General features: G+C 67.7%; 93 protein-coding genes and 23 pseudogenes (1 of these 116 cut by a window edge). 53 read left to right on the top strand and 63 right to left on the bottom strand.

What is annotated here, in order from left to right; all coding sequences use genetic code 11:
- Positions 1 to 2,618 carry the 3' portion of a BTAD domain-containing putative transcriptional regulator gene (locus QFZ67_RS00840; RefSeq protein WP_307659175.1) on the top strand. 271 nt of this gene lie to the left of the window's left edge, so only the last 2,618 of its 2,889 coding nucleotides appear in the window; the start codon falls outside the window, past its left edge; the stop codon is at positions 2,616 to 2,618.
- Between the two features lie 614 nt (positions 2,619 to 3,232).
- Here QFZ67_RS00840 and QFZ67_RS00835 read toward each other — a convergent pair.
- The gene (locus tag QFZ67_RS00835; RefSeq protein ID WP_307659174.1) at positions 3,233 to 3,790 is read right to left on the bottom strand and encodes an RICIN domain-containing protein; all 558 of its coding nucleotides are present in this window, start codon (positions 3,788 to 3,790) and stop codon (positions 3,233 to 3,235) included.
- A 454-nt stretch (positions 3,791 to 4,244) separates the two neighbouring features.
- Here QFZ67_RS00835 and QFZ67_RS00830 point away from each other — a divergent pair.
- Positions 4,245 to 5,361 (top strand): annotated as a pseudogene (locus tag QFZ67_RS00830) (IS630 family transposase).
- A 54-nt stretch (positions 5,362 to 5,415) separates the two neighbouring features.
- On the opposite strand, the gene QFZ67_RS00825 reads toward QFZ67_RS00830, so the two are convergent.
- The 4 genes and pseudogenes from QFZ67_RS00825 to QFZ67_RS00810 form a co-directional block, all read right to left on the bottom strand.
- A complete protein-coding gene (locus tag QFZ67_RS00825; protein ID WP_307659173.1) occupies positions 5,416 to 5,853 on the bottom strand; it encodes a hypothetical protein in 438 nt (145 codons plus the stop codon).
- 85 nt (positions 5,854 to 5,938) lie between these two features.
- A complete protein-coding gene (locus QFZ67_RS00820) occupies positions 5,939 to 6,913 on the bottom strand; it encodes an alpha/beta hydrolase (RefSeq protein ID WP_307659172.1) in 975 nt (324 codons plus the stop codon).
- A 302-nt stretch (positions 6,914 to 7,215) separates the two neighbouring features.
- Positions 7,216 to 7,302, bottom strand: a pseudogene (locus QFZ67_RS00815) (IS5/IS1182 family transposase); the annotation flags it as partial.
- 192 nt (positions 7,303 to 7,494) lie between these two features.
- Positions 7,495 to 8,706, bottom strand: coding sequence for a pyridoxal phosphate-dependent aminotransferase (locus tag QFZ67_RS00810; RefSeq protein WP_307659171.1), 1,212 nt, complete (start codon positions 8,704 to 8,706; stop codon positions 7,495 to 7,497).
- A gap of 116 nt (positions 8,707 to 8,822) precedes the next feature.
- Here QFZ67_RS00810 and QFZ67_RS00805 point away from each other — a divergent pair, with 116 nt between their 5' ends.
- From QFZ67_RS00805 to alr, 3 genes and pseudogenes are all read left to right on the top strand, one after another.
- Positions 8,823 to 9,482: a winged helix-turn-helix transcriptional regulator gene (locus tag QFZ67_RS00805; protein ID WP_373429910.1), complete on the top strand. Its 660-nt coding sequence runs from the start codon at positions 8,823 to 8,825 to the stop codon at positions 9,480 to 9,482.
- A gap of 121 nt (positions 9,483 to 9,603) precedes the next feature.
- On the top strand, positions 9,604 to 10,716 hold the full coding sequence (locus QFZ67_RS00800) for an ABC transporter substrate-binding protein (protein ID WP_307659169.1): 1,113 nt from the start codon (positions 9,604 to 9,606) through the stop codon (positions 10,714 to 10,716).
- Between the two features lie 22 nt (positions 10,717 to 10,738).
- Positions 10,739 to 11,418, top strand: a pseudogene (gene alr / locus QFZ67_RS00795) (alanine racemase); the annotation flags it as partial.
- A 331-nt stretch (positions 11,419 to 11,749) separates the two neighbouring features.
- Here alr and QFZ67_RS00790 read toward each other — a convergent pair.
- A pseudogene (locus QFZ67_RS00790) lies at positions 11,750 to 12,265 on the bottom strand (IS982 family transposase); the annotation flags it as partial.
- A gap of 74 nt (positions 12,266 to 12,339) precedes the next feature.
- Here QFZ67_RS00790 and QFZ67_RS00785 point away from each other — a divergent pair.
- Complete coding sequence (locus tag QFZ67_RS00785; RefSeq protein WP_307659168.1) at positions 12,340 to 13,140, top strand: alpha/beta fold hydrolase; 801 nt, start codon at positions 12,340 to 12,342, stop codon at positions 13,138 to 13,140.
- 334 nt (positions 13,141 to 13,474) lie between these two features.
- On the opposite strand, the gene QFZ67_RS00780 is transcribed toward QFZ67_RS00785, so the two are convergent.
- A complete protein-coding gene (locus QFZ67_RS00780; protein ID WP_307659167.1) occupies positions 13,475 to 13,870 on the bottom strand; it encodes a hypothetical protein in 396 nt (131 codons plus the stop codon).
- Between the two features lie 448 nt (positions 13,871 to 14,318).
- Here QFZ67_RS00780 and QFZ67_RS00775 point away from each other — a divergent pair.
- Positions 14,319 to 14,495: pseudogene (locus QFZ67_RS00775) on the top strand (IS5/IS1182 family transposase); the annotation flags it as partial.
- A 196-nt stretch (positions 14,496 to 14,691) separates the two neighbouring features.
- Here the strand turns inward: QFZ67_RS00775 and QFZ67_RS00770 are convergent.
- Together QFZ67_RS00770 and QFZ67_RS00765 are read right to left on the bottom strand one after the other, a co-directional pair.
- The gene (locus QFZ67_RS00770) at positions 14,692 to 15,084 is read right to left on the bottom strand and encodes a hypothetical protein (RefSeq protein ID WP_307659166.1); all 393 of its coding nucleotides are present in this window, start codon (positions 15,082 to 15,084) and stop codon (positions 14,692 to 14,694) included.
- A complete protein-coding gene (locus tag QFZ67_RS00765; protein WP_307659165.1) occupies positions 15,015 to 15,407 on the bottom strand; it encodes a hypothetical protein in 393 nt (130 codons plus the stop codon). The genes QFZ67_RS00770 and QFZ67_RS00765 overlap by 70 nt, the downstream gene beginning before the upstream one ends.
- A gap of 80 nt (positions 15,408 to 15,487) precedes the next feature.
- Here QFZ67_RS00765 and QFZ67_RS00760 point away from each other — a divergent pair.
- Positions 15,488 to 16,372, top strand: a pseudogene (locus QFZ67_RS00760) (IS30 family transposase); the annotation flags it as partial.
- Positions 16,373 to 16,382: 10 nt separating this feature from the next.
- Entirely contained in the window at positions 16,383 to 16,703 is a 321-nt protein-coding gene (locus QFZ67_RS38915) for an integrase core domain-containing protein (RefSeq protein ID WP_373429909.1), read from the top strand.
- Here QFZ67_RS38915 and QFZ67_RS00750 read toward each other — a convergent pair.
- From QFZ67_RS00750 to QFZ67_RS00740, 3 genes are all read right to left on the bottom strand, one after another.
- Positions 16,648 to 16,905, bottom strand: coding sequence for a hypothetical protein (locus tag QFZ67_RS00750; RefSeq protein ID WP_307666123.1), 258 nt, complete (start codon positions 16,903 to 16,905; stop codon positions 16,648 to 16,650). The genes QFZ67_RS38915 and QFZ67_RS00750 overlap by 56 nt on opposite strands.
- A gap of 60 nt (positions 16,906 to 16,965) precedes the next feature.
- On the bottom strand, positions 16,966 to 19,155 hold the full coding sequence (gene katG, locus QFZ67_RS00745; protein WP_307659164.1) for a catalase/peroxidase HPI: 2,190 nt from the start codon (positions 19,153 to 19,155) through the stop codon (positions 16,966 to 16,968).
- 671 nt (positions 19,156 to 19,826) lie between these two features.
- On the bottom strand, positions 19,827 to 21,038 hold the full coding sequence (locus QFZ67_RS00740) for an IS110 family transposase (RefSeq protein WP_307659163.1): 1,212 nt from the start codon (positions 21,036 to 21,038) through the stop codon (positions 19,827 to 19,829).
- A 269-nt stretch (positions 21,039 to 21,307) separates the two neighbouring features.
- Between QFZ67_RS00740 and QFZ67_RS00735 the strand changes: the two are divergent.
- Positions 21,308 to 22,276, top strand: a pseudogene (locus QFZ67_RS00735) (IS30 family transposase); the annotation flags it as partial.
- Between the two features lie 87 nt (positions 22,277 to 22,363).
- Here the strand turns inward: QFZ67_RS00735 and QFZ67_RS00730 are convergent.
- Both QFZ67_RS00730 and QFZ67_RS00725 read right to left on the bottom strand, forming a co-directional pair.
- Positions 22,364 to 22,726 (bottom strand): transposase family protein, encoded by a 363-nt coding sequence (locus tag QFZ67_RS00730; RefSeq protein WP_307665694.1) that lies wholly within the window; start codon positions 22,724 to 22,726, stop codon positions 22,364 to 22,366.
- Between the two features lie 77 nt (positions 22,727 to 22,803).
- Positions 22,804 to 23,352: a GNAT family N-acetyltransferase gene (locus QFZ67_RS00725; RefSeq protein WP_307659162.1), complete on the bottom strand. Its 549-nt coding sequence runs from the start codon at positions 23,350 to 23,352 to the stop codon at positions 22,804 to 22,806.
- Positions 23,353 to 23,463: 111 nt separating this feature from the next.
- Here QFZ67_RS00725 and QFZ67_RS38910 point away from each other — a divergent pair.
- Positions 23,464 to 23,688: pseudogene (locus QFZ67_RS38910) on the top strand (DNA polymerase III subunit beta); the annotation flags it as partial.
- A 42-nt stretch (positions 23,689 to 23,730) separates the two neighbouring features.
- Positions 23,731 to 25,203 carry a NucA/NucB deoxyribonuclease domain-containing protein gene (locus QFZ67_RS00720; RefSeq protein ID WP_307659161.1) on the top strand — a complete coding sequence of 491 codons (1,473 nt, stop codon included), beginning with the start codon at positions 23,731 to 23,733 and terminating at the stop codon, positions 25,201 to 25,203.
- A gap of 75 nt (positions 25,204 to 25,278) precedes the next feature.
- On the opposite strand, the gene QFZ67_RS00715 is transcribed toward QFZ67_RS00720, so the two are convergent.
- On the bottom strand, positions 25,279 to 25,821 hold the full coding sequence (locus QFZ67_RS00715) for a hypothetical protein (protein ID WP_307659160.1): 543 nt from the start codon (positions 25,819 to 25,821) through the stop codon (positions 25,279 to 25,281).
- A gap of 61 nt (positions 25,822 to 25,882) precedes the next feature.
- Between QFZ67_RS00715 and QFZ67_RS00710 the strand changes: the two genes are divergently transcribed.
- The 3 genes and pseudogenes from QFZ67_RS00710 to QFZ67_RS00700 all read left to right on the top strand — a co-directional run.
- Entirely contained in the window at positions 25,883 to 26,857 is a 975-nt protein-coding gene (locus QFZ67_RS00710) for a hypothetical protein (protein ID WP_307659159.1), read from the top strand.
- Positions 26,858 to 27,049: 192 nt separating this feature from the next.
- Positions 27,050 to 27,397, top strand: a pseudogene (locus QFZ67_RS00705) (phosphate uptake regulator PhoU); the annotation flags it as partial.
- Between the two features lie 46 nt (positions 27,398 to 27,443).
- Positions 27,444 to 27,666 (top strand): annotated as a pseudogene (locus tag QFZ67_RS00700) (hypothetical protein); the annotation flags it as partial.
- Positions 27,667 to 27,713: 47 nt separating this feature from the next.
- On the opposite strand, the gene QFZ67_RS00695 reads toward QFZ67_RS00700, so the two are convergent.
- Entirely contained in the window at positions 27,714 to 28,607 is an 894-nt protein-coding gene (locus QFZ67_RS00695; RefSeq protein ID WP_307665693.1) for a LysR family transcriptional regulator, read from the bottom strand.
- Positions 28,608 to 28,932: 325 nt separating this feature from the next.
- On the opposite strand from QFZ67_RS00695, the gene QFZ67_RS00690 reads away from it, so the two are divergent.
- The 3 genes and pseudogenes from QFZ67_RS00690 (at position 28,933) to QFZ67_RS00680 (ending at position 31,262) form a co-directional block, all read left to right on the top strand.
- Complete coding sequence (locus QFZ67_RS00690; protein WP_307659158.1) at positions 28,933 to 29,784, top strand: hypothetical protein; 852 nt, start codon at positions 28,933 to 28,935, stop codon at positions 29,782 to 29,784.
- A gap of 88 nt (positions 29,785 to 29,872) precedes the next feature.
- Positions 29,873 to 30,014: pseudogene (locus QFZ67_RS00685) on the top strand (GntR family transcriptional regulator); the annotation flags it as partial.
- A 324-nt stretch (positions 30,015 to 30,338) separates the two neighbouring features.
- A complete protein-coding gene (locus tag QFZ67_RS00680; protein WP_307659157.1) occupies positions 30,339 to 31,262 on the top strand; it encodes a glutamate ABC transporter substrate-binding protein in 924 nt (307 codons plus the stop codon).
- Positions 31,263 to 31,360: 98 nt separating this feature from the next.
- Here the strand turns inward: QFZ67_RS00680 and QFZ67_RS00675 are convergent.
- Together QFZ67_RS00675 and QFZ67_RS00670 are read right to left on the bottom strand one after the other, a co-directional pair.
- Positions 31,361 to 32,607 (bottom strand): IS3 family transposase gene (locus QFZ67_RS00675; protein WP_307659156.1). Its coding sequence is split into 2 segments (ribosomal slippage): positions 31,361 to 32,325 and positions 32,325 to 32,607, totalling 1,248 coding nucleotides; the frame shifts between segments, so codons are not numbered across the junction.
- A gap of 47 nt (positions 32,608 to 32,654) precedes the next feature.
- Positions 32,655 to 33,011: a hypothetical protein gene (locus QFZ67_RS00670; protein WP_307659155.1), complete on the bottom strand. Its 357-nt coding sequence runs from the start codon at positions 33,009 to 33,011 to the stop codon at positions 32,655 to 32,657.
- A 22-nt stretch (positions 33,012 to 33,033) separates the two neighbouring features.
- Between QFZ67_RS00670 and QFZ67_RS00665 the strand changes: the two genes are divergently transcribed.
- From QFZ67_RS00665 to QFZ67_RS00655, 3 genes are all read left to right on the top strand, one after another.
- Positions 33,034 to 33,654 carry an ATP-binding protein gene (locus tag QFZ67_RS00665; protein ID WP_307659154.1) on the top strand — a complete coding sequence of 207 codons (621 nt, stop codon included), beginning with the start codon at positions 33,034 to 33,036 and terminating at the stop codon, positions 33,652 to 33,654.
- A 226-nt stretch (positions 33,655 to 33,880) separates the two neighbouring features.
- Positions 33,881 to 34,951 carry a site-specific integrase gene (locus tag QFZ67_RS00660; RefSeq protein WP_307659153.1) on the top strand — a complete coding sequence of 357 codons (1,071 nt, stop codon included), beginning with the start codon at positions 33,881 to 33,883 and terminating at the stop codon, positions 34,949 to 34,951.
- Positions 34,948 to 37,272, top strand: a complete 2,325-nt coding sequence (locus QFZ67_RS00655) for a tyrosine-type recombinase/integrase (protein ID WP_307659152.1) — start codon at positions 34,948 to 34,950, stop codon at positions 37,270 to 37,272. Before QFZ67_RS00660 ends, QFZ67_RS00655 begins: the two co-directional genes overlap by 4 nt.
- Before the next feature lie 14 nt (positions 37,273 to 37,286).
- On the opposite strand, the gene QFZ67_RS00650 is transcribed toward QFZ67_RS00655, so the two are convergent.
- From QFZ67_RS00650 to QFZ67_RS00640, 3 genes are all read right to left on the bottom strand, one after another.
- Positions 37,287 to 37,796, bottom strand: a complete 510-nt coding sequence (locus QFZ67_RS00650; RefSeq protein ID WP_307659151.1) for a hypothetical protein — start codon at positions 37,794 to 37,796, stop codon at positions 37,287 to 37,289.
- A gap of 28 nt (positions 37,797 to 37,824) precedes the next feature.
- Positions 37,825 to 38,766, bottom strand: a complete 942-nt coding sequence (locus QFZ67_RS00645) for a hypothetical protein (RefSeq protein WP_307659150.1) — start codon at positions 38,764 to 38,766, stop codon at positions 37,825 to 37,827.
- 156 nt (positions 38,767 to 38,922) lie between these two features.
- On the bottom strand, positions 38,923 to 39,204 hold the full coding sequence (locus tag QFZ67_RS00640) for a group II intron maturase-specific domain-containing protein (RefSeq protein WP_307659149.1): 282 nt from the start codon (positions 39,202 to 39,204) through the stop codon (positions 38,923 to 38,925).
- 19 nt (positions 39,205 to 39,223) lie between these two features.
- On the opposite strand from QFZ67_RS00640, the pseudogene QFZ67_RS00635 reads away from it, so the two are divergent.
- Positions 39,224 to 39,769: pseudogene (locus tag QFZ67_RS00635) on the top strand (transposase); the annotation flags it as partial.
- 627 nt (positions 39,770 to 40,396) lie between these two features.
- On the opposite strand, the gene QFZ67_RS00630 reads toward QFZ67_RS00635, so the two are convergent.
- The 3 genes and pseudogenes from QFZ67_RS00630 to QFZ67_RS00620 form a co-directional block, all read right to left on the bottom strand.
- A complete protein-coding gene (locus QFZ67_RS00630; protein WP_307659148.1) occupies positions 40,397 to 41,068 on the bottom strand; it encodes a hypothetical protein in 672 nt (223 codons plus the stop codon).
- Positions 41,069 to 41,104: 36 nt separating this feature from the next.
- The gene (locus QFZ67_RS00625) at positions 41,105 to 41,536 is read right to left on the bottom strand and encodes a subtilase-type protease inhibitor (protein WP_307659147.1); all 432 of its coding nucleotides are present in this window, start codon (positions 41,534 to 41,536) and stop codon (positions 41,105 to 41,107) included.
- Between the two features lie 1,394 nt (positions 41,537 to 42,930).
- A pseudogene (locus QFZ67_RS00620) lies at positions 42,931 to 44,171 on the bottom strand (IS110 family transposase).
- 483 nt (positions 44,172 to 44,654) lie between these two features.
- On the opposite strand from QFZ67_RS00620, the gene QFZ67_RS00615 reads away from it, so the two are divergent.
- From QFZ67_RS00615 to QFZ67_RS00600, 4 genes are all read left to right on the top strand, one after another.
- Positions 44,655 to 45,020: a hypothetical protein gene (locus QFZ67_RS00615; protein WP_307659146.1), complete on the top strand. Its 366-nt coding sequence runs from the start codon at positions 44,655 to 44,657 to the stop codon at positions 45,018 to 45,020.
- A 219-nt stretch (positions 45,021 to 45,239) separates the two neighbouring features.
- Entirely contained in the window at positions 45,240 to 45,365 is a 126-nt protein-coding gene (locus QFZ67_RS00610; RefSeq protein WP_307659145.1) for a hypothetical protein, read from the top strand.
- Between the two features lie 261 nt (positions 45,366 to 45,626).
- Positions 45,627 to 46,769, top strand: a complete 1,143-nt coding sequence (locus QFZ67_RS00605; protein ID WP_307659144.1) for an IS630 family transposase — start codon at positions 45,627 to 45,629, stop codon at positions 46,767 to 46,769.
- A gap of 59 nt (positions 46,770 to 46,828) precedes the next feature.
- Positions 46,829 to 47,380, top strand: a complete 552-nt coding sequence (locus tag QFZ67_RS00600; protein WP_307659143.1) for an SUKH-4 family immunity protein — start codon at positions 46,829 to 46,831, stop codon at positions 47,378 to 47,380.
- Between the two features lie 284 nt (positions 47,381 to 47,664).
- Here the strand turns inward: QFZ67_RS00600 and QFZ67_RS00595 are convergent, their stop codons facing one another.
- Positions 47,665 to 48,303 (bottom strand): DUF4328 domain-containing protein, encoded by a 639-nt coding sequence (locus QFZ67_RS00595; RefSeq protein WP_307659142.1) that lies wholly within the window; start codon positions 48,301 to 48,303, stop codon positions 47,665 to 47,667.
- A 511-nt stretch (positions 48,304 to 48,814) separates the two neighbouring features.
- Between QFZ67_RS00595 and QFZ67_RS00590 the strand changes: the two genes are divergently transcribed.
- Positions 48,815 to 49,303 carry a hypothetical protein gene (locus QFZ67_RS00590; RefSeq protein ID WP_307659141.1) on the top strand — a complete coding sequence of 163 codons (489 nt, stop codon included), beginning with the start codon at positions 48,815 to 48,817 and terminating at the stop codon, positions 49,301 to 49,303.
- Positions 49,304 to 49,440: 137 nt separating this feature from the next.
- On the opposite strand, the gene QFZ67_RS00585 is transcribed toward QFZ67_RS00590, so the two are convergent.
- Complete coding sequence (locus QFZ67_RS00585; RefSeq protein ID WP_307659140.1) at positions 49,441 to 50,838, bottom strand: IS1380 family transposase; 1,398 nt, start codon at positions 50,836 to 50,838, stop codon at positions 49,441 to 49,443.
- A gap of 128 nt (positions 50,839 to 50,966) precedes the next feature.
- Here QFZ67_RS00585 and QFZ67_RS00580 point away from each other — a divergent pair, with 128 nt between their 5' ends.
- The 3 genes from QFZ67_RS00580 (at position 50,967) to QFZ67_RS00570 (ending at position 57,839) form a co-directional block, all read left to right on the top strand.
- Entirely contained in the window at positions 50,967 to 56,468 is a 5,502-nt protein-coding gene (locus QFZ67_RS00580) for a DNRLRE domain-containing protein (protein ID WP_307659139.1), read from the top strand.
- A 4-nt stretch (positions 56,469 to 56,472) separates the two neighbouring features.
- Positions 56,473 to 56,712, top strand: a complete 240-nt coding sequence (locus QFZ67_RS00575; RefSeq protein ID WP_307659138.1) for a hypothetical protein — start codon at positions 56,473 to 56,475, stop codon at positions 56,710 to 56,712.
- A 119-nt stretch (positions 56,713 to 56,831) separates the two neighbouring features.
- Positions 56,832 to 57,839, top strand: a complete 1,008-nt coding sequence (locus QFZ67_RS00570; RefSeq protein WP_307659137.1) for an FKBP-type peptidyl-prolyl cis-trans isomerase — start codon at positions 56,832 to 56,834, stop codon at positions 57,837 to 57,839.
- A gap of 204 nt (positions 57,840 to 58,043) precedes the next feature.
- On the opposite strand, the gene QFZ67_RS00565 is transcribed toward QFZ67_RS00570, so the two are convergent.
- The 4 genes and pseudogenes from QFZ67_RS00565 to QFZ67_RS00555 all read right to left on the bottom strand — a co-directional run bounded on the left by QFZ67_RS00565 (position 58,044) and on the right by QFZ67_RS00555 (position 60,556).
- Positions 58,044 to 58,775 carry a transposase gene (locus QFZ67_RS00565; RefSeq protein ID WP_307659136.1) on the bottom strand — a complete coding sequence of 244 codons (732 nt, stop codon included), beginning with the start codon at positions 58,773 to 58,775 and terminating at the stop codon, positions 58,044 to 58,046.
- A 37-nt stretch (positions 58,776 to 58,812) separates the two neighbouring features.
- The gene (locus QFZ67_RS00560) at positions 58,813 to 59,271 is read right to left on the bottom strand and encodes a hypothetical protein (RefSeq protein ID WP_373429907.1); all 459 of its coding nucleotides are present in this window, start codon (positions 59,269 to 59,271) and stop codon (positions 58,813 to 58,815) included.
- A 91-nt stretch (positions 59,272 to 59,362) separates the two neighbouring features.
- Positions 59,363 to 59,488: pseudogene (locus QFZ67_RS38905) on the bottom strand (hypothetical protein); the annotation flags it as partial.
- A gap of 153 nt (positions 59,489 to 59,641) precedes the next feature.
- Positions 59,642 to 60,556, bottom strand: a complete 915-nt coding sequence (locus QFZ67_RS00555; protein WP_307659134.1) for a hypothetical protein — start codon at positions 60,554 to 60,556, stop codon at positions 59,642 to 59,644.
- A 305-nt stretch (positions 60,557 to 60,861) separates the two neighbouring features.
- Here QFZ67_RS00555 and QFZ67_RS00550 point away from each other — a divergent pair, with 305 nt between their 5' ends.
- Both QFZ67_RS00550 and QFZ67_RS00545 read left to right on the top strand, forming a co-directional pair.
- Complete coding sequence (locus tag QFZ67_RS00550; RefSeq protein WP_307659133.1) at positions 60,862 to 62,331, top strand: hypothetical protein; 1,470 nt, start codon at positions 60,862 to 60,864, stop codon at positions 62,329 to 62,331.
- 208 nt (positions 62,332 to 62,539) lie between these two features.
- Positions 62,540 to 63,346 (top strand): IS5 family transposase, encoded by an 807-nt coding sequence (locus QFZ67_RS00545; RefSeq protein ID WP_307665692.1) that lies wholly within the window; start codon positions 62,540 to 62,542, stop codon positions 63,344 to 63,346.
- 577 nt (positions 63,347 to 63,923) lie between these two features.
- Here QFZ67_RS00545 and QFZ67_RS00540 read toward each other — a convergent pair.
- From QFZ67_RS00540 to QFZ67_RS00530, 3 genes are all read right to left on the bottom strand, one after another.
- Positions 63,924 to 64,466, bottom strand: coding sequence for a hypothetical protein (locus tag QFZ67_RS00540; RefSeq protein WP_307659132.1), 543 nt, complete (start codon positions 64,464 to 64,466; stop codon positions 63,924 to 63,926).
- A 207-nt stretch (positions 64,467 to 64,673) separates the two neighbouring features.
- Complete coding sequence (locus tag QFZ67_RS00535) at positions 64,674 to 65,093, bottom strand: hypothetical protein (RefSeq protein ID WP_307659131.1); 420 nt, start codon at positions 65,091 to 65,093, stop codon at positions 64,674 to 64,676.
- Between the two features lie 176 nt (positions 65,094 to 65,269).
- Positions 65,270 to 66,742 carry a glycoside hydrolase family 16 protein gene (locus tag QFZ67_RS00530; protein ID WP_307665691.1) on the bottom strand — a complete coding sequence of 491 codons (1,473 nt, stop codon included), beginning with the start codon at positions 66,740 to 66,742 and terminating at the stop codon, positions 65,270 to 65,272.
- A gap of 1,169 nt (positions 66,743 to 67,911) precedes the next feature.
- On the opposite strand from QFZ67_RS00530, the gene QFZ67_RS00525 reads away from it, so the two are divergent.
- From QFZ67_RS00525 to QFZ67_RS00520, 4 genes and pseudogenes are all read left to right on the top strand, one after another.
- Positions 67,912 to 68,790, top strand: coding sequence for a hypothetical protein (locus QFZ67_RS00525; protein ID WP_307659130.1), 879 nt, complete (start codon positions 67,912 to 67,914; stop codon positions 68,788 to 68,790).
- A pseudogene (locus tag QFZ67_RS38900) lies at positions 68,787 to 68,954 on the top strand (hypothetical protein); the annotation flags it as partial. The gene QFZ67_RS00525 and the pseudogene QFZ67_RS38900, both read left to right, overlap by 4 nt.
- Positions 68,899 to 69,051 (top strand): annotated as a pseudogene (locus tag QFZ67_RS38895) (hypothetical protein); the annotation flags it as partial. The pseudogenes QFZ67_RS38900 and QFZ67_RS38895, both read left to right, overlap by 56 nt.
- A gap of 9 nt (positions 69,052 to 69,060) precedes the next feature.
- Entirely contained in the window at positions 69,061 to 70,701 is a 1,641-nt protein-coding gene (locus QFZ67_RS00520; protein WP_373430189.1) for a hypothetical protein, read from the top strand.
- A gap of 350 nt (positions 70,702 to 71,051) precedes the next feature.
- Here the strand turns inward: QFZ67_RS00520 and QFZ67_RS00510 are convergent, their stop codons facing one another.
- Positions 71,052 to 71,240, bottom strand: a complete 189-nt coding sequence (locus QFZ67_RS00510; protein WP_307659129.1) for a hypothetical protein — start codon at positions 71,238 to 71,240, stop codon at positions 71,052 to 71,054.
- Positions 71,230 to 71,631, bottom strand: coding sequence for an ATP-binding protein (locus QFZ67_RS00505; RefSeq protein WP_307659128.1), 402 nt, complete (start codon positions 71,629 to 71,631; stop codon positions 71,230 to 71,232). Before QFZ67_RS00505 ends, QFZ67_RS00510 begins: the two co-directional genes overlap by 11 nt.
- Before the next feature lie 192 nt (positions 71,632 to 71,823).
- Between QFZ67_RS00505 and QFZ67_RS00500 the strand changes: the two genes are divergently transcribed.
- Positions 71,824 to 73,164, top strand: coding sequence for a hypothetical protein (locus QFZ67_RS00500; RefSeq protein WP_307659127.1), 1,341 nt, complete (start codon positions 71,824 to 71,826; stop codon positions 73,162 to 73,164).
- A 546-nt stretch (positions 73,165 to 73,710) separates the two neighbouring features.
- Here the strand turns inward: QFZ67_RS00500 and QFZ67_RS00495 are convergent.
- Positions 73,711 to 74,283: a transposase gene (locus tag QFZ67_RS00495; RefSeq protein WP_307659126.1), complete on the bottom strand. Its 573-nt coding sequence runs from the start codon at positions 74,281 to 74,283 to the stop codon at positions 73,711 to 73,713.
- 289 nt (positions 74,284 to 74,572) lie between these two features.
- Positions 74,573 to 74,992, bottom strand: a complete 420-nt coding sequence (locus QFZ67_RS00490; RefSeq protein ID WP_307659125.1) for a hypothetical protein — start codon at positions 74,990 to 74,992, stop codon at positions 74,573 to 74,575.
- A gap of 574 nt (positions 74,993 to 75,566) precedes the next feature.
- On the opposite strand from QFZ67_RS00490, the gene QFZ67_RS00485 reads away from it, so the two are divergent.
- Entirely contained in the window at positions 75,567 to 75,866 is a 300-nt protein-coding gene (locus tag QFZ67_RS00485) for an SAVED domain-containing protein (protein ID WP_307659124.1), read from the top strand.
- A gap of 505 nt (positions 75,867 to 76,371) precedes the next feature.
- On the opposite strand, the gene QFZ67_RS00480 is transcribed toward QFZ67_RS00485, so the two are convergent.
- The 3 genes from QFZ67_RS00480 to QFZ67_RS00470 all read right to left on the bottom strand — a co-directional run bounded on the left by QFZ67_RS00480 (position 76,372) and on the right by QFZ67_RS00470 (position 79,700).
- Positions 76,372 to 77,187: a methyltransferase domain-containing protein gene (locus QFZ67_RS00480; protein WP_307659123.1), complete on the bottom strand. Its 816-nt coding sequence runs from the start codon at positions 77,185 to 77,187 to the stop codon at positions 76,372 to 76,374.
- A 114-nt stretch (positions 77,188 to 77,301) separates the two neighbouring features.
- Positions 77,302 to 78,117, bottom strand: a complete 816-nt coding sequence (locus QFZ67_RS00475; RefSeq protein ID WP_307659122.1) for a class II aldolase/adducin family protein — start codon at positions 78,115 to 78,117, stop codon at positions 77,302 to 77,304.
- Positions 78,114 to 79,700 carry an FAD/NAD(P)-binding protein gene (locus QFZ67_RS00470; RefSeq protein ID WP_307659121.1) on the bottom strand — a complete coding sequence of 529 codons (1,587 nt, stop codon included), beginning with the start codon at positions 79,698 to 79,700 and terminating at the stop codon, positions 78,114 to 78,116. The genes QFZ67_RS00475 and QFZ67_RS00470 overlap by 4 nt, the downstream gene beginning before the upstream one ends.
- 472 nt (positions 79,701 to 80,172) lie before the next feature.
- Between QFZ67_RS00470 and QFZ67_RS38890 the strand changes: the two are divergent.
- Both QFZ67_RS38890 and QFZ67_RS38885 read left to right on the top strand, forming a co-directional pair.
- Positions 80,173 to 80,295: pseudogene (locus QFZ67_RS38890) on the top strand (transposase); the annotation flags it as partial.
- A 178-nt stretch (positions 80,296 to 80,473) separates the two neighbouring features.
- Positions 80,474 to 80,917, top strand: coding sequence for a DDE-type integrase/transposase/recombinase (locus QFZ67_RS38885; RefSeq protein ID WP_373429906.1), 444 nt, complete (start codon positions 80,474 to 80,476; stop codon positions 80,915 to 80,917).
- Positions 80,918 to 81,432: 515 nt separating this feature from the next.
- On the opposite strand, the gene QFZ67_RS00455 is transcribed toward QFZ67_RS38885, so the two are convergent.
- Complete coding sequence (locus QFZ67_RS00455) at positions 81,433 to 82,617, bottom strand: LLM class flavin-dependent oxidoreductase (protein WP_307659119.1); 1,185 nt, start codon at positions 82,615 to 82,617, stop codon at positions 81,433 to 81,435.
- A 334-nt stretch (positions 82,618 to 82,951) separates the two neighbouring features.
- Between QFZ67_RS00455 and QFZ67_RS38880 the strand changes: the two genes are divergently transcribed.
- Both QFZ67_RS38880 and QFZ67_RS00440 read left to right on the top strand, forming a co-directional pair.
- The gene (locus QFZ67_RS38880; RefSeq protein WP_373429905.1) at positions 82,952 to 83,425 is read left to right on the top strand and encodes a transposase; all 474 of its coding nucleotides are present in this window, start codon (positions 82,952 to 82,954) and stop codon (positions 83,423 to 83,425) included.
- A 193-nt stretch (positions 83,426 to 83,618) separates the two neighbouring features.
- On the top strand, positions 83,619 to 85,289 hold the full coding sequence (locus QFZ67_RS00440; protein ID WP_373429904.1) for an ISAzo13 family transposase: 1,671 nt from the start codon (positions 83,619 to 83,621) through the stop codon (positions 85,287 to 85,289).
- Between the two features lie 83 nt (positions 85,290 to 85,372).
- Here the strand turns inward: QFZ67_RS00440 and QFZ67_RS00435 are convergent, their stop codons facing one another.
- From QFZ67_RS00435 to QFZ67_RS00380, 14 genes and pseudogenes are all read right to left on the bottom strand, one after another.
- Complete coding sequence (locus QFZ67_RS00435) at positions 85,373 to 85,516, bottom strand: hypothetical protein (protein WP_307659118.1); 144 nt, start codon at positions 85,514 to 85,516, stop codon at positions 85,373 to 85,375.
- Positions 85,483 to 86,067 carry a patatin-like phospholipase family protein gene (locus tag QFZ67_RS00430; protein WP_307665690.1) on the bottom strand — a complete coding sequence of 195 codons (585 nt, stop codon included), beginning with the start codon at positions 86,065 to 86,067 and terminating at the stop codon, positions 85,483 to 85,485. Before QFZ67_RS00430 ends, QFZ67_RS00435 begins: the two co-directional genes overlap by 34 nt.
- A 49-nt stretch (positions 86,068 to 86,116) precedes the next feature.
- Positions 86,117 to 86,573 (bottom strand): annotated as a pseudogene (locus tag QFZ67_RS00425) (transposase family protein); the annotation flags it as partial.
- Positions 86,574 to 86,753: 180 nt separating this feature from the next.
- Positions 86,754 to 87,332, bottom strand: a complete 579-nt coding sequence (locus tag QFZ67_RS00420; protein ID WP_307659117.1) for a flavin reductase family protein — start codon at positions 87,330 to 87,332, stop codon at positions 86,754 to 86,756.
- 29 nt (positions 87,333 to 87,361) lie between these two features.
- A complete protein-coding gene (locus QFZ67_RS00415; RefSeq protein ID WP_307666122.1) occupies positions 87,362 to 87,700 on the bottom strand; it encodes a hypothetical protein in 339 nt (112 codons plus the stop codon).
- A 73-nt stretch (positions 87,701 to 87,773) separates the two neighbouring features.
- Positions 87,774 to 87,980 (bottom strand): annotated as a pseudogene (locus QFZ67_RS00410) (decarboxylase); the annotation flags it as partial.
- Positions 87,981 to 88,153: 173 nt separating this feature from the next.
- Entirely contained in the window at positions 88,154 to 88,675 is a 522-nt protein-coding gene (locus QFZ67_RS38875) for a hypothetical protein (protein ID WP_373430188.1), read from the bottom strand.
- Positions 88,676 to 88,691: 16 nt separating this feature from the next.
- A pseudogene (locus QFZ67_RS00405) lies at positions 88,692 to 89,475 on the bottom strand (transposase family protein).
- Positions 89,476 to 89,647: 172 nt separating this feature from the next.
- On the bottom strand, positions 89,648 to 89,770 hold the full coding sequence (locus QFZ67_RS38870; protein ID WP_373430187.1) for a transposase: 123 nt from the start codon (positions 89,768 to 89,770) through the stop codon (positions 89,648 to 89,650).
- Positions 89,771 to 89,996: 226 nt separating this feature from the next.
- Positions 89,997 to 91,178: a bifunctional glutamate N-acetyltransferase/amino-acid acetyltransferase ArgJ gene (gene argJ / locus QFZ67_RS00400; protein WP_307659116.1), complete on the bottom strand. Its 1,182-nt coding sequence runs from the start codon at positions 91,176 to 91,178 to the stop codon at positions 89,997 to 89,999.
- 182 nt (positions 91,179 to 91,360) lie between these two features.
- On the bottom strand, positions 91,361 to 92,335 hold the full coding sequence (cs1, locus tag QFZ67_RS00395; RefSeq protein WP_307659115.1) for a clavaminate synthase Cs1: 975 nt from the start codon (positions 92,333 to 92,335) through the stop codon (positions 91,361 to 91,363).
- The gene (gene speB / locus QFZ67_RS00390) at positions 92,332 to 93,282 is read right to left on the bottom strand and encodes an agmatinase (protein ID WP_307659114.1); all 951 of its coding nucleotides are present in this window, start codon (positions 93,280 to 93,282) and stop codon (positions 92,332 to 92,334) included. The genes cs1 and speB overlap by 4 nt, the downstream gene beginning before the upstream one ends.
- Before the next feature lie 55 nt (positions 93,283 to 93,337).
- Positions 93,338 to 94,852, bottom strand: coding sequence for an asparagine synthase-related protein (locus QFZ67_RS00385; protein WP_373429903.1), 1,515 nt, complete (start codon positions 94,850 to 94,852; stop codon positions 93,338 to 93,340).
- Position 94,853: 1 nt separating this feature from the next.
- Positions 94,854 to 96,567: pseudogene (locus QFZ67_RS00380) on the bottom strand (thiamine pyrophosphate-binding protein).
- Positions 96,568 to 96,819: 252 nt separating this feature from the next.
- Between QFZ67_RS00380 and QFZ67_RS00375 the strand changes: the two are divergent.
- Positions 96,820 to 97,119 carry a hypothetical protein gene (locus tag QFZ67_RS00375; RefSeq protein ID WP_307659113.1) on the top strand — a complete coding sequence of 100 codons (300 nt, stop codon included), beginning with the start codon at positions 96,820 to 96,822 and terminating at the stop codon, positions 97,117 to 97,119.
- A 249-nt stretch (positions 97,120 to 97,368) separates the two neighbouring features.
- Entirely contained in the window at positions 97,369 to 97,599 is a 231-nt protein-coding gene (locus tag QFZ67_RS00370) for a hypothetical protein (protein ID WP_307659112.1), read from the top strand.
- Positions 97,600 to 97,806: 207 nt separating this feature from the next.
- Here QFZ67_RS00370 and QFZ67_RS00365 read toward each other — a convergent pair whose 3' ends face one another.
- Together QFZ67_RS00365 and gabT are read right to left on the bottom strand one after the other, a co-directional pair.
- Positions 97,807 to 98,808: an aldo/keto reductase gene (locus tag QFZ67_RS00365; RefSeq protein ID WP_307659111.1), complete on the bottom strand. Its 1,002-nt coding sequence runs from the start codon at positions 98,806 to 98,808 to the stop codon at positions 97,807 to 97,809.
- A gap of 19 nt (positions 98,809 to 98,827) precedes the next feature.
- Positions 98,828 to 100,174 carry a 4-aminobutyrate--2-oxoglutarate transaminase gene (gabT, locus tag QFZ67_RS00360; RefSeq protein ID WP_307659110.1) on the bottom strand — a complete coding sequence of 449 codons (1,347 nt, stop codon included), beginning with the start codon at positions 100,172 to 100,174 and terminating at the stop codon, positions 98,828 to 98,830.
- Positions 100,175 to 100,327: 153 nt separating this feature from the next.
- Between gabT and QFZ67_RS00355 the strand changes: the two genes are divergently transcribed.
- Entirely contained in the window at positions 100,328 to 101,017 is a 690-nt protein-coding gene (locus QFZ67_RS00355; protein WP_307659109.1) for a nitroreductase family protein, read from the top strand.
- Positions 101,017 to 101,346, top strand: a pseudogene (locus QFZ67_RS00350) (IS1380 family transposase); the annotation flags it as partial. The gene QFZ67_RS00355 and the pseudogene QFZ67_RS00350, both read left to right, overlap by 1 nt.
- 196 nt (positions 101,347 to 101,542) lie before the next feature.
- On the opposite strand, the gene QFZ67_RS00345 reads toward QFZ67_RS00350, so the two are convergent.
- Together QFZ67_RS00345 and QFZ67_RS00340 are read right to left on the bottom strand one after the other, a co-directional pair.
- Positions 101,543 to 103,735, bottom strand: a complete 2,193-nt coding sequence (locus tag QFZ67_RS00345; protein WP_307659108.1) for a BTAD domain-containing putative transcriptional regulator — start codon at positions 103,733 to 103,735, stop codon at positions 101,543 to 101,545.
- Positions 103,736 to 104,731: 996 nt separating this feature from the next.
- Positions 104,732 to 106,093 (bottom strand): annotated as a pseudogene (locus QFZ67_RS00340) (carbohydrate binding domain-containing protein).
- A gap of 293 nt (positions 106,094 to 106,386) precedes the next feature.
- Between QFZ67_RS00340 and QFZ67_RS00335 the strand changes: the two are divergent.
- The 3 genes from QFZ67_RS00335 to QFZ67_RS00325 all read left to right on the top strand — a co-directional run bounded on the left by QFZ67_RS00335 (position 106,387) and on the right by QFZ67_RS00325 (position 108,539).
- Entirely contained in the window at positions 106,387 to 106,674 is a 288-nt protein-coding gene (locus tag QFZ67_RS00335) for an HNH endonuclease (RefSeq protein WP_307659107.1), read from the top strand.
- A 156-nt stretch (positions 106,675 to 106,830) separates the two neighbouring features.
- The gene (locus QFZ67_RS00330; RefSeq protein WP_307659106.1) at positions 106,831 to 107,223 is read left to right on the top strand and encodes a restriction endonuclease; all 393 of its coding nucleotides are present in this window, start codon (positions 106,831 to 106,833) and stop codon (positions 107,221 to 107,223) included.
- A 38-nt stretch (positions 107,224 to 107,261) separates the two neighbouring features.
- Positions 107,262 to 108,539, top strand: coding sequence for an IS701 family transposase (locus tag QFZ67_RS00325; RefSeq protein WP_307659105.1), 1,278 nt, complete (start codon positions 107,262 to 107,264; stop codon positions 108,537 to 108,539).
- A 28-nt stretch (positions 108,540 to 108,567) separates the two neighbouring features.
- On the opposite strand, the gene QFZ67_RS00320 is transcribed toward QFZ67_RS00325, so the two are convergent.
- The 3 genes from QFZ67_RS00320 to QFZ67_RS00310 all read right to left on the bottom strand — a co-directional run bounded on the left by QFZ67_RS00320 (position 108,568) and on the right by QFZ67_RS00310 (position 109,922).
- The gene (locus QFZ67_RS00320) at positions 108,568 to 108,735 is read right to left on the bottom strand and encodes a hypothetical protein (RefSeq protein ID WP_307659104.1); all 168 of its coding nucleotides are present in this window, start codon (positions 108,733 to 108,735) and stop codon (positions 108,568 to 108,570) included.
- Positions 108,736 to 109,012: 277 nt separating this feature from the next.
- Positions 109,013 to 109,432, bottom strand: coding sequence for a hypothetical protein (locus tag QFZ67_RS00315; protein WP_307659103.1), 420 nt, complete (start codon positions 109,430 to 109,432; stop codon positions 109,013 to 109,015).
- A 52-nt stretch (positions 109,433 to 109,484) separates the two neighbouring features.
- Positions 109,485 to 109,922, bottom strand: coding sequence for a hypothetical protein (locus tag QFZ67_RS00310; RefSeq protein ID WP_307659102.1), 438 nt, complete (start codon positions 109,920 to 109,922; stop codon positions 109,485 to 109,487).
- 180 nt (positions 109,923 to 110,102) lie between these two features.
- Here QFZ67_RS00310 and QFZ67_RS00305 point away from each other — a divergent pair, with 180 nt between their 5' ends.
- The 4 genes from QFZ67_RS00305 (at position 110,103) to QFZ67_RS00290 (ending at position 114,604) form a co-directional block, all read left to right on the top strand.
- The gene (locus QFZ67_RS00305) at positions 110,103 to 111,371 is read left to right on the top strand and encodes a sensor histidine kinase (protein WP_307659101.1); all 1,269 of its coding nucleotides are present in this window, start codon (positions 110,103 to 110,105) and stop codon (positions 111,369 to 111,371) included.
- 77 nt (positions 111,372 to 111,448) lie between these two features.
- Positions 111,449 to 112,324, top strand: coding sequence for a LytTR family DNA-binding domain-containing protein (locus QFZ67_RS00300; protein WP_307659100.1), 876 nt, complete (start codon positions 111,449 to 111,451; stop codon positions 112,322 to 112,324).
- Positions 112,321 to 112,755, top strand: a complete 435-nt coding sequence (locus QFZ67_RS00295; protein ID WP_307659099.1) for a hypothetical protein — start codon at positions 112,321 to 112,323, stop codon at positions 112,753 to 112,755. The genes QFZ67_RS00300 and QFZ67_RS00295 overlap by 4 nt, the downstream gene beginning before the upstream one ends.
- A gap of 40 nt (positions 112,756 to 112,795) precedes the next feature.
- Positions 112,796 to 114,604 carry a cation acetate symporter gene (locus tag QFZ67_RS00290; protein ID WP_307659098.1) on the top strand — a complete coding sequence of 603 codons (1,809 nt, stop codon included), beginning with the start codon at positions 112,796 to 112,798 and terminating at the stop codon, positions 114,602 to 114,604.
- Between the two features lie 60 nt (positions 114,605 to 114,664).
- Here the strand turns inward: QFZ67_RS00290 and QFZ67_RS00285 are convergent, their stop codons facing one another.
- Positions 114,665 to 115,219, bottom strand: a complete 555-nt coding sequence (locus tag QFZ67_RS00285; protein ID WP_307659097.1) for an ATP-binding protein — start codon at positions 115,217 to 115,219, stop codon at positions 114,665 to 114,667.
- Positions 115,220 to 115,343 lie beyond the last annotated feature (124 nt).

Below are 115,343 nucleotides of genomic sequence, written 5' to 3'. Positions count from 1 at the left end.
CGGGCGGGTACCTGCTGGAAGCCCGCCAGGAACAGGTGGATGTGTACCGGTTCCGGCAGCTGGTCGACCGGGCCCACGCGACGGGGCAAACAGACCGCGCCAGAGCGTCGCTGTTGCGTAATGCGCTCGGCCTGTGGCACGGAGAGCCGCTGGCCGGACTGAACGGGCAATGGGCGGCGCGCACGCGCGAGGCGTGGCGGCGTCAGCGGGTGGACGCCGCAGTCGGCTGGACCCGCGCGGAGTTACGCCTCGGTGACCCCGGAGCCGTCACCGGCCCGCTGACCGAACTGCTCGGCGAGCACCCTCTGGTGGAACCTCTGGCCGAGGCGCTGATGCGGGCGCTGCACGACGCGGGACGAAGCGCGGAGGCACTGGACTGCTACGCCACCGTCCGGCAGCGGCTGGCGGAGGAACTCGGCACGGATCCGGGACCGGCCCTGCGAGAGATGTACCAGGCGATCCTCCAGAGCCGCCCGTCCAAGCCAGCCCAGCGGCCAGTACCCCCGGCACTGGTCACGGCTGTCCCGGACGCTCCTGCGCTTGCACGGTGGTCGTCGGCGGCGTCACGGACGGCCGAGGTCCCCGCGCAGCTGCCCCTGGGTGTACGCGGCTTCACCGGCCGAGACGAGGAACTGGCCCGCCTCTCGGCCGTTCTCGCCTCTGCTGGGGCAGAGACCGCCGCAGTGGTGATCTCGGCGGTCTCGGGCATGGCGGGGGTCGGAAAGACGGCGCTGGCAGTGCACTGGGCGCGTCGGGTGGGTAGCGCGTTCCCCAACGGGCAGCTGTATGTGAACCTGCGAGGGTTCGGTCCACAGGGTGCGGCGGTGACTCCGACAGAGGCGGTGCGGGGGTTCCTCGATGCGTTCGGGGTACGGCCGGAGCGTGTGCCGCCGGGTCTGGATGCCCAAGTGGGGCTGTACCGGAGTCTGCTGGCCGGACGGCGAGTGCTGGTGGTGCTGGACAACGCGCGGGACGAACGACAGGTGCGCCCGCTGTTGCCGGGGGCGGCGGGATGCATGGCGCTGGTGACCAGCCGGAACCGGTTGACCGGGCTGGCCGCGGCGGAGGGCGCGGATCTGCTACCAGTAGACCTGCTGCATCCGGCTGCGGCGCGGGAGATGCTGGCGAATCGGCTCTCGGCGGGTCGGGTGGCGGCCGAGGCTGAGGCGGTGGGGGACATCGTCGCATGCTGCGCGGGCTTGCCCCTGGCGTTGGCGGTAGTGGCGGCGCGTGCAGCCGCGCAGCCGCAGATTCCGTTGGGGGTGCTGGCAGAGGAGTTGCGGGAGGCAGGCCGCCGGTTGGACGCGCTGGACGGGGGCGAGCCTGCCAGTCAAGTACGAGCGGTGTTCTCCTGGTCCTACCGCGCGCTCAGCACTGATGCGGCGCGGGTCTTCCGTCTGTTGGGGTTGCATCCGGGGCCGGATGCGGGGTTGGCGGCGGTGGCTGCGCTGGCGGGAGTGCCGCCGGAGCAGGCTGCGGAGCTGCTGATCGAGCTGACCAGAGGAAACCTGCTGGTCGAGCACGTTCCGGGGCGGTATGCATTCCATGATCTGCTGCGGGTGTATGCCGGCGAGCTGGTGGCCGTTCACGACAGTGAGCAGCTGCGGCGGGCGGCCGTCCACCGAATGCTGGATCACTACCTCCACACGGCGTGGGCGGCTGATGTACTGGTGACCCCGCAGCCCAACCCGGTGGCGTTGGCACCGGCGCGGCCGGGAGCGAACCCAGGGGAGCCGACGGATTATCAACAGGCGCTGGACTGGTTCGTCGCCGAGTACCGGGTGCTACTTGAGGTGGTGCGGGGTGCGTCCACGGGCTTCGACGGCCATGTGTGGCGGCTGGCCGCAGTGCTGACCACGTTTCTGGACCGGCACGGGTATTGGCAGGCCTTGGCGGCAGTCGGGCGCCGTGCGCTGGAGGCGGCGCGCCGGAAGGATGACCGGGCCGGTGAGGCCAGTGCCCACCGCGGGCTGGGGCTGGCGCTGGACCGGTTGGAGGAGGATCCTGTGCAGGCGCGAGGCCACTACCTGCAGGCGCTGGAGTTGTTCGCCGCGCTGGGCAGCGACGCAGGGCAGGCTCGCACGCATCAGCACCTCGCGCGGATGTCGGGGGCGCAGGGCCGTCAGCAGCAAGCGCTGGAGCATGCGAATCGCAGTCTGGAGCATTACCGCGCGGTGGGCGACCGGGCAGGGCAGTCGGCGGCGTTGAACCACATCGGCTGGGTATCAGCGCAACTGGGTGACCACGTCGAGGCGTTGGCACGCTGCGAGCAGGCGCTGGCGCTAGCGCTGGCGACACGGGATGTGAACGGGCAGGCTCATACCTGGGACAGCCTGGGCTACATCCGCTACCGCATGGGCCAGTATCAGCCGGCGGTCGACTGCTACCGGCAGGCGGTGGAGCTGTTCCTCGCTACCGGGGAGCGCAACAGCGAGGCCAGGTGCCTGGTCTGGCTCGGCGACAGCCATCACAGTGCGCACCAAGTCGGCGCTGCCCATGGTGCCTGGACTCGAGCCCTCACCATCACCGACGAACTCGGCCTGCGCGACGCTGACCCCCTCCGCACCGGAATCCGGCATCGCCTCCGCCTCCGTCGAACTGGGGGAAGCAGGCGGTGATGTTTTCCTAGGAAACTGCTGAACAACGGGCGGCGTCCTGCGGGGCCACCGCGTCATCGAGCACCAGCGAGTCCAGCGCCCGCCTTGTTTCCCCGGGCACCCCGATGGCGGCCACGATGTCCCGGACCGCGTCGAAGCGGCCAGCCGCTTGCGCCAGGAGATCAGCGTGGTCAGATGGAACCCCTCTGGCCCAACCGCACGCCACCTTCCGCCGATGTCACAGTGCACCGCCTGGTCTTCCGATCGGACAGGTCATGCAGTGTCTGCAGCACCGGCGCGATCCCATCCATCGGAAGACTCGGACGCCCGGTCGACGCGGGGACCGGTGCCCGACACCACCGCTTTGCGAGCTTTCGATCCGGTGCACCAGGCCCCTTGGGTCGCGATCGCCGAAGTGGACACCAATCAAGACGGCGTCCTGGGCGGCAAAGCAGAGCGCCCAGGAATCGGAGGGGCATAGCTCTGTGGCCTGCCGCGGGGCGGCCACACAAGCGCAGCTTCCTGAGAGATCCAGTCCTGGTGGGCACTTCGTTGACGCGCCGCCGCCGGAGTGAGCAATTACCGTAGCGCGGAGCGGCCGTCACGGGCACCGAGTTGGCGGGCAGAGGGACAAACTAGAAGCCGACGATCCAGCGCTGCGCGAGGCTTCCGTTGCAGCGGAAGATCTGCACACCCAACCCCTCGGCCGACGGTCCCCCCGGCACGTCGATGCAGAGGTTGGTGTCACGACGACCTGCCCTCGACATCAGCGTCACGACGTCAGGCGGCGGTGCCGAGCTCTTCCAGTCCTCGTTGGTGACATCTGTGCACTCCACCTGGGCGATCGGCGACCGGGACGCGACGGGGCCGTTCATGTACATGCATAGGCCGCTGAGCTGGTTGATGAGGTGGTAGCTGCTGCCGGAGAATTGCAGGAACTGCCAGCCCTGCGCGGTGCTGCCCGTACAGGCCGCCTGCACGATCGCCACCTCGCCCGTGGATCCGCCCTCGGGTTGCAGGCACTTGCTGTTGCCGACGTTCTTGATCGGATGGAAGACACCGGCGAAGGGCGCTAGGGACGTGGACGGTGCCGGTTCCGCACTCGCTCCCGTGGCGGTAGCAGCTGAACCGATGCCGGCCAGCATGATCATGGCGGCGAGACCGCCCATTCTCTTTCGCAAGGTGAGACGCATGGTTGCTGGATACTCCTTCGACGTTGAGTGTTGGCCCCCGGAGATGCCGGGCTGCCGAGGAACAGCGTGGTTCCTCTGGTAGCTGCCTGTCGCGTCATGTTCCGCTGAGCGGACCGCAGTTCACCGGCCGCTCCCATCCCTTAGCCTCGATCCACCGACGCGGTCTGAAAGTGATCTTCTGACGGATCCCGAGCCGGTTTTGGGACGGCTGTTGGGCATGGGCGGGTTGTATCTGCTGGTCTGCCCAGCTTTTCCACGGTGCGGTTCCGGTCGGGCCTTGGCCGGCGGGGTGGGCAAAGGGCTGTCAGACCGGTTCGGGTGGGTCGTGGACGGTGTCGAACAGGTGTGTCCAGGCGTGCTGCCAGGGCCAGTTGTGGGGCAGGTGCAGGGTGATACGGCGGGCGGAGCGGGCAATCCTGGCGGGAACGTGCACGAGGTGGGTGCGGAGGTGGCGGTGGCTGAGCCTGTCCGTGTGCGCAGACTGACTGACCAGGAGGGGCAGAAGCTGCAGCAGATCGTGCGCCGGGGCAGCACGAGTTCGGTGCGCTACCGGCGCGCGATGATGCTGCTGGCCGCGGCCGGCGGGAACCGGGTGCCGGTGATCGCCCGGCTGGTGCAGGCCGACGAGGACACCGTGCGCGATGTGATCCACCGGTTCAACAAGATCGGCCTGGACTGCCTGGACCCTCGGTGGGCGGGAGGCCGTCCCCGCCTGCTCAGTCGTGACGACGAGGACTTCGTCGTCCAGACGGCCACCACCCGCCCCACCAGGCTCGGCCAGCCCTTCACCCGCTGCTCGCTGCGCAAACTCGTCGCCTACCTGCGGAAAGTCCACGGCCAGATCATCCGCATCGGCCGCGAGGCATTACGCGGCCTGCTCGCCCGCCGCGGTGTCACGTTCCAGCGCACCAAGACATGGAAGGAATCCCCCGACCCCGACCGTGAGGCGAAGCTGGACCGGATCGAGGAGGTCATTGACCGCTTCCCGGACCGGCTGTTCGCCTTCGACGAGTTCGGCCCGCTCGGGATCCGGCCCACCGCGGGCTCGGGCTGGGCCGAACGGAAGCATCCCGACCGGGTGCCGGCCACCTACCACCGCACTCACGGGGTGCGCTACTTCCACGGCTGTTACTCGCTCGGCGATGACCGCCTGTGGGGCATCAACCGCCGCAAGAAAGGGGCTGCGAACACGCTGGCCGCGCTGAAGTCGATCCGCGCCGCCCGGCCCGACGGCGCACCGATCTACGTGATCATGGACAACCTGTCCGCCCACAAGGGCACCGCCATCCGCCGCTGGGCGAACAAGCACAAGGCCGAGCTGTGCTTCACCCCGACCTACGCCTCGTGGGCGAACCCGATCGAGGCGCACTTCGGAACCGCTGAGGCAGTTCACCATCGCCAACTACCCCAACCACACGGTGCAGACCCGGGCCTTGCACGCCTACCTGCGCTGGCGCAACGCCAACGCCCGCCACCGCGACGTCCTGGCCGCCGAGCGCAAGGAACGCGGCCGCATCCGCAGCGAGAAAGGCATCCGCTGGGGCGGACGCCCCCTTGCCGCTGTGGCCTGAACAACCTGGCGAACCTATGCGGTCAGAGCCCTAGCCGACACCGTATCCGCCTCGTTACCAACGGTGAGCGCTGACGCCCTCGACGATGAGGGAGATGCCGATGCCCAGCATCCAGACATCCTTGGCCAGCGCGGTTCCATGCTCAGTGGGTCGTAGGCTGCCCTCCTTACGCATGCCCGGCGCGCGCAGGTATAGCCCGAGCGTGCCGGCAGAGAACGCGGTCAGCGCGGCTCCGGCAACAGCGGCAGGGACCACCGGCAGGAGCAGCGCGGCGGCAACGGCGGTCTCCCCGGCAGAGAGCAACCGGACGAACTGCTGGGCATCGAGCTTGCCCAAGAAGGGGTAGGCGGTGGTGGCGAACTGCTGCAGTCCCTCAGCGGTGGCCTGGTCCGCGCCGCGTTTCGACAGCGCGGAGTTGAGGAAGAACGTGCCGACGGTGAGCCTGAGCGGCAACTGCCGCGCTGCGGATCGCCAGATGGAATCGGATGCCATGCCGAGCCTCCCAAAGTGGGCAGTTGGCCCCTGGAGAACGACCGTCGGCCTACGAAGCACCGACCGAGTCACGGAACGTCACAGATCAAGGCGAAGCGACACCACTGCTCAGGGCGTCGCGCAGCACTGCGACGGCCTGGGCAACGGCCGCACGGGTGGCATGGGTGTCGCTGAGGGGGTTGAGCATCATGAAGTCGTGGGTGATGCCGTCGTAACGGACCGTGGTGGTGTCGACGCCCGCGCCGCGGAGCTTGGCCGCGTACGCCTCGCCCTCGTCGCGTAGGACATCTGCCTCGTCGACAAGGAGGAAGGCCGGTGGCAGACCGGAGAGCTGATCAAGGTCGGCCTTCAGGGGAGAGGCGGTGATCTCGCTGCGCTGCGCGCGGTCGGGAATATAGGCGTTCCAGAACCATTCCATGGCCTTGGCGGTGAGGAAGTAGCCGGTGGCGAGATCGGCGTAGGATTTGGTGTTCATTTCGGCGTCGGTGACCGGGTAGTACATGGACTGATGCACGAAACGGACGTCGCCGCGCTCCTTGGCCATCAGAGCGAGAGCAGCCGTCATGTTTCCGCCGACCGAGTCGCCCGCCACCGCCATGCGGTCCGGTTCGAGGCCATGGGCAGCGCCTTCTCGGACGATCCACTGAGCGGTGGCGTAGCCCTGCTCGATCGCCACCGGGTAGTGCGCCTCGGGAGAGCGGGTGTACTCGACGAACACGATCGCAGCCTGCGCCCCGTCCGCGAGCTCGCGGACCAGTCGATCATGGGTGTCGGCGTTGCCCAGAATCCATCCACCGCCATGCATATAGAGAACCACGGGGAGGGGCGGCGCGGCGCCTCGCGGCCGGACGATGCGGACACGTACATCGCCGACATCGGCAGGAACAGTGATCCACTCTGAGTCGACATCGAGCTTCTCGATCGGTTCCGCTTGAAGGTCGTCCAGCACCCTGCGGGCCTTCTCGGGCCCCAGGTCGTACAAGAACGGCGGCTGGGACGTGGCATCTGCGAACTGCTGGGCTGCGGGCTCCAGAACGATGGAGCCAGAGGGAGCGGTCATGACGAACTCCGTGAGGTCTGGGGCTGAGAGAGATGCTGAGGACTCCTGCACGGCCTGACCGCGGAGCGTCAATGCGCCCCGCCACTGGGCAGGCAGCGCAGCATTGCCACAAGCAACAGCCTCGCCCCTCCGAGTCATGATCGCATCCGTGCAGTCGCACACCCCGGCCCGTACCGCCACCGCGCTGTTCGAGGCCGAAGCAGGTGGAGGGCCGGCTGCGGGGCCCAGATCGGTCAGGCGCCTCGGTCGCGATCTCGGGCAGATCATCGGATGCGAGTCTTCCGGCCACCATTCGCCAGGCGGGGATACCGGTGGCGTCGGGGCGGACGAACCGGCAGCAGCGGGGCAATGCGTTCCCACAGGCCATCAGGCACAAGATCAGCAGACACACACCAGATCCTGCCGACACACCACCCAACCGCCAACCCGCCAGACGTATTTCCTTCTGAAACGATTAGTAAAGCTACGCGGCCCCGAAGCCGCTGCCACCAGGGGATTTGGTCGCAGCTATGCCCATCCGGCCTCCCGCGGGACGGGAGAAGCACACCGACCGGCGCGGTGTCCCCCGCCGGGAGAGCTCCCTACTGCCGGTACCCATTCAGGAACCTTCCGATCCGGCTGATCGCCGTGTCCAGGTCGTCGGCGTGCGGAAGGGTCAGGATCCGGAAGTGGTCGGGGCGGGGCCAGTTGAAGCCGGTGCCCTGGACGACCTGGATCTTCTCCTGGAGCAGTAGGTCGAGCACGAACTTCTCGTCGTCGTGGATCGGGTGCACCTTGGGGTCGATGCGCGGAAACGCGTACAGGGCGCCCTTCGGCTTGACGCACGACACTCCGGGGATCTCGTTGAGCTTCTCCCAGGCGCGGTCGCGCTGTTCGAGGAGACGGCCGCCCGGCGCGGTCAGTTCGTTGATGGACTGACGGCCGCCGAGCGCGGCCTGGATGGCGTACTGGGCCGGGGCATTAGCGCACAGCCGCATGGAGGCGAGCATGCTCAGCCCCTCCAGGTAGCTCTTCGCGTGCTGTTTGGGGCCGGTCACCACGAGCCAGCCGGAACGGAATCCCGCCACCCGGTACGTCTTCGACAGCCCGCAGAAGGTCAGGACGACCAGGTCAGGAGCGAGGGCCGCCGTGCAGTGGTGCACGGCGTCGTCGTACAGGATCTGGTCGTAGATCTCGTCCGCGAAGACCATCAACTGGTGGCGGCGGGCGAGGTCGAGGATGCCTTCGACGATCTCCTTCGGGTAGACCGCGCCCGTGGGGTTGTTGGGGTTGATGATGACCACGGCCCTGGTGCGGTCCGTGATCTTGGATGCCATGTCGTCGAGGTCGGGGTACCAGTCGGCCGACTCGTCACAGACGTAGTGCACGGCCTTGCCGCCAGCGAGGGTGGTGACGGCGGTCCAGAGCGGAAAGTCGGGGGCGGGAATGAGGACTTCGTCGCCGTCCTCAAGGAGTGCCTGCACGGCCATGGAGACCAGCTCGGAGACCCCGTTGCCGAGGAAGACGTCGTCCACCGTGACCTCGCTCAGGCCGAGCGCCTGGTAACGCTGGGTCACCGCGCGGCGGGCGGAGAGCACCCCGCGCGAGTCGGTGTAGCCGTGTGCCCGGGGGAGCATCCGGATCATGTCCTGGACGATTTCCTCGGGCGCCTCGAAGCCGAACAGCGCCGGATTCCCGGTGTTGAGGCGCAGCACGCTGTGGCCCGCCTCCTCCAGTGCGTTGGCCTGCTCGATCACCGGCCCTCGGATCTCGTAACAGACCTCGCTGAGCTTGCTCGACTGCCGAAACTCCATGGCGCGCCCTCCCTGGTTCTTCACGGGCCCCGGACCGCCCGGACCCCACTGGTCTCGCCCGTACCGCAACTGTGTCACTTGGTTTTACCAAGTACGAGCTTGGAAAGTCCAACAACTTGTCTAGACTGCGTCGCATGCCGCCACGTCAGCAACGCCGTCGAAGCTACGACCAGTACTGCGCCTCCGCCCGCGCCCTGGACGCGGTCGGGGACCGCTGGACCCTGCTGATCGTCCGGGAGCTCCTTGGCGGACCGCGCCGCTACACCGACTTGCATGCCGACCTGCCCGGCGTCTCCACGGACGTGCTTGCCGCCCGGCTCAAGGACATGGAGGCACAGGGTCTCGCGACACGGCGCAGGCTCCCGCCGCCGGGAGCCGCGACGGTCTACGAACTCACCCCGCGAGGCGTGGGGTTGCTGCCCGTCCTGACCGCACTCGCCGAATGGGGTGCGCCCGACCTCGCCGAGCGCCGACCCACCGACGCGGTACGGGCGCACTGGTTCGCTCTGCCCCTCCTGTGCCGCCTCCCGGCGCCGGAGATCCCGACTGTCGTCGAAGTGGTAGTGGACGAAGGTGTGTTCCACCTACGCCTAGGCGGCGGAGGGCCGGCGTACGGCGACGGACCCGCCGAGGAACTGGACGCGCGCCTCGTGCTCGACTCCGACACCTGCCGCGAACTCGGCGAGGGAGTGCTCAACGTCGAACAGGGCGTCACAGCGGGCCGGATCAAGGTCCTGGGCGACGGTCCGTTCGCCGCCGCGCTGCGCGGCAGCTGAGGAAGTCACCCGGACCGAACAACGGCCGTTCGGCCGCCGGCCGCGAGAGAGCTGCCACAACGGCAGCGCCCGTCGCGAGAAGCCCTCAATCCGCATATCGTCATACGGGAGAAGCCCACGCATGAATACGCCACCTTCGACACCTGTGGCAGAGCGGACCGACGGGTCATCCGTCCGGATCGGCGCGCTCGTTCCGCTGACCCGGCCGGGCTGGGTCGAGGCGGGGCAACACCTGCTCGCCGGACTCGAGCTGGCCGTACGCGAGGTCAACGAGGCCGGCGGGATCCTCGGGAGACCGCTCGAGCTGGTGGTCCGGGACACCGCGGCTGATCCGCAGAGAGCCGCGGCGGCCGTCGACGAATTGGCCCGCCTGGGCGTGGTGGCGGTGGCGGGGGAGTATCACAGCGTCGTCGCTCGCGCCGCTGCTGTCAGGGCCGACGCCCTCGGCCTGCCGTTCCTCTGCTCGTCAGCAGTTCTCGACGCGCTCACCGAACAGCCGACGGAATGGGTCGCGCGCCTCTCCCCGCCGCAGTCCCACGGCTGGCAGGTCTACGCGGACTTCCTCCTCGGCGCGGGCCACAGCCGAATCGCTGTAGCAGCCCAGTCGAGTGTCTACTGGGCATCCGGGACCCGCATTCTGCGGGACTACTTCGCTTCACGCGGCGGCACTGTCATCGAGCTCGACATGAGCGCGCTCACCCCCGTGGCCGTGTGCGACGAACTCGTCGATCATCGGGCGACAGCCCTCCTTCTTCTGGTCGGCCACCCGGAGCCGGCGGTGCCGCTCGTCAAGTCTGTCCGCAGCGACCAGCGCCTCGCCGAGGTCCTGATCGGCGCTCCGGCCGGGCAACCGGAGTTCGCCGAATGGGCGACGCTGCTGGGCGACGACGGCGCCGCGATCCCGTTCTTGCGCTACTTGCCCGAGCGCCTCAGCCCACTCGGTGCACGAGTCGAGACGGCCCTCCGCGAGCGGCTGGCCGAAGCGCCCTCCTTCGTCGCCTTCGAGGGCTACGACACGATCGCCGTCCTCGCCGATGTGCTGCGTGCTCACGGCACGGACCGGGCGCGCACTGCCGAATCCTGGCCGCGCGTTGCCGTCGAAGGCACCCGCGGGAAGATCCAGTTCTCCCGCACGCCAGGCATCAGCGTCTGGCAATGGGCTCGGACGCCGGTCCAAGTCGTGGACCGAGATCCGGGGGAACTCGATCGCTTTCGGATCCTCCACGCCGACTGAGCTTGATGTTTAACCCCGCGGCGCGGAAGTCGAGGGGCTGGTCCGGATCGCCGGACTGTTCTCGCACTTCGCGTGCGCCGACGTGCCGGGTCACCCGTCCATCACCGCCCAGCTCGCCCGGTTCCGGGAGATGACGCCGTACGCCGAGGAGCAGGGCGTACGGCCCGAGGCGCGGCACATCGCCAACTCGGCGGCCGCCCTCACCCTGCCCGAGACCCACTTCGACATGGTCCGCACGGGCATTGCCATGTACGGCGTCTCGGCCAGCCCGGAACTGGGCACTCCGGAGGACTTTGGGTTGCGCCCGGTGATGTCGTTCAGCGCCGCGCTGGCCCTCGTCAAGCACGTCCCCGGCGGCCACGGTGTCAGCTACGGCCATCACTACGTCACCCCCGACGAGACCACCCTCGGCCTGGTGCCGGTCGGCTACGCGGACGGCATCCCGCGGCACGCCTCGGGCAGCCGCCCGGTGCTGGTCGACGGCAAGTTGCGCGCGATCGCCGGGGCGGGTCGCCATGGACATGTTCATGGTGGACCTGGGCGGTGACGACCCCCAGGTGGGCAGCGAGGTCGTGCTGTTCGGGCCCGGCAACCGAGGGGACCGCCGAGGACTGGGCACAGGCCAGCGCCACGATCGCATACGAGATCGTCACGCGCATCGGTACGCGCGTTTCCCGCGTCTATCTGAATGCGTCTGCGTGAACGCGTCCGTCTCGCCTGCGGCATCATCTGCTTGAGACGACTCCGAACCTCATTCTGAAACGATCAGTAAACCAGGACCGCCGTGGGTACACCTGATGGCCGTGCGGAAACGCAAGACCTCGTGGTCTGTGAACGCTGCCACCAGGACATCCATGCGGGACGGAGTACAGCCTCAGCCCAGAATTGATTACTGGAGAGCCGGGTGCGGGGAAATCTCGCCTGCCCGGTTCGGGAGGGGGCCGTCGGAAAAGGACCCGAGCCACGGGCACCTCTTCGGCGGCCTCCTTCACTCTGTGGGAGCCCGGGGTGAGATTCCCCCGGGCGCCCGACTACTCAGTGCAAAAGCGACTGGGAGGCCATGCAGGGTGCAGACCAGGTGCAGCCGCAGCCCCCAGAAGTAGCGTGTGTAGTTGGCGCAGTACCCGTACTGGGCCCATCCGGCCGCGTCGGAACGTTTGACGGTCTCACGGGAGCGGCCGCACTCGACAGGTGTGGAGTCCACGACCCATACGTCGTCGGTCCACAGCGTGGTGTCGCAGGCCAGCGTGCGGGTGAGGTGTCGGATAAGGTCTGCGGCTTTGCGTAGTCGCTTGTTGTAGCCGGGGTGCTGGGGTACGCAGGGGAACAGGTGCCGCAGGTGGGCGCGGGCATGCCGCAACCAGCGGGCCTCGGAGGTGAACCCGAGGATCGCCTGCATCATCATGGCCAGCGTCACCAGCTCCGCGTCGCTGAACTGGGGTGCGATACCCACGACCGGCCGCCACGGGGCGACCTGCGGCGAATCCTTCAGGAGGTCGTCGGGCTTGACGTACAGCGCGGTCGCGGGGGAGTCCAGCTCTGTCTTCACACACCGACGTTGGACTCTCCCTCATCCCATGCACAGAAGGCGATCCCAGGGAATCGATCATCTAAGGTGATCACATGGCGACCGCAGACGTGAACGGCATCATCATCGGTTACGACGACCAGGGTGGCCGCGATGACACGCCTCTCCTCCTCGTCCACGGGCACCCTTTCAACCGCACCATGTGGGCGCCGCAGGCCGAGGAGTTCGCATCGGCCGGATATCGCGTGGTCACCGCGGACCTGCGCGGCTACGGCGAGAGCAGTGTCGTCCCCGGGATCACGCCGCTGGAGGACTTCGCCCGCGACATCGCTGCGCTGATGGACCTGCTCGACCTCGACCGAGTGCTTCTCGGCGGGCTGTCCATGGGCGGGCAAATCGCGATGGAGTTCTACCGCCTCTTCCCCCGCCGGGTCAGCGGTCTACTGCTCGCCGACACCTTCCCCGCCGCGGAGAAGCCCGAGGGCAGGGTCTTCCGCAACGCCATGGCGGACCGGCTGCTCGCGGAGGGCATGGGCGGCTACGCGGACGAGGTCATCGACAAGATGGTCGCCCCGTACAACATCGCTGCTTTCCCCGAGGTCGCCGCACACGTGCTGGGGATGATGCGGACGACCCCACCAGAGGGCGCAGCGGCGGCGCTGCGCGGGCGGGCGGAACGCCCAGACTACTGCGAGCTGCTGACCAAGGTGACGGTTCCCGCGCTGGTCGTGGTCGGTGCGGATGACGAGTACACCCCGGTGAACGACGCCGAGTTCATGCACCAGCAGCTGCCGGACTCCACCCTCGCCATCATCGAGGGCTCAGCCCACATGCCCAACCTGGAGCGCCCGGCCGAGTTCAACGCCGCCCTGGCCCGGTTCCTGGGCGCACTATGAGGGCAGCGGTGAGCGAACCGCATCCGCTGCTGCGGCACCTGTTGGATGCCGCGGACGTACGCTTCCTGCGAGAGTAGTCCCCCGGCCATCCCAAACCGCCGCTACTCCAGCTCACAGGCCGGGCCAGCGAGACCATAGCGTGTCGCGGGAAAGCACCGCAGGTCGATAAGGGTGCTCCCCGCGCATGTGGGGATGGACCGGGCGACCTGCGGTGCCCGCTGTCTGGCTGGCTGTGCTCCCCGCGCATGTGGGGATGGACCTCGGCGGCTGCGGCTGTGGCCGCTGTGGTGCTCCCCGCGCATGTGGGGGTGGACCAACCGCCGGTGTCTGCCCGTTAGGTGACGCTGATCTTCAAGCTGCCGTTGGCGAGTGCGCTGACACTCGCCGAAGCACCCGGTGCGACCGTAACGCTGGCGCTACCGCCAGCTGAGAAGACCAGGGTGGCGTTGGTGTTGTTGGTCACCGTCGAGACCAGCGACACCTGGGCCCCGGTGTCAAAGGTGGCGCCGACGGAGAGCTTTGAGGCCGGAATGGTGACCGTGCCGCCGGCCAACAGGCTGATGCGCACCGAGCCCGTCACAGCCGCGGAGGACTGGACGTCAGCGAAGACGGCATGTACCGGTGCGGCCGAAACCGCGGAGGCGCTCGGATGGAATGCGATCAGGCTGCCCGCGGCTGCGAGAGCGACAGCGGCGGCGATCTTGGCTGTAAGGCGGTGGGACGGGCGCACGGAACCTCCATGGCAGGAGTGAAGGGTCTCCAGGACAACGGCAGTGCCTGGTTTGACCCCATAGATAGCCTCAATTAGCGAAGCGGATGCAATGTGACATGCGGGCGGCTCCCGTCGAGCGCTGAATCCACCCGAACAGACCTGACGCCTGCCCGCCCGTCGGCAGGCACGACAGCATCCACTGAAGGCCGCCACAGCGGGCAGCCGTCGGGAGCGGGCAGCTGTCCGTGCGAGGTCTCAGGACTTCCTTGACGGCTTGTCGTCAGGAGACGCCTGACGATTCTTCTGGGTGCCCCGGCGACTTCTGCGTCGCCCCGGAGGGTGACCGCCACACCGTGGAAGTGATGCGCCGAACCGCGTTGTATGAGGTTGCGATCCTCGGTCGCCCCGGAAGGCGACCGCCACCCACCCATGGGCACAGGGGGCCTTGCGATGCTCTGGGATGTCGGTGGACTCCACGATCATGCGGGTGCATCAGCATACGGCCGGGCCCGGGGAAAGGGGGGCGGCCTCGACGATGGAGCCGACGGATCACGCGGTCGGGCGTTCCCGCGGCGGCTTGACCACGAAGGTCCACCTGGCCGCCGACGGCAGCCCCTTGTCCTTCATGCTCACACCTGGGCAGGCCGCTGTCGCGCTCACCTTCAACCCCACGCGACGGGCGACACAGGGGTGGCGGGCGGCCTGGACCCCGCTCGCGGAGCTGGTACGTGTCCAGCGCCTCGTGCTCGCGGTCGCGGTCGCGGTCGCGTAGACCATAGGGACAGAACCGCGACCAGCCCCGGCACCTCAGCCGGTCGGTGATCCTCAGCCGGGCGTGATCACTTCCTGACGCGCGAGGTCCTGTAGAGACCGGTGGTCAGCTCCGCCAGCTCCGACAGGGAGATGCGGGAGTGCTCCGTGGCGGCCACGGTGCTGTGGTCGGCCCAGACGCAGAAGGCGCGGGGAGCGTCCTCACCGTTGCCGTGCACGGCGTTCCGGCACGTCATCACGGCGCCGTCGTAGCCGTCCAGGTGGAACTCCTCCTCCGGTCCGGCCCACTTGATGCCGTGGAAGGGGAACTGCTCGTCTCCACCGGCCGACCGGAGGAAGCGGGCGACCGCCTCCTGCGGGTCGGGGATCTCACCCCACAGTCCTCTGAAGGTCAGCCACTTGCCTTCCGTCGTCCCGTCGTCCCGTCGTCCCGTCGTCCCGTCGTCCCGTTGGGCCGCCATCCGCCCACCGCGTAGTCCGCACCCGTACCGGACGCGTTGCGGACGATCCTGCCGGCGTCCCGCGGTGTGATGCCGGTGCCCTTCACCTCCGTCTCGCCCTGGAAGCAGTCCGCGTCGGAGGGTTCGCCCGCACAGTCCACGATCCCCACGTAACTCAGGTCGTTGCCCAGGACTACGTACTCACCGACCGACCGTGGCGGATCCAGCATGTACCCCCGGGTGTCAGCCTCGGGATACGTCATGGTGTACACACCGCCCGCAAGCACAGCGAGCGCCGCCGCGCCAGCCACGATCAGACCCGTCTTCCGCCGTGCGGCACGCATGAACCGTCTTCCCCCTTCGTCGGTACACGTGCTCCGACCAACGGAAGCGGAGAAAGGCTGCCCCCAGGACAGGGCGCAATGTGCAAGGTCGGCTTGCCGGCGCGGTCTCCGCGCCGGGCGGCCGCGCGGTTGAAGGACCGGAGGTCCGTTGGATCGGCCGGCGCCACGGGCGCCGTCAGGACCGGTGCTGGGCGCTGTCATGGAGTCCGGAGCAGATCGCCCGTCGGCTCCCGGTCGACTTCCCCGAGGACGAGACGATGCGGATCTCGCACGAGGCCATTTACCAGGCCCTCTACATCCACGGACGCGGCGCGTTGCGCCGCGAGCTGACGGCTTGTCTGCGCACCGGCCGGGCACTGCGGGTGCCGCGGGCCCGAACCCGGGGCCGCGGGAAGAAGTTCGTCACCGAGGAGGTGATGATCAGCCAGCGGCCTGCCGAGGCCGCGGACCGGGCCGTCCCCGTGCACTGGGAAGGCGACCTCATCATCGGCCTGGGCAGTTCTGCGATCGGCACGCTGGTCGAGCGCACCACCCGGTACACGATGCTGCTGCGCCTGCCCCGGATGGACGGCCACGGCGATGGCCCGCGGGTCAAGAACGGCCCGGCGCTGGCCGGCCACGGCGCCGAGGCCGTACGCGATGCCATCGCCGCCACGATCACCACGCTGCCCGAGCACCTGCGAAGGTCGCTCACGTGGGACCAGGGCGCGGAGATGGCTCAACACGCCCAATTGCGCATCGATACCGGCCTGGAGGTCTACTTCGCCGACCCGCACAGCCCCTGGCAGCGCGGCACCAACGAAAATACCAACGGGCTCCTTCGCCAGTACTTTCCCAAGGGAACCGACCTGAGCAGGCACAGCCGAGAGGATCTCGACGCTGTCGCCTCCGCTCTCAACCGCCGCTCCCGCAAGACTCTCGGCTGGCGAAATCCCGCCGAGGCTTTCAACGAGTATCTATGCTGACTGACAGGCAGTGTTGCGACGACTCCTTGAACCCGGGCAGTACACGAGCCAGCAATTCGCCGCGCTGGCCGACGAGCTTGGAGTCCGGCTGTCGGCCAGCCGGACCGGACAGTGCTGGGACAACGCGCTCGCCGAGTCGTTCTTCGCCACCATCAATCGCGAGTTGCTGGAGACCGCCGCATGGCCAAGTCCGCCGCGTGCAGAACACCCAGGGAAGGGCCCCGGCCGTCGTCCAGCCTCTGCAGCACCCCCGAAGGCTGGCGCTCCCGAGCACCTCACGGACCACCGACTGCGGCGATGTTCCAGCCGCTCGGTGACGACCTGGTCGTAGTCGACGGCGTCGACCGGCCGCACATGCTCAGGGGCACGACCCACACCCGGTACTCCGCCGCCACACTGCCGTCCTCGCCATTGCGGTACGACGGCATGCGTACCAGGTAGAACCGGCCCGTTTCCGTCTGCCGCCACTTCCACAGCCGCGCGACGACTTCCTGTTGCGGATGCCCAAGCACCGGATCGGCGGGCAGCACCACCCGGACCGGATCCCGAGGATGTCCGGGTCGGCCGATCAGCGGCCGACCCGGACATCGGGCTCAGGCGAGGTCGAACCGATCGAGGTTCATCACCTTGTCCCAGGCGGCCACAAAGTCACGCACGAACTTCTCTCTCGCATCCTCGCACGCGTAGACCTCCGAGACGGCTCGGAGCTGGGAGTGGGAACCGAAGATGAGGTCGACGGCGGTGGCGGTCCACTTGACCTCGCCCGTGGCGCGATCCCGACCCTCGAATACGCTCTCAGCCCAGGCGGATGCCTTCCACTCCGTGCCCAAGTCGAGCAGATTGACGAAGAAGTCGTTGGTCAATGTCTCGGGCCGGCCGGTGAAGACGCCATGTGGGCATTGCCCGAAGTTGGCGTTCAGGGCCCGCAAACCGCCGATCAGAACCGTCATCTCGAGAGCGGTCAGCGTCAACCGGTTGGCCCGGTCCAGTAGGAGAGTCTCCGCCGACAACTTCTCTCCTGCTCGGAGGTAGTTGCGGAACCCATCTGCGCTCGGTTCGAGCACGGCGAACGACTCCACGTCGGTCTGCTCCTGCGAGGCGTCCGCGCGCCCCGGTGCGAATGGGACTGTGATGTCGTGCCCGGCGTTCTTAGCGGCTTGCTCGACGGCCGCACACCCGCCCAGGACGATCAGGTCAGCGAGAGAAACCTTCGTTCCGCCAGCCTGTGAGCGGTTGAAGTCCTGCTGGATCTGCTCAAGGGTCTGCAGCACCTCAGCCACCTCGGGCAGGTCGTTGACCTCCCAGTCCCTTTGCGGCGCGAGCCGAATCCGTGCCCCGTTGGCCCCGCCACGCTTGTCGGTGCTGCGGAAGCTCGCCGCCGACGCCCAAGCGGTGGTGACCAGCTGGGAGACGGACAGTCCCGAGGCGAGGATCCTGCCCTTGAGGGCGGCGATGTCCTCGTCCGTGACGAGTTCGTGATCGACCTCGGGAACGGGGTCCTGCCACAGCTGCGGCTCGGGAATCCACGGGCCGAGGTAACGCGAGAGGGGTCCCATGTCGCGGTGCAGCAGCTTGTACCACGCCTTGGCGAACGCTACCGCGAGCTTGTCCGGGTTCTCGTGGAAGCTCCTCGTGATCGGCCCGTAGATTGGGTCCATCTTCAGCGACAGGTCCGTCGTCAGCATCATGGGAGCGTGCCTCTTCGACGGATGGTGAGCATCAGGCACGGTGCCCTTGGCCGAGGGATCCGTGGGAGTCCACTGCTTCGCACCGGCGGGGCTCGTCGTCAGCTCCCAGTCGTACCTGAACAGGTTGTCCAGGTACCCGTTGTCCCACTGCGTCGGCTCGGAGGTCCATGCGCCCTCAAGCCCACTGGTGAGCGCGTCTGCGCCTTTGCCGCTGCCGTAAGTGTTTCTCCAGCCGAGGCCCTGCTGCTCGATGGGGCTGGCCTCGGGTTCCGGGCCGATGTACTCGGCATCGACCGCACCGTGACACTTGCCGAACGTGTGGCCGCCGACGATGAGCGCAACCGTCTCCTCGTCATTCATCGCCATACGCCCGAACGTCTCGCGAATGTCCCTGGCGGCAGCCATCGGATCCGGGTTGCCGTTGGGCCCCTCCGGATTGACGTAGATCAGTCCCATCTGCACGGCACCGAAAGGACCGGCGAGTTTCCTGTCGCCGCTGTAGCGCTCATCTCCGAGCCATGTGTCCTCGGGCCCCCAGAAGATTTCCTCGGGTTCCCAGATGTCCTCTCGCCCGAAGCCGAACCCGAAAGTCTTGAACCCCATCGATTCCATGGCGCAGTTGCCGGCGAAGACCAGAAGGTCGGCCCAGGAGATTTTCCGGCCGTACTTCTGCTTGACCGGCCAGAGCAAACGGCGCGCCTTGTCGAGGCTCGCGTTGTCCGGCCAACTGTTGAGGGGGGCAAAGCGCTGAGCGCCGGAACCGCCACCCCCCCGGCCATCGGCGATACGGTACGTTCCCGCGGCATGCCAACTCATCCGGATGAAGAGCGGCCCGTAGTGGCCGTAGTCGGCAGGCCACCAGTCCTGTGACGTCGTCATGACCTCGAAGACGTCCTGCTTCAGCGCGTCGAGGTCGAGGGTCGTGAACTCTTCTGCGTAGTTGAAGTCCTCACCCATCGGATTGGACCGGGGCGAGTGCTGGTGGAGAACCTGAAGGTCCAGCTGATTCGGCCACCAGTCCCGATTCGTCCTGGGTCGAGTCGGCGTGGGGGCCGGGGAGGGGATTACTGGGTTCTCGCTTTCGCTGCCGGACACGTCCGCCCTTCTTCCTGTCTCGGTGTTTCCTTGTACTGCCTGCTTGCTCTTGACGTTGGTTGCTTTTCTGGTGTCGAGCACTGCGACCCGCGCTCGTAGCCCGCCATGGCGCCCGCCAGCTGGAAACGCCTGACCAGACCCGCGGCAGTCAAGACGGAGCCAGCGGCCGACGAGATACCTATCCTCACGCACGACGCCGATGATCGAGCCTGTGTCGGCGTCCGTATGGTCACGCACCGCAGACCGGCACCGCTACGAGAACACGCAGACCCCGCGTAACAAGCACTCAAAGTCCAAATTTCGTTTGTGACCTCCGAAGTCTGGCCCATTGGTTGACGACTCTCCTGGCCTCTGAGACATACGAGAAAGGGAGAAAGGACGACTTGCTTCTGATCATCATGAACACCCCGCTGACGTGAGAGAGGAATAGCCAAGACCTGCGGATCGGTGTGTCACGCGACTTGCTGATCACTTCCTGGTTTTCTCGACGACGGCCAAACGACCCTCTGACGGCGCTTGGGTTCTAACGCTTGTCGCAACATTCCTTGATCGTGAGGGGCGTGCTGATGGCGAGGCGGGGACGTAAGCGAAGGCTGGAGCTCGAGGCCGAGTATTGGCGTCTTCTGGCGGCCCGGGGGGGGCCTCTATGTCCTTCGTCAAGGTCGAAGGGTTCAGGCGGGGGCGGTTTCGGGGGTGCGGGGCTCGTAGAACGTGCCGTCGCGGAGCATGGCGAACAGGACGCTGATGCGTTGGCGGGCGAGGCGGAGGAGGGCCTGGGTATGGGTTTTTCCTCGGGCGCGTTGTTTGTCGTAGTAGGTGCGGGAGGCCGCATCGGCGTTCATGCAGGCGAAGGCGGAGAGGAACATGGCGCGTTTGAGCTGCCGGTTTCCGCCTCTGGGTGCGTGTTCGCCGTGGATCGAGGTTCCCGAGGACTTCGTGGTGGGGGCGAGCCCGGCGTAGGAGGCGAGGTGGGCGGCGGTGGGGAAGCTGGTGCCGTCGCCGACGGTGGTCAGCAGGACGGCGGCGGTCCTGACGCCGACGCCGGGCATCGACGTCAGGACCGGGGAAAGAGGGTGGGCCTGCAGCAGGGTGTTGATCTGGGCTTCCAGGGCCCGGCGCTGTTCCTGGACGGCCGCGAGCGAGCGGGCCAGGGAGGGCACGACGATGTCGAGGGTGCCGGTCCCCGGGACCACGACGGTCTGCTCGTCCAGCGCGGTAAAGACGTCGTCGATCAGCCGGGCGGCCATGCGTGGGGCCTTGGGCCGGATCAGCTCAACGAGCCTGCGGCGTCCGGCCTTTCGCAGCGCGGCCGGAGATCCGTAGCGTTCCAGGAGCCAGGTGACGGCCTGGTGGTCCAGACGCGGGCCGACGACGCGTTCCAGCGAGGGGTGGAACTGGGTGAGCAGGCCGCGTATCCGGTTGGAGGTGCGGGTGGCCTCGGCCGCAAGGTCCTGGTCGAAGCCGGTGAGGACGGTCAGCTCGGCGGTGATCTCGTCTGTGAGCTCCAGGGAGCGCAGGGTGTGGGGCATGGTGCGGGCGGCGTCCGCGATCACCGCGGCGTCCTTCGCGTCGGTCTTCGCCTCGCCTGGGTAGAGGTCGGCGATCCTTCGCATCGCCAGGCCGGGCAGGTAGGCGACCTTGCAGCCTGTGTCCCGGGCCACGGCCAGCGGCAGAGCACCGATGGAGGCGGGCTGGTCCACGATCACCAGCACGGTGGCGAACTTTGCGGCCAGCTTGTCGAAGACGGCCCGCAGTTTCGGCTCGCTGTTGGGCAGTGGCTTGTCGAAGACCTTCTTCCCGGCCGGGGTGAGCCCGTGGCCGTGATGAGCACTCTTGCCGACGTCCAGGCCGAGGAACACGCCCACGTCTTCGGTATTGAACATTGCGCCCCTTCAGGGGAGTTGAACGTGCCGGCCTCGGCATCGGTGTCGTACGCGCGCATCCACGTTATGCAGACCTGCCGCCCGCGAGCTGTCCGGCATTGCGCCGGACCGGGCGGTGGCCGGACCTCTGATCAGCGTCTCCGACGGCACCTCCCGGGCCCGGTGACACCACCCCCCAGGTCATCCGTTCGACAGGGGGACACAGTCATGCCGGGCCCGGAGGCCAGCGGCCCTCTTGCAGGACCGCGGAAAACATAGCGGGGGCTACCGTGGATGCGTGCAAGCAGCTCGGGATCGGGCGGAAGACTGGCTATCGGTGGCGGGCGGAGAACGGAGGTCTGCAGCCGGATTACCTTCCGGAGAAGTCCCGGTCGGGCCGGTATCTGTCGCTGTTGGAGCGCAGGAGGATCGCCTCGCTGCGCGAACGCGGCCTGACGGTCCGGGAGATAGCCAGCCGGCTCGGTAGGGCACCGTCTACGGTGAGCCGCGAACTGCGGCGCAACAGCCTCCCGCATGACTACGGGATCTATGACGCCGACCTGGCCCATCACCGCTGCCGCGAACGAGCCGGGCGCCCCCGTCGTGCCAAGCTGGCCGCGGATCCTGAGCTGAGGGTCGAGGTGCAGGCCAAGCTTGATCTGGAGTGGAGCCCGGAACAGATCGCCGCCCATCTGCGCGGCCGCTGGCCCGATCGCCCCGAGCGACATCTGTGCCACGAGAGCATCTACAGGGCCCTCTACCAAGGTGCCAAGGGCGGCTTGAGCAGGACCTTGACCCGGAAACTCCGCACCGGACGCCCGCTGCGCAAGAAGCGCCGCCACCCTGAGCAACGCATGCCCAGATTCGTCGCACCCGCCGTCCTCATCGACCACCGGCCACCTGTCATCGAGCTGAGAGAACACATCGGCGATTGGGAAGGCGACCTCATCGTCGGCGTCCGCAGCCAGTCCGCCGTCGCTACCCTCGTCGACCGCCGCACCCGCTATCTCCGCCTGGTCCCCCTGCCCGACGGGCACTCGGCCGGCACCATAGGTGACGCCCTGATCGCCAACCTCGGCAAGCTCCCAGTTCAGGCTCGCCGGAGCCTCACCTGGGACCAAGGCTCCGAGATGGCCCGGCATCACGAACTCGCGCCTCACTTCGACGGCGGCTTCTTCGCCCGCCCCGGCAGCCCCTGGCAGCGGGGCACGAACGAAAACACCAACGGCCTGATCCGTCAGTACCTGCCCAAGCGCACGAACCTGTCCTCCACACCGCTGAGGACCTCCGCGCCATCGAGCATTGGATCAACAATCGACCCCAAGAGCCTGGGTTGGCAGACCCCTTCAGCCGCAGGCCGGGCCGGTCGGGCACGGCGAAACCACGGGCCGCCAGCAGCGGGCGGACCTGGCGGTGGCCGCGGAAACGGTGGAGCGATCCACCTCGAAGAGCTCGGAGAGCACCACGTGCGGCAAATGACGGCGCAGATGGACCAGGGTGACCAGCAGCCGATCGAGGAAGGCCAGCTTGGGCTTTCGGCCGGCACCCGCCGCCCGCCGACGCTCCCCGCCCCGGGTCTCGCGGAGCGCGGACTGCCGGGCGGCCTCCCACGCACTGGCGAGCTCGGCGGACAACTCGCCGAAATGTGCGCTTGAGACACCGGACGGGGCAGGATGGGAACAGGCCGCACGGGCCCAGGTCAGCTTCACAACTCACCCAACCCGTGCGGCCCTTCTCATGTCACGGCCCGACCGGGACGGTCACCATGTCCGCCGAGGCCGTAAAGCTACTCGGCCTGAATCGCGTCTGCCGGGACCTCGAAGACGATCTCGAGCCCGTCGCGCTCGTTCCCCTGCTCGCCGACGCGCGTGAAACCGAAGCCCGCGATGGTGCCCAGGGATTCGTTGTTGTCGGATCTGATACTGGCCCGCACGGTCCTGACACCGGGTTCGGCGGCGGCCCTGACGAGCAGCGCCGTCAGCATGGCGCGGGCATAGCCCTGGCGGCGGTACCCGGGCACGACGGTGTAGCCGACCTCGACCATGCCGGCCTCGTCCGGCGGCCCGTGGAACCCGGCGTCGCCGACCACGGCCCCGTCCGGCTCGGACACCGCGGCCCGCGTGATCCAGGGCGCGGCAGACGGGTCCTCGGCGAGCTGGTCAGCGCGATAGCCGAAGATCCAGCGGGCCCGGTCGCAGACGAAGAATTCGTCAAGGGCGACCCCGGTCTCGGCGCTGCCGCCAGCGAGGTCACCGTCGGCAAGCGCCCGCAGCGCCTTTGCGCTGAGCTCGACGAAGCGGACGCGTTTGGGGATGGGGAGAGGTTCGTCATTCATCGCGGAGATGCTCGCCCAGCACCGGAGGGCTGTCCACCGCTTTACGGCCTCGGCGGACATGGTGATCGTCCCGGTCGGGCCGTGTCATGAGAAGGGCACCGCAGCACCCCCATCCAGCTCCACTTCACCCAGTACGCCCTCTCGCTGACTGCCGGCAGCAGCGACGACGCCCAGGCCCGCGAGCAGATCGACGCCACCTTCGACACCGACACCGGCGCCCCGCTCACCATCGCCTTCAACCCCATCTTCCTGCTGGACGGCCTCGGCGCACTCAACGCCCCATCCGTCAGCTTCCGCATCGTCTCCGCGGTCAAGCCCGCCCTCATCACCGGCGCCAACAACGATGGCAGCAGCCCGCCGAGCCGACAGAGGAGGATCATGCGTTTCCCGAAGAGAGCAGCCGTGGCGGCCGCGTTATCGGCGGTCCTGCTGGGGCTGGTCACCGCTCCGGCGCAGGCGGCCGGCGACGGCCCACCCGACGACGCGGTGGCAACCACCCTCAAGCCGGGCGACTCATACACCATCTCCGACCCGGCTCTCCTGGCCAATCCGCAGAAGGTCGAGGATGCTCTGGCCAAAGACGGAGACCTGGATGCGCTGGGGCTGAAGCCCAACAACGGCCCGTCGGCGCAACCCGAGTCGGAAATGATGGAGCCGTGGGGGCGCAGCTACACCGTGCCGAGCCAGCGCTTTCCGCGCGGTCGCAAGCCCGCCGATCCCTACCAGTACATATCCGGCATCGACGAGTGTGCCGCCAACGACAGCTCGGACAATGACGGTGGGTGGATCAAGAATCGGTTCTCCTACTGCCAGCGCCACATGATCGTCATACCTGCGGTCCAGTGCGGCCTGTGGCCTCCGGGATGCTACGTCAGGGGATGGTTCATCTCCCGCAACACGATCATCGGGCAGGGCAAGATCGGCGGGTGGGAAGGCAGCCGCTACGCCCGCAACGCCGATTTCGACCTCAACGTGAACGTCTATGCGGCCACCGGACACTTCAACCAGGCCGGCGCCATCATGGAAGCCACACTCGAATGCGAGGGCACCTGGGAGGGTGGCGGGGGCGAGCCGGAGGATGCCTGCGACAGCGGCGTCTACGAGGGCCGCAAGGACTCGACCCGAGGCTGGCGGAACGACGGCGACGTTAAGTTCGACCTGATCTCGCTGGCTCCCCGGCAGCCCAGCGCCGAGGCCGGTCCCCAGATCGCGAACGCGGACTTCCGACCCAGCTATGAGTTCACCATTCCGGGCTACGATCAGCTCCAGCCCACCGAGGGAGAAGAAGGCAAGCTGCGGTTCGACAGCGCCTGGTACCTCAACCGCGGCGACATGGGTTCCGTCTTCAGCGACATCACTCCAGCCCTGCGCTACGACCGCAGTGACACCAGTGACCCCACCGGTCCCGGAGAGCCGTACCTCGGCGTCGCGGTCGTCGCCGACCACATCGGTGACGCCCGGGCCAACCTCGACAGCACCCTGCCGCCCAAGGACGACAAGAACTTGCCCGGCGCGGAACCCCTCGATCCGCTGCACCGCATCGCCGCTGCCGCCGGAGCATCTCAGCGGGCCCGCTCCGACGCCAACCGCAGCGTGGTCAGGTCGTACTGCAACAGCGGCGACGTGTCGGGCGGACCCGGTCAGGGGCTGGACTGCGACGAATACCCCTTCGCGTCCTCTTACCAAGGCGCGGCTCGCTACCAATTCGAGGGGGGCCAGTACGAGAAGGACTACTCCGTCCGCTACGTCGACCCGACGGAGAATCAAGAGGCCGGCCGCCGACTCGACGCCTGGTACGAGAACGACCGCATCCTCGACTGGGACGCCTTCGTCATCCGCATCGGTGACTGAACCACCACCGCCACCAAGTACATGACACCGCGGGGGCCGGCCGTGGCACGGCCGGCCCCCGCCCCGCAGACGTGATCAGCCGGGCGTGGAGGACAGGCGCCACAACTGCCCCAGGCAGAACTCGTCCACGCCCGCCAGCTTCTGCTCGTGCCCCGAGGGCGTCTCCACCACGGCGGGGCCGTCTTTGAACGGCGAGTAGAAGGGCCCTGTTTCCGGATTCAACGCCCAGTGAAGACGCAGCCGGTACCGGCCCGGCGACGGCAGCACGATCACCGCCCCCTCCCGGCCGCCGGTGAGTTCGTGGACCTCCAGCACGCCGCTGGGAAGCTCCATCTCGACTTCCTCGCTGCCCGACCACTGCGCCTGGTCGGGCGGCGGCGTGGTGCTCCAGCTCTCCAACCGCAGCCGCGCCCGAATGACGGCCGACGGGCACTGCAGATACACCATCCCCCGCGCCACCTGCACCCAGCTTCCCTCGAGCGCATCGGGGGTGTGCGTCTCCTGCCGACAGGACTCATCCACGATGCCGAAGGTCCGGTAGGAGACACTGACCTCCACCTCGGCCGAGTCGAGTAACCTCGCCATCCCTGTCCTTCCCCCGGCGTAGTCGACGACCACGCCGTACGCCTCAGCGACACAGACATCACCACGCTACACAGGGACGGATGTGCTCCGTGGCTTGCCATGGCGGGGTTCGGTCGCTCACCTCCACGACAACCTCGCCGCCGGGACGGGGGTCTCGGGACCGGCTGCCCGGCGTGCGATCCACGCCGCCGCCCAGGCTCCCACCTTCGCCGGGTCTCTCCGCACGCACCGACAAGCCCGAGAGATCCTGGACAACCCGGCCCTGACCATCTGCGACAACCCGCGGCCGTTCCTGATGTGCGTCTACAACCGGGACCGGGCCCTGTGCCACCGGCTGGACATCGCCGACGCCCCGAGCCTGGACCGCTGCCGACCGTCGTGCTCGAACATCGCCCGGACGGACTGGCACGCCGACGAACTCCTGCAGCACGCCCAGGCCTTGGAGAAGCAGGCCGCCTCGGAGGCGGTGCCCGGCCCGCTCGCCGACCGGCTCACCCAGCGCGCCGGGCGCCTTCGAGACCAGGCTGACCGTCCGAACGTGACCGCATTTCCCCCCCCAGGAGCCGACGTCATGCGCCCCGCCCCGGACGAGCGCGACCGTATCCGAGCTGCGATGGACCGCATCTTCGACGGAACGCCCGAGCGCTCCAACGGCGCGTTGACGATCGTCGCCCTCGCCCTCGCCCTCGCGATCAGGCGGGCGTCCCGCAATGCACTTACCCAGCGGCATACCGACCTGAAGAAGGAGTTCTACGACAAGGTCCGCGCCCCCGGCGGGTACACCGGAGAGCGGCCGCCGACGTCGCCTACCTCACCTTGGAGTGCCACGAAGACACCTGGACATTCATCGCTGCAGCCGCGTTCGGCTTCTGGGCAGGCGGACTGGGTCACCAGCGAGGAGATGCCAGCGAACTCGAGCCGGCCCCTGGCCGTACGTGTACGAGAAGATCAGGCCGCCTTGTGGGAGGGCACCGAGTCGGACGCCCTTTTCACGGTCGACCCCCAAGCACCCGCCAGCCAGACCCGAGGCATCAAATACCGGATCGACGACAGCTACCTCGAGCCCTAGGCAGTCCGCCAATGGTGGCTGTGTCTGTTTCTTCAGGAGGCGTTCTGGGAGCGTGCACTAGATCAACATCGCTGAGAGATTTGATGTCACTTGGGCAGCAGTCGGGGCGAAAAAGCCGTGAAGCTGCGCGAAGTGTGCCCGTCTGGCATCCGGTGGAGACTGGCTGAGGGGGGGACTGGACGGTGAGGACTTATGCGGGCGGCTTATCACGAGGAGTTGGCGTCGATCAGAGACGGCCTGGTGGAAATGGCACACCTGGCCGGTTCGTTCATGGGCCGGGCCACCAGCGCTCTACTGGATGCGGATCTGCAGCTTGCGGAGAGTGTGATCTCGGCCGATGTCACGGTCGATGCTCTGCAGCGGGATCTGGAGCACCGGGCGATCGCGCTGCTGGCGCGGCAGCAGCCGGTCGCCACGGATCTGCGCCTCGTGGTCACCTCGCTGCGCATGAGCGCGGATCTGGAGCGCTGTGGTGATCTTGCCCAGCACGTGGCCAAGCTGGCCCGGCTTCGCCAACCCGAACTTTGCGTCCAACGCGAGCCCGATCCACAGGCCTTGAGCATTGCTCGGGGTGATCTCTAAGCGTATGGAGCGCTCTGAACTTCCCCTTCAGCAGCTGCACACCTTCGTCGTGCTCGCCGAGGAACTCCACTTCGGCCGCGCCGCCAAGGCCGCGCTGGCCGAGGCGAAGTCCAGCTTCGCCGACGTGGTACGGGTGCGGTATCTGCTGCCCGGCCGACTTCGAGCCCTGCTGGCCGGTCCTGCGCCGGTATTTCGGCGAGGTCCGGCCGGCCGCCACGTCTCGCGTTCGCGACCCCTATGAGGATGGCGGGCTGTCGTCTGCCACACGGGAGGTCTATCTGACCGCTTGCCGGAGCGCTTGTCGAACGGCCTGGATGGCGGGGTGCTGGCTGCTGCCGCGGCGCACGGCGGTGAACAGTCTGCGCGCCTGCTGGCCTGCCGGCAGCGGCTGCAAGGCCACGGCTGGCGGACAGCCCTGCCACACGAGGGCCGGGAGGAGCGCGACGGCATGCCCCTGCTCAACGAGCCGCAGGTGAAGGTAGTGGTCGGTGGACTCGTAGCGCACATCGGGTTCAAATCCCGCATCACGGCACAGGGTCATCGACCAGCGGCGGGGGACCGTCCCCTCCGGTTCCATGATCCACGGGTGGTCAGCCAGCGCGCGCAGCGCCTCCTGAGGCGCACTCGAGTCGGCGTTGCCCGGTCGAGCCAGGTGCAGGGAGTCTTCGCACAGATCCTCTTGCTCGAGTTCAGCGGGACGAGGGCTGGGATGCCCCGGGTATTCCACGTCAATGACCAGGTCGAAATCGCGCGCGAGCAAAGCCGGTACAGCGCTTTCCCGCTCCATCTGGGTGACATGGACGCGCAGGAGCGGATGGGCGTTGCGGAGAAGCGTCAGCGCCGTCGGGACGAGAGCCAGCGCAGCAGTTTGGAAGGAGGCGATGCGCATGGTGCCGACGAGGTCGGTCAAGGAGGTGGCGATGTCGGCTTCTGCCTGTTCGAGCCGCTCGAGCAGCGCTTCGGTGTGGGCGACGAGGATCTCGGCCTGCGGAGTCAGACGCACGCGTCGGCCGACGGGCTCTAGGAGAGGGACCCCAGCTTCTGATTCCAAAAGCGCGAGCTGCTGGGAGATCGTGGAAGGGCTGTACGACAGAGCGGAGGCGACCGCGGCAAGCGTGCCGCGGTGCTTGAGCTCCCGCAGAAGGCGGAGCCGGTGTAGATCAAACATCAAAACCTCGAGAACAGTCGTTTTTCTCAATGAATATTGCTCGAAAACATGCGCTAGAACAAGGGGCTATCTGTCGGCACAGTGGTCGCGTGCTGCAGAGCCGACCACCGCTCCGTGCACTACCTGCCGCGGATCACGCTCACAAGGCTGCTTCGTGCCACATTTCCTGATCGGACGCACTGACCGATCCTGGCGGCCGCCAGGGACGACCATCCGGCTGTGACCCCTGCAGTTCGTCCGTCCCTGAATCCTCAGCGCGATCACCATGTCCTGCTCGCTGCGCCCGGCCTGCCCAGCCGCGCGCTGGTCCCTCTCCTCCCGGCTCTTGCGGGAGCTGCTTGAAACCTGCTCTTCACTGTTCTCGGTCCGCCAGGACACACGCCACTCCTTTCCGCAGCGGCGACGAGCCCAAAGCAGCACGACAAAGGAACAAGCGATGCAAAAGCAGTCAGTACGGCGGATTTATCCTGATCTTCCGGTTCAGGAAAAGCAGCCGATCGTGGTGTCGGTGGATGAGCCCTCGGGTTCGACGCTGGCCCCGCGGTTGGATCGTGCCGGCCTCGCCCTCAGCGGAGCTGTGCGGTGGGGAAGTGAGTCGGCTTGTGCCTCCCTGCTGGAACGAAGACCAGCGATGATGCTGCTCGATCTGCCCACGACAGAGGTTGACGGCATGGCCAGGCTCGTCCGGGCCGCGTCATTGCTCGCCCCCGTTGCCGTGTTGCGGCACGAGGGACTTGATGCCGTCGTCGCATTCGCCGCCGGGGCGTTCGATGTCATCGATCGGCAAGCCCCGGCCGCTGAGCTGGCCTGGCGCATCCATGCCGACCTGAGACGCTGCCCGCCCACTCAGCCCCCTCCTGCGTATGCGAGGGGCACCGCAAGCCAGCGCCTCCTATTCGACGTGCTCGCCAGAGCGCAGGCTCCCGTCTGCTGCCACCATCTGAGACTGCTGTTGGGAACGCTATGCCTTCCCATGACACTGCGGGCACTGAGAGCGCGGATACGGCGGCTGCTGCCCACCTTCGCTGATCACGCCCTGGAACTGGTCGTCGATCAGCAGTGGGGGCTGGCCACCTTCCGCACCTGGAGTGCAGGAGATCCAGACTCCCCTGCCCCAGTGCGGCGAGGGCTGGATCGCTCCCCAACTCCCCGCTACACGCGGCGAATCCCCCTTTGACAGCACGTCCGCATGCCAAGCAGGATTCCTCGCGTGAACCTGCCAGACAGCCTGACAGGGTTCGGCGGAAACCCCCCTGCCCTCATAGGCGGAGCTCTGGCGCCAGCTGGAAGTCAGCCGTCCGATCCGCGAGGTTGCAGGGCCCTGCAGTGGGCCGCACCGTCTCCCGTACAAGAAAGGGAACATTCGTCATGTCCAACGAACCGGGGGATCCCACCTTCGGCGACTATCAGGATATGGGACTGTCCACAGACAGAACGGCATCCTCCGGGATGTCGTCAACGCCGCCCATGCAGAAGGCCGGCGAAATGGCACAGCCGCCGCCCGGCAACTGATCGAACCCCAAGCGAACACATGCTGCGCTGAGCCATACAGCTCGGCGCCCCGTCCCTGGTAGCCGGCGACGATCTCCACGATGGCCCGCTGGCAAGGAGCTTGACCAGGCCTAACTGTCAGGCACCGATCGACAGGACTGCGGCGCGGGCCCTGCTCGGCGGGATCGGCATCGGGGCGCAGGCTGCTCAACCTGTTGAGAAAATAAAGGACGCTGCATTATGAAGCCCTCCAAGTCCGCCGCCTTCGCGACGATCGCTGCGCTCGCGGTCGCCCTCCCCGCCACCGCCTGCAGTGGCGACTCCGGCGACGCAGACGACGAACCCACCAGCAGCTCGATCGACGGGAATCGGCCGTTTCTTCCCAAGTACACGGTCGCTGAGGACGTCAAGATCGACTCCCCAACCCTGCGCAAGGCCCGTAGGGTCGGCAAGCTCGTCATCGGCGCCCATAACGACCAGCCGTTCCTCGGCTTCGAGGAGAAGGACGGCAGGCGCTCCGGCTTCGACATCGAGATCGCCAAGATGGTCGCGGCGGATCTCGGGTTCTCGCCCGACAAGATCGAGTTCAGGACGGTCGACACGAAGAACCGCGAGGCCGCCATCTCCAGCGGGCAGGTCGACCTGTACGTCGGCACGTACACGATCAACGACGAACGCAAGAAGAAGGTGGGCTTCGCCGGCCCGTACTACAGGGCAGGCGCCGACCTCCTGGTCCGCAAGAACGACAGCACGATCGGGGGCCCGTACTCCCTGGAGGGCAAGAAGGTCTGCGCGGTCAAGGGCTCGACCGCCCTCCGGGAGATCCAGAAGCCCGAGTACAACACCACGACGGTGGAGACGACCAAGGACACGGAGTGCGTCCAGCAACTGCTCGACAAGAAGATCGACGCCGTCACCACGGACGACGCCATCCTCATGGGCTACGCCGCCCAGCGCCCGGACAAACTGAAGGTAGTCGGAATGCCGTTCACCGAGGAGCCCTACGGCATCGGCATGAACAAGGACGACGAAGCGCTTCGTCAAGCGGTGACAGACGCGCTCGAGGCGCACGACGAGAACGGCAACCACAAGAGGGCGTACGCGGCGACGCTTGGCCTTTCCGGCTCGAAGTACAACGGGGCGCCGGGCGTCGAGCACTACTGACACGAGGCCCTGGTCCACCCTTGCAACATCCGACGCTCGGCATCGGACAACACCAGCGGCTCAAGCCTGTTTGAACCGTTCCGGGTTTGATCGAGACTCTATGGCGTGACTGTGACCTGGTGTTTTGTGGCTGTCAGGTAGTGGTGGGCTTCGTATTCGGCGGGTGGGACGTGGCCGATCTCACCGTGAAGTCGGCGGTGGTTGTACCAGTCGATCCATTCGGCGGTGGCCAACTCGACCTCGGACAGCGTCTTCCAGGGCCGCTGAGGCTTGATCAACTCGGTCTTGAAAAGACCGATCGTGGACTCCATCAGGGCATTGTCGTAGGCGTCGCCGACTGATCCGATGGACGCCGCTATGCCCTCGCCTTGGAGATGGGTGGCCAGCTTGAACGAGGTGTACTGACTGCCCGCGTCGCTGTGATGGATCAGCTGCCCGGGTTGGTGCGGACTGCCTTCCCGATCGCGCTGCCATAGGCCCATCTCCAGTGCGGCCAGGACCAGTTCGGTGTGTTTGGTCGTGGCCGCCGACCAGCCGACGATGCGGCGGGAGAAGGTGTCCACGACGAACGCGATGTAGACGACCCCGGCCCAGGTGGCGATGTGGGTGAAGTCCGCGACCCAGCAGCGGTTCGGCGCCTGGGCGACGAAGTCCCGGTCGACCAGGTCGGGGGCCCGGCCGGCGGCCGGGTCGGTGACCGTAGTGATGACCTTCTTGCCGCGGACGGCGCCGGCGAGGCCGAGCTCGCGCATCAGGCGCTCGACGGTGCACCGGGCCACCGCATGACCTTGTCGGTTCAGCTCGCGCCAGATCTTCCGGGCCCCGTAGACGCGGTAGTTGGCGTCGAACACCTGCTGGATCAGTGCCTTCAGTTCCGCGTCCCGGGTCGCCCGAAGCGACGGAGGCCGGGCCTTGGCTGCGTAGTAGGTGGAGGGGGAGATACCGACACCGTGCTCGTTGAGAACGGTGCAGATCGGCTCGACGCCGCCGAAGCGGTCCCGGTTCTCGTCGACGAAGGTCACGAGCGCAGATGTGGCCGGTCGAGCTCGGCCGCGAAGAAAGCCGAAGCGGCCTTGAGGATCTCATTCGCCCGCTTGAGCTCGGCGACTTCCTTCTTCAACGCTTTGACCTGGGCAGACTCATCGGTCGTGACGCCAGGCCGGGCCCCGTTGTCGATCTGGTCCTGGCGGACCCACTTGCGCAAAGTCTCGGTCGTCCCGATCCCCAGCTTGGCGGCGACCGCCTTCATCGCGGACCACTCGGTGTCGTACTCCGGCCGCACCTCGGCGACCATGCGGACCGCGCGCTTGCGCAGCTCAAGGGGGTAAGGGGAAGGACGTGCCATGACTCGATCCTCTCAAACGATCGAGTCCCTACCGAACCCGGAACGGTTCAGTTGCCACCCAAGCCGGTAGCTGGGCAGGAGCACAGCCGGTCGGCGGAGGCGAACCGGTGCACGTCGCCGATCTCCGCGACCAGCACCGCCGCCAGGGTGGTACCCGGGCAGCTGCTGGATGGCGCGGTAGCCGGCGTGGTCGCCAAGCCGATCCGCGATGGGCCGTTGAACAGGGCTTCTTCGGCGTCGAGTTCGTCGATCAGTTTCAGTAACCACGCGACGCGCTGGGCATAGGGGCCGGCCAGCGCGGTCTGCTCCAGCCGGGCACGCCCGTCGATGCCGAACAGGTCGGGGTTCAGGCACGAATTTCGTGAGCCATCGTCAGGCAGGGGGATGGCCTCAAGGGCCGTCATCACCAGGCGGGATACTTGCCTGGTGGACGTATCGAGGGCTTCCTGGGTCAACACGACGCACGATTGGTCCGGCGTCGTTGATGCGGATCATCTGGCGCATATCCGGCAGAGTCCCGCGGAGTTCGCTCCGGATGGACCTTGGCACCTCATCCTTGAGGTGCTTGCCTATGCCGCCGACGAAGCGTCAAGCAAGGGCGGGGGACGCTGCGTCGTCGTTCTCCATCCCGACGGTTCCCTGTCTGTCCGCGATGACGGACGGGGCACTGACACCCGCGTGGACGAGCACGGCCGGAGCGTGAAGAAGCCGGTCATGGCTACGAAGGATCTCCGCTTCTTCGACTTCCCGCAGGTCGAGGTGCTGCCTGACGGCAATCCTCGGCGCGGCATGTCCGTAGTTGCGGCGCTCAGCGAGTGGCTCGTCCATACCAACCGCCGCCTCAACGGGGCCTGGACTCAGCGCTACGAACACGGCGTCCCCGTCAGCGACCTTGAGCCCGTTGAGGTCGATGGCACGACCGGGACGCTGGTCTATTTCAAGCCGCACGAGTCGCTGGGTTCGGTGACCGTGCCGACGGTCGGCGACCTTTCGCGCCTGGCCACGGCCTGGCCACATCTGGAGGTTCAGGTCGATGACCCGCAATGACTGACGGATTCGGTGGCGGTGACCGGTCTCTCATCACAGTGATCAGCCCGCTGTGACTACCGTGGCGGTCTGTGGTCGGCGGCTGGCGGCGGTCAGCAGGAGCCGTTTGCGCAGGAGGGGGAGGCGGGCACGACCGAACATGCCGCGCTTGAGGGCCTTAAAAGTTACGTGGAATCTACGGGGGTGATCATGTCTCCCCGGTGCAACCACGGACTTGGGAGATGGCTTGAGCGGCACGACGGTGCTCACGGAGAAGTGGCCGGTGCTCGGCCGGTACGAGCAGGCTGCGGCCTGGCTGACGGTTTGGACGGATCTCGGACGTGCACCGCGCACGATCGACGCCTACGGCCGGGGACTGGCCGAGTACCTGCTGATGTGCGAGCGGGAGGATGTCGACCCGGTCGGCGCGAATCGTTCCCATATCGCCGTATACGTACGGGAGTTGAGCTCGCGGCCGCACCGCCGTGGTGCGAACGTGATCTCGATTGACTCAGGGGCGGGGCTGGCGAACGCAACGATCCAACAGCGGCTCGTGCCGGTCCGCCTGTTCTACGACTTCCTCATGGAAGAGGGGTTGCGGGAATCCAACCCCGTCGGCCGGGGGCGCTACACGCCCGGCCGACGGAACGGCGGTCAACAGCACGGTCTGGTGCCCCGGCTGACGAAGCTGCCGTGGATTCCCGGCGAACAGCAGTGGCTACGCGTCCTGGAGGTGGCCAAACGCGAGCCGGTACGCAACCGCGTGATGCTCGCCCTGGCCTACGACGCGGCCCTGCGCCGCGAGGAACTGTGCTCGCTGCGGACCGACGACGTGGATCCGGCCCACCGAACGCTGCGGATCCGGGCAGAAACGACGAAGAACCGGCTGGAGAGGGTGGTGCCCTACTCGGCGTCGACCGGGGTGCTGCTGTCGGACTACCTCGCTCACCGCGCCAGGATCAGCCGGGCCCGTGGGCCGCTGTTCCTGTCGGAGTCGCGGCGCAATCATGCCCAGCCGCTGAGTCTGTGGACCTGGTCAAAGGTGGTCCGCAAGATCGCACTGGCCTCCGGCGTCGAGCGGTTCTCCACGCACACCACCCGGCACCTGTGTCTGACCGATCTGGCCCGCATGGGCTGGGAATTGCACGCGATCGCGTCCTTTGCCGGACACCGGCACACCGACTCCACCCTTCAGTACATCCACCTCTCCGGCCGGGACTTGGCCGACAAGCTGGCCCGCGGCATGGACCACATTCATGCCTGGCGAATACAGATGCTCACCACCCCGGCCGGTGCGACGAGGGAGGTGTCGCAGTGACCCCATCGTCTCTGGCCGCCGTCACCGAGGGCACCGACGGTCGCTGGTACTGGCCGATCGTCCCGGACCGCTACGACACGACCGCCGCGGTCCGACCTGCTGAGGCACAGGCCGTCCTCGAACTCGGTGTCCGCAATCTTCGCCGGCTGCAGTACCACGACCCGGCCGCACCGGGCTGGCACGTCATCGCACGACTGCTGGGACCCCTCGAGGCGGTCAACGCCGCACTCGACTCGCCGCCCACCCCGCACCGCCGACGGGCCATGCTCGACGTGATCGCCCTTCTGCTGACGCACAGCGCGGAGACCGGACGGACCTACTGGGGCTGGACCACGCAAGAATGGACCCGTCTGCTCGGCCGGACCCAGGCCGAGTTCCGGCAGCATGCACCCGCCTGGGCCGGGGACGAAGTCCGCCCCTACGTCGCGGCTCACGCCTATTTGCTCGGTTCCTTCAACGAGTTCCACCAGCTCGGCAGCTTCCAACGCCTCACACTGTCCTGGCGGATCTTCGGACGCGACCGCGTCACCAGCGAGATCGCCCGCATCCGCACGGTCCTCCGTGCCTGGGGCTATCAGCTGGGCCAGGACGACGACACGCTGTTGCCGTCGGTCGCCTGCCAGCTGTTTCTGCTCAACCACAGACCGCACCTGGAAGACATGGACACCGCACTGTTCGACCGGGTCCGCCGCGACCGGCTGCTGGAGGGCGCCCAGCTGAACACCCTGCACGCTCTGCAGCGGGCGGTCGCCGAGCTCGGCTTCTGTGATCCACCACTGCCGAGCACCGGCCGCCACTCGGCACGGGCCACCGGCGGCGCCAAGATCTGGGAACAGTGGGCCGACCGCTGGCACGACACCTCCACCCTCACCCCGCGCGTCCGCGGCAGCATCCGATCCACCCTCCTGCGGATCGGCCGGTGGATCGCCGCCGAACAGCCCGACGTCGCTGATCCCACCGGCTGGACCCGGCAGACCTGCGCGACTTGGATCGCGGCACTGGACCGGATGAAAGTCGGCGACTACGTCCAGCGCACGGTTGGCCTCAAGGACCGGCTCGGCAAGCCGCTGGAGGCGCCCACCAAGGCCGGACAGATCACCGCGCTGCGGACCTTCTTTCGGGACTGCCAGGAATGGGAGTGGCTGCCCCGCCGCTTCGACCCACTACGCGCTCTGGCGATCCCTCGCAGCATCACCGCCCTCCTCGGCCCCGACCCACGGGTGATCGCCGACGAGGTCTGGGCGAAGCTGTTGTGGGCCGGCCTCAACCTCGAGCCCGCGGATCTTCCGCAGACCCGGTCCGGGTACTTCTACCCCTTCGAACTGGTCCGCGCGGTCACGCTGACCTGGCTGTTCTCCGGTCAGCGCAGCAACGAGATCGCCCGGCTGAGACTGGGCTGCATCCGCTGGCAGCACGACGGGAACTCGATCGCGGGCGACTCGCAACAGGTGCTGGCCCGCGACGCGGTCTGCCTGCTCGACGTCCCAACCCACAAGACCGGCACCGCCTTCACCAAGCCGGTCGACCCGATCCTCGGCCAGGCCATCGACGCCTGGCAGGCCGTCCGCCCGGACCAGCCAAAGTTCACCGACCGCCGCACCGGCGAGCACGTCGACCTGCTGTTCGCCATCCGGGCCCGCCGCGTCTCCACCCACTACATCAACAACACGATCATCCCGATGCTCTGCCGCAAGGCCGGAGTCCCGGACGCCGACGTCCGCGGGAACATCACCAGCCACCGGGCCCGGTCCACCATCGCCAGCCAGCTCTACAACGCCAAGGAACCGATGACGCTGTTCGAACTGCAAGCCTGGCTCGGACACCGATCACCACAATCCACCCAGTACTACGCGAAGATCACACCGAACACCCTGTCCAAGGCATACTCCGAAGCTGGCTACTTCGAGCGGAACGTCCGCACCATCGAAGTCCTGGTCGACCGGGACGCGGTCGCTTCCGGAGCCGCCGCGACCGGCGAACCCTGGCAGCACTACGACCTCGGACACGGCTACTGCACCTACACCTTCTTCGAGCAGTGCCAACATCGCATGGCCTGCGCACGCTGCGACTTCTACACCCCCAAGGACTCCACGAAAGCCCAACTTCTTGAAGCCAAAAGCAACCTGCAGAAGATGGCCGTCTCGATCCCGCTCACCGAGGACGAGCAAGCAGCTGTCACCGACGGCCAGAGCGCGCTCGACCGCCTCCTCGACAGGCTCGCCGACACCCCCACCCCGGCCGGACCAACACCCCTGCAAATAGGCATCCCGGCCCGGGCAACCGTGCTGCCGGTCGTCGAGATCAATCGGAAGTCAACGTGATCAGCCGACCCTCATCAGCCCAGCCGATGCCTCACGAAGTCTGGATGCGGATCCCCCACTTCGATGGTGTTTTCGTCGAGGCCGTTGCAGATGCGGAGGCGATCCGCATCGAAGGCGAACTCCACAGCGATGCTGCCATCGGCCAGGTCCTGTCCTGACGGGCGCCATTCAAGCAGGGAAGCTTCGCGGAGTTCCTGGCCGACGAACGGCTCAAGCCGTTCGTCGGCGCTGGACCACTCAGGCGTGAACTCTGACCACTCCCAGCCGGTGATCGCCGCGGTGGTGTCGATGGTGTTCCAGCCGATCGACAACTCATCGAACTTCCAGTGGCAGATCTCGACTCGCACGCCCTCAAAGTCCAACACCACCGGGCAATCAGCGAACCATTCCCCGTCCTCAACAAAGCGCACCAGCGCGAACCCGGTCAGGCGCCGCCCGCCCAGCTCCGCCAACCGTGGTCGGTGATTCTCGCGGACGGCTTCGAGCCCGACGAGGAAGGTTGGCTCGAAGCCGGAGATGCCCATAGTCACAACACCGGATTCTCCAGAACTTTCATGGACACAGCCACTCATTAAGACCAGGCCCGGAGAGCCTCTCTTGACAACTCAGATTCCACAGAATGAGGTCGTTGACGCGGCCCTCGACCGGGCCGGAGGACCAGTCGGTGCTCAGCCCGTAGATGACGGCGTCGAGGTCGGTGATCAGTCCGGCGGCGAAGGCGGTCAGGCCGCACTGCTCGTCGGCGCAGACGTCGGCGATCCACCCGCGCAGCCGGTCGCCTTCGCGGTTGCTCATGATGGTCGCGAAGGTCCGGACGTGACTGGTGGCGGCCGTGAGCTCGGGCGAGCGGGTCAGCAGCGCCTTGAGCTGCAGTTGGTCATCCGTGCGCAGGTGGTCGGGATGGCTCATGATCCAGCGGGTGGCCTCGCGGGGCGAGGGCGGCCGGGCCATCGGCGACCGGCCGGAGGCGGGTCGGCGTCCGGGACGCAACGGGTGGACGTAGTCGCGCAGGGTGCTGTAACTGCATCGGGCGCCGCGTTCCTGGATCTCGCGGTGGAGCCGGGACAGGTTCGTGCAGCCCTCGGCGATGCGTTGCTCCAGGTAGGGCCGGTATGGGTCGAGCTTGCCGGTCCGGTCCTGCCACTGGCCGTGCAGCATCGCCTCCGGGGTGGCGGCGCGGGCGTACTTGCGCACGGTGTTGCGGCCCAGCCCGAGTCGACGGGCGACTTCGCGCAGGCTCAGGCCCTGCCCGACCTGGGCGCGGACGGCGGCGTGGGTGTCACGGAGCCGGTCGAGGAACTTCCCCGGCGGGTAGGGCTGGGGTGGCACCGGTTCGGGCTCGACGAGGTCACGCAGGAGAGCGCGGTGGTGGGAGACGAGGCGTTCGACGGCTTCGCCGAGGTTGTTGGGTCGGGCCGGGGCGCCCTGCCGGGATTGCTCCCGGTGGGTTTCCCCGACCCGCCCGCCGAACCCGGCGTGCCCGTCTCCGAGCACCGGGCTCTCCACGAGGTCATGCCGTTGGGATTGGCCCTGTCAGGGCGTCCGGCCAAGGGTTGGGGATGCTGTTGCCCCGGTAGCGATACCGAGTGATCGGCACCTTGCCGAGGTGAAACAGTGTGATCCCGTCCAACTCGATGAGCTCGAGCGTCCTTACGGACCTCGGAGCCATCGCCGGATGGCCGTCCACGTCATGCGGTGCCGGTGCATCACCCAGCGGATCACCCGCCACCAGACGAAGGTGTGCAGGCGGGCCATGGTGTGCTTGGCGACCGCGTGTTTGAAGTAGTTGGCCCAGCTGCGCAGGATCTGGTTGATCCGGATCAGCGCGATCTTGTAATCGAGATCCATCCTGCCAAGATTGCGGTAGACAAGAAAAACCAGCCCGAAGCAGTCGGCGAGCCGTTTGAAGTCATCGGGTTGCTCACTGCTCACGCACTTAGCGTGCAGCACTGTGTTCGCATCCAGAAGATCGTCGTCTTCGAGACCGCCGACCTCACGGACCTGGGCCAAACGCGGACACACACCCGTCATCCGGATCCGCGGTCGCTCCCAACGTTTCTCCATCGCGGCCCTGGCCTGCTACAAGCCCGGCGAGCGCTCCCGCTTGATCTACCGGCCCAGACGGCACACCGACCACAAGCAAGGCGGTCGGCGCAGCTTCGTCTGGACCGAGTACCGCGACCTTCTGATCGCCGCCCACCGGCAGCTCAATGGCCCTATCGTCCTCATCCGGGACAACTTGAACGTGCACAAGGACGCCAGGATGCGGGCGTTCATCGACGCTCAGGACTGGATCGACGCCCACTATCTGCCGCCCTACGCGCCCGACCTCAACCCCGTCGAGGGCATCTGGTCCCTTCTCCGCCGCGGCAGCCAGGCCAACACTGCCTTCACCGACCCTGACCTCCTCATCCGCGTGCTACGACACGGCCTCCGCCAAATCCAGTGCCGCAGCGACATCATCGACGGTTGCCTCACCGAGACCAGACTCAAACTGACGACACCACGACCACAAGCCAGTAACCACCCCCAACGACGCCAACCAACGGGGCGGTTGAGCGCCGGCCCGGCGCGCATCAGAGAGATAATCACGACGGTCTCAGTGACATGCTCGGTCAGCAGCCGGTCACCGACGGGATCGATCACGGGCAGCGGCAAGGGCAGCAGATACACGCAGGTGCCGCACAGCATGAACGCCCGGCGGCAGCGACAGCGGTCGTCCGGCCGGCGCCCGGGGCAGTACGGCCGCCACGCGCTCCCATGCCCGGCCCACGCGAAATACCGCATCAGGGAGCGTCAACGTAAGGCCTTACCCTTCTCGCCACGCGAAATTGATCAGTGGCGCATGCCATCGGACACCGCTTTCTGATGCCTGCGATTGCGCAGGTCGAGGCAGGTAGTGGCTGACTTACCGTCAGCGACAGCGGTGACGCACGAGCAGCGCCTCGCCGCTTGCGGCGGCAGCGGCGGCTCCGGGGTCGGCGGAGGGACATGACATGACTCTGGGGATTCCCGGCCGGCCGCGAGGGGCCTGCGGGGAATCGTGCTTTGGATCGTCACTGGTCCGGGTGTTGCGTGATCGGGGCTGGGTGGGTCCGGTACGGGTGCGGCGCCCGGGGCGGGGTCACCATGTATGGGCGACGTCCACGATTAGCTTGTCGCCGGTCTGGAGCACCCGGAACGGCAGTCGTGCCCTCACGCCGAGCCCTACCTGTGTCTGTCCTTCGAAGCTCGCCCCGAACCTGGTGTCCTGGAACGTCCTGTACCGGGCCACTTCCACGCCGGGCAACGGCTTGCCGGCCCTGCCGGCATATGTCGGGCGGAGCGTCAGCGGGTCATAGCTGGGAGCGGAGACGAGGATCTGCAGAACGGCGCCCCCGCGCACAGGTATCGGGTCACCCGAGCCGTCCTGACGGAACGCCTCGACATAACCGACGTGATGGCCCACCTTGGCCGACGCGCCCGTGACATCGAAGACCATGCGGTCGAAGCACGTGCCCCGGCTCACCGTCACGTTCCTCAGCGGCACCGCACCGGCCTCAGAGGCCGACTTCACGCCGCTTCCCCACGCGGTCGAGCATGCGGAGGCGGATGCCGTCGCCCCCATGCCCGGCGTCGCGGCCCCCGACGGCACCGCTGCGCCTGTCAGGCCCGCTCCCGCGAGCACCAGCGCCGTAGTCACTGCCCATGAACGCTGCACAGCCTGCTCCCACTTTCCGCTATCGGTCACGTACCCGTACGCATAGGCGTACACCCGAATGCCATCGGCAAGGGCACCGATGGTGGCCGAAACCACCGATCGATGCCCTTGAGCCGCTGCACCCGGATGCCCTCAGAATTCGAAGACGCGCGATCCTTCGGCATTCTTGATGCACTCGTTGGAGAAGGTGTGCTCGTAGGTCACGCGCTTGCCGCGCCATACTCCCTGGGCGGTGACGGTGACGGGGGCGTACTCCTTGGTGCAGAAACGGGGCTGGCCACGGCTGATCTCCGCCAGGCTGCTGAAGTCGCCGTTCACCTGGGTGAGGGCGGCGCAGGCGTCCTCGGCTGCCGGGTGCGTGCCGGTCGCGTCGGGCGTACAGGTGAGGGTCACGGCGCGCTCCGGAGTCGCGGTGGCGGCGTTCTCTCCGTGTGCCGTGGTCAGGACCAGCGCCGAGGGCGCGTAGAGCGAGGAGGGTTCGGCGTGCGCGGTACCGGCCGTCGATCCCAGCATCGCTCCTGCGACGAGAACGCCGGCCGCAGTCCATCGAGTGGTCTTCCGCATGGTGCGCATCCTTTCCTGGCTGTGCTGAATTGTGCGGGAACCGATCGGCGTTCTCGAGTTTGCCTAGCGCTCGCAGCAACGGCACGCGCACCCCATGCGTTTCAGATACCTTGCGCGTTCAATCATTGGCCAGGACACAACGGCGCGGAAAGGGAACTTCCCTGGCGACCGTCGCCCCGCGTGCGTCCGTGCCGGGCGCGACGGCCGAATCACCCCGGATCGCATTCGGCCGGAACGGTCCGCTCCCCAGTCAATGACCGGCGTGGCTCATTGAACATCGGAAGGGTGAAGCAGGCTTCATTGCAATGCGGTTGTCACGCCGTTGAACCAACCGGCCCTGCAGAGAAGGGTGGTCGAGCGCCATGGTGAGTTCCGGTCTGAGAAGCGACGCGGAAGGGACCCGATGCGCGGCCCTCGACTCCATCGCGAGCCGCAACCCGTGCGGGCGGCCGGCGAAGAGCGGCGACCTGAACGTGAGCAGAGACGCCGTTACCGGGATCGAGGTGTAGCGGTAACGCGGTGATGCCGTGCCAGTTGCTCGGGACAGTGAGTCGCGAGGGAAGAGGATCCCGAGGCCCTCCGGGGAAGTCGCACCATCGTTGACGGTTCCGCCCCGGACGGGACGAGGCACTGCCCGGAGGGCAGTGCGCCCCGGTACCGCAACGCTCCACGGCCCCGGAGGTGGATCATGAGCGATCCCACCGGAGCATCGGTCCAGTGCACTTCCTCGGTAACGCCACGGTCATGGCGCATGGCGGTGAACTCCTGAGTCTGAGAGGGCCTTTCACCCGACCTGGTCGGCGAGGTGCTGGCCGCCCGCCGGGTCGGTCTTACGCCGAGCCGTGCGGCCGCTTGGTTTCCCGCGGCAGCAGCAGCCCGGCCAGGTACTCGCGAAACCCAAGCGTGCGGCTGATGATGCCGAGGCAGTGGCACGCGGCGGGTTGACCGCCTGGGCTGCCGGAGCGCCCGTACCCCAGGTAAGCCGGCTGACCGCGGTGCAGTCCTGGGCTGCCGGAACTGGTTCGCCGCCCACGGACATCTGCTCCCGCCCATCGACGCCGTCGGCGTTCGGGGCGGGTAGATTCATCTCCCGCCCCGGACAGCCTTGCACGGGCCGCTCGCCAAGCCTCGAGGCCGCTTCCCGGGCCAGGGTCGAACGAACGGCGCGCGCGTACGTGAGGAAAATTCACTTCCGCAGGCGACCCGGATGGAGATCCTTGCCGGGCACGGTGTTGCCTGCGAGCGAGCTGAGTCGTCGGAACCTGGAAAGATCACCTACGAAGATGAGGACCAAGTTGTCGTGGTGCCTCGTCAGAAGGCTCTTGACGAGACCTGAGCACGACATCGGCGTGAGGTCGGTGGAGTCTGATTCGAAAATCCAGCACCTCCGCAGCTCAGTCCGGTTCCGCTGATTGGAGGGTCACTTGATAACCGAGCATGTTGAGCTGGCTGACCAGGCGGCGAGTCTGCCGGGCCTGGCCGGTGCGCTGGATGAAGTAGTCGCCTCCGAGATCCTGGTAGACGACGTCGTTGGTGAGCATGTGCCAGACCGAGGTCAGGATGCTGTGGCCGACGGCGACCATGGCGCGCTTCTTCCCGCGGCGCACGGCGATGCGTTTGTAGCGGGACGCGAGGTAGGTGTCCTTGCTGCGGGCGGCGGCCGTGGCGGCCAGCCCGAGCGCGTTCTTGAGCCAGGGGTCACCGGGCCGGGACTTGCCGGAGGTGTGCTTGCCGGCGGACTCGTAGTTGCCCGGACACATTCCGGCCCACGAGGCGAGGTGGGCGGCGCTGGGGAAGCGGGTCATGTCCGCGCCGATCTCGGCGAGGATCATCTCGGCCGAGCGGTTGCTGACGCCGGGGATGGTGATCAGCAGCTCGACCTGCCGCCGAAACGGCGTGAGTTGACGGGTGATCTCCTCGCTGAGCCGGGCTTCGGTGACGGTGACCGCGTCGATGCGGTCCAGCATGGTGCGGGCGAGGAACGCGTGGTGGTCGGTGAACCGGCCGGTCAGTGCCTGGATGAGGACGTCACGTTTGGCGCGCATGCTGGCTCGGGCCATCTCGGCGAGGACCCGCGGGTCGCGTTCCCCGGCGATCAGTGCCTCCAGCATGGCGCGGGCGGACTTGCCCAGCAGGTCGGAGACGACCGCGGACAGTTTGATCCCGGCGTCTTCGAGGAGCTTCTCCAGCCGCTGGGCCTCGCGGGTGCGTTCGCGGATCACCTCGGTGCGGTAGCGGGTCAGGTCCCGTAACTGCCGGATGGCCGGCGGGGGCACGAAACTCGGGCGGACCAGGCCGTGTTCGACCATTCTGCAGATCCATTCGGAGTCCGCCACGTCGGTCTTGCTCGGCCGGGGACGTTCTTCATGTGCCTCGCGTTCGGCAGCCAGGGTCTCCATGTCGTTCTCCAGCAGGTAGAACACCGGCTCCAGTAGGAGCCGGTGGCCTCCATACCGACCACGGTGACCTGTTCGGCGAGCAGCCAGTCCCGCATGGCGAGCAGGTCACGGGTCATCGTGGAGAACGTACGGATCTCCTTGTGGCGGCGCTTGCCGGATCCCGGGACGCGGATGCAGACCTTCACGTCCGCCTTGCCGATGTCGATCCCGGCGCATCGTTCGTGGACGACGTCCATGGCCCCGGCACCTCCTTCGTCCTTCGTGCGGTCGGACAGCGACCGTCCGGCGGGGACCGGGCAGGCAAAAGAATCTGATTCACATGCTCGAGGCAACACTTCCGGGTGCCTGACGAAGAGTCCCCAGCGTCCTACTCAATGTCGGGTTCCGGTGGCGCCAAGACTCCGCGACGTCAGCCGGACGGCCACAGCCCGATTTTCTCCCCTTCGGGGGTCGGCGTCAGGAGATCGGATTACTCAATGGGCGAGTCAACCTTGTTAGCGATCTTGAAAACCGTCGTGGCAGCGATGTCACCGTGGGTTCAAATCCCACACCCACCGCAGGTGAACGGCCCCTGACCAGCCAACTCGGCCAGGGGCCGTCGGCATATCCAGCCACCGTGATCGCCCGGTCCTCCCCGTGGTCCCCCGCTCGAACGGGCACGGGAGGGGCACGCTTCCCATTCCTGGGCCGGCAGTCTCCTGGGCTGCGAAACTCTCTGAGTGAGCTATCCCGCGACAGAGGAGCTGTCCTCCGCCGAGCGCGCCTTCATGATCAACGCAACCGAGATCGATGTCCTTCCCGGTGTCTGGGGCGACCTCGATGAGCCGCTGGCGTCCGGGCCTGCCTCGGATCTTGTCCCGATCCTCCTGTCTCTTGTCGACAGAGGATGGATCGAGGTGTGCCGGGTCATCCTCTGGACTGCACCCGATGGAGCTGCGGGATTCCAGCCCGGTCCTTCCATCCCGAAGCGGGCCCTTCCTACTCTTCTGTTGGACGCCGAGAACTGGGAGTACCCGCAATCTGGCGAGTGGTTGGGTTGCCTGACATTGACCCTCACCGAGGCAGGACAACAGATCCCCCGGTGACTCGCGGTAGGCGACACGGTTGGTGGAGTTCTCGATGGCTCAAGCTCGATGGTTGGCTCGGTCGTAGGACTTGAACCTGTGGCCGCATCCTTATCAGGTCGATCATCGGAATCCTGGGACCGTTCATGGCCCCTACTGACCGGCCGCAGAGGTTCGGCGCTGACCGGCGCCGTTCGCGCTCGTTGGTGGCAGCTGGTGATGTCAGGAAACGAGGTTCCCTTGACACTGCTCGCGCTGGCACTCGTCGTCTCGCAGGTGCAGCCGGCGGAGGTCTTGCAGAGCGGCAACGGGGAAGGGGTGCTGCACCCACTTCTCTCGGTAGCCGTCCTCGCCATGGAGTCGTAGCACTGTCTGCGCAGCATCCATGACCATGTGGCCGAGGGCGCGGCGAGGTGGTGCGGAGCTCCAGGAGAGCGTGCCCTGCTCGTCAGGCGCGTCCCAGCTCGTGTTCATGTCCGGGAACCGATAGATGGCGATGTCTACGTTCGCCCCTCGCCCCTGGAGAACCCACCTCACTTCGGCTGGTTCGAGGTCGAAGGAGACCCGCTGGACGGTCGAGGTTCCATAAAGACCCGCCACCCCATGCAGAAGGTCGGCTAGTGTCTCGTGATCCTGTCGGCGTTACTTGATCTCGCGTATCTCGTTGTTACCGACATGGAGCTCTCCGTGGAACAGGCTGCAGAATTGCGGGAGTTGGCGCACAGTCGGGATGTGCCTGCGGATCTGGCCACGCGGGCCCGGATCGTGTTGTGGTTGGGCGAGGGGCGTCGGCGCAAGGACATTGCCGAGCTGCTCGGGGTGTCGTTGCCGACCGTGGACCGCTGGAAGACCCGTTATGGCCAGCGCGGGCTGGCCGGACTGGAAGGCGACCGTCCCGGCGCCCCGCGGGAGCAAGTGCCGGCGCGGGCGCGGGCGCGGGTGATTGCGCTGACGCGGATGACGCCGCCGGCTGGTACCGGGCTTTCCCACTGGTCGACGCGCGAGTTGGCGAAGTACGTGAAGCGGACCGAGAACGTCACCGTGTCCTGGCACTACATCGCCCGGATCTGGCGCGAGGAAAATCTCAAGCCGCACCGCAACGGCACCTTCAAGATTTCGAAGGACCCCGCATTCGCGGACAAGGTGGCCGACGTGATCGGGCTGTACCTGGACCCGCCGGGCGGCGCGGTCGTGCTGTCGGTCGACGAGAAGACGCAGGTACAGGCGCTGGATCGGACCCAGCCGGTGCTGCCGGTCACTTTCGCGGCCACCGAGAAACGCACCCACGACTATGTCCGGCACGGCACCACGAACTTGTTCGCCGCACTCAACGTCGCCACCGGCGAAGCGATCGGAGAGTGCAAGCCGAACCGGAACGGCAGGAACTTCCTGGCCTTCCTGAAGAAGGCGGTCAAGCCGCACGCCGGGAAAGAGATCCACGTCGTCCTGGACAACCTCTCCACGCACACCACGCCGGAGGTCAAGGAGTGGCTGTCGAAGAACCCGCATGTCCACTTCCACTTCACCACCGTCGGCTCCTCCTGGTTGAACCAGATCGAGATCTGGTTCGGAATCCTGACCCGGCAATCGATCCGCCGGGGCACCTTCGCCAGCGTCAACGTCCTGATCACGCAGATCCGCGACTACATCGACTCCTGGAACTCCGAGGCCAAACCGTTCACTTGGACCGCCACCACCGAAGAGATTCTGGCGAAGGTCCGCCTCGTCCAGACCAACATCAAGAAACTCGTCGCGAACAACTCGAAGTGACATCAACAGGATCACGAGACACTAGACATGAAAAGGGAAGAGAGTCAGGGAGCCCCGGAATGAAATACACCGTCAGCACAGACGACATTATTCGCTTGTTCGGCTTGCAGGGCATCGTCCTCTTCCTCCGCGAAGAACCCAGCCAGGCTTCCGAAGAGTCACCGTCCATGCACTTCCTCCACGAAGTCGGACTACCCCACGACGATCTCTTCCTCTCGCGCATCGACGCCACCGACCCGGGCCAGGACTCGGTGCTCCTCGGCGAGACCCTCGCGCGACAGCAGCGCCCGTATCCTCCAGAAGCCGAGAAATGGCTCGTCCTCGGCTACCTTCTCGACTCGATCCTGGCGCTCGACCCGGTGAGTGGGCACGTCTATGCCTTCCCGGAAGGGACGAACAGGCACCTACTGATGCACCGCAACGTGGAATCCCTGGTGCACGCCCTCTGCGCACTGCAGAATTTCCATCTGACAAGGGACTCCGCCGGCGACAAGGATGCCTTCGCGCGGGAGATGCGGTCAAAGATTGAGCGTTTCGATGACCTCCCCTTTGTGGACCCTATCTCCGAGTGGAACATCATCTACGAGGAGATCATCGAAGGGACCTGGTGAATCCTATTTCGCGGTCGACCACGATGGCTGCCGTCCGCTACGGCTGAGGCATCTCCCGCAACAGGTCCGTGCCAGGTGACGCTCCGGTGCTGGCGAACGCAGTCTTGCGCTGAATTCTTTGGTGAAGGCAGGACGCCACGAGGCTGTGGATTACGCTGCCTTCTCCTCGACGCGCCACTCCCCTCTTTCGGCGCCTTCAGCGGCTGCAGGGGGTGGTCAGCCCAGAGGGAGAAGGGGCAGACCGTATTGGAAGCAGTGCAGAATCGCGTGGCGGTGTCCTGACGTCAGGCGGGCACAGGGCGAAAAGTAGAACTGTCCTGGCGCTCCCGGGCGATCTGAGACCGGCTCAGCTGCAATACGAAGGCGATGGCCGCGATTGCCGCGAGTACGCCAAGGACGTCCGTGAGCATGCCGACGCGCAAGGCGTCCCTGACCGGTTGCACCTGCTCGGCCTGCCGGTAAAGGGTCTGGGCCCAGCGGTTGGTGATGGTCCACAATACGAAGGAAATCCACCACCCGATGACCCAAAGCCGGGAGTGACGGCGATCGGTTTCTTCGGGCTGGCTCGACGCCCACATATCGAGAGCGATCAGGAGTGGGACGCCAAGGTTCAAAATAGGGATGAACCAGCTGGCCAGTGCCCACTTACGTCTCTGCCACCACCGTCGACTGGGACGAGGAGAGTCGGCCCGGTCCCACGCCTGCATAAACCACAGTACGAAGAGAATCCCCGCTCCTGCGAAGGCGGCCACTTGGACGCCTGAGAAGTTGCCCACCCACATCTCGGCGCGCAGGACGGGCTCGCCGTGCGACATGTGTCCCAGTGCGGTGTGCAAGCGCAGCTGGGCCACCAGATGCGCTACGGCGAAGGCGATGTTCGCTCCGAGTGCGATGCATACGACAGCGACTGAACCCTTGCCCACCAGTGCTCCCCATTTCGGCGGCCGAACCTGGTCGGCTTGAGGAGGAGCAATGTATGGGTCACGGAGCGGCCTGTCCACATGCGGGCATCCGGGGCTGCGATGCACTGTCTAGGGGCCAGGCCAAGCATGAAGTCGAGGGGTGATGCTGTAACGAGAGCCAGCCCGTGCTGGCGCCCCGTCAAATCTTCTTAGGACGACGCGAGTTGCGCAAACTAGAATACAGCAACATTCAAGATCTAGTTCCAAGAATAGTAAGAATGTGATGCAACACACATCGCGACTCTGGGATCGAGTTGCCTTGTATGGGGCTATCTGTCGTTGAATTTCATCTTTTCTCTCTGGATACGTTCCGGTCGCCTGATCACGCTGATCGGGAGATACGGAGTCCATAATGGGCAGGTTGGTGCTCACCTCGCAGAGCGAGGATGGGCGCGTCCCTTGGGGGGGACGTCGCGGTCGCAGTGCGGGCTTTTCGGGGCGGCGCGTGCGACAGATAGCCGGTGCTTTGGCCATGTTGCTTGCCGCCGAGGCGGGGGTGACGGTCGCGACCTCCGGGCAGGCGGTGGCGTTGCCGTCGCAGGCACCGGCACTGGCACCGGCGCAGGCGCAGGCAGCGGAGTCGTCGACTGACTTCGGGCCTGCGCAGGCTCAAGACGAGTCCTCTGCGAGGTTGATGGCCCGGGTGCAGAAGCGGCGCATCGAAATCCTGATTGCGCGCACGGAGGACACCACCAGCTGGGCGAATCCGGACGGCACGGTGACGGTGGAATCCTTTACCGGGCCGATCCGGGTGAAGGACTCCCAAGGCGACTGGCAGCCGGTGGATGTGACGCTGGCCGAGGTGGACGGCAAGGTGGTGCCGAAGGCCGCGGCGGCTGACATCGCTCTGTCAGCAGGCGGCAGCAAGGCACCGCTCGTCCAGGTCACCCGCGGGGAGAGGACCCTGGGCGTGGCGTGGGAGGGCACGCTGCCTAAGCCTCGATTCACCGGCGTGGCTTGAGAGTGATCTTCAGACCGGTTTCTGATTCGGTTTTGGGTCGGTGTCCGGGGATGGGTGGGTGGTATCCGCTGGTCTGCCCAGCTTTTCCACGGGTTCGGTTTCGGTCGGGCCCTGGCGGGCGGGGCGGTCAGGGGCTGTCAGGCCGGGTCGGGTGGACCGTGGACGGTGTCGAACAGGCGTGTCCAGGCTTGCTGCCAGAGCCAGTTGTGGGGCAGGTGCAGGGTGATACGCCGTGCCGAGCGGGCGATCCGGGCCGGAACCTGGACCAGGTGGGCGCGGATCGTGGCGGTAGTCGCCTTCGCGTGAAATGCGGAGGTCAGTGCTCCGGTGGCTCTCAGCAGGTTGTAGGCCATGGCCCACAGGGTGAGCCAGGCCGCGTTGGCGTTGAACTGCCCGGAGGGCAGGTGGGCCAGGGCGGAGGCTTTGCTGTCGGCGATGACCTGCTCGACCACGGCGTGGTGCCGGTGTTCCTGCTCGGCCTGGAGAGTGGCGGCGGGGTTGTCGGTGAAGAAGGGGTGGTAGCGCCAGACCGGAAACAGTTCGCCCTGTTCACCCACGACGGCGGGTTTGTCCAGGTCACGGACTCGGCGCACGATCAGCCGGGCAGTGACCCGCTCGGCTTTCTTCCGGCTGGCGAAGGCGGTGTATGCGGGTATCTCGGCGACCTCGGCATCCGAGATGAGGTCCCCGGTCTCTGGATCGCAGACCGCGTTGGGGTAGCTGATCTGCTGCCACGCCTCGTCGGGGATGGCCAGGACGGCTCGTTTGACGGACGGGTTCATGCCGGTGGTGATGGAGAAGTGGGTGCCGGCCCGGCGGCAGGCGGCAATGACACCGGCGTTGTAGAACTGCGAGTCCGCGCGCAGGATGCGGGTGCCGGTGCAGCCGGCCTCGGCGGCGGTGGCCAGGGCCTCGCTGACGAATTTGGGGGCGCCGCGGGAGTCGGCTGCTTTGCCGCGGCGCATCCGTACTGCGGCGATCACCGGCCTGGAGTGTGGGGTGCAGATGGTGGCCAGCAGGGGATGCAGCGTGCGGATGCCCTTGAACCGGCCGTACTCAGCGCCCTGCTTGGCCCGGCCGTAGACCCGTTTGTGGGTGGAGTCGACGTCGATGAACGCCTTTGCGTCAGCCCCGGTAAGCAGAGGGGTGTGCGCGGCCAGTGCGGCCAGGAACCTGCGGTGCACGGCGTGGAGTTGGAGGGCGTGACCGTGGGTGAACGCACGCAGGAACGTGCCGAGCGTGGACGGGGCACGGACCCCTCGGAACAGGGCCGGCATCGCACCGTGCCGCAGGACACCGAGGTCGTCGATGCTGTCCGCGCCCGCGGCCATGCCGCCCACGATGCTGGTGACCTTGGCGTCCGCCGCCGCACCCGCGCCGTTCTTCGCTCCGGGCAGCTTCACCATCTCGCCCGCCAGCCGCGCCAGACCGCACCGCTCGGCCAGCCGCATCACCGGGACCAGCCCAGCCTGCGCGATCAGATTCCGGTCGTCGAACACAGCGGAGACCGCCGCCGGGGTGTGGGAAACTTTCATCTACGAGGTGCCTTGCTGATTGTGCGTGATGGTTGTGTGGTAACTCCCATCTTCGCAGGTCAGCAGGCACCTCTCTTCATTTCTCTATCCACAGGACACGGGACAGTCGGTGGATCGAGGCTAAGCCGGTGTTGAAGGGCAACACTGCCACCTACCCGGACGCGGTACCCGGCGGGGATGTGTTGGTCACCGCGCTGCCGGAGGGCTTCTCCCACTCAGTGGTGCTGCACGAGCGGCCTGACGGGCCGGTGGAGTTCCGCCTGCCGGTGGCCGCCGAAGGTCTGACCTTGAAGGAGACGTCGGACGAGCGGCTGGAGTGGCAGGACACCAAGGGCAAGGAGGTCGCCGCTGCTCCGCCGCCAGTGATGTGGGATGCCTCGGAGGATGCGAAGTCCCAGGAGCCGGAGAACGCTGCGCCGGTTAGCGCGAGCGTGGAGACGGCCGCCGACGGCGACCAGGTTCTGGTGCTCAAGCCGAGTGAGCAATTCCTCTCCGACCCGGACGTGACGTATCCGGTGGTGGTCGACCCGACGAATACCCTGGCAGGGCCGACCACGGATACCTGGATCCAGTACGACGCCTATCCGGCCAGTCAACGCGGGTCGACGGAGCTGAAGGCCGGCACCTACGACGGGGTGCAGAAGGCCCGCTCCTTCCTGAAGTTCGACGTGGCAACGTACACGGGCAAAAAGATCGTCGACACCGACCTGCGCCTGTACTCGTACTACTCCTCGACCTGCTCGACATCCGGTTCGGGTGTGCAGGTCCGGCGGATCACCTCCTCCTGGGACCCGTCCGCGATCTCATGGTCCGCGCAGCCATCAACGACCGCCACAGGGGCTGTGACGTCGACCGCGGCCAAGGGATACAACTCCACCTGCCCCGCCGGCCAAGTCTCGTGGGACGTGGACACGATCGTGCAGGACTGGGCGGACGGCCAGACCAACCACGGCATCCGCCTCGCGGCGGTCAACGAGACCGACACACTCACCTGGCGGCGCTACCGCTCGTCCAACTATGTCGACGGCTCACACGACCCCACCTTCGAGCCGTCGCTGACGGTGACCTACAACTCCTACCCGGCCATGCCGACCTCGCAGGCGATATCCCCGAGCGTGGTGAACGCCTACAACGGCAAGCGGTACGTCACCTCGCTGACGCCGATCCTGTCGGCCAAGGTCACTGACGCGGACGGCGGAAACGCGCAGGCTCAGTTCGAGATCACCCCCGACCCGGCCTACGCCGACACCACCTACAGCTACACGGCCTACGGCAAGACGGTGGCCTCTGGCTCCACCTCCACCCTGACGGTGCCGACGGCCAACGCCTTCCCGGCCGGCTCACATCTGCGCTACCGGGTCCGCAGCTACGACGGATCCCTGTACGGATCGTGGACCGGCTACACGGTGTTCGTGCTGAATACAGGTAAGCCGGCTGCTCCGAGCATTACGTGCTCGCCGTACACGCAGGACACCTGGACGGCCAAGGCCACCAACGGTGCGCAGTGCACCCTTGACACCAGCTCCACCGACGGTCAGGGCTACTACTGGGGGCTGAATGACCCCAACACCCCCAACCGTATCGACGACACCACCGACGGCAGCGGCGGTGACCCGCTCACCGTCACGGTCAACCCGGCCGATGGCTGGCACACCCTGTACGCCAAGACCGTCGACTCCGGCGGCAACCTGTCCACCACCACGACCCAGTACAAGTTCGGCGTCGGCGCCGACGGCGCCGCCCTGCTCGCGCCGGGTGACGGAGAGCGTCCCGCGCGCCGGGTCGCCCTGGCCGCCTCGGGCAAGCCCACCTACACCGGTGTGACGTATCAGTATCGGCGTGGCGAGACCGCGTCCTGGCAGAACGTGCCACTGTCCGACGTCACCAAGAACTCCGATGGTTCGGCCATCACCTCGTGGCCGCTGGCCGCACCCAACGGAGCGCCGCCGGCCCTGGCGTGGAACATCACCTCCACCTTCGCCGAGGACGGTCCCATCGAGCTGCGGGCCGCCTTCACCGACGGCACCACCACCGGGTACTCGCCGGTCAGCACGGCCGTCGTCGACCGCAACGCCGGCACCGCGCCGTCCGAGGAGATCGGTCCCGGTCAGGTCAACCATCTGACGGGCGACTACGTGCTCCTGGCCACCGACGCCTCGGCCTTCGGCCTGGACGTCACGCGCACGGCTTCCTCCCGTCGCCCCACCGGGGGGGCCTCCGCGGAGGGCCAGGCAGCGATCTTCGGCCCGCAGTGGACCTCCGGCACGATGGCGGAGGCCTCGGAGTCGAGCTGGGCCTATGTCCGCACGACATCCGCGACCTCGGTCGCGGTCGTCGACATGTACGGTCAGCAGACCGGCTTCACCGCAGCCAGCGGCGGCGGCTGGAAGGCCGAGCCGGGTGCCGGGGAACTCACCCTCACCGGGTCGCTGACCGGGTCCTTCACGCTGAAGGAGACCGACGGAACCACCACGACGTTCGCGAAGGTCGACGCGGCGGCCACCACCTGGCAGGCCTCGACCACCTACCGGCCGTCCGACAACACCACCACCACGGTGGTCTCCGAGAAGGTGGTGTCCGGAAGCACCACGCTGGCGCGGCCCAAGCTGCTGATCGCGCCGACGTCCGCGGTGCCGAGCGGCACCTGTGCGGCGACACCGTCGACCAAGGGCTGCCGACTGCTGGAGTTCGTCTACGCGACCTCCACCACCGCGACGGCCACCGCCTTCGGTGACATCGCCGGTCAGGTGCGGGAGATCCGCCTGTGGTCCACCGCACCGGGTGCGGCGAACGCGACGTCCGTCGCCGTGCAGACGTACCTCTACGACAGCGCCGGGCGGCTCCGACAGGCGTGGAATCCGCAGATCAGCCCGGCGCTGAAGACCGAGTACGGCTACGACAGCGCACACCGGGTCAGCACCCTCACCCCGCCGGGCGAGCTGCCGTGGACCTTCACCTACGGCAAGGCGGGCAATGCCGCCACCGCCGGGGACGGCATGCTCCTGAAGGTCTCCCGGCCCACACTCACCCCGGGCAGCAGGACCGTCACCAACGGGACCGCGACGACGAGCGTGGTCTACGACGTCCCGCTGACCGGTACCGACGCGCCCTATGCCATGGGCGCGAGTGACGTGGCGGCGTGGGGCCAGACGGATGTGCCCACCGACGCAACGGCGGTGTTCCCCGCCGATGCCGTTCCGGCCTCGAACGACGGTGCGGCTCTGACCGCGGGCAGCTACACCCGCGCGGGCATCTCGTACATCGACGCGTCGGGCCGGCAGGTCAACACCGCTTCCCCCGGCGGCCGCATCGGTGCCTCCGAGTTCGACCACTTCGGCAACGTCGTCCGCGAACTGACCGCCGGCAACCGGGAGCTGGCCCTGGCCACCTCCGGTGCCGCGCTCGACGAGCTGACCAGGCTCGGTCTCAACGCCCTGTCGACCGCCGACCGCGCCCAGCAGCTGTCCACCACGTTCGTCCACTCGGCGGACGGCCAGCGGAAGCTGGGGGAGTACGGTCCGCTGCACCTTGTCACCCTGGAGAAGCAGCTCGCGGCCGGCACGGGAGGCACAGCCCTGTCGGCGGGGACGGAGGTCCCGGCCCGCAAGCACACCGTCAACACCTACGACGAGGGCCGTCCCACCGGTGCCACGGTCTCCGGCCTGCTCACCAGCAGCCGCGTCGGCGCCTACGTCGACGGCTATCCCGCCGACGGCGACGTGCGCACCACCGCCACCACATACGACTGGACCAAGGGGCTTCAGACCTCCACCATCAGTGACCCGAGCGGCCTGAAGATCACCAGGAAGACGGTGTACGACGCCTCCGGGCGCGTGATCAAGACCATCAAGCCGATGTCCACCGGCACCGACGCCGGTACGACGGTGACCACGTACTGGTCCGCCGCCGGTACCGGTACGTGCCAGGGACGGCCGGAGTGGGCCGACCTGGTCTGCTCGGTGGGACCGGCCGGTGCCGTCACGGGCAGCGGGACCAACCCCGCCGAACTGCCCACCAGGTCCACCGAGTACGACTGGTGGGGCAACCCCGCCAAGGTCACCCGGACGGCCAACGGATCGACCGGCACCGCGACCACGACCTATGACGGCGCGGGCCGCGTCGTGCGGGTCTCCGTCGCGGGCGGCGGCGACCCGGTGTCCGACATCACCACCACCTACGACGAGAAGACCGGAAAGGTCGCGACCGTCGCCTCCGGCACCGTCACCGCGACCCACGCGTACGACGACCTCGGCCGAGAGGTGACCTACACCGACGGAGCGGGCAACACCGCGACGCGGGAGTACGACGCCCTCAACCGCCTGACGAAGGCCGTCGAATCGGCTCCGTCCACCACCACCTACGTCTACGACACGGCGAAGGACCCCCGGGGCCTCGCCACGTCGCTGACGGACTCGGAGGTGGGCACCTTCTCCGGTACGTACGACGCGGACGGCAACGTCAAGACCGAGACGCTTCCCGGCGGCTACACCGTCGCCGTCACGAGGGACGCCACCGGCACCGAGACCGCCCGTACCTACACCAGCACCACCGATCAGACCGTGCCGCTGGCGGACACCATCGCCCAGACTGTGCACGGCAGCCCCGCGGAACGCGCCCACACGACGGGCGTCACCATCGGGTCGTCCTTCCAGTACGACGCGGTCGGCCGCGGGGTCCGGGCGGACACGGCACAGGACACCGCGTGCACCCGCAAGGCCGATGAGTACGACGGCAACAGCAACCTGATCAAGCAGACGACGTTCGAGTCCGCCTGCGCGACCATCGACACGGCCACGGGCGTCGCCAAGACGTTCGCCTTCGACAGCGCCGACCGCCCGGTCGACAGCGGCTACTCGTACGACGTCTTCAGCCGCTGGCTCACCCGGCCCGACGGCAGCAGTCAGAAGTACTTCGGCAACGACATCACCAGCCAGGAAACCGTCGGCGGCAACCGCCAGTCGTGGACGCTAGACGCCGAGGGCCGGCCGGGGGAGTGGAGCACTCAGAAGCAGAACACGGACGGCACCTGGAGCCTCCTCGACACCTCCACCCACCACTACGCACAGGAAGGAGGCCGTCCCATGTGGACGGCGAACGGTGCGGGGATCACGCGAGAGGTGCAGGATCTTGACGAGCGCACTGCCGTGAAGATCCGCAGCGGCGTCCCGTTCCTTCAGCTCACGGACCTGGACGGGGAGGTCGCCGCGGAGATCCAGCTCCCGTCGTCCTCGGGAATGAGCACCATGAGCGCGTACGGAGTCACCGCCCTCGGCAGCTTCAGCTACTCGTTCGCCGGGTTCACGATCAGTGTCCCCACCGGATGCTTCATGGACCACAAGATCAGCGGCAGCGGAAAGTACATCAATTACGAATGGGCGGCCGTGGACTGCTACTACGCCGCCGCCTTCTCGAGGTTCTGCAACTCGCGGATCGACTTCGCCTACATCAACACGAGCGGCACCACGTACAGAACCAGCAAGGGAAGGACGCACTACACCTGCTACTGGGGCCAGGTGCCCCTGCGCTATGCACCGGGCAACCGGACGCTGCCGTACTACGGCAAGGCCTGCGCCAAGATCTATGTGAACAGCCAGAGGAAGGGCACGCAGTGTCACTACATCACTAGATGACGGCATGTCGATGACCGGGCATGACGACGAATGGCCGACAACGAAGATGTGGCTGGCGGAACTGGCCGTCTTCGCCGCCGCCTCGGCGGCGACCTTCTTCGGGTTCCTGAAGTTCCTGCCCGGCCCACGCCCGGTCACGCTGGAGGCCGGGGCATCGGTCCTGCTGATCGCGGTCTCCATGGGGGTCGGCGTGTTCGCTGGCAACCGGTTCAGGGCCTGGGGACTGCGCCGCAGAAGGAAGTAGCCGCAAGGCGTTCCATCGGCTGCTCCACCCTCGCTGACCGCGCGGCACCTCGGTGCTGCGCGGTCAGCGACATTGAGTGCGATGTCGGCACTCATATCTTGCGAACCACAAGGACTTTCATGCGTCGAATCGCCATGCTGCTCACCGCATCCGTTCTGGTGACGGGTTGCAGCGGTGAGAAATCCTCATCCGCCGCTCCGGACGGTCACCGTGCCCTGGCCGTCCCCACCGTCTCCGCGCCACGGCAGGCTGTGCCGGCGGCCGTGGCGACGGACACGACACTGCCCAAGGTCTCGGGGGAGTTCGGCCGGAGGGCCGCCCTCACCATCCCCAAGGAGAAACCCAGCGGAAAGTTCGTCGTCACCAGCCTCCTCCAGGGTCACGGACCCAGGATCGGCGACAACGACGTCGTGGTCGTCGACTACACCGCCAAGACCTGGAAGAGCGGCACGGATCTGCCCGGCACCTACAACGAGGGCCAGGGCCCCAAGGTCTTCCCCGTCGGCCGGGGCGCCGTGATTCCCGCACTCGACCGCGCCGTCCGCGGACAGCAGGCCGGCAGCCGCGTTCTGGTGGTGGCTCCGCCGGCCGCGGCCTACGGCGCGTCGGGCAACGCCGGGCTCAAGGTCGCCGGCACCGACACTGTCGTCTTCGTCATCGACATCAAGAAGGTCATCGGCGCGAAGTCGACCGTCCGAGGGCAACAGCAGGAGGTGCCGGACACCCTGCCCCAGGTGCACGCCGACCGGTCCGGCGTCACGCTCGCGATACCCGGCACCGGCGCGCCCAAGCGCCTTGAATCCCGGTCCCTCGTCGAGGGATCGGGGAGGAGGATCGCAGCCGGTGACACGGTGGTGCTCCGGCACGCCGGTGCGGTCTGGGGCGCCAACCGGGGCGAAGAGCAGGCCACGCTCTTCGACTCCTCCTGGCTCCAGGGCCCCGGCGTCGCCGTCGTCGGCCGCGGAAACCTCATTAAGGGGCTCGACCAGGCCCTGGTCGGCGCCGAGGTGGGAAGCAGGATGCTGCTCGTGGTCCCTCCGGAGCTCGCCTACGGCTCCCAGGCCCAGAAAGACATCCCGGCCAGGTCCACCCTGGTCTTCGTCGTCGACATCCTGGCGGCGGAGTAGGACCGAGCGGTGGTGCGGGGCGCGTCATCGCGGTACGTCGCGAACGCGCCCCCACACCACCGCCGACCGGTGGTCGGACGATCACACGTTCGGGACGGTCTCGTAGCGGGGCGTGCCTCACCATGATCGGTAGAGCAACGGTTCTAACGGGTTGGTGCGTGATGGGTCTGTCCAATGAACGGTGTAACTCGCAATGCCCCGCAGTTAAGGTCCTGACCTGCCTGTCAAGAGACTGGTGGGTGGAGTGATCTCGGAGGTGATGGTCACCTTACGCATTGGTTTGTCCCACTTGGATTTGTTGTAGGCGAAGGGAGAGATCGGCCGTTTGATGCGGCGGGGCCAGATCCGGGTTCGCCGTCGTGCCGGACCCAGCGCCCGTGGATGAAGAACTGCCGAGCGGATCCTGGGAGTTGGACGGGCTTCGTGTTCGGGGACTGTGCCGGTGGCGTTGATTACGGTGAGGCGGGCGGTCCGCAGGGTGACGGTCAGGGAGATGCGGTCGGGATCGATGCCGGTCTCTACTGCGGCATCGGCAGCGATGTGCCGGGCCGCCTGATAGACAACAAGCAGGCCGAAGAGCTCTTGCCGGATGCCGTCGACAGTGCGGGAACGCAGGATTCTGCCGCTGCCTCGCAGGGTGACCTTCAGGCCGTAGAAGGCCGTCTCGGCTTCCCAGCGTTCGTGGTAGAGGGCGATGAGTTCCTCCGCTGGGTAGGCATCGGGGTCCAGCAGCGTGGTGACCAGGCGGAGGGTGCCGGTCCTGGTGTTGCCGTCGGCACCGGTCGCGGTGACGATGGCATCGATCACCCGGACTGGGACCCCCTCGACCTGGGGTGGAACCGGGCGGGGATGACGGGCCCAGTACCGCAGCCGGTCCCGGCCGCGGACATCGGCGACCATGGACAGATAGGAACCGTCCGGGAGAGTGTGGATCATGGCCAGGCTCCGGTTGTTCTGGATCCGCCACAGCAGATCAGCCCCCGGTGGCCACCGCCTTGCACATCAGCGGATACCCGTCCGAGGCGCGATCGGCGAGCACCAGCGGGCCCGGCCGGAGCGACCGACACAGGACGGCGTTTTGCTCGGGCTCCGGTGTGTCGTGCGGGCCGAAGACGACATCGATCAGCGCCCTCGTGCCGCACTCCACCAAAGCCGACAGCTTCAGTGCCGGATAGCTGCCCGGCCCATGACAGCTGATCTTCCGGCCGAAGAATCCAGCAGTCTCCGGGGTGTCCGCGATCTGCAGCCCGGTGCCGTCCCAGGCCACCGTCCGCAGCCCCCGCCACCACGCTCCGGAACAATCCGCTTTGGCCGCAGGCCCTTTGAGCCGATCGAACAGGATGGCCAGCGGAGCTGACCCAACCCTCCTGCGGGCTTGACGCAACGCGGCCTCTGACGGCGCCACGTCCTCGCCGTCCAGGCCGGCGGTCAACGCTGCCCACACCCCCAGATAGCCCTCCCGTGCCAAACAACGACAGCGCGAGTACGAAGTACACCGTGACCCGGGCAGGTAACTTGCGGGTCCGCCGCTGGACCCGCCGCGTCAGTGCAAGCGCCTCATCTACCAGGGCGGGCGTGATGATCTGTGTCAGCTCTCCGAGATGGCCGGCCGCGAACGCGCGACCCTGCCCCCGTCCCGGTACGGGCATGCCAAACTCGATGAACAACGGGGCTCCGTCAGAACAGAGGATCTTGGTCGACTCTCTGTCCTACGCGGAGTCCCGCCCTCATGTCCCGGCTTCCCCGAACCGCTTGACAGGCAGGTCAGGACCCTAACTGCGGGGCATTGGTGTAACTCCCGATCATGGAAGATGCACCGATGACCAGCAAGAACGTGACAGAGCCCGAGGCCGTTGAGTCGGCTGATCCGCAGCCGTCGAGGTCCGCGGACGATCAGCTGATCGACGAGCTGATGGGCCGGGCCCAGGCCGAGGGCCTGCAGCTGACCGGCGAGGGCGGCCTGCTCCAGCAGCTGACCCAGCGGCTGCTGGAGTCCGCCCTGGAGGACGAGAGCCGACGTTCGCCTGACTGGTGGTGGGCAGGTGATCGGGGCCGAGGAGTTCAAGACCGAAGTCGCGCTGTGCGGAGACCAGGAGGTCGGCGCTGGTGTAGCCGGTGTCGACCAGGTGCATGTCGGGCAGCAGGCCGCGCTCGTCCAGTCGCACGTGCACGTCGGCGGTGGCCTCCACGTCCGTCGTGGTGCTCTCGGTAGTCGCGACATGGGTGATCACGTGCGGTGCGTCAGGCTCGCACGTCTCGGTCAGATGCACCTTGTATCCGGTCCAGCGGGGCCCCCGTTTGACCGATGCGCGGTCCTCGGGATCAAAAAAGGGGAGCGGATCAGCACCCGCCGGCGGCAGTCGCTTGTCCTGGCGCCAGAGCACCTCACCGTCCTGGACGCTGTAGTGCTGAACCCAGATCCGCCGGAGCACGTCGACGGCGGCCAGTTCACGCAGCCAGCCGGGAGCGTCCTGGCTGTAGACCGCCGTGAGCAGGGCGAAGCCGTCGGAACCGATGGTCAGGGCGTACTCAGTGCGGGCCGCGTCGCCGACCGACAGCTGGAAGGCGTCCACCCGCCGCTCGTAGCGATCGAACCACTCCCGGGGCGAGAGAGCAGTCAGCCACTGCGGGACGGCCACCGCCAGCGCCTCCAGGGCAGCCCGCATCGTCTCGGTGACCAGCTCCAGCCGGTTCAGGGTCCTGCTCGCAGCCAGCACCCGGGTCGAGTCGGTCCGGGGTCCGAGTAGGAATGGACCAGGAAACCGCGGTTGCTGTCAGAAGTTTTGACGGCCGTGATCCGGGCCACCAGGGTGTGCGGGTGAGCGATGGGGCGGGGCCGGAATACGAGCGAGACGTGCCACACGCCAGCGGCCAGGTAGGTCGCAGGCGCGAATCGGTGTCGTGGGCGGGTGGCGAGGACGTCCGCACACGGGAAGAGGGGTCCCAGTAGTTCTACATAATCGGCTACGTAATTGTTTGGTGGGGGATGTCGGGTTGGGGGTGGTGTGTCGGTGGGGACTGGTTGGATGCGGGTATGTCAGATGATTTGAACGTTGATGGGGCTGTAGACGGGCGATTGGTGGATCCGGGGTTTCTGGTGAATGCCGACCCGGGTGAGGTGCTGGGCCTGGTGGACGCGGCCTTGGGGCCTGCCGCGCGGTTGGCGGGGGCGGTGTACCGGGAGTCGGCCCATCTGGATCGGTACGTGACGGCGGGTGCGCGGCGGCAGTTGCTGGCGTTGAATGCTGCCCGGTTCGGGGACCGGGAGCTGGCAGCGCGGATCACCTCCGTGCCGGTGGAGGGTAAACCCGACGCATGGTGGGCAGTGGAGTGGGCTACCAGCAGCATGATCGACCTCCGCTTCCGGCACGCGCTCCCCGGCCACACGGACACGGTGAGTGCGGTGGCGACGGGGGTGGTGGAGGGCCGGCCTGTCGTTGTCACCGGAAGCTGGGACAAGACGGTGCGGGTGTGGGATCTGGCTACCGGCCGACCCGTCGGCGAGCCCTTCGCCAACGGCGGAGTGGCGACGGCGGTGGTGGAGGGCCGGTCTGTCGCCGTTACCGGCAGCCGGAACGGGACGGTGCGGGTGTGGGACCTGGCCACTGGTCGGCCGGTCGGTGAGCCCCTCACTGGCCACACCGGTGGGGTGTGGGCGGTGGCGACGGCGGCGGTGGAGGGCCGGCCTGTCGTCGCTGCCGCCGACGGCGAAAAGACGGTGCGGGTGTGGGACCTGGCCACCGGCCAGCCAATCGGCGAGCCCCTCACTGGCCACACTGAGCCGGTACGCGTAGTGGCGACGGCAGTGGTGGAGGGCCGGCCAGTCGCCGTCACCGGCAGCTCCGACGAGACGGTGCGGGTGTGGGACCTGGCCACCGGCCAGCCAGCCGGGCCGGAGTTGGTGTTTCCCGCGGAGGTGAGCGCGGTGGCTGTTGCTGCGGATGGCCGGCTGGTGGTGGGGTTCGGCTGGGAGGTGGCGGTGCTGGCCCGGTGCCGCTCCGTGCCGTGGACCCCGTTCACCGGCGTCACGGTCCCGACCATGAAAGTCGTGAACGTGATGTCCAGCCTCCCTACCCCCACCGCTGGTGACGACTGGGAGTCGTCACTGACGCAGGCCTTCGGCGTCCTGCTGGGCCACCCGCTCTCGGACTTCGATTCCGGCGCGGAATACGCGGCCTACTACAGCGGCAACTGGCTCTACGAGACCGAGCTCGACAGGGATCCCGCCTGGTTGGAGCCGGCCGCTCTCACCGGCCGGGAGACGATAACCAACGAGAACCTGCTGCTGCTCGACGAAGTGGGCTATCCGGAGCTGCGGTTCGACGCGAGTCGGTCGCTGTTTGAGATCTACACCGACGCGGCGGAGTTCCCAGACGCTTTCAAAGAAGACCTGGCGGCTGTCAAACTGGCAGGTCCCGACCACTGGCCTCAGAAGCCTTCCGCTTACCGTTCGACAGGCTTGATCAGTCGAACACGGTTCCTGTTCGGGTGATCTCTCGGCAGCCGTGGCATAACGGCAGGGCCTCCTGGTAGCTCGGGGTTGCGATCCCAACCGAGCAGCACCAGGAGGCCCTGTGTCGCAGTCTTTCGTGCTCGCGTCCGCGGAGTCCAACGCGCCGTCACCGGAGTGTGACTGCCTCGCGCACAGGTTCGGCAACGCGGCGGACGGTCCGGAGCGTGTCCGGTGTTACGGCTCCGACCTGACGGAGGCGGAGTGGCAGGTCGTGCGGCCGTTGCTGCCGGTGCCCGCGTGGCTTCAGGGGCGGGGCGGTCGGCCGGAGGGCTTCTGCCACCGTGTGATGCTGGACGCGGTGCGCTATGTGGTCGACAACGGCGTCAAGTGGGCCAACCTGCCTGCGGACTTCCCGCCGTATCGGCGGGTGCACGCCTTCGCCCGCCGCTGGCAGGTTACGGGCCTGCTTGCCGAGCTCCACGACCGGTTGCGCGACAGGGTGCGCCAGGAGGAGGGCCGCTCACCGGACCCGACGGCCGCGATCGTGGACTCGCAGTCGGTGCGAGCGGCCGCGAACATCCCGCGCTCCACGTCCGGCTGGGACGGCGGGAAGAAGGTGGGAGGCCGCAAGCGGCACCTGGTGGTGGACTGTCTCGGCCTGGTTCTGGCGGTCGTGGTGACCGCGGCGAGTGTCCAGGACCGGGACGCGGGAGTACCGCTGCTTGAGCGGCTGCGCACGCTGTATTTCTCCATCCGCCTCGTCTGGGCGGACGGCGGTTATGCGGGCCGGCTGGTGGACTGGGCGGCCGAGAAGTGCCGGCTCACCCTTCAGATCGTCAAACGTTCCGACGACACAACGGGGTTCGTGGTGCTGCCGCGCAGGTGGGTGGTGGAAAGAACGCTGAGCTGGCTGATGCGTTCGCGTCGTCTGGTGCGTGACTACGAGACGCTGCCCGCCATGCACGAGGCCATGGTGCTGTGGTCCATGACCATGCTCATGAGCGGCCGCCTGGCCGGACGCCGCCCGGGTGCTTTCAGCCGGCCGGCACCGTGAGCGCGGTGAACACCCCCGGCCGCACCTGCAGGATCCAACCCCGTTCCACCAGGCGTTTCGCCTTCGACCGCAGCCCCTCGACCTTCGCCGGAACTGCTTCCAGGCCGAGGGACACAGCCAGTTGCTGACACCGCAGACCTGCCCGGCCTGCGTCCGACTCCAGTACTCCAGTACCTCCACGATGCGCTGGTAATCCGATGCCAGGACGGACGCCGTCATGCCCTCGATCCGGTGCGGCACCACCGATCCCGCCACCGCCCTTGGCGCCGGCTCCGCTGCTTCGGAGGCCGGCTCGGTCAGTACCTCGGTCACCGTGACCCGGGCATCCACCAGACGGTGAAGTGCGCGTTCCGCCTCACCGAGCGCGGCCTGCACCCGTTCGGCCTCCTCCCGCAGCCACGCGACCTCTTCCCGGATCTTCTTCTCCCGGGCCTCCAGCAGACCAAGCACCGACGCCACCAGCCACCTCCACGAGCCAGACGAGCGGACGAACCACGCCCATCTCTCCCGCCACCGGCCGGAGTTCATGCCCACCCACCCCGAACTAAACGATCACGTTCGGAAAGCGGATGGCGTCTCAGTCCTTGGGGAATGGAGCTGGTTTGAAGGCTGGTTCCTGCGGTGGAGGGTTGGGCTGAGGTTGGGTGTCTGGCGGTGGTGGAGTGGTACGCAGGCTGGCTTCGATGCGGTCGCTGCCGTGACGGATGGTGGTCGGGGAGGGTGGTGCTGGCCAGATGCTCAAGAGGTATTCCTCGACGGGTTGGTTCTGGACGCCGTCGGGGTTGGTCTGGCGGCCGCGGGCGTGGACGCGCAGCCGGTACCAGCCCGGTCCGGCTGCGCTGAGAAGGGGAAGGGTAGTGACGGTTCCTTGTTCGAAGGAGTCGACGCGCAAGTGGCCGTGAGGAGCGTGCACGCTGGCCTCGACGACTTCCTCCCAGGACCTGTCGTCTTCGTGGGGTGCTGAAGTGGTCAGGTCGACGCGCACGCGAACGTAGCCGATGTGGATGCCGGTGCTGATCACCGCGCCGTGGGACATGACGGCCACGAGGCCGTTGGACCAGTCTGCTGTCTCGATGGGGATGTCCCCGTTGTCGAGAACGCCGAACGAAAGGTCATCCACGCGGACGGTGGCCCAGGGACTCGTCATGTGATCACCGCTCAGATCGGGGGTGCGGGGTGGGCGGCCGCACGCGCGAGGCTTGGCGAGCGGCCCGTGCAAGGCTGTCCGGGGCGGGAGATGAATTTACCCGCGACGCCGTACTGGTACTGGGATCAGCGAGGAGGCGGTGGTCGGTCTCTCGCTTACAAACCACTCGCTATTGGTGCGTCAGGGGGTGACGACGCGGAAGCGATCGCCTTCCAGGACGCGTTGGCTCCGGTAGAACTGTGTATTCAATCCGCCTTGGGCGCTGTTCTCCGCGGCCGGGATCATGCAGGCACTCGCACCCCTTGGACCGGTCTGGCGCGGCAGGTTGAAGGAGCAGTCGTCGAAGGTGCGCCGCGCTCCGCCGGCGCTGAGCCCTTGCTGAGAGGTGGCCAACGGGTACTCATCGCAGCTCTTGCCCGGGATGCTGGGGGCGTCACCGCAAGCCTTGTTGCGGTTGTCGTCGATGACCGACTGGGTGGTTGTCCGGGTCAGCGGGGCGTCGAACGTCGCTCCGGACAGCCCGGAAGACGCATGCCCGTTTCGCGCCTGCTGTGCCTGGCTGATCACCGGATGCCCTCCCTTCGCCACCGTGCGCGCCATCAAAGAGGTGCTGCAGGTTGCCTGCGGATCAACAAGTCCGCGATCGACGGGGGGAATCGACACCGCGCGGGACCGGGCGGTCAGCCCGCGGGGCGGCCCTCGTGGGGGAGGGCCGCCCCTGGAGGGTCGGTTCAAGGGGTGAAGAGAAGTCGGTTTGAAGGGAAGGCCGAAGCGGGTCAGGTGAAGGGGATGGCGACGACCGACTGGTTACCGGTGCCGATCGTGGACGGGGCGTTGCCTATGGCGTTCCATACCTCGACCTTGACCTTGCCGCTGGCGAGGTCGCCGAGGGTGCCGGTGGCGGATTTCAGGCCGCGGCTTTGGGTGTAGTGCTCGTAGCCGGTGACGGGGTCGGTGGCGAAGTAGTTGTACGTCTCCGTGCGGTCCCAGCTGCCGTCGCCCGTCAGGTCGTAGGAGACGCGGATCTGCTGCCCGTCGCCGACCGCGGTACCCGCGTCCACGGAGAGGTCGAACTGGGTGGCGCCGCCGTTGTAGGTGCGGGTGATACCGGAGGCGAGGAAGGTCTGCGGCAGGTACGGCGTTCCGTCGTGGTTCGTCCCGCCGCCCGAGGCCACGGTGACGGTGGAGCCGGTTCCTGTCGAGCTGCCGAGTCCGCCGTCGGAGCGTAGGTAGAGGGTGGGCGAGCCGGACGGCGGGGGTGTGGAGGTGGGTGACGGTGCGGGGGTGGTCGTGGTGGCGCCGGTCCGGCTCCACACGCCGACGTAGTCGACGATCATCGGGTGGCCGGGGTCGGTCGCGGCGGTCGGGGTCGGGCCGCCCAGGGCGTCGGGGAACGCGCCGCCGATGGAGACGTTGAGCAGGATGAAGTAGCCCGCGTGGTCCGTCATGTTGGACCAGGTGGTGGCGTCGACCTGGTTCTGGCTGACGCTGTGGAACTGCACACCGTCGACGTACCACCGCAGCTGGTTGGGGATGACGCTGCGGTCCCACTCGAAGGTGTAGGTGTGGAAGCCGGACTGGCAGGTGGAGTTGGGGCAGGGGCGGCTATTGCCGAGACCTGTAGTCTCGTTGCACGGACCGCCGGGGTTCACACCGCAGTGCAGAGTGCCGAACACGGCGTTCATGCCGTTGACGTTCTCCATGATGTCGTACTCGCCGATGCCGGGCCAGTTCCAGTAGTTGCCTCGGTAGGGCGAGCCGAGCGCCCAGAAGGCCGGCCAGTAGCCGCTGGCGGCCGCACCGGTCACGTTGGGCATCTGGATGCGACCCTCGATGCGCAGGGTGCCGCCGGCCGGTGCTTTGAAGTCCGAGCGCTGGGTCTCGATGCGGGACGAGGTCCAGTTACCGGAGGCGTCGCGCAGGGGCGTGATCCGCAGGTTTCCGGCGCCGTCCAGGCTGATGTTGTTGGTCGACTTGGTGAAGCTCTGGACCTCGTTCGTGCCCCAGTTGGCGGGGCCGCCAGGGTAGGAGTGGCCCTCTTGGAACAGCCAGTTGGTGGACGACGGCAACGTGCCGGCGGCGCCGTTGAAGTCGTCGCTCCACTGCAGGGCCCACCCGGGGGCGGCCGGTGCGGCGCCCTGCGCCGGCGCGGCGAAGAGACCGGCGGCGACGCCGGCGACGGCCAGCGCGGCGGCGATGAGCGCGCCAAAAAGAGCACGGCGGCGGGGCGAAGGTGGAGCGGTGCCTATGGTTCTCGTACTCACTGGGAGGACCTCCGGAGGGCGAAGTGGACCTGCATCTCTTGAGAGCGCTCTCAGCTTTGTAAGGGGGCGCCGGGGGTGCCGTCAACGGAAACAGTGCGTTAACTTCTTGAACATATGGGCTGCCGCGAACGGCACATGCATCAACTCCTCGAAATCCGAGGGCAGTCGGGAAAAGAGGGACCCACATGCGCAGGGGAGCGTTTCGCGTCGGGGCGCCACCCTGGCCCTGCTCCTCACGCCGGCGCAGCTGCGTGCAGGAGGAGCACCCCCAGTACTGAAGCGGACGGGGGCCGCATGACTCCGGGTCTGAGTAGCAGCCATACGGCGGCTAGCGCTGAGATGGATCTTGCTGGCTACTCGGTCTCTGTTCCCTGGAGCATTTGGGCCTGGAGGCGTTGACGAAGATCGGCTTCCTCGGGCGTCAGCGGGGCGCCGGATCCGGGCGGGCTCGGGCCTGCGGGGCAGTTCGTCGTCGACGGCGGTGTCCTCGGCTTCGGCGAGCGCCGGGTAGAGCGAGGGGAGCTTGCCCGCGTTCTGCCCGACCTTGACGGTGACCTTCTTGCGATCTCCGGGTCGGGGATGCCCTTGTAGTTGCGCTCGATCTGCCCGGCGACGGCGAGCACTGCGAAGAACATGGCGCCCATGCCGTTGGGGGTCGTAGATATCGGTGAGCGGGCCGGTGAGGAGTTCGAGCTGGATGCCGCTGGCCTGGAGCTCGGCGGCCTGGCCAGGAGCTTGGGCTCGTGGACGGTGAAGATGACCGGCGTCTCGGGTGCGGCCTCCATGAACTGGTGGGCCAGCGCGAGCGCCTTCTCCAGCTCGGGCCGCCCTGTAGCCCCGTGCGGGAGCGGGAGATTCTCCCGCCCCCGCGCCAGCCTGAATGCTCGCCTCCGTCGGGCTGGAGGACGTCAGCGCGGCCGGGGCGCGCGAGCGGGGGGCCCTTGAGTCGTCTGTGGTCGGTCCAGTTCAAGTCGGTACGGGCTGAAGGTCTGCATCCCCCATCGTCTCTGGATCGGCCGGGCCGTCGAAGCCCCCCAGCCGGAGGCGGCGCGGTGTGGCCAGGGAGGACGGTTCGCTGCTGATTTACCCGCGCCTTCCTCGGCCGGACGACACGGACGGGGTCCTGCCGTTGGCAGGGTGCCCGACTGCGCCTGGTGTACGCCGGGCGGGACAACGCGGAGACGACGTACCGCGTCACCGATCCGCATTCGGGTCCGACCCGCTCGTTCACGGGCAGCCCGTACAACGAGTCCATCGCGTACTGGCTCACGGAGCTCGAGGACCGCAATCTCAACCGCATCATTTTCACTCGCCGCAGCGACGGCGGCCCGGCCACGGTGAGCCATGAGGGCAGCTACGTCCTGCAGTTGACCTGTGAGGACGCTCGCGTACGGGAACTCGCCCTGCGCACCCCCGACGGACCGGTCACCGTCATGACGTACGGCTACGACCCGCAGGGCAACCTCAATGCGGTCACCAACTCCTCCGGCCTGCCGCTGCGTTTCACCTACGACCCGGATGCCCGCATCACGTCATGGACCGACGGCAACGACTCCACCTTCCAGTACGTGTACGACTCCGAGGGCCGCGTCGTCCGCACCATCGGCCCCGACGGCTTCCTCTCCTCCGCCTTCGCCTACGGCACTCACGCCGAGACGGGCGATGGCATCACCCGCTACACCGACTCCACGGGTGACACGACGGTCTTTCATCTCAACGACCGTCTCCAGGCCGTCGCCGAAACCGACCCCCTGGGCAACACCACCCACTTCGAGTTCGACGCATTCGATCGTCTGCTGGCGCAGACAGACGCCCTGGGCAACACCACCCGCTTCGAACGCGACACCCACGGCTACCTCGTCGGCCTCATCGCCCCCGACGGCGTGCGCACCACCGCCGCCTACAACGAGATACGCCTGCCCGTCGAGGTCACCGAGCGCGGTGGCATTCAGCGTCAGTACGCGACCGCACCGCCGTCATCGAGCCCACCGGCGCCAGCACACAGTACGAGTTCAACGACCGCGGCCACGTGACCGGCGTACGCAACGCGGTCGGCGGCGTCACCCGGATCACGACCGACGCGGCCGGCCTGCCGCTGCGGAATACCGCGCCCGACGGCGCGAGCACCGACTGCGCCCGGGATGCCTTCGGCCGCATCATCACCGTCACCGACCCCCTGGGCGGCACACTCCGCCAGGGGTGGACAGCCGAAGGAAAGCCAGCGTGGCGCGAGCTGCCCGACGGCACCCCGGGAGGAATGGACCTGGGACGGCGAGGGCAACCTCGTCGGCCACACCGATCGCATGTGCCGCACCAGCACCTACACGGCCACCCACTTCGACCGGCCCGCCACCGCCCGCACCGCGGAGGGAAACGGCTACGGCTTCACCCACGACACGGAACTGCGCCTGACCAAGGTCACCAACGCCCAAGGCCTGGAGTGGCACTACACCTACGACGCGGCCGGCCGACTCGTGTCCGAGACAGACTTCGACGGCCGCACCCTGTCCTACCAGCACGACGCGCTCGGCCGCCTGCTACGCCGCACCAACGCCGCAGGCCAGAGCCTGACGTTCGAACGCGACGTCCTCGGCCGCGTCACCCGGCTGCACCACGACGATGGCTCCGTATCCGCTTTCTCCCGCGGCGAGACCGGCCACGTCTCACAGATCACGAACGCCCACGCCCGCATCGACCTCGAGCGCGACGCAGCAGGACGGGTCGTGGCCGAGACCGTCAACGGACGCACCCTGGCCTTCGCCTACGACGCTCTCGGTCGCCGCACCCACCGGCGCACCCCGTCCGGGGCCAGCAGTGACCTCGCCTACGCCTGGGAAGGACTGGCCACGTACACGGCCGGAGAGCACACCTTCCGCTTCGACCGCGACGCGCTGGGCCGCGAAACCGCACGCACCCTGGATGACACGCTCACACTGCTCCAGAACTGGGATGAAGTGGGCCGCCTCGTCCATCAGTCCCTGGGCACGCCGCACGCCGACGTCCTGGAACGGGCCTTCGCCTACCAGGCCGACGGCTCACCCCTCACTGTCGACGACAGCCACACCGGCCGCCGCAACACCGTCGACGCGGCGAGCCGGATCACCGCGGTCCACGCACACGGCTGGAGTGAGCAGTACGCCTACAGCACCGCCGGCGACCAGACCCACACCTCCCTGCCCTCCCAGGCACCCGGCCAGGACAACACTGGCGCACGCGCTTACGACGGCACCCGCATCACGCACGCCGGACGAACCCGCTACCACTACGACGCCCAGGGCCGCATCACGCTGCGGCAGACCACCACCCTCAGCGGAAGGACCCTCACCTGGCGCTTCACGTGGGACGCCGAAGACCGGCTCACCCACGTCCACGCTCCCGACGGGAGCCAGTGGCGCTACCTCTACGACGCGCTCGGACGCCGGATCGCCAAACAGCGCCTGGATGCCGACAGCCGCAGCGTCGAAGCCACGTCCTACTGCTGGGACGGGGCGCAGCTGGCCGAGCAGTACACGGACGGCACGACGCTGGTGTGGGACTACGCGGGGCTGCGCCCGCTGGCGCAACGCGAGTTCAAGACCGACAGCGCCCAGGAGGAGATCGACCGGCGGTTCTTCGCGATCGTCACCGACCTGTCCGCAGTCCCAGCGAGCTTGTCGACAGCGACGGGTCGCTGGCGGGCCCGCAGCACCGCTTGGGGTGCCACGCAGTGGAACCGTGACAACGCCGGAGCCGGTGCAGGGGATGCCGAGCGTTTCGAGTGCTCCCTGGATTTTGCCGTCCTCGCCGCCCAGGCCGTGCGACGCGAGCAGGGCCGCGTCGATCCGGCCCTTGAGCCCGGTGAGGTCCACATCGCTCAGGTCGATGAGCTCCGCGACCAGCCCCTGCACGGTCAGTGCCTTGCAGGCGGCCTCGGCCGAGGCGATGGAGCCGGGCCGTTCGGGTGAGGCCCCTCCGAAAAGGACACCGACGCGGCCGGAGTAGACGGGTCTTCTGGGCATGTAGTCCCCTTGGGATGGAGTGAGCTCTCGATCGCTTCGGAAAGGGCAGAGCTGAAGGCGCCGGTCGCTCTCGGGAGAACACGACCCCTTGGGGCCAGGTGCGCCGGCTAGAGGGAGTAGGCGCACCGGGCGGGTGTCCGCTGGTGGCCACGCAGGGAGGAGGTCACAGCGGCCCACCGGAGATCAGACCGCCGCCGCGAAAAGCGCGGCCAGCAGACCGGCAACGGCGAGCACCAGCCACCACACTTCCCCGCGGCGGAACGCGGAGGGTGCAGGTGCTGCCCGCCGATGGCGGCTCACAGGGAGCCGCCGGGGACCTTGCCGTCCGGCTGGGGGAAGTCCAGATCGTCGGTCGGCGGCATGTCCGGACGTGACACCGGAGCGGGCACGGCCAGGGCATGAGCCACGTGAGGGGCGCAGACTGCGACCGGCCCGGATAGGCCCAGCAGCGCCAGCAGAGTCACCGCGCGTCCTTCACTGGACATGGGATACCTCCGCCCACATGCGCTTACCGCCGTGGACGCGTTCGCTGCCCCACCGAGCGGCGAAGGCGGCGACGATCAGCAGGCCGCGGCCGTGCTCGTTCTCGTCGCCAGGCCTGCTAGCCGTCGGCAGCGCAGAGGCGTTGTCCGTGATGACGATGCGTACGCTCTCGGCGGCGATTCGGGTGATCGAGACGCCGATGGTGGCGGCGTCGCTGTGCTCCAGCGCGTTGGTGACCAACTCGCTCACGATCTGCTCGGCCGAGGCGACCAGATCCGGGAGTGCCCACTCATGCAGGGCCTTCGCCACATCGTGACGAGCTTGGGGAACGTTCTCTTCATGGGCCGGGTAGCGGACCTGACGCCGCTGTGGGCCTCGTGCTGCTGCGGTCATCGTCATCGCCTCAGTAGGGGAGGGTGGCCGTGCCCGCCCCCCTCGGGGGTCATGGGGGCGGACAGGGCCTCAACCGGCCGCCGGAGATGAATCTCTGACGGCTGGTAATCACCCAACTCCCTTCCGCGACACCGGGTAAGTCGGCACAGTGGGGATGAGGTTGAACTGGTTGAACGCACTCGGGGGTACGAGATGGCTCGACGCGTACGCACGCCGAATGAGGCCCTCGCGGGCCTGATCAGGGAGGGCGGGATCGGGAATTCGCAGCTCGCGCGTGCCGTGAACAGGGCGGGCGCGGAGCTCGGCGTCACGCTGCAGTACGACAAGAGCTCCGTTTCTCACTGGCTCGCCGGATCCATGCCGAAGCCCGAGGCACGGGCGGCTATCACCGAGGCAATTTCAAGGCTCCTCGGACGGCCCGTAACGTCCCTTGAGGCAGGGCTGGGCGAGACCACCGACCTGCCAAACACCCCGGATGTCGTGTCCGGGGTGGTCGACCTCGGGAGGGCAGACATGGACCCATCACGCCGCGCAGTACTCGGCACCGGTCTTTACTCAGCAGCGCTCATGGTCCCCAGTTTCGAGGATGTGACAGGCCGCCTAGAGGCCACGGCTGCAGGCCGCACGGTGAGGATCGGCATGGGCGAGGTAGCCACCGTGCGCACGATGACAGAGAAGATCGCCGACATTCTCGACGACCTCGGCGGCGGCCACGCCCGTCCAATGGCGGCAGCCTTCCTCGTCAACACGGTGGGCAGCTACCTGCGGGCGGACGGCAGCGAAGCCGTGAAGAAGGCCATGCGAGCAGCCGCCTCGGACCTGGTGTATCTCACGGGCTGGATGGCCATGTACGAGCGGGAACACGGGGTCGGACAGCGGTACTACGAAAAGGCACTCAAACTCGCCGGCGGCGCCGAAGACCATGTCACCTACTGCCGCACCCTGCGCGGGATGGCGCTCCAGGCATCGAACTTGGGCTACGGGAACAAGGCGCTGGAACTCGCCGACTCCGCCGCCGAAGCGGCACCAGCCGCAGGCCCGCGCCTGACGGCGTTCCTCCGAGGACAACAGGCCCACGGTGCCGCGATGGTGAAAGACCGACGCATGGCGTTCACCCGGCTGCGGGAGACCGAAGACGCGTTGTCGCAAGCGGACGGCCGCAACGATGCGGTCGGCGGCTATGACCGGGCCGCCTACCTCTTCCACACCGCACACGTGCTGTGGGAAGTCGGCGACCAGCAGGGATCGGTCAAGGCGCTCCGCCGGTCTAACAAGCACCGGCCCGAGGCAGAGCGGCAGGGCCGCGTGCACGCCACCGGACTCCTCGCCACCCGACTCCTGACCATGCGACATGTTGAGGAGTCGTGCGCCGAGTGGGAACAGTTCCTGGACGGCTACACCGCAATCAGCTCCGCCCGTGGTGACGACCACTTCGCCACCCTCCGCGAAGGCCTGCGTCCCTACCAGCAGCTTCCCGCCGTCCGGGCACTGTCGGAGCGAGCACGGGAAGTCGCACGCCTCAAGGCCGCGTAAGCCCTGCCCTCAAACGGCTGCCGAGCATGGGGCCCGTGCACTGTGATGTGGATCCGCCCCGGCGTCACCGGGGGCGGATCGGACGGCGCGCTGAATGACCAGCCGGGACTGTCAGACCCGGCTCGTAGCGTCGTGGGTGAGGGCTTGGAGAGGCCGGGCCCCTGCAGGCATGGGAGCGGGCCATGGGTGAGATCAATGTGGGCAGGCAGCACCTGAACCGGCTGCTGGCTGACAGCGCGGGCACGTACGGCGCCCCGTACCAGCGGGCCTTCGCGGAGCTCGCCGAGACACACCGAGGCCGGCCCACGGCCGAGATCCTGCCGCTGCTGCGCCGGGCCGCGACCAGGCCCTGCTCGAGTTCACTCACGCTGACCTGCGTGAGCAGGCCGAAGCGATCAGCACCGGCGAGCCGTACGTCCTGCGTGTCACCGTCACCTGAAAGAACCGGACTGACGCTCACCCACAGGCCACCGGCCCGCACAGCCCGTTATCGAAACGGTGTTCCCTGATACGAGAATTCGCTGGTGGCAAATACCGACGGGCCGGTCAGGCCGCTTCGACGGGCTGGAGGCGGACTTGGTAGCCGAGTTGGTTGAGTTGGCTGACGAGCCGACGGGTGGCGCGGGTCTTGCCGGTGCGCTGGAGGAAGTGATCGCCTCCGAGGTCGGCGTATTCCACGTCAGGGGTGAGCATGTGCCAGACGGCGATCAGGATGGAGTGCTCGAGCGCGACCAGGGCCCGGCGTTTGCCGCGGCGGGCGACGAGGCGACGGTAGCGGGCGGCGAAGTAGGTGTTCTTGGTGGGGCTGCGGCCATGGCGGCCTGGCCGCAGGGCGGCCTTGAGCCAGGGGTCTCCGTGGCGTGTTCGGCCGGTGGTCTGTTTGCCGGCGGACTCATGGTTGCCGGGGCAGAAGGCGGCCCAGGAGGCCAGATGCCCGGCGTCAGCGAAGCGGCTCATATCGGTGCCGATCTCGGCGAGGATGACCTGGGCGGCCCGGCTGCTGACGCCGGGGATGGTGGCCAGCAGTTCCAACTCGCGGCGGTGCCGGACGAGCACAGTGTCGATGTGCTGGCTGAGCCGGTCCACCATCGCGGTGGCGGCGTCGATCCGGTTGAGCATCGGCGCGGGCCAGGAAGGCGTGGTGGTCGGTGAAGTTGCCGGTCAGGCCTCGACGAGGACCGGAATCTTGCCGCGCATGCGCCGGTAGGCCAGCTCGCGCGGCCACGGAGACAGTGAGGTAGGAGACGGCTTCGGCCTCGGTCAACAGGCCGACCTCGATCAGACGGCGACCGTCTCCGAGCAAGGCGGCGTCGCGGCGACGGGTGGTGACCAGGGTCCGGCCATATGGGCTTGCGGGGACGCCATAGGCCGCGCAGGTCGTCGGGATCGCCGACGTCATCCAGAACGATCAGCCACCGGCACGGCTTCGCCCTGGCCTTGGGTGCCAGCCAAGCCAGGAACGTCCGCGCGCCCTGCTCAGGGTCGTCGGGGGCGGCGCGGCACAGCTCGACGCGGCCTGCGCGTACCCGGTCACCACAGGCGAACGGGCGCTCGCAGTAACCCAGACCAGGACGTCCAGGCTGCCTTCCTCCCAGGCGGTCCGAGCGTAGTCGGCAGCGAGCTGGGTCTTGCCCACCCCGCCCATGCCGGCCAGGACTTGGTGCAGGATGGCGGTACCGCCGCTCTCGACCACCGCTCGCAGCCGGTCGGCCTCAACGCGGTGCCGAAAGGACTGCGCCCTGGACGGGATGACACCGACCTGGTGCGGCCGTATGGCAGGCTCGCGAGGCGCGCGCTGCTGCACGATGGTCAGTTTCTCGGCGCTCACCTGGTGGATGCAACCGGTGACCGCGAGCCCGCCCCCAGGGCCTCGACCTCGGGTCTCAGCGACACGCCCCTGGCCCCGACCTTCAACAGCCGACCATGCCGTTAGCGTCCACGGCAGGCGGCACCGTGCGGGTCCCGGCCGCACCGCACCTCCGATGCGCACCGCGGCCGCGCGCACTGCACCTGAGTGCGGTGCGCCGCACTCGCTCGGGTGCGCACCGGGTCCGCCGCGGCCGGGACCATGCGGTGCGGCGATCGGTGCGCAGGTGCGGGAGGGCTGTGGTGAGTTCTTCCAGCTCCGTGGTGAGTTCGGCGGCGGCTGGCGGTGAGTTCGTGTCCGCCGGAACTCACCACGGCAGGTCAGCGCTGGCGATCGGTGCGCACCACCTGGCCTGGGGTGCGCATCTGTTGCGCACCTGCGCACCGTGCCGGGTGCACAACACGCTTGAGTGATTGCGCACCGTCGGTGCGGTCGGTGCGTACCGACCGCACTGGGCGCGCATCCCGGCCGCACGCGGTGCGCACCGCACCGGCGGTCAACCAGGGCTCGGCAGTGCGCGGGACGAAGACCTCTCTTGGACTACCTGCGCGAGCAACAGGTGTCCGTCTCCAAGCTCCTCGTCCTCACCCCGCCAGGCGGGGCCAAGGACGGCTCCGTCCCCGACACCGCAGCCGCGAATGCCCTCGCCATCGGCATCCGCGACATCGTCCGCCGCGCCACCCGCACCACCCCGCGCATCCACCTCTTTCTGGCCGGCCCCATGGGGCTCGCCCTCCTCCTCGGCCACCGCTGGAACCAGCTGCGCCCCACCGGCGTGTACGAGGACGTCCGCACCGCGCAGGGCTACGAGGCGGCCTTCACCGTCCAGGCATAACAACGCACTTCAAGAATCCGCCCTTCAGTGCCCAGACCTACACCACAGACCACGTCCTGCCTCACGGCAGTTGCAGAGCCGCGGACGTAGAGCAACAGCGCTATGTCCCATCCATCCGAACCAGCCGGAGGCATCGCTCGCCCCTCTGCTCCAGGGACTTTTCAGGGACTTTCAGCGCTGTCGGAGGGAGTTCCGAGGGACTTTTCGCCGCCTAACGCGGCAAGCCCCCGAAAGATCGGAAAGGGCCTCCGACGCAGGTCAGTGGCCATTTCTCAGGCAAAGCCGCAGGTGGCGGCAGACGAGTCGGGCTGTACGCCGGGTATTGACCCACTATTGGGTGGATCAAGCTCTGCCTGCTGGTTTTCCCTTTTCCAGGCACCATTCAGGTCGTTTGTAGCATTGGTGGTGATCTTGGGCTGGCTGATGGACTGTTCGGTCCGGGCGCAGCCCGCGGTCCGGTTGGTGTAGCCCTACTACCGGACCGCAGGAGTGCCAGCGTCCCTACTCACGCTGACGGCTTACGCCCCCAAACCTGCGCGACCGTGAACGAGTTCGCCCAAGTGTTCTGGTCAGCGATAGCCTGCTCCATGTCGGCAAGCATGACATCCAGGTCGCCGGCACTGACCAAGCCGTGGTCAAGGATCACCTGGCGCATGCCGGTCAGGACGAGGACGGGCATGCGCATATAGGGATGGCTTTCCTGCATGGCGTGCACGCCGGAACGGACCCGAACGTCGGACAGGCCGGCGTCGCGGACGATGGAAACCAGTCGACGAGCGAGATTCGGATCGCCGCCCCAGGTATCGAAAGCGCGCTCGAGTAGTTGTTTCAGGTACGGCCAGGACCGGGGTGTAGGGAAGTAGTTCCACGAGTCCTGGTCGGTCTCCTCACAGCAGACCGCACCGCCCGGCCGGGCGAGCGCAACCATCTCGCACACAATCTCGTCGTGGTGACCGAAGACCAGCAGGAACCGACAATGCACGAAGTCGAACGAACCACGCGGCAGGCCAGTGTCACTGGCATCAGCCAGCACCAGCTCGACATTGCGCAGATTCCGCTCACGCGCGAAAGAATCGGCCTCGGCAAGGATGCTGGGGTCCGAATCGACCCCAATCACCCTGCCGCGTGGGCCAACTCTCCTCGATAGTGGCTCAAGGATACCAAGAGCACCACATCCGACATCGACACAGTCTGCTCCCTGGTCGACTCCTATCGCATCCAGCATGACTTCGACGTCTTCTAGCCATACTTCAGCCTGAACGCGGAGCCGTTCTCCTTCCGCCTTGGGCAGATCGGCCAAGACGTAGTTATTGACAGCCATTATACTTCCTGAGTCTCGTGTCTATAGACCTGACTGGACAAGCCCGGACGGCTCGCTGTCGTCGGTACCAGTAGCAATTCTTACAACAGGCCTCGGTAAAGAATCGAGACAGTTCTATTCTTCGAGCAGGTCGGGTTGTTCATGGACGATCTCGTCCCAGAGCAGCTTGAAGCTGTACCAGCCGAGTTGCGAGTCGCCAAAGCCGTCTTGGGCACTGCGGGCCTGGTCGTCCGTCATGGACTTCGGGGTGCCCGCTGCGCTCGCCAGCAACTGGACCTGTGCGCAGCTGTCAAAGGTGAAGAACCAGTGCACCGCCTCGTCCAACGAGCCTCCGACGGTGATCAGGCCATGATGCTGCAAGAGGATGGCCCGGTTGTCTCCCAGCCTCTCGGCGATGCGCCGGCCCTGCTCAACCGTGACTGACGGGCCGTCGTAACTGTCGTAGAGCACTTGGTCGCGGTAAAACGCCGCGGATTCCTGGTCTATCGGGTCGAGGAGCCTGCCGAGCGCCCCCAGCGCGCGCGAAGCGACGGTATGTGCGTGGGCGGCGGCGGTGGCGTCCGGCCGGAGCTTGTGGATCTGTGAGTGGATGGCGAAAGCGCTGGGGTTGACCCGGTAGTCGCCGCCCTCCACGACTTGGCCGGTGGAGTCGACGCAGATGAGATCGCGGACCCGGACCAGCTTGAACGAGACGCCAAAAGGATTGACCCAGAAGCGATCGAAATGCTCGGGGTCGCGGACCGAGATATGGCCCGAGACACCCTCACCGAAACCGTACTTTCCGAATAGGCGTAACGCCGCGGCGAGGCGCTGCTTCCGGTGTCGCCGTTCGTCCCCCGGCGAGTCGAATGTCGACTCCCTCGGTAAAGGCAATCCAGTGTGGGTGTCCGCCAGGTAATCGGCGTGGACTGCTGTTTGCGTACTTGTCACAGTGCTTTCTCGTTTCGTTCGTCGAGGTGTCGATCTGGTGCTGGCGAGCGCTGGGGGGACTGGAACACGCCTGTCGTCTGCGATACCAGGCTCCTGGCCAAGTCGCTGCGGATCGCGTGAACGATGTCGTGGCTGCGATCCACCAGCGAAGGGATTCCAAAGGTGAAGAACAACGTCCCCGCGGCGAGGTCGCCGAGGGCGTAGAGACGGGGGTCGGCGTTGCCTTCGACGGTTAGTCGGCTGGTGGCGCGCTCGACGTGGAGACCGCCGTGCGGGTGGCACGAGGCCGCCCGACCCGTCAACAGCGACGTAACTAACGGCGCCGCCATGGTGGGGATACGGTGCGAGGGCGCGCCCATCGCGTTGATGACGTGCTCAGCCGTGAGTTCTCCATGGGCGGTGACAATGCGGAATCCGTCCTTGCGTAACGGTTCGATCCGTTGAAGATCGGCGACGATGTCGAGCTGGCCGGAGTCGATGAGGCGCAGCAGCGTGGTGGCGCTGGCCGATGACATCGGGCAGCACAGGCTCATGATCGTGCGATAGTGAGTACGCAGCAGTTTCACCTTGTCGCGCTCCGACAGCAGGGGCCACACATCCGGCCCGGTCTCGGCCACGGCGTGCTGCAGGATCCGAAGGCCCAGGTGGGGGGCGTTGACACTGTCGAGCTGGCGCCGCAGCCGCGTGATCGGCTGCTCCGCCTCCACTCCAGCGACCTCGTCGATGATCTCAGCAAGCTGCTCGCCCGCGCCCGCCAACTCTGCGCGCATGAGGGCGACGAGGTCGTCGACCGTCACGGTCTTGTCGTGCATCGCCAGCCTTCGGAACCGCTCCGCTGTGAAGAGGCGCAGCTCGTAGGGGACCGGACGCTGCCGGACCCCAGGCAACGCACCGCGTCGGGACAACAGGCTGATTCGGCCGCGATGCCCGCGTGCCACGAGCGCCACCACCACGTCGATCGCGGTCAGGCCGCTGCCGGTGATCGCCACGTGATCGTCGATCCCGAGTCCGTTGAGTGTCCGTGAAACGGGATAGGGCTCCTCAATGTAGTTGCGCGTACCAGAAAGACCGTACGCGTCCTGTGGACGGCCTCCTCCGACGCACAGCACGGCATAGTCGACCGCTCGGTGCTTGCCATGCTCGGTCACCAGTACCACGCGGTCGTCGGTGCGCACTGCTGCCTTCACGCCGGCCCGCACCAGGTTGATCCGCCACCCGTGCTGCCGCAGCCTGGCCAGGGCCACCCCGGCCGTGTGCTCGAGATAGTCACCGAAGACCGTGCGGGGCACGAACCGCGCGCCGGACCAACAATCAACGTCCTCGCCAGCGTCGCGGGTATCCCAGGCGTCGAGCCACCGCTCGAAGTGACCGGGATCCCCGTATCGAACCGACATGTCAGCGGGCGGCACGTTAACCCGCATGGTATGCGCATCATGTTGGTAGGCGCGCCCGCGCCATAGATGTGGCGATGGGTCGAACAGGCTGATCCCGCCGGGTGGGCCGCCGACCTGGGACAACGCATCGATCAGACATACTGCGGACGTCGCTGACCCGACAACACCTATGTCGATAGCCCCGAACATTGGCCCATCCCAATCGCTATACAGAGAGATTTCCTCGGCAATATTTCTCAGAAGTTCCTGTTGCCGTAAATCAGTTGCCGTTTGGAACCGTGCAAACTAGGGGCCCTAACGAAACAGCTCGGTTGTGGCGTCGTTCGTTTGCTGGAATAGAGCCTCACACGATGCTCTTGCACGTCGCTTGACAGCCACCTTGCAGTGCTGTTCACCGCCGTTCGGCAGTGGCTGGCCCGTGATGATCTCACTGATGAACCAAGAGCGCCCGACAATCCCTATTGCCAAGCCTGTTACCGAGCGCTCTAACCCGAGGCGCAAAAATAGCTGTCCGTATTTTGCGCGGCACGCACACCGGAGTGATGACCGCGTTCAGGGGCGCACCGCTAAGGCATTCCCGCCGAGATCGGAGTGGACTATGGTTGTTTACCAACGCCGCTAGCCTGTGCTCCCGGGCCGGTGTCTGCCCGGCAACAACGACTCGTCAAAAGGCCTCACCCACGGGGAGATCTCCGCGCATCTGACCGAGGTCTACGGCGCGAACGTCTCCAAGGCGACGATCTCCACGATCATCGACAAGGTGATGGACGGCATGGCCGAATGGGTCGGCCATATGGGCTTGCAGCTGGCCTGGTGCGCGGCGAGCGCACGCTGGTAGCCGGCCGACGCGGTTTCACGGGTGCGCACCGGCGCCTCGGGCGAGGCCGCCATCGATGCCGTGGGGCCCGGCCGGCGGCCGCCGTGCTGGTCGCCGCGGCTGGGCCGGCGGCAGGACCTGGATCGTGCGGACCGCCTGTGCCCCCGAGGCCGAGCTGGACATCGAGGGCGTCATCCGCGGCCGGCGCCGCCGCACCACGATCCCCGAGCCGTCGGCACCCCGCCCGCCGGACCTGGTCGACCGCGACTTCACCGCCTCACGGCCCGACCAACTGTGGATCGCGGACGTGACCTATGTCCGCACCTGGTCGGGCTGGGCGTACGTGGCGTACGTCCTGGACGTGTATTCACGGATGATCGTCGGCAGGCAGGTTGCGAACCACATGCGGACCGAACGTCCGCTGGTCGCACTGGAGATGGCGCTTTGGAGACGCCGGATCAAGAAGGACTCCGGGCTGATTCATGGACCGACAGAACTCCCCGACAAGGTTCATCGTCCCAGCCCAGAAGGCACTTTCGCGTTACCGCTCATGATCCGGACACAGTCCCAAGTGAAACGCGCAGGCTAATGCCCCACCCGCGCCACATGATGCCGCCGACCGCCACGCATGACGCGCGGCAGCCGGCGAGCAGGGGGAAGATGGGATCCGTGCGACGTGCCCAACGCGCCTTCGGCGGGACGGCCACGTCACCAGGAATTCATGTGCAGCACATTCTCCAGCGCCTGCCGCCGCGCGGCAGGTTGATTCCGCGTAACGACCATCCCACGGCGCAAAGTTGCTGCACGGGCGCGTGCCGCTTGAGCATGGGGCGACGCCCGCTCGCCGGGCTTGGCCCACACCAGGCTGACCCGGCTGACCCGGCCACAGCCCTTCCCGGTGACCTCCACGATTGTGGGACCGCGCGGTGCCCAGCTCCACGCCTTCGGCGGCCTCAGGCCCTGCTGTGTCCCGCGGCCCGGACGACGCCCGATCGGCCACCGGACACGGCCACCAGCACCGACCCGCCGCATGGCGTCAGCAGCGGTCAGGCGCGCACCACCGAAGTGGCGTTGCACTGCACTCGCTCCTACGTGACAACGCCGTCAGACCCAGTTGGGAGCGATGTCAGTGGCCCAGAGTTCAAGGCTGCGCAACTGGACGTCGTTGGGGATCAGGGTCGAGTACTGGCACTGGAGCAGATACTCCGGGTTGTGCAGCGCGACCGTCTTCTCGATCTTGCGGTTGATGTCGTCCGGTGTGCCGACCCATTCGAAACCCCGGGCGTTCAAGGTGGCGTAGTCGGTGCCCACAGGTCCGGTCTCTCCCTTGTTGCGCAGCGCCGAACTAAAACCCAGGGGACCGAACCACCGGTCGAAGCAGAAACCGCTTCCGCGTTGCGCCCAGTAATGCGCCTCTGCGGCGTCCCGGGAGACGACCACATCCTTGATAATGCCGATGCGCTCCCCGCGTTTGAGTCGCCCGTAGCCTGATTCCTCGGCCTCCTGCTGGTAGACGTCGAACAGGTGCCGGACGATCTCGTCATCCGTGTTCATCACCAGTGGGACCATCCCCTCTCGCGCGCAGAAACGGAACGTTTCCTCGCTGGCGCTGAACGGCTGGAAGACCTGCGGATAGGGTCGCTGAAAGGGCTTTGGAACGACGCCGATCTGAGTGATGGTTCCGTCGTTGTCGAGTCCGCCACCAAACTCACGGATGGCCGGGTAGTCGAAGTCGAGTCCGGCCGGGGGAATCTTCCAGTGCTTTCCCTCATGGGAGAACAACAGCTCTGTCCACGCCTTTTTCATGATCGCCCAGTGCTCTTCGAAGAGCCTCCGGTTACGCAGGTCCACCTCGCTCCTGTCCGACGGTGCCGCACCGACGTCGAAGAGCTGCCCCATCACGTCCGCCCAGCGTTTCTGATAGCCCCGGGCAATGCCGACGAATGCCCGGCCGCCGCTCATCTGGTCGAGCATCGCCAGGTCCTCGGCCAATCGCAGCGGATTGTGGAACGGCAGCGCATTCGCCATCTGGCCGACTCTGATCTTCTTGGTCTGCATCGCCACGTACAGGTCGAGCAGGATCGGGTTGTTCGACCCCTCGAAGCCCTCGACATGGAAATGGTGCTCGGTGAACGACAGGCCCCAGTAGCCGAGGTCATCCGCCAACTTCGCCTGCTGCGAAATCTGCCACAGCATATTCTGGTAGTTTTGGGAATTTACCCCGGCCAGACCCTTCTGGAACTGGTCATAACCGGCCAGGACGGGCAGATAAAAGAGGATCGACTTCACCCAGACACCTCCTTCGATACCGCGGGCAACAACTCGTATTCGACTCGGCCCGGTTCCGCTGAATTCAGCACTAGCCTGGCCCAGGGAGGTTGCAACTGGTTTGACTGTCGGTTTGAGTATCGCTTGACTCGAGCTGCTTACTGCGTGTCCTCCATGTGACGGTGAGGAGCCGTTTGTAGCTGGTAAGGGCGGCTGCCAGGCCAAGAAGCGCAAGTTACTTGCGGGGCGGTACTCGCAGCGGGGTTGAGTCTGCGGTAACCGGTCGGGGCCTGTCCCCGAATGGTGGACACCTCTGAGCCCGGCCCCGCCAGGGGCCGGGGAGGAGGGATCTCTTATGGTGATGAAGGTCTACTCGCCCGACTTCAAGGCGGACGCCGTCGCGCTGTACCTGTCGGACCCGAGCCACACCTTCGAGGGCGTGGGGAAGGACGTGGGGATGAGCCGGGAGACGCTGCGTAACTGGGTGCGGGCCGAGCGGGCCCGCCGCGGTGAGAGCGGCACGACGAGCACAAACACGAAGGACGTCCCGGTGAGCGAGGCCACGAGGCAGGAACTGGAGGCCGAGATAGCGGCCCTGCGCGCGGAGCTGAAGACCATGTGCCCTCCTCCTGGACGGCGTACTCGCGGCTGCCGAGCCGAAGAAGCTCCGCTACCGACTGCTGCACGTCACCGCACGCCTCACCCGCGGCGGCCGCCGTCTGCGATTGCGGATCTCCGCAACCTGGCCCTGGAGACACGAGCTGGTCACGGTCTTCCATTGCCTCGCCGCGCTGCCCCGCCCGGTCGGCTGACCGACAAAACCACCTGACCGCCACGACCCGAAGGACCCCGGAGAACCCGACCACCGCGCCGGGGTTCCACCATGCCCGAGCATCGAAATCACGTCGCCCACCCGACAGCTGACGATCAGCGACGCCTCATCACACCAACCGAAACGGCGAGGCTAAGGGCTCGAAGAGAATCAACGTGTTGCTTCACGTGCTGAGGCTCGTTGACGTGGTATGCGCGTCCCTGATGAGATCCGTGGTCAACTCGCAGCGAAGTTACGGGCGTTGTTCCCGCATCTCGACGAGCGGCAGCGTCGGCTGCTGATGGGTGCGGAGGCCCGGACGCTGGGCCACGGCGGCATCCGCGCCGTGGCGAGGGCGGCCGGGGTCAGCGAGACCACAGTCCGCAAGGGCGTCGACGAGCTGGAGGCGGGTGAAGCACCGCTGGGGCGGGTGCGCCGTCCCGGTGGCGGGCGTAAGAAGGCCACAGAGATCGATCCGTGTCTGCGACCGGCCCTGTTGGAACTGGTGGAGCCGGATGTGCGGGGCGATCCGATGTCACCGCTGCGCTGGACGACGAAGTCGACCCGGAACCTCGCGGCCGAACTCACCCAGCGAGGGCACCGGGTGAGCGCGGACACGGTCGGTGACCTGCTGCGGCAAGAGGGCTTCAGCCTGCAGGCCAATGCCAAGACCATCGAGGGCGCTCAGCATCCCGACCGGGACACTCAGTTCCGTTACATCAATGACCAGGCCAAAGACCACATCAGTACCGGGGACCCGGTGATCAGCGTGGATACCAAGAAGAAGGAACTGGTCGGCGACTACAAGAACGCCGGCCGTGACTGGCGAAGGTCGGGTGAGCCGGGGCGGGTCAGGACACACGACTTCCTGGACCGGCAGGGGCCGGGCAAGGCGATCCCGTACGGGATCTACGATCTCGCAGCGAACACCGGCTGGGTGAACGTTGGATGTGATCACGACACCGCCGAGTTCGCGGTCTCCTCGATCCGCCGCTGGTGGCAGGCCCGCGGTCGACACGACTATCCGCAGGCCACGCGCCTGCTGATCACCGCCGACGCGGGCGGCTCCAACGGCTATCGCACCCGGGCATGGAAAACCGAACTGGCTGTCCTGGCCGCTGAATGCGGCCTGGACATCACCGTCTGCCACCTGCCGCCCGGGACATCGAAGTGGAACAAGATCGAGCACCGCCTGTTCTCCCACATCACGATGAACTGGCGCGGCAGGCCGCTGACCAGCCACGAAGTCATCGTGAACAGCATCGCGGCGACCACGACCCGTGCCGGCCTGAAAGTGGAGGCCGAACTTGACAGGAGCCCCTACGACACCGGCATGAAGGTCACCGACACCGAGATCGACGCACTAGCCATGACTCGGCACCGCTTCCACGGCGACTGGAACTACACCCTTCATCCCGAGCACCCCGACACCCCACGCTCGGGCAGCATCCCGCCAGCAGCCTTATCAGCAGAGGCACCCCAGCGGCCGGATGCCGCATCCCTTCGCAGCCCTGCGCTGACCGGCATGCCCTGCCCCGAACTGGACGCCCTCGTGAGTCAGTTGACTTCTGCTCTGGCCGAAAGCCGCGAGCGTGAACGATTTCGACAACGCGGTGGCGAACGGCTCCGCACCCCCGGAGCCGGCGCCAAAGACAAACTGACCGCAGCCGACCGCGTCCTGGCCACCGTGCTCTACCTGCGCAAACTCGGCACCCGTGACCTGTTGGCCCAGCTCTTCGGCGTCAACGGCAGCACCCTCACCCGGGCGGTTCACCAGGTCCAGCCACTGCTGACGGAGCACGGCTACACGATCCCACCCTCGACCGCCAGATTCTCCACCCCCGCCGACGTGACCGCCTTCCTCGCAGCGGACAAGCGATGATCAAGACAGCATGTTGATTCTCTTCGAGCCCTAAGGCGCCTTCCGAGCGCAGGAACGGCCCGGCCGGTGGTAGCGAGATTGGATCAGGGCTGGGCGCGCCACACGTCGGCGACCGCTGCGGCCACGGTCGTTGCCTGGGCTCGTCCGGCTTTGGCGACGGCTGCCAGACAGGATGGATCGAGTGGGTTCGGGTTCACGGCATCGACGGTGGAGTCAGCGATGACCATGGCAATATCCGCACCCGTGCGCTATGGCAGCTCGCTGACCTGGTCGGCACCCGCCCGGTCGGCCCGAACCCGTCAACCATGGGCGCAAGCACCACGATCCGCGGGTAGCCCGTTGCCAGATCGACGTTGACGGGAGAGCGGATGAAGCCGTCGATCCACCGGCGCCCCATGGCCGTTGCCAGCGGATACGCGAACGGCAATGCACAGCTCGCCACCACCGCGTCGATCAGCTCTTTACCGCTCTCGTCGTGCAGGGTGACGAACTCGCCGGTCTCGGCGTCGACGGCACTGAGCAGCAGCCGCTGTTCGGGCCATCGGCGGGACGGGCACCGGGCCACGATACTCGCGCGCAGTTCCGTTTCCGATGCGAGCGCGGTCGCATCCAACGCCGCGCGCCCGACCCGTGCCCGTGCCAGCTGCGGATCCCCGGAGTTGGCGTTCAGCCCTCCCAGCTCCGCCATGGCCTGGGAGGTGAGCAGCCTGGCGGGCTCCAGATGGTCGGCAGAAAGCAGGCGGCCGTACAGGTCCTCCGGGTCGGCGCCTGCAGTGATCTGTGCGCCGACCAGCGCTCCTGAAGAGGTGCCTACGACGAGGTCTGCGGTGTGCAGATCGATGTCGGCCTCGGCCAGACCAGCACAGCCGGCCGAAGGGGTCGGTCAGGACTTGGACGTTCATGCCGTGCCGCTTGTGCTTCCCCGAGTAGTACGGGGTGTCGGCGGCGATCCGGTCGCTCGGCCCACAGGGTGCCGTCGAGGATGACGAATGCCTTCGTCCGGATGGTCTCCATCGCCTTGGTCAGGGTCGGGGCGAGGGCGGCCAGCACCTCGACGGCCTCGCGTATGTAGCGGAACACGGTCGCGATTCCGATGCCGAACCCCGCGGCGAGCTGGGCGTACGTATCACCGCACCGCAGGTGGCCCAGGACCAGCAGCGCCTGGCGACCGGCCGGCAGGCGGCGCCACCGTGTCCCGATCTCTCGCTGCCGGGCGGCGAGTTGCCTGCTCAGGTGTCTCAGGGTGCGGCTGGACAGATCGATCGAGGACGGGTAGACAAGCACGCGAAGCTCCTGGCGGACACGGGTGATCTTGGTCGAGAACCCGTCTACCAGGAGCTTCGTCGTTCCGTACAGCCCTCACTCATCAACACCTCGGCGCCGCCGCCAGGTTGGAAAGAACTCAGTCTTCTGTCAGGCTTTCGAAAAGGGGAATGCACAGAGCCCGGGCTGCCGGGGAGAAAGTCATTGCTGCGTTCTTTCCTCTGGTTGCGGATTGGGCGCAGACCAGGCGGAGTACTGCCCGAAGCCGTACAGAAGAGGGACCTCCGGGGTATGTGCCACATCGGTGACCTCTCCGAGCACGATGGTGTGATCGCCGACCGCCAGGGTCCCTGCCACCTGGCATTCGGCGACGGCGAAGGCGTCGTCAACGAGCCGTGGCAGGTTACTGCTCTGAGATGAGCACCAGCTCACATGCGCGAACCGGTCGGCGGTGCGGGTGGCGAACACCTCTGCGGCGCCCCGGCCTCGGGCGTGCAGCAGGTTAACCGCGAAGTTTCCGCGTGCCATGAGGGCCTGCAGGGTCGGGCTTGTCGTGTCCAGGCTGACCAGCAGCGTGGGCGGGGTCAGGGTCACGCTGGTGAGAGAGGAGCAGGTGGACCCGCGGGGGGTGCCGTCCGCGTCGATGGCCGTGACCACCGTGACTCCGGTGGGGAAGGCCCGCATCAACTTGCGGTAGTCGCGGTCGGCCCGGGCGGTGCAGTCAGGGCTCTGGTGGCGCGGGGGGGACTGCGATTGGGCCTGGCTGGCACTCCCTGGCATGCGGATCAGACCTTCCCTCACTGACGGGTTCACGAAATGTGGTGATCCAAGGGGTTGGGTTGGCCGCACGGCGAGGTACTCGCCGAGGGCGAATCCTCTTCCGCGCAGTCTCCCGCCCAACCGGACATGACGGGTTCCCGGTCATCCGGCAGGCTGGTGAAGCTGGGCCCCACCGGCTCGACGACGCTGGTCCCGACGGCCGAGTCGAGTAGGTCGGCGATGTCGTCGGGTTGTTCCAGCTGGGCGGAGAATTTCGTGAGCGGGCACATGGCCGTCACCTTGTCCAGGCACTGGGGGGTCTCGTTGGGGAAGCAGTCGCACGACTCCGATTGCACGCCGAGCGCGATGATCGAGCTGCGGTCCGGCATCGAGGTGGCGGTCGCCAGTGGACAGGTTCGTCGTCCCGGGGCCGAGCGTGGCGAAGCCCTGCGGAACGTTGGTGAGCCGGGACAGCACATCGGGCATCACCCCGGCGGTGGCTTGTGCCGGGTGAGGCCGAACATTATCTCCGGGGACCTCGTCGAAGAAGATCGCGGCGGCCTCCTGCCCGACGACCCCGAATACATGCTCCACGCCGCACTTATTGAGACGCCACAACAGAACCTTGGAAACCTTTTCCGACACTGGAATCCTCCCGATCCTTTGCATGGTGCTCGACGCGGGCAGCGGAAACAGAGAATGAGGCGACGTGGACGGGGCGAGAATGCCTGCTGCGCCACTCTGTTCCTTCCAACCACGGCAGAATGCTGGCACCATTGCATTGCACGGGGCTTGACGGCCCGCCAGAAGCTGGCTGTGAGTCCCTTGACCAAATCCTTGAATCACACCTGGCCAGCCAATATAGGGACGTGAATTGCTTGCCCGCCGTGCGGAATGAACCCGCAACTCGAAAACGAAGCCCCCTCACGGTGATCGCCGATGAGCGCTTCCGCGACGTCATGGTCGCGCACGCGCCTACGTTGACGGCGGCTCGTAGCAGCCTCCCTGCGCGGCGCTTTCGAGCACCACAGCGCAACTTCTGTGCCGTCTGGCAGGTAAGCCGCAGGGCGGCACAGTGAGGGGCCTCGCGTTCTCCGGACAGGCGTCTGACTGTCTATTTCACGCGGCGATTCGCAACTGGGCTCGCTCAGGGTGCCGGACGTCTCGTGCCGGTGCAGCCTGGGCAGATCCCATATCTCGTGGAGGACCGGAATGCCCTCGAACTCGGTGGGGCTCGGGGCTGTCGACGTGCTGCCGCCGTTGCTGAGCAGGAAGAGGCGGATCTGCGTGACGTCGGTGAGGGACTTCTGCACCGCGTCACACATGTCTTGGACATCCGACGACTCGTCGATGTGCGGACGCAGTGAGCCTTTTCCAACCTCAGGTTGAGGCGTTGTGAAGGACGAGGACGGCCTTCACGATGTCGGTGATCCGGTTGGTGCTGCAGCGGAGTTTCCGTAGCAGGCGCCAGCCCTTCAGGGTGGCCATGGCCTGCTCGCCGAGGCACCGGATCTTGGCGTGGGTGCCGTTGTGGCGTCGCCTCCATCCCTTGAGGTGGCGGCCCCGGAAGGGCACTCGCACGAGGTGGCCGGCGCCTTGGTACGCCTTGTCCGCCCAGCACTTCAGCCCGGCGGCGGCGAGGGCATCGGTGATCCCGTGGCTTCGGGCGGCGGTCAGATCGTGGGTGGCTCCGGGCAGCGCGGGCGAGGCCCATAACAGCCGGCCGAAGGGGTCGGTCAGGACTTGGACGTTCATGCCGTGCCGCTTGTGCTTCCCCGAGTAGTACGGGGTGTCGGCGGCGATCCGGTCGCTCGGCCCACAGGGTGCCGTCGAGGATGAGGAATGCCTTCGTCCGGATGGTCTCCATCGCCTCGGTCAGGGTCGGGGCGAGGGCGGCCAGCACCTCGACGGCCTCGCGTATGTAGCGGAACACGGTCGCGATTCCGATGCCGAACCCCGCGGCGAGCTGGGCGTACGTATCACCGCACCGCAGGTGGCCCAGGACCAGCAGCGCCTGGCGACCGGTCGGCAGGCGGCGCCACCGTGTCCCGATCTCTCGCTGCCGGGCGGCGAGTTGCCTGCTCAGGTGTCTCAGGGTGCGGCTGGACAGATCGATCGAGGACGGGTAGACAAGCGCGCGAAGCTCCTGGCGGACACGGGTGATCTTGGTCGAGAACCCGTCTACCAGGAGCTTCGTCGTTCCGTACAGCCCTCACTCATCAACACCTCGGCGCCGCCGCCAGGTTGGAAAGAACTCACTGGCCCGAACGCTTTGGCTGTCCAGGATGGCGGCGCTGGGAGTGGAGTCCCGGCCAAGCTGTACCCGCTCGTGTTCGCTAGGCCCTGTCAGCATCCCCTCCCACACGCACCTCTTGCTGCCACCGCCGCCAGTAGTGGTAAACCGTCTGCCAAGGCGGCAGGTCGTGCGGCAGCAGCCTCCAGGCACAGCCGGCCCGCAGCCATTACGCCAGCGCGCTGAGGATCTCCCGCCGCGTATGTTTCGCCGGTCGTCCACCAGGCTTGACCGCCGGAACCAGCGGACGGAGGATCTCCCACTCCCGATCGGACAGATCCGTCGAGTAACGGGAACGCAGCCCGCACACCCCAGCCCCCGAAAGTACAGTCCCCTGCGGTGGTGCCCCGTCGACGTACGGCGGCCCGGCCCGGATGCCGTCTGCTGGTGGATCAGGTGGTGTAGTGGGCGTTGAGGCGGATGTACTCGTTGGTGAGGTCGCAGCCGTAAGCGGTGAAGCTCCCGCGCGCGATGCCGAGGTCGACGCTGATGACGACTTCGTCGCCCCGCATGTGCTCGGCGACGGTGGCGAGGAGGCTTTCCTCGGCGGCCGTGTCGGTGGTGTGCGGCGGATAGACGGCGGTGTCACCGAACCGGATCGTGACGTCGTTCTGGTCGATGTCGGCGTCGTCGCTGCACTTGCCGATGGCCATGGCGATACGGCCCCAGTTGGGATCGCCGCCGTGGACGGCGGTCTTGACGAGGGGCGAGTTCACGACCGACTTGGCGACCCGCTTTGCCTGCGCGTCGTCGCGTGCGCCGCTCACCCGGACCTCGATCAGCTTGCTGGCCCCTTCCCCGTCCCGGGCGATGTCCTTGACGAGGCTGAGGGCGACCTCGTGCAGGGCCTGCTCGAAGTCGTACGGGGCGACGTCACCGGCCTGCCCGTTGGCGAAGAGCGCCGCTGTGTCGCTGGTGGAGGTGTCGGTGTCGATGCTGACGGCGTTGAACGTGCGGTCCATGACCCGGCGGAAGACGCGGTCCTGCTCCTGAGGATCCAGCCGGGCGTCCGTAGCGAAGAAGGTCAGCAGGGTCGCCATGTCGGGTTCCATCATCCCAACCCCCTTGGCGATGCCGGTGAGCGTGGCGTCGCCGATGCGCCGGGAGGCGATCTTCGGACGGGTGTCGGTGGTCATGATGGCATGGGCGGCGTGGCCGAATCCCTGTCCGCCGAACGGCGGGGTGAGGGACTTCAGGTGCTCGCGGATGCCGTCCATGGGGTACTGACGGCCGATCACACCCGTGGAGGCAATCAGGAGTTCGCCCTCAGGCACTCCGGTCGCCTGCGCTGCCAGAGCGCACACCTCACGCGCGTTCTGCTCGCCAAGCGTGCCGGTGGCGACATTGGCGTTGCGGGCGAGGACGACCACGCCGCGAGCCCTGAGGTCGGCCGCGGCCTCGCGGCTGAGGGTGACGCTGGGGCCGGCGAAACGGGACTTCGTGAAGACCGCGCTGACGGTGGCCGGCGTGGTGGAGAGCAGCACGGTCAGGTCGTCCCGGCCGTCGTCCGCCAGTCCGACCGGCGCGGTGTGAATGGTGAACCCCTGGGGTTCCTGGACTTCGGTGACGGTCATGGTGTCGTGTCTCCCTATAGTGCTGGTTTCTGGCCGGTGAGGTGGACCGGCGAGCGTGTCGAGGTGACTTCACCACGGCACGGACACCGAGTCGAACTGCGCTGGCTACTGTCGTGATGAGGACAGCCGGTGCCCGGGCAGCGTCACCGCTGCCCGGGCACCGACTGTCTGTTCAGTGACGTTCAGTGGCGCGGGGAGAAGCCGACCACGTCACCGGCTCGTTCGTTGCCGCTGAGCTGGTCGTTGCGGTTGGTGCGGATGTAGACGCGGTGCAGCCAACGGTCGTGGCTGTCCCAGCGGGGAGAGAAGGGGGTGCGGGCGTGCGCAGTGCGGAAGTTGTCGATGATCAGGACGTCGCCCGGCACGAGGTGGACGGCCTCGGTGACCTCGTCGAGCGCCTTGGACAGAGTGGCGACGGCCTCGACGTCCCGCGGGTTCTTCGGAGCGAGGAGCTCCCGGTCGTAACCGAGGTAGGGGTCCGCCGGATTGCCGTAGAGCGGCTTGACGTCGGCTATGGCACCGGGGTCGTCGACGCCACCGCGGAAGGCTACGTCGACACAGCACGGGAGGGACCGGTCGAAGAGGCGGTCGCGGTCCTCGGCGGAGATCAGCGGAAGGGCGTTGCGCACGGAGGCCACCAAGGTGGCCGCCTCGCGCTCGTGGTCCGCCCGGGCACAGGCCAGCATGACGTAGTTGGGCTGCAGGGTGTGGTACGCCATCTCCGTGTGGAACTCAAGCTGCGTTTCGGAGGTTTCGGAGGAGAGAAAGTGGGCGCCCGGGGAGGGATAGACGTCGTGGTAGACGGTGCCCGAGCGCAGTTCACGGTAGCCGGTGTGCAGGCCGATGCGGCGGCCGATGAGGGCGAGCATGGCCTCCATGGTGAGCAGCGGGCGGTCCTCGGGGGCCGGTGTGCTCGTGGGCGTGGGCGGCAGGGCGGCGTCGTCCTCGATCGGCAGGCCGCGCAGCAGGAGATGGCCGTCCTGGCTGCCACGGGCGTTGAACGTGTCGAGCGTGTCGGCCAACGCGGCGGGGAGTTCGCCGGCCGCAGCCTTCGCCGTCTCGAGGAAGCCGTGCAGGTCGGCGCGGGGGACTCGCGGCAACCGGTCGGCCAAGGCGAGGAGTTGCGCCGAGTGCTCAGTGCAGTCCACAAGGGTCATGAGGGCTTCCTTTCCGGGGTGTGGGCTCGCGCGTACTGGTAGAGGAGCTCTGCGCCGATCTCGGTGGCCAGAATGGACGTGATACCGCCGTGGTCGTAGAGCGGGGAGACCTCCATGACGTCGCATCCGACGGGGTTCAGGTCGCCGACGGTGCACAGCAGCGCCAGGATTTCTCGGGAGGAGGGCCCGCCGGGGGCGGGAGTTCCGGTGCCGGGTGCGAAGGCGGGGTCCACGACGTCGATGTCCACCGAGACGTATAGGGGAGTGTCCCCGATCACGTCGCGGATGAGGCGGGCGGTGTCGGCGGGGTCGAGCGCGGACAACTCGTCGGCGGTGACGATGCGTACGCCGTGGCCGCGCGCGTAGTCGAGGGAGTTGGGCTGCGGATTGTGTCCGCGGATGCCGATCTGCAGCATGCGCTGCGGCTCGATGAGCTTCTCCTCGATGGCGTGGCGGAACGGAGTGCCGTGGTGGTATTCGCCGCCGTAGAAGGCCGGGTTGGTGTCGGAGTGGGCGTCGAGGTGGAGCACGGCGAGCGGGCCGTGCTTGCGGGCCGTCGCACGCAGTGCGGCCAGCGTCAGCGAGTGGTCGCCGCCGAGCATGAGGAAGGCGGAGTTGGCCTCGAGCAGCTCGTCGAGCCGGCGCTGTGCGGTCTCCATCGCGATGTGCATGTTGAAGGGCGTGAGGTCGATGTCGCCCGCGTCCGCGCAGCGGATCAGATCGAAGGTGCCGGGGCCACGGTCGATGCCCACGCCGTGGATGAGGCCGGATTCGGCGCGGATGGCGCGGGGACCGAAGCGAGCGCCGGGCCGGTAGCTGGCGCCCGAGTCGTAGGGGGCGCCGATGACGACGACGTCGTATCCCGTGGGGGAGGCGTCGTGGGGCAGGCGCATGAAGGTGGGGATCTGTGCGTATCGGGGAGAGATGTTGATGTCGATGCGTTCCACCACTCAACCGTTCTGTCGGCCGTTGTCGGGGGGACGGGCGGAGCAGAGAGTGTGATCAGGGGACGGGTTGGGTCTGGCGGTCAGCGACCCGCTGTACGACGGCCACGCAGTCCACCTCGTCCGGGTGCAGACCGTCGACGACGACCTGGCGGAACAGCTCCTGTACGACGAGCCGCTTGGCCTGGTGGACCTGCCCGTCGGGCAGGCCGGCGCCAGTGAGCAGCCGACTGAAGGCGGAGGTCGTGCCGGAGCCTTCGTGCACGCCGAGCTTGGGCCGGATGAGGGTCTGGTGCGGCAGGATGTCGCCCATGGCCGCGCGAAGAACCCATTTGTCCTGCCCATAGCGGCGCTTGAGCCCGGCCTCCAGGCAGGTGAGCGTGTCCAGCACCGCGCGGTCCCAGAACGGGTGCGTGGACCAGTGGCCGCCGATGGCGGAGAGGGCCGGAGCCATCTCGTTCAGGCCGTCGAAGGTGGCCATGTCGACGGCGACGGCGCTGTCCAACTCCGGCAGCTGGTTCTCCCGGTGCATGCCACCCAGGGGGATGTCGGCTCCGTAGCCGGTCAGAATGCGCCGGCCAGTGCCGCCCAGGCCCAGATAGAGCGCGGTCAGCGGCAGGAGGTACTCGATGATGTCGGGATCGGTGGACTCGGCCGCCCAGACTGCGTGCGGGAGCCGGCGCAGCAGGTCCGAGGTGGACACGGTGATCTCCCGGTGGGCGGAGCCGAGGTGATCTGCGACGAGGCGCGCCTGCGGGAACTCGTTGTGCTCCTCGGTGCCCATCGATACCGTGTCGATCCTCGTACGCCGGGTGCCGGCGGCCAGGGCGGCGACGCTGGAGGAATCGATCCCGCCGGAGATCACCACCAGCGGTGTTCCGGTGCCCGCGCGGGCACGCACCGCACGCTCCAGGGCGGCTCGGACCGCCTCGACCGCCTCGCCCTCGGGCAGGATCCGGCGGAACAGCGGCGGCGCCCAGGTTCGGTGCGCCGTGCCGGTTCCGGCGTCGACGGCCAGCTCCAGCACTGTGCCGGCCGGCACCTGGTGAACGCCGGGCAGCCAGGGGACGGGCCGGGCGGCGGCTATCGCGGTCCCGTCCAGGGCGGTTCTGAGGACCTTGGCCTCGGTCGCCGCCGTGATGCGGCCCGGCACGGCCGCCACGTACAGGGGAACTGAGCCAGCGTGGTCGGTGGCCAGCAGGACACGCTCGCCTTTGACTATGAAGGCGGCGAAGCGCCCGTTGAGGAGACGGAAAGTGTGGACGCCGTAGACGCCGAGGAGGGCGAGGACGAGTGCGGCATCGGTGTCCGGGACGTCGCCGGACAGCAACGACCGCAGCTCTGCCCGGTTGTAGAGCTCTCCGGCGATGAGTACGGCGGTGTCCCGGCCCTGTGCGCGGGCGCCGTCGGGGGCACCGGCGTGGATCAGGGTGGCCGCCAGTTGCCGCCCCGCGACCTTCTCCCGCAGCTCGGCCCGGTACCCGAGGGAGGCGAAGGCCGGCCGGGGCGGGGATGCCGCGTCCTGCCGGACAGTGGCCAGGAAGCCGGTGGCGGCGGGCAGTTCCGCGCTCACGTCAGATGCTCAGCGCGTCGAAGCCGCCGGTCTGGAAGTCGTAGGTGATCGGAACCTCGATGAGGAAGGGACGCCCCAGACCCGCGCCCTTGCGCAGAGCCGCGAGGAGCTCCTCACGCGAGGCCGCCTTCACCGCTTCGACCCCGTTGGCGCGGGCCAGCTCGGTGAAGTCGACACCGGTGAACTTCACCGCCGGCTCGTGCGAGCGCCGGTGGCCGATGTGCTGGTAGAGCTCGATCAGGCCGTTGGTGTCGTTGTTGACGACGACCGTGACGATGGGCAGGTTCAGGCGCGCGATGGTCTCCAGATCGGCGCTGTTGGAGTGGAATCCGCCGTCTCCCGCGATCAGGAACGTCGGCTGCCCGGGGCGCGCGAGCTGAGCGCCCATCGCGGCGGGGATGCCGTAGCCGAAGCTGGAGCAGCCGGCCGAGGTCAGGAACCCGAAGGGCTGGTCGGAGCGGGCGAAGAGCACCCCGTAGTGCCGGAAGTAGCCGATGTCGGACACGATGGTGCCCTCGCCGGCCTCGGCGGACTCGGTCATCACCGTGTTCATGGCGTCGATGACCTGGTGGACCCGCATGCCGTCGGCGTACTTCTGGGGGTCCGCCAGGAACGTGGCGATGCGCTCGCGCAGCGCCGAGACGTCGTGCGGCGTCTTCGGCGGCACGTCGGTGTGGGCGTCCAGGTATTCCACGAAGGCCAGGACATCGGTGACCACGTCGATGTCCGGGCGGTACACCCGAGGGATCGGGTTCACTGTGGGCGACACCCGGACCGTCTTCTTCTCGGTGCCTCGCTGCCACATCGACGGCCGCAGGTCCTCGGCGTAGTCGTAGCCGAGCGTGATGAGGACATCCGCCGGGCCGAAGAGGGTGTCGAGGGCGGGGAAGGACAGGATGCCGTCCATGTAGCCGGTGACCGCGCCGTAGTTCAGCTCGTGGCCGTGCGGCAGGACGCCCTTGGCGATGTACGTGGTTACGACCGGGATGCGCAGCCGCTCGGCCAGTGCGCGGATGGACGACACGGCCCCGGAGCGGATGGCGGGAAGCGCCCACCACTAGCACGGGGTGCTCGGCCCCGGCGAGCAGGTCGGCGGCCTGCCCTGCGGCTTCTTCCCAGCCGCTTTCGACCGTGCCGACCGGCTTGGCGGGCGTCCTGGCCGGCGGACGAGCCACGGAGGTGTCGACCTCGCTGCCGAGCAGGTCTACAGGGAGGGAGATGAAGCTCGGGCCGACCGGCTCGGTCATCGCGGCGCTGACGGCGGAGTCCACGAGGTCGGTGATCTCGTCGGGCCGTTGCAGTTCCACCGCATACTTCGTCATCGGGGCCATTACCGCCACCGAGTCCAGGCACTGATGGGTGTCGTTGGGGAAGATGTCGTGCGACTCGGACTGGGCGGCCAGCGCGATGACGGGAGACCGATCCAGGACGGAGGTGGCAACACCTGTCGACAGGTTCGTCATGCCCGGGCCCAGCGTCGCCCAGCACGCCTGCGGGCGGCCGCTGATGCGGGCCAGGACGTCGGCCGCGACGCCGGCGGTGAACTCGTGCCGGGTGAGCACGAAGTCGATGCCGGGAACCTCGTCGAAGAGGATCGAGGCCGCCTCGCGGCCCACGACGCCGAATATGGTCTCGACGCCGTGGTCCCGTAGGCGCTGCAGAAGGGCACGAGCGGTTGTCGATTGCGTGCCAGGGGTCGTGGACACTCGCGACATGAGGTCTCCTTGATATGTGGCGAATCGTGCTGCGCCGATGTGGTGTTCCGGGGCCGGTACGACTGTGCGACATTGCCCTTGCAAGCGCATTGACGTTGCTCTTGACCGAATGCTGTCGCTGTCGGCCCGCCCTCGTACCGGGGCTTGGAAGGGCATGGACGGCTCTCTCCCCGGGCCCCACGAGGCGCTGTCCAGTGACACCAACACTCGCTATCCCTTGTCGAGGGACCCGTCTCCGGCGACAGGGTGGTCATGGGGCTGAACGAGGTGTACGACCACTGCGTCAACCTGGTCAAGGAGTTCTTCAACGGCCGTCACGGGTGCGTGCACTTCCTTTTGGGACTGCACACCATGTACACCGTGATCACCGCGCTGGTCCCCCGGGGGAGCCGGGTGATCGTGCTGGATCCGCAGGACGGCGGCCACCTGCCTCACACCTGGTGGGCGTGCTGCCACCGCACCGCAGATCATGGTGCTTCAGGGCGGACCGGAGGGGGGATTCGACACCATCTCGGGCAGCACGCACCGACCTGGAGCGTTCCGTCCACTTGAAGTCCTCCGAGACGCTGCCGGGCCCTCATGGGCCCGATGGTCACCAGCGACGGGGCGGTCCCGTAGGCTCAGGAGCGTGTCCCCTTCACGGCCTTCCGGTTCGCACGCCGCACGTCGGCGCGCTGGCCATCACGCTGGAGGAGCTGCTCCCCTGCCGGGTGGCGCACGCCGCGCAGGTCATCGCCAACGCCCATGTGTGGCAGAGCCGTTGGCGCGGCGCGGGTTCTCCGTGGCGGGCGAGGACTTCAAGTGGACGGAACGCTCCAGGTCTGGCTGCACATTCCCGAGGAGAACGGCCCGCACGGATGGGGCAGGCTGCTCACGCGTGCGGACGTACGCAGCACGACGGTGCCGCTGCCCAGCAGTGCCGGCCTGCCCGCCCTGCACCTGGGCACCCAGGAACTGACGCGCTCCGGCATGCGGGAGGAGCACATGGGCGAGGTCGCCAGCGTTCTAGAGCGGATCCTGCTGCGGGAATAGCGTCCGAGCGCGTGGCCGCAAGCGTGTCGGAGCTGGTGGCGCAGGTCCCCGGAGTGCTTCGTGGCCGAGCAGGGCGGCACGGCAAGCTGATCGGGCAGGGCAGGGGCCGCAGGGGCACGAACGCCAACACCATGCCGCGGTGCGTCGACCAGGACGCACAGCGGCATGGTGTTGGTCCTGGTCAGTTCACCACCGGTTCCAAGAAGGTCAGTTCCCCACGAGCCCCATGAGGAAGGGACCGTAGCGCTCACCGTGCACGTCCCCGGGTGCGACCGCGGCCTCGATGTCCGCCAGGTCCTCGGGAGTGAGTTCGACCAGGGCCGCCGCCAGGTTCTCCCGCAGGTGGTCCCGGCGGGCGGTCCCCGGGATGGGGACCACATCGTCGCCCTGGTGGTGGAGCCATGCCAGGGCGAGCTGGGCGACGGTGATGCCGTGCCGCCGGGCCAGTCGCCTCAGCCGTTCGACGAGCGGGAGGTTGCGCCGGATGTTGTCCTCGGTGAACCGCGGCAGGGTGTGCCGGAAGTCCTCGTTCCGGTCGAGGCTCCGTACCGACGAGATGCCTCCGGTCAGGAAGCCGCGGCCGAGCGGGCAGCTGGCGACCATGCCGATGCCCAGCTCCCGGCAGACCGCGACCACGTCCTTCTCGATTCCCCTGCTCCACAGCGACCATTCGCTCTGCACCACGCTCACCGGATGGACGGCGTGAGCCCGGCGGATAGTGTCGGCGGAGACTTCGGACAGGCAGACGTGGCGCACCTTGCCCTCGCCGACGAGTTCGGCCATCGCTCCCATGGCCTCCTCGATGTGCTCTCCGGGGGCGGCCCAGTGCTTGGTGTAGAAGTCGAGGTTGTCCACGCCCAGCCGTCTCAGGGAGCCCTCGCACCGGCGGCGGATGTAGTCACGGTCTCCGCGCACGCCCAGGAACTCGCCGGTGGGCGAGCGTTCCAGGCCCACTTTGGTGGCGATCAGAACCCGGTCGCGCCGTCCTGCCACGGCCGCGCCGAGGAGCCGCTCGCCCTCGCCGAGGCCCTGCACGTCCGCGGTGTCCAACAGGGCGACCCCGCGGTCCACCGCCTCGTGCACGGTCGCGATGGCCTCGGCCCGGTCGGACACCCCGTAGAAGGAGCTCATGCTGAGGCAGCCCAGGCCCTGGGCGGGGACGGTGACCGAGCCGAGACGACGGCTGGGCAGCTCGGTGAGCGGTTCCACCGATGGCGGAGTGAGCGGATCAGCCGATGAGCTGTACACAGCACTCCTCAAGGACGTCCAGAGCATCGGACAGCAGCGCATCGGGCATGACGAGCGAGGGGAGGAACCTGAGCACGTTGCCGTATGTTCCGGCGGTCAGCAGCAGAACGCCCCGTGCCTGGCAGGCTGCCGCGATGCGGCTGGCGAGTTCGGCATCTGGCCGGTCGCTGTCGGGCCGTACGATCTCGACGCCCACCATCGCGCCGCGACCCCGGACCTCCGCCAGGGCGCCATGCCGGGCGGCGAGGGCGCCCAGCCGAACGAAGAGGACCTGTCCGATGTGGCGGGCCCGTCCCGCAAGGTCGCCGTCGCGCATCAGGCGTATCGAGGCGAGGGCCGCGGCGCAGGCCACGGGATTGCCGCCGAAGGTGCCCCCGAAGCCGCCGGGCTGTACGGCATCCATGAGTTCGGCGCGCCCCGTCACGGCGGACAGCGGCAGACCGCCGGCGATGGCCTTGGCGGTGACGACCAGGTCCGGTACGACGTGCTCGTGCTCGCTCGCGAACCACGCGCCGGTGCGGCAGAAACCGCTCTGGATCTCGTCGGCGACGAAGAGCGCCCCGTGCTCCTGGCACCAGCGGGCCAGCGTGGGCAGGAACCCCGCCGCCGGCACGATGAAGCCGCCCTCGCCCTGGACCGGTTCCACCACTACCGCGGCCACGTTCTCCCCGCCCACCTGGCGGTCCAGTGCCTCCAGGGCGCGCCGGGCGGCCTGTTCCCCGGTCATGCCCTCCGGGTCCCGGTACGGGTAGGACGCGGGAATGCGGTGGATGTCGGGGGTGAACGGGCCGAAGTTCTGCTTGAACGGCGCGTTCCTGGCGGTCAGGCCCAGCGTCAGGTTCGTACGCCCGTGATAGGCGTGGTCCAGCGCCACGACAGCCGACCGTCCGGTGGCGGCCCGGGCGATCTTGACGGCGTTCTCCACCGCCTCGGCGCCGGTGCTCAGGAGCACGGACCGCTTCTCGTGCCCGCCCGGAGTCAGCCGGGCCAGTTCCTCGCAGACGTCGACGTAGGCCTCGTACGGGCTGGCCAGGAAGCAGGTGTGGGTGAGCCGCGACGCCTGCTCGCGGACGGCGGCGGCCACTTCGGGGGCCGCGTTGCCCACGGAGGTGACGCCGAGTCCCGAGCCCAGGTCGATGAGGGTGTTGCCGTCCACGTCGTGCAGCAGGCCGGGGCTCGCGGCCTCGATGTAGGCCGACAGGGCGCTGCCGACCCCTCGGGCCACCACTGAGTGGCGCCGTTCCATCAATTGCTGAGAGCGTGGTCCGGGTATCGCCGTGACGATGTCGCGCCTCAGGGCGCGGGCGGGTTTAGCCGAAGCGGTCAAGAGACTTCTCCCCTCTGGGATTTCCAATGACCGGAGTTTTCAAAGACCGCGGACCATGATGCCCCGGCATTTCATGTCCCGGCCAGAAAAATCCATGAAGGAGTTCCCGCCTGCCGGTTCAAGGATCGGTCAGGCTCCGTGCAAGGTCCCGCTGTGACGCTGTTCCACGCCGGACGAACTGCCTCGGAGCACACCGGGAGACTTGTATGCCACTCCTGGACCTCAGCCCCGGCGAACCTGCTGAGCACCACCCGCTCCGTACGCAAGCGGCTCGACCTCGTACGGCTGCTTCCGCTGGAGCTGGTCAAGGAATGCCTGGCCATCGCGTTGCAGGCGCCCACCGGCAGCAACCGGCGGACCTGGCACTGGATGGTGGTGACCGACCCGGACCGGCGGGCCGCGATCGGCGAGTTCTACCGGCAGGCGGTGCAGACGTACTCGCGGGGCTCCTGTGGCATCCTCTACACCGAGGGCGCCGAACGGCACGCGGTGCAGCGTCGTGTGGCGGACAGCGTCGCCTACCTCGGTGACCGGCTGGACCGGGTGTCGTTCCACATTCCCTGCCTGGACGCGTCAGCGGTACCGGAATACAACGAGCCGGCATGCGGGGGTCGGTCATCCAGGCCACCTGGAGTTACATGCTCGCGGCCCGGGCACGCGGCCTCAGAACCCGCCTGGACGACCCTGCATCTGATGTACGAGAAGGAAATAGCCGAGCTTTTCGAATTGCCCGACGGTCTGATTCCGGCGGCCCTCCTCCGGCCCTCCTCCCCACCGCATATTCCATCGGCACGGATTTCAAGCCCGCTCCGCGGCAGCCGCTGGACTCGGTGCTCCACCTGACCGGACCTGATCCGGGCCGGATCGCCACCGACCTGGCGGTGATGCTCGCCGACCGGGGCGAGGCCATCGCGGACCTGGCCGTACTGCGGGACCAGGCAGGGGTCTTCGGCCCATCGCCTCGACACCGACGGCCTGGCGGCTGCTCTCCGATGTTGACGAGGCCGCCTCGCCTCGCTTGCTTCTGCCCGCGCCCAGGCCCGGGAAGCGCCTGGCTGCAGGCCGCCGAGACCGGCTCCGGCATACCTGCGGTGAAAGCCGGCGGACGCGAACTGCCCGGTCTGGTCCTGGACCTCGACGCCACGCTGGTCACCTGCCATTCCGAGAAACAGTAGGCCTCACCCGCCTATATGGGCGGCTTCGGCTTCCACCCGCTGCTGTTCTCCACCAACTCCTGGGCCTGGGCGTACTCCGCACGGGCCAGGTGCATCAGACACCTTTCGATACCACGGCTGACGTCGGCCGGGTGCCGCCGAGGGTCCTTTGCAGCCGCTCCACCCGGCCACGCAGGCCCCATGCCACGGTCGCTTAGCCGCAGATCAGAGAGGTCAGCCACGCAGCCCGTTTCTGCAGCCGCGCCGCGGGGATCCCTTCGAAGTGGCAGCCGCGCAGGATGGCGAGAGCCCGCCAGAGCCACGATCGCGCCGCGGCGTACTGCAGTCGGCGCTCCGCCTGGTCGGCCAGATCGATCAGGGGCTGCACTGCCTCCTCCAAGTCGAGGCTCTGTGCCGCCTGTGCGCAGTGATAGGCGATGTCCTCGCCGGCCGCGCCGCGCACCCCGTCGGCCGTGGGGTACCCGGACAGCGCCTGGGCGATGGTGTGGTGCAGCTGCGCCCGGCGTACGGGGTCCAGCTCGGACAGCAGTTGCTCGCGCATCAGTCCGTGGGCGAAGTACAGGTCGTTGTGATCAGCGGGATTGGCGAGGACCAGACCGGTTTGAAACGCGTGGTGCACCGCGTCCGCGCCACTCCCCACGAGCTGGAGGATGTGGGTGAGGAGACGGCGGTCGATGACCGGACCGATGACCGCGCAGATTTCGAGTACGGTCATCACCTCGGTGTGGCAGTCGGCGAGCCAGCTCTGGAGCACCACCCTCAGTGCGAAGGGTACGCGCCGCAACGACTCCTCAGGGTCGTCGAGAACGTCGACCGCCGTCAGCAGCCGGGTGAGCAGATAGGGGTTCCCGCCGGTCCTCCGGTGCACGCCCGACACCACGTCCCAGGACAGGGGACGGTCGTGCATCTGGGCGATCACGGCGCCAGTGTCAACGAGGGACAGAGCCGAAAGGTGCAGGTTGTCCACCGTGTCCTCCTGGAGCAGCCGCGCCAGCGCGCGCCGTAGCACGGGGCTGGAGGAGACGGCGTGCTCCCGCACCGTCGCGATGACCAGCAGTTGCGTGTCGCATGCCTCCCTGGCCATCCACTGCAGCAGTTGCAGGGTGCCGTCGTCGGCCGTGTTCAGATCCTCCAGAAACAGCACCAGGGGTGCGGAGGCCGCCGTGGTGACCAGTGCCTGGAAGATGAGACAGCCAGCCGGGGAGTCGGCGGCACCGGGCCGCTCGCCCTCCGGACCGCACCAGTCCCGCAGGGCGTCGGACAGGGTGCCCAGTCGGTCGGCCCGCGTCCGGAGGAGCTTGCGGGCGACCTGCTGCCAGGCACGGCGGTCGGTAGTCTCCCCCGGTCCCGCGCAGTACGCCCAGATCATCTCCGTGCCGGCGGCCTCCAGGTCCCGTGCGAACTCCTGCAGGAGACGGGTCTTGCCCACGCCCCGTTCACCGACCACCAGCAGGGTCCGTCCGTATCCGGCCGCTCCGGCCACTGCGCGCAGGCGCGCCAGCTCCCTCGCTCGCCCGACCAGCCGTCCGGGACGCCGAGGCGTCACCGCAGGGACGCTGCCACAGCCGTCCGCCGGTTCGGCGACCGTGGCAAGCGGCTCGGCCCGCGGCGGTACGGAGGGCTGGGGCGTCACTGCGGCGGTGGCCGCGGGCCTCAGGTCCTGGCGGAGGACAGCCTGGTGCAGTTCCTGCAGTTCCTTGCTGGTGTCGGTGCCCAGTTCCGTGGCGAGACACGAACGGATGCGCTCGTACGTCAGCACGGCCTCCGCGGGCTGGCCGCTGTGGTACTGAGCGAGCATCAGCTGGTAGCCCAGCCGCTCCAGCATCGGATTGCGGCGGACCTCTTTGTCCAGCTTCCAGACCACCTCGTCGTACTGCCCCAGTCCCAGGCAGGCATCGGCCCAGATCTGCAGGGCCAGCAGCCGCAGCTGTTCCAGACGCATGGACTCCATGCAGGCGAAGTCGTAGGCAGCCAGCTCGCTGTAGGGCGTGCCCACCCACAGCTCCAGGGCATCCGCCATCGCCCGGCGCGCCGCGTCGAGGTCGCCCTGGGCGAACAGGACGCGCCCCTTTTCGACGGCGGTCTGGAAACGGGAGACGTCCGTGTGCTCCGGATCGACGTCCAGCACATATCCGGACGCCTCGTACCGTATGGCGAGTGTGCCCTTCCTCTCCTCCGCTGCCGGGCAGCCCAGCGCCCTGCGCAAACGCGAGACGTACGAGCACAAGGTTCCCGTCACGGAGTTGGGCGGCTCGGCCCCCCACAGCGAACTGATGATGGTGGAGACCGAGACCACCTTGCCCGCACTGATGAGCAGCAATGCGAATAGTGCCCGCTGCTTTGGTGAACCCAATTGCGCATTTCGTTCACCAATACGTACGGACATTTTACCCATCGTCCTGATGGCTGCGAGTGGATGCACAAGGGGAGTTGTCGCAGCACGGTCTTCCAGATGCATGTTCTTTCCGTTCCATCAAGATCAGGCAAAAAGGGACGGCGGTATCTTGGCCGGGTGGACGCCGAGCTGCGCGGCCGACCATTCGGTGACGTCGCCGGAGGATCGGGCACCGCGCCGACGGGCGCCGCGTCCGTCCCGGCCAGGGTTCGCTCGCCCTGCGCGGCCAGTGCCGACTCACGGCTTCAGTCGCTGCGGCGGCGGGGCCTCCTCGTGGATTGCGGCATGCCAGGTGGTCACTCAGCAAGTCCGCGCTGGAGAAGTCCGCACCTGATGAACCGGCACCTGATGAACCGGCACCTGATGGGCCCGCGCCTGATAAGTCGGCGTTCGGGGCCCCGGGGCCGGGGGCGGGCGGCGTGTCCCCGCACGGTGGCGACGATGGTCAGCAGGGAGTCGATCTCCTGGGGGAAACGGTTGCCGTCGAGCCAGTCGCCGACCGTGGTGGGTGACGTGCCGACGACCGTTGCCAGGGCCCGGTTGGATTGTTCCCCGCCCAGTCGTAGATCCCGGAACCGCGCAGGGCTCCGAGCCGGTCGAAGAAGGGGCCCTCCAGGCCCGTTGTGATAGCTGTGGTCGGCCCCCCACGGCGATGTCGCCCTTCGCTGTCCAACCGATGGCCTGGACATCCCGAAGGATAGGGACAACGTGCCGGGGGGCGTGGGCCCAAGGTGCGGGCGATCCGTGGCTCGACGCCCCGCTGGACAGGCAGGGTTTGCCGCCGCTCGGGTACATCTCGCCGCCCGGCGGTGTCCCATCTCCTGCCATCCGAAAGGTCGATCGTGGACTTCCCGCGCTTCGTCCTGCTCTTGCTCGCCCTGTCGTTCGCGCTGAACACCGAGCCAGGCGGCGGTCAGCCCCACCGCAGTCCGTTGTTCAACGCGAACGACAGGGCAGGTTGGGCACGTGCGGTCCCACCGCGTTCGATCAGGTGTCGTCGGCCGCCGCGTCCCGGTTGGTCGACCAGGTCATCGCGCCCCGCAGCGAGGGGTACGTACGGGCGGGCCTGAAGGCGCCGCAGTTGGTGCCCCGGGCCAGGCAGTCCAGGGCGTTCTTCACGATGGACGGGGCGACGTAGCCGCTGCCTGCGCCCTGGGTGGGACCGAGGCCCACCTGGGACAGGTCGAGGCCGTTTCTCGAGCTGTATGCAGGCGAGTGCGGTGAGGCAGTCCACCGAGCCCTGGGAAGAGACCTTGCCGTCGCAGCCGAGCATCGAAACGCTGTTGTAGTACTGCATGTTGACGACGGTCTGCCCGCGGACTTCCTGGCGGCGATGTCGGCCTTGAAGTCGGGGGCAGAGGCGTAGCCGACGGCCGGGTCGAGGTTGAAGGTGATCTCACCGGTCGTGGCCGTGGAGTCCGCGAAGGAGACGGCGATGATGTCGAACTGGCTCTGCACGTCGCGGAGCTTCTGGACGGTCGCGCCGTTGTTGAAGTTCTGCCAGTAGCCGGTGAGGGCGTGCTTGGGCACATTCGGGTTGGTCGTCCTGCCGTCGTTCGCTGTCGTCGCCGTGACGGCCGTGGACTTCGCCGACTCGCCCGCAGAGTTGGTCGCGGTGACCTGGAAGGTGTACGAGGTGGAGGCAGCCAGCCCGGTGACGGTGGCCGAAGTGCCGGTCACGGCCTGGACCTTGGTACTGCCCCGGTAGACGTTGTACCCGGTCACTCCGCTCGCGGGGGACCAGGACAGGGACAGGGAGGAGGCCGTGACGGCGCCCGCCGCGAGGCCGACTGGGGCGGCCGGGACCACCGGGTCGGGGTCGGGGCCACCGCCGCCATCGGGTCCGAAGACGCTGAGGTCGTCGGCGAAGTAGGCGGGCTGGCCGTACCAGCCGTGGGTGTAGACGGTCACCGAGGTCGTCGAGGCGCCGGTGGTGAAGGTGGTGGAGAGCCGGATCCACGACGAGCCGCCGCGCGGGGTCCAGGTGGAGACGTCGGTCGTGCCCGTGCCGGAGGCGCTGAGGTAGACATAGCTGCCCTGCACCCAGGCGCTGAGCGCGTACGTCGAGTTGGGCTTGACGGCGACGGTCTGCGAGCACTTGGCATTGTCCTGGCCGGCCGGGGTGGCCTGGAGGGCGCTCGCCCCGCTGTGCATCGGGGAGGTGACGGTCGTTCCGCTGCCGGCCGAGCAGGTCCAGTTGGCGAGCCCCGACTCGAAGCCGGCGTTCTTGGCGACATTGACGCCGGCGGCCTCAGCGCTGCCGGCGAGTCCAGTGAGGGTGAGTGCGGCCGCGGCAAGCACGGCGAGCCCCGGGCTCACGGTGCGTCTGAACAGGCGGCGGGGGTCCACTTGTTGCCTCCAGGGGGCGTCAGAGGGGCTCGGGCGTACCGCGGGGGGTGGCCACCGTTGCTGATACAAGGTGGTCCAGACCAATCCTCTTGTCAACACCTCCGCAGGAACGCTGAGTAGTTGGGTGTTCTCTCGCTGAGAAGCCATCAACTTTCCGAACGTGACGCGTTGGTTCGGCTTGGGTGGCGTGAACTCCCGTGGCGGCGGGGAGAGATGGGGCCGTTGGTCCGCTCGGACGCCTCGCACTGACCGAGTACTGGCGGAGCCGCCGCCGAAGGAAAGCGCCGCCGCCGATGGACTGGACCAGTCTTCTCCTGGCGGTCCGGCAGCAGGGGCTCTGTCCCTTCTGCAAGCAGGCGCTGATCATCGGAGCCGAGTACGAACCAGACAGCCCACGCGAGTGGATCAACTGGTTCGCGGCCTCAAAGAAGATGCTCCACAAGCATCACTTCACCTACCGGCGAGACGGTGGCACGGACGAGCGGAACAACCTTCGCCTCGTGCACTCCGAATGCCACCGCCAGCACCAGCCAGCCTGTCCCGTAGCCAATCCTGCCGATCACGCCTGCCGCGGCGGGTGACCAAGAAGCGAGGGCCGGACTTCCCGACAAGGCTGCTGATCGTCGGCCAGGTTTAGCGGATCACGTGATACCGACTTTGGCCAGAAACGCCGTCTTGGCAGAGCTCTCACATGCTTCCAAACTGCCCACCAGATGCAGACAGGGGGAAGGGGCTCCATGCCCAAGCGGAAGGGACGCCGCACCAAGGCCCAGCGGCAGCGAGAGCAACGCCAACGCCTGATGGGGGCCGTGGTCGGAATCTCCGCCGTGCTCTTCGTGCTGTGGTGGTCGCCATGGATTCTGCTCGGTGTCGCCGGAACAGGCATAGCGAGCACCATCGCCTGGATCCTGTGGAAGTCACATCAACGGGAGCGTGCCGGCGACCGCGCATGGCGCGAAAAGGACCGGCGTATGGAGCTGGAACGCTCCATGACAGCCATCGATGCCATGACTTGGCAGGACTTCGAGCACTACGTAGCCGAACTGTGCCGCCGCGACGGCTGCACCAACGTGACTGTGGTCGGCGGCTCTGGCGATCTGGCGGCAGACCTTCTAGTAGGACTCCGTTAGGTCTTCCTCTCGGGCCAGTTTGGGGGCATGTTGGGGGTGTGGACGCACACGAAGTGAACCGTGCTCGGGCGAAGTTGGCGCTATTCGTCGCTGATGTGTTCGCGTCGGTGCCACGCAAGGATCAGCGGGCGAAGGGCGACTGCTATCTGCGGGGGCTGATGCTGGACGGGCGGCGTAAGTCGATCCAGCCGATGGCGGAGCGGCTGCCGGATGGCAACGAGCAGAACCTGCAGCAGTTCGTGAACCAGTCGACCTGGGATCCGGTGCCGGTGCGGCGGCGGATTGCGGAGCGGATGGTGCCGCTGATCGGCCCGGACGCATGGGCGGTCGATGACGTGTCGTTCCCGAAGGACGGAAAGATGTCGGTGGCGGTCGCGCCCCAGTACTGCGGGGCGCTGGGCAAGCGGGCCAACTGTCAGGTCGCGGTGAGCGTGCACGCGGTCTCCGACTCCGCGTCCTGTCCGCTGCAGTGGCGGTTGTTCGTGCCGCAGGAGTGGGCGGACGATGCCGGACGGCGGCGCAAGACCGGGATACCGCAGGAGGTCGGACACCGGGAGAAGTGGCGTCTGGCGTTGGACAGCATCGATGAGCTGGCCGGATGGGGTCTGGTCCCGCCGGTGCTGGTGGCCGACTCCGGCTACGGACAGAACGCCGACTTCCGCGACGGCCTGGACGGCCGGGGCATCAGCTATGTCGTGGCGGTCCGTGCAGATGTGACCGCCCACCCGCAGGACGCCAAGCCGCTCACGCCGCCGTGGTCGGGCAATGGCCGCAAGCCGCAGCCCCGCTACCGGGACAAGCCGTTGCCCCTGGCCGCGCTGGCGGCCGGCCAGGGGCGGCAGACCTTCACCGAGGTGACCTGGCGGGAAGGATCCCGCGGACCGATGCGCTCGCGCTTTTTGGCACTGCGAGTGCGGCCGGCCGGGGTCCGAGCCCGCCGCCTGACCCGGGCCGCCGCCACCGCGCAGGAGGGCTTCTGGGACGGTGTCCTGCCCGAGGTCACGCTGCTGGTCGAGTGGCCCGAAGGCGCCGAAGCACCCACCGACTACTGGCTGTCCAACCTGCCCGCCGCCACCGCGCTGGCTGAACTGGTCCGCCTGGCCAAGATCCGCTGGCTCATCGAGCACGACTACCGGGAACTCAAGCACGGCCTCGGCCTGGACCACTTCGAGGGCCGTTCCTGGACCGGGTGGCATCACCACGTCACCCTGGCCACCGCCGCCCACGCGTTCCTCACCGAACAGCGCCTGGCCCCAAAAGCCGATACAGCGGACTCACCCTCTACCAGATCCTCGACGCCATCCAAGACCTGCTGAACTGCTGGACCGGCACCTGCACCACCTGTCACCGCCCCTTGCCCAGAACGTCCACCACCAGCCAGAACCCAAGAGCCAGAGCAACCCAACGGAGTCCTACTAGGCGCTCGTCCGCCAGGTCTCGCAGGTCCTCGACCGCGGTCGAGGACGACGGGAGGATGTCGTCCGCGCCGTGGCCCTGGAGCGCGCAGCGCATGACCGCCCGGCCAGGAGGAGCGCCTCGTTGCTGTCCCGATCCTCGGCGCTCCTGGCGACCGCGGCGAGCGATGGAAGCGCTGCGAAGCTCGCGGAGTACGCCGTGACGCCCTGGTGGCACAGCCTCCCCCCAGAGTTCATCCCAGACGTCCTCTTCCATACCTACGCGATCAAGGAGTACAGGGATCCGCTCCGCGGAGCCGTAGGCCTCACTGAACTGCGACCAGTCCGTCATGCCGTGATCCATGCAGGAGGCCCCACGGCTGCCGACTGCTGGATCAGCCGACCAGCTCGCCAAGGTGGAGAGCAGCGAGCCGGGGCAATCGCCGACGCACCTCCTCGGCGTCGTCGAAATCGAAGTCTTCGCCCAGATCGGCGGGGCCCGCTTTTATGCCCCGCGAGACTCGGTACAGATCCCACGCCTCGTAGAACGCATCCCCGTCGCCACCCTTCAGCCGCTCGAAGGCGTAGCTAGCGGCGTTGACGACCTCCTCATAGAACACCACGCCATCTCCGTCCGACCCAACACCCTTGATCACGTCCGGGTGGTCACCAAGACTGTCCGGGCAGTGAGCCGCCTTCTGGTACCAGTCGCGGCCCAGCGCGACAGCACAAGGCCCCGGACCGCTGTCAGTTTGCGGCCCGCCGATCAGATCGAGTACTGAACCTTTCAAAGTCCGATCCCGCCGCTCGATCATTGATTGTCGACACAACACCCAATGATCGACGGCAGCCTCACCTGCCTGGGCTCTACCTGACCCAGTAGCCGGCCCCGTCAGCCCGGTAGCGGTCCCCGCCGTCGAACCGCCACTCGGCGACCAGCCGCCGCGCGTCGGCAGGTACCTGACGGTGCGGGGTGAGCAGCGCAGTCAGTTCGTCGTACCGAGCGGCGATCCCTCCGTGCCCGGGATGGCTCTCGATCCCAGCGCTCCCAGCTTCGTATCGCTGGTTCCACCGAGCGAAGATCTTCCACTGTTCCCACTCCAGCGCAACCAGGGCCTCGCTCGCGGGCCACACACAGTACTCGTCAGGGGCTCGGGAGAAGTCGACGTCGTAACACTGGAAGTAGTGAGCCACTCCATCGATGTCAACGAGTCCGGCGCGGGGGCCGTCGTACCAATCCAACTCGACGCAAACATGCGCACATCCATCTGCGATCAACTGCTGTTCGTCCCAGGTCTCAGCCACGCGGGCAGGCTACTGGCGACACTTACCTCCGAGTAAATGATCACGATCTACAGCTGGAGTACGTTCGACCGGCAGGGCAGGCAGACGTAGGAGGTCTTCGCGTGGGCCATGCGGTCATGGGTAGGCCCCGCACCCGGTCAAGGCCGCGTATCACGCCTGATGCGGGTGTAGCGTCCCAGCATGCCGTGGTTTTCGACCGGTACGGCCGCTGTGCTTCTGGCAGCAGCGCTGGTGTTCTTCATCGCTGCCGGGCTCCTGATGCTGCGCACCGTCGGCAAGCGGCAGTTCCTCGGCACTGCCCAGGAGCAGGCGACGTACGAGACGCTGCACACCGCCTCGCTCGCGGCACCCCCGCTGCGGGCCACGCTGAACGCGGACAGCGCGCGACGGGCCGGGCGGCATCTGCGGGCGCTGCTCGATGTGCCCGCGCTGGCCATGACGGACGCGTCCGGCACGGTGCTGGTCTGGGAGGGGTCCGGGCCGGAGCCGGGGCACGACCACAGGACAGCCGTGCCCGAGCACGCCGGGCGGACCCTCGCCGCCGGACGCACCGAGGTCATCGGTCCTGGCGATCCGCCCTGCAACAGGGCCGACTGCCCGCTGCGGCAGGGCGTGGTCGTGCCGCTGATCGTCGCTGGCCGGCCGGAGGGTGCGCTCGCGGTGTACGCGTCCCATGCCTCCACCGGCCTGGTCCGAGCCACCACGGAAGTCGCGCGCTGGGTGTCGACCCAGCTGGAACTGGCCGAGCTCGACCGCTCGCGCGCGGCCGTCGCGGAGGCGGAGGTGCGCGCGCTGCGGGCCCAGATCTCGCCTCACTTCATCTACAACTCGCTGTCGGCCATCGCCTCCTTCGTCCGAACCGATCCGGCACGGGCCAGGGAACTGCTGGTGGAGTTCGCGGAGTTCACCCGGTACTCGTTCCGCCAGCACGGTGACTTCACCTCCCTTGCCGAGGAGCTGCGCTGCATCGACCGTTACCTGCTGCTGGAGCGCGCTCGGTTCGGCGGCCGCCTTCAGGTCTCACTGCGCGTGGCACCCGAGGTGCTCTCCGTGGTGGTGCCCTTCCTGTGCCTGCAGCCCCTCGTCGAAAACGCGGTCCGCCACGGCTTGGAGCGCCGTGCGGGCCCCGGTCACCTGGTGATCACGGCGGAGGACGTCGGCAGCGAGGCGTGGATCAGCGTGGAAGACGACGGCACGGGGATGGATCCCGAGCAGCTGGCCGAGACCCTGAAGGGCGAGACGCGGGAGTCCGCGGCGGAGCCCCCCGGTTCCGAGCCTCGGCGCGAGCCGGGGATCGGGCTGCGCAACATCGACGCGCGATTGCGTCAGGTCTATGGGGACGCGTACGGGTTGATCGTGGAGACCGCGCCCGGTGCTGGAACAAAGGTGCGGGTGCGGGTGCCGAAGTTCCACCCGCAGGCCGTCCAGAGCGGGCCCGGTCAGGGCTGACAGCGATGGTGCACATCCGGTGCGTGTCGGGCGGGAGGAAAGCTCTGCCGCAGGCTGGGGAGCGTTAGCCTGGCAATATGCTCCACGTTCTTGCGGTGGACGACGAGGTACCGGCTCTGGAGGAGCTGGCGTACTTGCTCCGCCGCGACCCTCGTGTGAGCGAGGTCTGGACCGCAACCGACGGCGCACAGGCGCTTCTCGACATCGACCGGGCGCTGGAGGAGGGACGACCGCTCGACGCCGTCTTCCTCGACATCGGTATGCCCGGCCTGGACGGGGTGGCCATCGCCCGCGTGGTCTCCCGTTTCGCCCGCCCGCCGACGGTGGTGTTCGTGACTGCGCACGAAGACCACGCGGTGGACGCGTTCTCGTTGCATGCCGCCGACTACGTGCTCAAGCCGGTGCATCCGGAGCGGCTGGCTGAGGCGGTGCGCCGCGTCGCCGCCGCGTCGCACCGTGCAGGAGACACGGCGGAGCGGACCGCCGCGAGCCCGCCCGAGGAAGCGGCGCAGGCCGCTTCAGGCCCTCCTGACGAGGTCATCTGCGTGGAGCTGGCGGGGGTGACGCGCTTCGTCCAGCGAAGTGAGGTCCTCTACGCCGAGGCACACGGCGACTACGCGCGCCTGCACACCCCTTCGGCCACCCACCTGGTCCGGACATCCCTGACCGCTTTGGAGGAGCGCTGGGGCGATGCCGGATTCGTCCGTATCCATCGCACCTATCTCGTCGCCCTGCGCCAGGTCCGGGAGCTGCGTATGGGGGCCGGACAGGCGTGTGTGCGCGTTGGGGATGAGCTGCTGCCGGTCAGTCGGCGCCACATCCGTCAGGTCCGGGACCTTCTGGCACGGCCGGCGGGGACCCGCCGGTCCGAGGGTCCGCGCCCCGGCGCAGTGCCCGCCACCGCGGCCCAGTCGCTTCCTCGCACCTTCCCCGACCGCCGAGGTGCGAGGTGACCGACGGCCCGGACCGGTCCCGCGGAGATCCGGGTGCGAACAGTGCTCCCACGCGCCGCATCACCGTGGCCCACCCCCGGACGCTGGCCGCCCTCGGAGGCAGGCAGCTACCGGCCAACGGACGCGAACCGGTCGCCGACGACCTCGGCCGACAGACACCACTCGGCGACATCTATCTCCGCTCTCTCATGCGTGCCCAGCTCCGGCTCGGGCTCGCTGTCGTAGGGGTCCTCGTCGCCGTGCTCGGCGGCCTGCCGTTCCTGTTCCTGGCCGCACCCGCCCTGCGGAACTCGATTGTGGCGGGAGTCCCCGTCCCATGGCTGATCATCGGGGCGGCCGTGCACCCGGTGATCCTCACACTCGCGTTCGTCTGCCTGCGCCACGCCGGGAGGAACGAGCACGACTTCACGGAACTGGTCGAGCGCTCATGAGGGGCATCTTCCGAAAGCACCTCGTGGAGGCAGGAACCCCATGAGCATCGCACCGCCCGTGGCAGCCGTGGCCGTGGTGTGCGTCGCTACCGCCCTGTTCAGCGTCTACGGCCTGCGCCCGGGCCGTGCCACATCGGACTTCTACGTCGCCTCGCGTGCCGTCTCCCCGCTGCGCAACGCTTCCGCTATCGGCGGCGAGTACCTTTCCGCGGCCTCGTTCCTCGGTATCGCGGGGCTCGTGCTGGCCTTCGGCGCCGACATGCTGTGGTACGGCGTCGGCTACACCGCCGGGTACCTGGTGCTTCTGGCGTTCGTCGCGGCCCCGCTGCGCCGCTCCGGGGCGTACACCGTTCCGGACTTCGCCGAGGCGCGCCTGGAGTCCACCCGAGTGCGCCGCCTGACCGCCCTGCTGGTGGTGTTCACCGGCTGGCTGTATCTGCTCCCGCAACTGCAGGGCGCGGGCCTGACGCTGCGTACCGTGACCGCGGCCCCCCTGTGGGTGGGGCCGGTCGTCGTCACCGCCGTCGTGATGGTCACGGTTGCCTCCGGCGGAATGCGCAGCGTCACCTTCGTCCAGGCGTTCCAGTACTGGCTGAAGTTGACGGCACTCGCCGTGCCGGTGATCTTCCTACTGCTGGCCTGGCGCGCGGACGGTGCGCCCTGGCCGGGCGGCGACACCCCGCCGCGGTTTCGCGAGGCGACGACCGTCTCCGTGCAGCAGAGCGTGCGGGTACAGGTCGAGGAGCCCGTGACCGTCACGGTGAGCGGCAGTCTCGACGGGCATCGCGTGGACAGCACACGGGTACGCCTCGAGCCGGGCGAGCACCGGATCGGCGAGGGCACACGCGTGGTGTTCCCGGCCGGGGCCGACGTTCCGCACCCGCAGGGGCAGCCCCCGCTCGACGGCCGGGACTGGTCACGCCCGCTGTCGGGCACCGACCATCCGGTGTACGGGACGTACTCGCTGCTCGTCGCCACCCTGCTAGGCACCATGGGGCTGCCTCATGTGATCGTGCGCTTCTACACCAACCCCGACGGAGTGGCCGCCCGCCGCACCACGTGGGCCGTGCTGTGGCTGCTCGCCGCGTTCTACGTGCTACCCCCGGTGTACGGGGCGCTCAGCCGCCTGTACACCCCCGAACTGCTCATGACCGGCCGTACCGATGCGGCCGTACTGCTGCTGCCCGACCGGCTGGTGGGCGGGACGGGCGGAGTGCTGCTCGGCACGCTGCTGACCGCGGGCGCGTTCGCCGCGTTCCTGTCGACGGCATGCGGACTGACCGTCTCGGTGGCTGGCGTGCTCGGGCAGGAACTGGAGCGCATGTGGTCGGCGGCCAGGGCACGAGTGATACGTCGGCGCGGGCTGGTGAGCAGGCCGCGCCGCGCCAGGTCGTCGGAGCTGCGGATCGAGGCCCGCGACGTGCTGCGCCTGCGACTCGCGGGCGTGGCTGCGGCCTGCGTGCCATGCGTGCTGTCCCTCGTCGTCGTGCACCGGGCAGCGGCGGACGTCGTCGGGCTGGCGTTCGCGGTTGCCGCGTCATCGTTCTCCCCGTTGCTGCTCCTGGGCATCTGGTGGCGGCGACTCACCCCGCAGGGCGCGATGGCGGGCCTGCTGGTCGGCGGGGGAACGACCATCGGCGCGGTGGTCGTTACCATCGCCGGAGACCCGCCTGGAGGGTGGACCGGGACGATGCTGAGCCGACCGGCGGCCTGGAGCGTACCCCTGGCGTTCGCGGTGATGATCGGGACCTCTTGGCTGACCCGTCGCAGCATCCCTCCCGGAACCGCACGTGCGCTGGCCCGCCTTCATGCCCCGGAGTCACTGGCCCCGCCGCGCCGACCGGGCTGAGCGGCCGTGCGCCACCGCCTACGGGCGCCAGGCAGCTCCGGCCGTCAGCAGCTATGGGCGTCAGGCAAGGGCCAGTGCCCATTGCGAGCCGGCGCAGCACGGCGATGGTGACGGCCCGGTTCCGTGCCCGTGATCAGGGGTTTTGACGGCGAGGGTGGCCCAGACGAGTTTTCCGCCGCGAGGCTTGGCCACGGCACCCCAGCAGCTGGCCACGCACTGGAGGATGAGCAGGCCGCGGCCGTGTTCTTCGGCAGCTGCCGGGGAACAGGGGGCGGGCACGGCGGTAGGGGACTGGTCGGTGACGGCGATCAGCAGCTGCGGCTCCGCCAGCGTGCCGCACTTGGCCAGGTGCACCGTGACGGTCTCGGTACGGCCGTAGAGCACCGCGTTGGTCACCAACTCGGAGGTGATCAGGGCTGCGTCCGCTGCCAGGTGGCCCAGGTTCCAGCTCCGCAGATGGCCGGTGACCTCCCGGCGTGCGGTGGCGATGTGCGCCGGGTCGGCGGCCAGGGCCACGTCGACGCGGTTCGGGTGGGGGTTGGACGGCTCGCACCTGGAACTCGGAGCCCGGGCGGCCAGGCCCGAGACCGGAGCGCGTGCGACGTTGGTGATCATGACCGGGTGCTTCCCTTCGGGCGGCACTGGACCGGGAGGAGTCCGTCGCGCCCCTGTTGGTGTCGCGGCCCTGCAAGGTCGGAGCCGCTGTCGCCCGTGTGGACGACGGTTCCTGCTTGTAGCG

Origin of the sequence: Streptomyces sp. V1I1 (assembly GCF_030817355.1) — a bacterium.
Taxonomy (GTDB): domain Bacteria; phylum Actinomycetota; class Actinomycetes; order Streptomycetales; family Streptomycetaceae; genus Streptomyces.
The sequence above is the reverse complement of the archived record's forward strand: the minus strand, read 5'-3'. Positions and strand labels throughout refer to the sequence as shown.

Bases quoted from the DNA above. Each gene is read 5' to 3' on its own strand.
- QFZ67_RS00375 (WP_307659113.1), top strand. From the start codon at position 96,820: ATGGGGCTGAACGAGGTGTACGACCACTGCGTCAACCTGGTCAAGGAG.
- QFZ67_RS00765 (WP_307659165.1), bottom strand. From the start codon at position 15,407: ATGCGTGCCGCACGGCGGAAGACGGGTCTGATCGTGGCTGGCGCGGCG.
- QFZ67_RS00600 (WP_307659143.1), top strand. From the start codon at position 46,829: ATGAAATACACCGTCAGCACAGACGACATTATTCGCTTGTTCGGCTTG.
- QFZ67_RS00770 (WP_307659166.1), bottom strand. From the start codon at position 15,084: ATGGCGGCCCAACGGGACGACGGGACGACGGGACGACGGGACGACGGG.
- QFZ67_RS00480 (WP_307659123.1), bottom strand. From the start codon at position 77,187: ATGGCTGTCAATAACTACGTCTTGGCCGATCTGCCCAAGGCGGAAGGA.
- QFZ67_RS00335 (WP_307659107.1), top strand. From the start codon at position 106,387: ATGGACTGGACCAGTCTTCTCCTGGCGGTCCGGCAGCAGGGGCTCTGT.
- QFZ67_RS00495 (WP_307659126.1), bottom strand. From the start codon at position 74,283: ATGCTCAACCGGATCGACGCCGCCACCGCGATGGTGGACCGGCTCAGC.
- QFZ67_RS00415 (WP_307666122.1), bottom strand. From the start codon at position 87,700: ATGCCGGACCGCAGCTCGATCATCGCGCTCGGCGTGCAATCGGAGTCG.
- QFZ67_RS00345 (WP_307659108.1), bottom strand. From the start codon at position 103,735: ATGTCCGTACGTATTGGTGAACGAAATGCGCAATTGGGTTCACCAAAG.
- cs1 (WP_307659115.1), bottom strand. From the start codon at position 92,335: ATGACCCTTGTGGACTGCACTGAGCACTCGGCGCAACTCCTCGCCTTG.
- QFZ67_RS00720 (WP_307659161.1), top strand. From the start codon at position 23,731: ATGCGTTTCCCGAAGAGAGCAGCCGTGGCGGCCGCGTTATCGGCGGTC.
- QFZ67_RS00300 (WP_307659100.1), top strand. From the start codon at position 111,449: ATGCTCCACGTTCTTGCGGTGGACGACGAGGTACCGGCTCTGGAGGAG.
- QFZ67_RS00800 (WP_307659169.1), top strand. From the start codon at position 9,604: ATGAATACGCCACCTTCGACACCTGTGGCAGAGCGGACCGACGGGTCA.
- QFZ67_RS00820 (WP_307659172.1), bottom strand. From the start codon at position 6,913: ATGACCGCTCCCTCTGGCTCCATCGTTCTGGAGCCCGCAGCCCAGCAG.
- QFZ67_RS00305 (WP_307659101.1), top strand. From the start codon at position 110,103: ATGCCGTGGTTTTCGACCGGTACGGCCGCTGTGCTTCTGGCAGCAGCG.
- QFZ67_RS00785 (WP_307659168.1), top strand. From the start codon at position 12,340: ATGGCGACCGCAGACGTGAACGGCATCATCATCGGTTACGACGACCAG.
- QFZ67_RS00315 (WP_307659103.1), bottom strand. From the start codon at position 109,432: ATGATCGAGCGGCGGGATCGGACTTTGAAAGGTTCAGTACTCGATCTG.
- QFZ67_RS00625 (WP_307659147.1), bottom strand. From the start codon at position 41,536: ATGCGGAAGACCACTCGATGGACTGCGGCCGGCGTTCTCGTCGCAGGA.
- QFZ67_RS00575 (WP_307659138.1), top strand. From the start codon at position 56,473: ATGTCGATGACCGGGCATGACGACGAATGGCCGACAACGAAGATGTGG.
- QFZ67_RS00680 (WP_307659157.1), top strand. From the start codon at position 30,339: ATGAAGCCCTCCAAGTCCGCCGCCTTCGCGACGATCGCTGCGCTCGCG.
- QFZ67_RS00470 (WP_307659121.1), bottom strand. From the start codon at position 79,700: ATGTTCGGGGCTATCGACATAGGTGTTGTCGGGTCAGCGACGTCCGCA.
- QFZ67_RS00590 (WP_307659141.1), top strand. From the start codon at position 48,815: ATGTTGCTTGCCGCCGAGGCGGGGGTGACGGTCGCGACCTCCGGGCAG.
- QFZ67_RS00810 (WP_307659171.1), bottom strand. From the start codon at position 8,706: ATGGAGTTTCGGCAGTCGAGCAAGCTCAGCGAGGTCTGTTACGAGATC.
- QFZ67_RS00565 (WP_307659136.1), bottom strand. From the start codon at position 58,775: ATGATCCACACTCTCCCGGACGGTTCCTATCTGTCCATGGTCGCCGAT.
- QFZ67_RS00290 (WP_307659098.1), top strand. From the start codon at position 112,796: ATGAGCATCGCACCGCCCGTGGCAGCCGTGGCCGTGGTGTGCGTCGCT.
- QFZ67_RS00570 (WP_307659137.1), top strand. From the start codon at position 56,832: ATGCGTCGAATCGCCATGCTGCTCACCGCATCCGTTCTGGTGACGGGT.
- QFZ67_RS00835 (WP_307659174.1), bottom strand. From the start codon at position 3,790: ATGCGTCTCACCTTGCGAAAGAGAATGGGCGGTCTCGCCGCCATGATC.
- QFZ67_RS00585 (WP_307659140.1), bottom strand. From the start codon at position 50,838: ATGAAAGTTTCCCACACCCCGGCGGCGGTCTCCGCTGTGTTCGACGAC.
- QFZ67_RS00695 (WP_307665693.1), bottom strand. From the start codon at position 28,607: ATGTTTGATCTACACCGGCTCCGCCTTCTGCGGGAGCTCAAGCACCGC.
- QFZ67_RS00725 (WP_307659162.1), bottom strand. From the start codon at position 23,352: ATGAATGACGAACCTCTCCCCATCCCCAAACGCGTCCGCTTCGTCGAG.
- QFZ67_RS00285 (WP_307659097.1), bottom strand. From the start codon at position 115,219: ATGATCACCAACGTCGCACGCGCTCCGGTCTCGGGCCTGGCCGCCCGG.
- QFZ67_RS00435 (WP_307659118.1), bottom strand. From the start codon at position 85,516: ATGGTCATCGCTGACTCCACCGTCGATGCCGTGAACCCGAACCCACTC.
- QFZ67_RS00670 (WP_307659155.1), bottom strand. From the start codon at position 33,011: ATGACGGCCCTTGAGGCCATCCCCCTGCCTGACGATGGCTCACGAAAT.
- QFZ67_RS00740 (WP_307659163.1), bottom strand. From the start codon at position 21,038: ATGTTCAATACCGAAGACGTGGGCGTGTTCCTCGGCCTGGACGTCGGC.
- QFZ67_RS00500 (WP_307659127.1), top strand. From the start codon at position 71,824: ATGGCTCGACGCGTACGCACGCCGAATGAGGCCCTCGCGGGCCTGATC.
- QFZ67_RS00650 (WP_307659151.1), bottom strand. From the start codon at position 37,796: ATGGGCATCTCCGGCTTCGAGCCAACCTTCCTCGTCGGGCTCGAAGCC.
- QFZ67_RS00535 (WP_307659131.1), bottom strand. From the start codon at position 65,093: ATGGCGCGCACGGTGGCGAAGGGAGGGCATCCGGTGATCAGCCAGGCA.
- QFZ67_RS00825 (WP_307659173.1), bottom strand. From the start codon at position 5,853: ATGGCATCCGATTCCATCTGGCGATCCGCAGCGCGGCAGTTGCCGCTC.
- QFZ67_RS00505 (WP_307659128.1), bottom strand. From the start codon at position 71,631: ATGACCGCAGCAGCACGAGGCCCACAGCGGCGTCAGGTCCGCTACCCG.
- QFZ67_RS00330 (WP_307659106.1), top strand. From the start codon at position 106,831: ATGCCCAAGCGGAAGGGACGCCGCACCAAGGCCCAGCGGCAGCGAGAG.
- QFZ67_RS00510 (WP_307659129.1), bottom strand. From the start codon at position 71,240: ATGTCCAGTGAAGGACGCGCGGTGACTCTGCTGGCGCTGCTGGGCCTA.
- QFZ67_RS38880 (WP_373429905.1), top strand. From the start codon at position 82,952: ATGGTGATGAAGGTCTACTCGCCCGACTTCAAGGCGGACGCCGTCGCG.
- QFZ67_RS00520 (WP_373430189.1), top strand. From the start codon at position 69,061: ATGTGCCGCACCAGCACCTACACGGCCACCCACTTCGACCGGCCCGCC.
- argJ (WP_307659116.1), bottom strand. From the start codon at position 91,178: ATGACCGTCACCGAAGTCCAGGAACCCCAGGGGTTCACCATTCACACC.
- QFZ67_RS00420 (WP_307659117.1), bottom strand. From the start codon at position 87,332: ATGCCAGGGAGTGCCAGCCAGGCCCAATCGCAGTCCCCCCCGCGCCAC.
- QFZ67_RS00440 (WP_373429904.1), top strand. From the start codon at position 83,619: ATGCGCGTCCCTGATGAGATCCGTGGTCAACTCGCAGCGAAGTTACGG.
- QFZ67_RS00320 (WP_307659104.1), bottom strand. From the start codon at position 108,735: ATGCGCTGCGCGCTCCAGGGCCACGGCGCGGACGACATCCTCCCGTCG.